At 71.5% G+C, this 115343-nt stretch carries 90 protein-coding genes and 1 pseudogene (1 of these 91 running past the window's edge); 42 read left to right on the top strand and 49 right to left on the bottom strand.

Going from position 1 to position 115343, the window contains the following annotated elements:
- Positions 1–582: the end of a hypothetical protein gene (locus ABD223_RS23790; protein WP_344038639.1), read on the top strand. It extends 663 nt beyond the left edge of the window; 582 of the gene's 1245 nt are visible here — the last part of the coding sequence; its start codon lies off the left edge, out of view; the stop codon is at positions 580–582.
- Positions 583–2361: 1779 nt separating this feature from the next.
- Here the strand turns inward: ABD223_RS23790 and ABD223_RS23785 are convergent.
- Positions 2362–4170: an ATP-dependent nuclease gene (locus ABD223_RS23785; protein WP_344038638.1), complete on the bottom strand. Its 1809-nt coding sequence runs from the start codon at positions 4168–4170 to the stop codon at positions 2362–2364.
- Between the two features lie 392 nt (positions 4171–4562).
- Here ABD223_RS23785 and ABD223_RS23780 point away from each other — a divergent pair, with 392 nt between their 5' ends.
- Together ABD223_RS23780 and ABD223_RS23775 are read left to right on the top strand one after the other, a co-directional pair.
- Positions 4563–6782, top strand: coding sequence for a DEAD/DEAH box helicase family protein (locus tag ABD223_RS23780; RefSeq protein ID WP_344038637.1), 2220 nt, complete (start codon positions 4563–4565; stop codon positions 6780–6782).
- Positions 6783–7020: 238 nt separating this feature from the next.
- A complete protein-coding gene (locus ABD223_RS23775; RefSeq protein ID WP_344038636.1) occupies positions 7021–7335 on the top strand; it encodes a S1 domain-containing protein in 315 nt (104 codons plus the stop codon).
- A 238-nt stretch (positions 7336–7573) separates the two neighbouring features.
- On the opposite strand, the gene ABD223_RS23770 is transcribed toward ABD223_RS23775, so the two are convergent.
- Entirely contained in the window at positions 7574–8671 is a 1098-nt protein-coding gene (locus tag ABD223_RS23770) for an integrase core domain-containing protein (RefSeq protein WP_344038635.1), read from the bottom strand.
- A 258-nt stretch (positions 8672–8929) separates the two neighbouring features.
- Here ABD223_RS23770 and ABD223_RS23765 point away from each other — a divergent pair.
- Positions 8930–9400, top strand: a pseudogene (locus ABD223_RS23765) (transposase family protein); the annotation flags it as partial.
- Here the strand turns inward: ABD223_RS23765 and ABD223_RS23760 are convergent.
- From ABD223_RS23760 to ABD223_RS23750, 3 genes are all read right to left on the bottom strand, one after another.
- On the bottom strand, positions 9283–10476 hold the full coding sequence (locus tag ABD223_RS23760; protein WP_344038634.1) for an integrase core domain-containing protein: 1194 nt from the start codon (positions 10474–10476) through the stop codon (positions 9283–9285). The pseudogene ABD223_RS23765 and the gene ABD223_RS23760 overlap by 118 nt on opposite strands.
- A 137-nt stretch (positions 10477–10613) precedes the next feature.
- Positions 10614–12407: a S8 family serine peptidase gene (locus ABD223_RS23755; protein WP_344038633.1), complete on the bottom strand. Its 1794-nt coding sequence runs from the start codon at positions 12405–12407 to the stop codon at positions 10614–10616.
- A gap of 581 nt (positions 12408–12988) precedes the next feature.
- Positions 12989–13768, bottom strand: coding sequence for a transposase family protein (locus tag ABD223_RS23750; RefSeq protein ID WP_344038631.1), 780 nt, complete (start codon positions 13766–13768; stop codon positions 12989–12991).
- 275 nt (positions 13769–14043) lie between these two features.
- Between ABD223_RS23750 and ABD223_RS23745 the strand changes: the two genes are divergently transcribed.
- Positions 14044–14682, top strand: coding sequence for a hypothetical protein (locus tag ABD223_RS23745; RefSeq protein ID WP_344038630.1), 639 nt, complete (start codon positions 14044–14046; stop codon positions 14680–14682).
- An 884-nt stretch (positions 14683–15566) separates the two neighbouring features.
- Here the strand turns inward: ABD223_RS23745 and ABD223_RS23740 are convergent.
- The 4 genes from ABD223_RS23740 to ABD223_RS23725 form a co-directional block, all read right to left on the bottom strand.
- The gene (locus ABD223_RS23740) at positions 15567–16607 is read right to left on the bottom strand and encodes an IS630 family transposase (RefSeq protein WP_344038629.1); all 1041 of its coding nucleotides are present in this window, start codon (positions 16605–16607) and stop codon (positions 15567–15569) included.
- Positions 16608–16762: 155 nt separating this feature from the next.
- Complete coding sequence (locus ABD223_RS23735; RefSeq protein WP_344038628.1) at positions 16763–17713, bottom strand: DUF5677 domain-containing protein; 951 nt, start codon at positions 17711–17713, stop codon at positions 16763–16765.
- 360 nt (positions 17714–18073) lie between these two features.
- Positions 18074–18418, bottom strand: a complete 345-nt coding sequence (locus tag ABD223_RS23730; protein ID WP_344038627.1) for a hypothetical protein — start codon at positions 18416–18418, stop codon at positions 18074–18076.
- 939 nt (positions 18419–19357) lie between these two features.
- Positions 19358–21418, bottom strand: coding sequence for a hypothetical protein (locus ABD223_RS23725; protein ID WP_344038626.1), 2061 nt, complete (start codon positions 21416–21418; stop codon positions 19358–19360).
- Between the two features lie 860 nt (positions 21419–22278).
- Between ABD223_RS23725 and ABD223_RS23720 the strand changes: the two genes are divergently transcribed.
- The 4 genes from ABD223_RS23720 to ABD223_RS23705 are packed head-to-tail and all read left to right on the top strand — an operon-like array spanning position 22279 to position 24952.
- Entirely contained in the window at positions 22279–22392 is a 114-nt protein-coding gene (locus tag ABD223_RS23720) for a lasso RiPP family leader peptide-containing protein (protein ID WP_344038740.1), read from the top strand.
- Positions 22393–22420: 28 nt separating this feature from the next.
- Positions 22421–24283, top strand: coding sequence for an asparagine synthase-related protein (locus tag ABD223_RS23715; protein ID WP_344038624.1), 1863 nt, complete (start codon positions 22421–22423; stop codon positions 24281–24283).
- A complete protein-coding gene (locus ABD223_RS23710) occupies positions 24261–24521 on the top strand; it encodes a lasso peptide biosynthesis PqqD family chaperone (RefSeq protein ID WP_344038623.1) in 261 nt (86 codons plus the stop codon). The genes ABD223_RS23715 and ABD223_RS23710 overlap by 23 nt, the downstream gene beginning before the upstream one ends.
- A complete protein-coding gene (locus ABD223_RS23705) occupies positions 24518–24952 on the top strand; it encodes a lasso peptide biosynthesis B2 protein (RefSeq protein WP_344038622.1) in 435 nt (144 codons plus the stop codon). Before ABD223_RS23710 ends, ABD223_RS23705 begins: the two co-directional genes overlap by 4 nt.
- Before the next feature lie 351 nt (positions 24953–25303).
- Here the strand turns inward: ABD223_RS23705 and ABD223_RS23700 are convergent, their stop codons facing one another.
- Positions 25304–26752 (bottom strand): aminotransferase class I/II-fold pyridoxal phosphate-dependent enzyme, encoded by a 1449-nt coding sequence (locus ABD223_RS23700; RefSeq protein ID WP_344038620.1) that lies wholly within the window; start codon positions 26750–26752, stop codon positions 25304–25306.
- A 284-nt stretch (positions 26753–27036) separates the two neighbouring features.
- The gene (locus ABD223_RS23695; protein WP_344038619.1) at positions 27037–27804 is read right to left on the bottom strand and encodes an HAD family acid phosphatase; all 768 of its coding nucleotides are present in this window, start codon (positions 27802–27804) and stop codon (positions 27037–27039) included.
- A 440-nt stretch (positions 27805–28244) separates the two neighbouring features.
- Here ABD223_RS23695 and ABD223_RS23690 point away from each other — a divergent pair, with 440 nt between their 5' ends.
- Positions 28245–28730 (top strand): hypothetical protein, encoded by a 486-nt coding sequence (locus tag ABD223_RS23690; RefSeq protein WP_344038618.1) that lies wholly within the window; start codon positions 28245–28247, stop codon positions 28728–28730.
- Between the two features lie 426 nt (positions 28731–29156).
- On the opposite strand, the gene ABD223_RS43620 is transcribed toward ABD223_RS23690, so the two are convergent.
- Complete coding sequence (locus tag ABD223_RS43620) at positions 29157–29240, bottom strand: SapB/AmfS family lanthipeptide (protein WP_380646153.1); 84 nt, start codon at positions 29238–29240, stop codon at positions 29157–29159.
- 210 nt (positions 29241–29450) lie between these two features.
- On the opposite strand from ABD223_RS43620, the gene ABD223_RS23685 reads away from it, so the two are divergent.
- Both ABD223_RS23685 and ABD223_RS23680 read left to right on the top strand, forming a co-directional pair.
- Positions 29451–30722: a class III lanthionine synthetase LanKC N-terminal domain-containing protein gene (locus ABD223_RS23685; protein WP_344038617.1), complete on the top strand. Its 1272-nt coding sequence runs from the start codon at positions 29451–29453 to the stop codon at positions 30720–30722.
- 232 nt (positions 30723–30954) lie between these two features.
- Positions 30955–32202 (top strand): helix-turn-helix domain-containing protein, encoded by a 1248-nt coding sequence (locus tag ABD223_RS23680; RefSeq protein WP_344038616.1) that lies wholly within the window; start codon positions 30955–30957, stop codon positions 32200–32202.
- A gap of 347 nt (positions 32203–32549) precedes the next feature.
- Here ABD223_RS23680 and ABD223_RS23675 read toward each other — a convergent pair whose 3' ends face one another.
- Positions 32550–33890 (bottom strand): phosphatidylserine decarboxylase family protein, encoded by a 1341-nt coding sequence (locus tag ABD223_RS23675; protein ID WP_344038615.1) that lies wholly within the window; start codon positions 33888–33890, stop codon positions 32550–32552.
- 65 nt (positions 33891–33955) lie between these two features.
- Complete coding sequence (locus ABD223_RS23670) at positions 33956–35308, bottom strand: C45 family autoproteolytic acyltransferase/hydrolase (RefSeq protein ID WP_344038614.1); 1353 nt, start codon at positions 35306–35308, stop codon at positions 33956–33958.
- Positions 35309–35728: 420 nt separating this feature from the next.
- Between ABD223_RS23670 and ABD223_RS23665 the strand changes: the two genes are divergently transcribed.
- From ABD223_RS23665 to ABD223_RS23655, 3 genes are all read left to right on the top strand, one after another.
- On the top strand, positions 35729–36940 hold the full coding sequence (locus tag ABD223_RS23665) for a phosphatidylserine decarboxylase (RefSeq protein ID WP_344038613.1): 1212 nt from the start codon (positions 35729–35731) through the stop codon (positions 36938–36940).
- 312 nt (positions 36941–37252) lie between these two features.
- On the top strand, positions 37253–38077 hold the full coding sequence (locus ABD223_RS23660; RefSeq protein WP_344038612.1) for a pyridoxamine 5'-phosphate oxidase family protein: 825 nt from the start codon (positions 37253–37255) through the stop codon (positions 38075–38077).
- A 233-nt stretch (positions 38078–38310) separates the two neighbouring features.
- Positions 38311–38499 (top strand): hypothetical protein, encoded by a 189-nt coding sequence (locus ABD223_RS23655; RefSeq protein WP_344038611.1) that lies wholly within the window; start codon positions 38311–38313, stop codon positions 38497–38499.
- Between the two features lie 198 nt (positions 38500–38697).
- On the opposite strand, the gene ABD223_RS23650 is transcribed toward ABD223_RS23655, so the two are convergent.
- From ABD223_RS23650 to ABD223_RS23640, 3 genes are all read right to left on the bottom strand, one after another.
- Entirely contained in the window at positions 38698–39669 is a 972-nt protein-coding gene (locus ABD223_RS23650; RefSeq protein ID WP_344038610.1) for a D-alanine--D-alanine ligase family protein, read from the bottom strand.
- A 40-nt stretch (positions 39670–39709) separates the two neighbouring features.
- On the bottom strand, positions 39710–40162 hold the full coding sequence (locus ABD223_RS23645) for a GNAT family N-acetyltransferase (RefSeq protein ID WP_344038608.1): 453 nt from the start codon (positions 40160–40162) through the stop codon (positions 39710–39712).
- Between the two features lie 152 nt (positions 40163–40314).
- Positions 40315–41244 carry an AAA family ATPase gene (locus tag ABD223_RS23640; protein ID WP_344038607.1) on the bottom strand — a complete coding sequence of 310 codons (930 nt, stop codon included), beginning with the start codon at positions 41242–41244 and terminating at the stop codon, positions 40315–40317.
- 494 nt (positions 41245–41738) lie between these two features.
- On the opposite strand from ABD223_RS23640, the gene ABD223_RS43615 reads away from it, so the two are divergent.
- Positions 41739–42308, top strand: coding sequence for a hypothetical protein (locus ABD223_RS43615; protein ID WP_380646135.1), 570 nt, complete (start codon positions 41739–41741; stop codon positions 42306–42308).
- 129 nt (positions 42309–42437) lie between these two features.
- Positions 42438–46373, top strand: coding sequence for an nSTAND1 domain-containing NTPase (locus ABD223_RS23630; protein WP_344038606.1), 3936 nt, complete (start codon positions 42438–42440; stop codon positions 46371–46373).
- A gap of 102 nt (positions 46374–46475) precedes the next feature.
- On the opposite strand, the gene ABD223_RS23625 is transcribed toward ABD223_RS23630, so the two are convergent.
- Positions 46476–47705 (bottom strand): hypothetical protein, encoded by a 1230-nt coding sequence (locus tag ABD223_RS23625; RefSeq protein ID WP_344038605.1) that lies wholly within the window; start codon positions 47703–47705, stop codon positions 46476–46478.
- A gap of 336 nt (positions 47706–48041) precedes the next feature.
- Entirely contained in the window at positions 48042–48446 is a 405-nt protein-coding gene (locus ABD223_RS43610) for a transposase (RefSeq protein WP_380646132.1), read from the bottom strand.
- Positions 48447–48756: 310 nt separating this feature from the next.
- On the opposite strand from ABD223_RS43610, the gene ABD223_RS23620 reads away from it, so the two are divergent.
- Both ABD223_RS23620 and ABD223_RS23615 read left to right on the top strand, forming a co-directional pair.
- The gene (locus ABD223_RS23620; RefSeq protein WP_344038604.1) at positions 48757–49236 is read left to right on the top strand and encodes a hypothetical protein; all 480 of its coding nucleotides are present in this window, start codon (positions 48757–48759) and stop codon (positions 49234–49236) included.
- Between the two features lie 169 nt (positions 49237–49405).
- On the top strand, positions 49406–49561 hold the full coding sequence (locus ABD223_RS23615) for a hypothetical protein (protein ID WP_344038602.1): 156 nt from the start codon (positions 49406–49408) through the stop codon (positions 49559–49561).
- Positions 49562–50384: 823 nt separating this feature from the next.
- Here ABD223_RS23615 and ABD223_RS23610 read toward each other — a convergent pair.
- Together ABD223_RS23610 and ABD223_RS23605 are read right to left on the bottom strand one after the other, a co-directional pair.
- Positions 50385–50969, bottom strand: a complete 585-nt coding sequence (locus ABD223_RS23610) for a TetR/AcrR family transcriptional regulator (RefSeq protein ID WP_344038601.1) — start codon at positions 50967–50969, stop codon at positions 50385–50387.
- Between the two features lie 62 nt (positions 50970–51031).
- Entirely contained in the window at positions 51032–51922 is an 891-nt protein-coding gene (locus ABD223_RS23605) for an SDR family NAD(P)-dependent oxidoreductase (RefSeq protein WP_344038600.1), read from the bottom strand.
- A gap of 316 nt (positions 51923–52238) precedes the next feature.
- Here ABD223_RS23605 and ABD223_RS23600 point away from each other — a divergent pair, with 316 nt between their 5' ends.
- Positions 52239–52568: a hypothetical protein gene (locus tag ABD223_RS23600; RefSeq protein WP_344038599.1), complete on the top strand. Its 330-nt coding sequence runs from the start codon at positions 52239–52241 to the stop codon at positions 52566–52568.
- A gap of 287 nt (positions 52569–52855) precedes the next feature.
- Here ABD223_RS23600 and ABD223_RS23595 read toward each other — a convergent pair whose 3' ends face one another.
- The gene (locus ABD223_RS23595) at positions 52856–53704 is read right to left on the bottom strand and encodes an AAC(3) family N-acetyltransferase (protein ID WP_344038598.1); all 849 of its coding nucleotides are present in this window, start codon (positions 53702–53704) and stop codon (positions 52856–52858) included.
- 113 nt (positions 53705–53817) lie between these two features.
- Positions 53818–54390, bottom strand: a complete 573-nt coding sequence (locus tag ABD223_RS23590; protein ID WP_344038597.1) for a GNAT family N-acetyltransferase — start codon at positions 54388–54390, stop codon at positions 53818–53820.
- Positions 54391–54469: 79 nt separating this feature from the next.
- Between ABD223_RS23590 and ABD223_RS23585 the strand changes: the two genes are divergently transcribed.
- Positions 54470–55330: a TetR/AcrR family transcriptional regulator gene (locus ABD223_RS23585; RefSeq protein ID WP_344038596.1), complete on the top strand. Its 861-nt coding sequence runs from the start codon at positions 54470–54472 to the stop codon at positions 55328–55330.
- A gap of 168 nt (positions 55331–55498) precedes the next feature.
- Here ABD223_RS23585 and cutA read toward each other — a convergent pair whose 3' ends face one another.
- Genes cutA through ABD223_RS23570 form a run of 3 tightly spaced genes read right to left on the bottom strand, consistent with a single transcriptional unit; the run spans position 55499 to position 59219 of the window.
- Positions 55499–57859: an aerobic carbon-monoxide dehydrogenase large subunit gene (gene cutA, locus ABD223_RS23580; RefSeq protein WP_344038595.1), complete on the bottom strand. Its 2361-nt coding sequence runs from the start codon at positions 57857–57859 to the stop codon at positions 55499–55501.
- Positions 57856–58341: a (2Fe-2S)-binding protein gene (locus tag ABD223_RS23575; RefSeq protein ID WP_344038594.1), complete on the bottom strand. Its 486-nt coding sequence runs from the start codon at positions 58339–58341 to the stop codon at positions 57856–57858. Before ABD223_RS23575 ends, cutA begins: the two co-directional genes overlap by 4 nt.
- Positions 58342–58346: 5 nt before the next feature.
- A complete protein-coding gene (locus ABD223_RS23570; RefSeq protein WP_344038593.1) occupies positions 58347–59219 on the bottom strand; it encodes an FAD binding domain-containing protein in 873 nt (290 codons plus the stop codon).
- A 306-nt stretch (positions 59220–59525) separates the two neighbouring features.
- Here ABD223_RS23570 and ABD223_RS23565 point away from each other — a divergent pair, with 306 nt between their 5' ends.
- The 4 genes from ABD223_RS23565 to ABD223_RS23550 all read left to right on the top strand — a co-directional run bounded on the left by ABD223_RS23565 (position 59526) and on the right by ABD223_RS23550 (position 67506).
- Positions 59526–60455 carry a MerR family transcriptional regulator gene (locus ABD223_RS23565; RefSeq protein WP_344038592.1) on the top strand — a complete coding sequence of 310 codons (930 nt, stop codon included), beginning with the start codon at positions 59526–59528 and terminating at the stop codon, positions 60453–60455.
- Between the two features lie 7 nt (positions 60456–60462).
- Positions 60463–60591: a hypothetical protein gene (locus ABD223_RS23560; RefSeq protein ID WP_344038591.1), complete on the top strand. Its 129-nt coding sequence runs from the start codon at positions 60463–60465 to the stop codon at positions 60589–60591.
- Positions 60592–60729: 138 nt separating this feature from the next.
- Positions 60730–61245, top strand: coding sequence for a VanZ family protein (locus ABD223_RS23555; protein ID WP_344038590.1), 516 nt, complete (start codon positions 60730–60732; stop codon positions 61243–61245).
- A 384-nt stretch (positions 61246–61629) separates the two neighbouring features.
- Positions 61630–67506, top strand: coding sequence for a type I polyketide synthase (locus tag ABD223_RS23550; RefSeq protein WP_344038589.1), 5877 nt, complete (start codon positions 61630–61632; stop codon positions 67504–67506).
- Between the two features lie 79 nt (positions 67507–67585).
- On the opposite strand, the gene ABD223_RS23545 is transcribed toward ABD223_RS23550, so the two are convergent.
- From ABD223_RS23545 to ABD223_RS23535, 3 genes are all read right to left on the bottom strand, one after another.
- Complete coding sequence (locus tag ABD223_RS23545; protein WP_344038587.1) at positions 67586–68329, bottom strand: SDR family NAD(P)-dependent oxidoreductase; 744 nt, start codon at positions 68327–68329, stop codon at positions 67586–67588.
- 111 nt (positions 68330–68440) lie between these two features.
- Entirely contained in the window at positions 68441–68872 is a 432-nt protein-coding gene (locus tag ABD223_RS23540) for an Rrf2 family transcriptional regulator (protein WP_344038586.1), read from the bottom strand.
- Between the two features lie 751 nt (positions 68873–69623).
- Entirely contained in the window at positions 69624–69863 is a 240-nt protein-coding gene (locus tag ABD223_RS23535; RefSeq protein WP_344038584.1) for a hypothetical protein, read from the bottom strand.
- A gap of 342 nt (positions 69864–70205) precedes the next feature.
- Between ABD223_RS23535 and ABD223_RS23530 the strand changes: the two genes are divergently transcribed.
- Positions 70206–73325 carry an AfsR/SARP family transcriptional regulator gene (locus ABD223_RS23530; RefSeq protein WP_344038583.1) on the top strand — a complete coding sequence of 1040 codons (3120 nt, stop codon included), beginning with the start codon at positions 70206–70208 and terminating at the stop codon, positions 73323–73325.
- Positions 73326–73427: 102 nt separating this feature from the next.
- Positions 73428–74576 (top strand): serine hydrolase domain-containing protein, encoded by a 1149-nt coding sequence (locus ABD223_RS23525; protein ID WP_344038582.1) that lies wholly within the window; start codon positions 73428–73430, stop codon positions 74574–74576.
- Positions 74577–74661: 85 nt separating this feature from the next.
- On the opposite strand, the gene ABD223_RS23520 is transcribed toward ABD223_RS23525, so the two are convergent.
- Positions 74662–77553, bottom strand: coding sequence for an AfsR/SARP family transcriptional regulator (locus ABD223_RS23520; protein WP_344038738.1), 2892 nt, complete (start codon positions 77551–77553; stop codon positions 74662–74664).
- Between the two features lie 884 nt (positions 77554–78437).
- Here ABD223_RS23520 and ABD223_RS23515 point away from each other — a divergent pair.
- Both ABD223_RS23515 and ABD223_RS23510 read left to right on the top strand, forming a co-directional pair.
- Positions 78438–78575, top strand: a complete 138-nt coding sequence (locus tag ABD223_RS23515; protein WP_344038581.1) for a hypothetical protein — start codon at positions 78438–78440, stop codon at positions 78573–78575.
- Positions 78576–78802: 227 nt separating this feature from the next.
- Positions 78803–79087 (top strand): hypothetical protein, encoded by a 285-nt coding sequence (locus ABD223_RS23510; protein ID WP_344038580.1) that lies wholly within the window; start codon positions 78803–78805, stop codon positions 79085–79087.
- Positions 79088–79103: 16 nt separating this feature from the next.
- On the opposite strand, the gene ABD223_RS23505 is transcribed toward ABD223_RS23510, so the two are convergent.
- A complete protein-coding gene (locus ABD223_RS23505; protein WP_344038579.1) occupies positions 79104–80042 on the bottom strand; it encodes an ATP-binding cassette domain-containing protein in 939 nt (312 codons plus the stop codon).
- 54 nt (positions 80043–80096) lie between these two features.
- Positions 80097–80915 carry an ABC transporter permease gene (locus tag ABD223_RS23500; RefSeq protein ID WP_344038578.1) on the bottom strand — a complete coding sequence of 273 codons (819 nt, stop codon included), beginning with the start codon at positions 80913–80915 and terminating at the stop codon, positions 80097–80099.
- Between the two features lie 189 nt (positions 80916–81104).
- Between ABD223_RS23500 and ABD223_RS23495 the strand changes: the two genes are divergently transcribed.
- Both ABD223_RS23495 and ABD223_RS23490 read left to right on the top strand, forming a co-directional pair.
- Entirely contained in the window at positions 81105–82403 is a 1299-nt protein-coding gene (locus ABD223_RS23495; protein ID WP_344038576.1) for a nucleotide disphospho-sugar-binding domain-containing protein, read from the top strand.
- A 482-nt stretch (positions 82404–82885) separates the two neighbouring features.
- The gene (locus tag ABD223_RS23490; RefSeq protein ID WP_344038575.1) at positions 82886–83671 is read left to right on the top strand and encodes a helix-turn-helix transcriptional regulator; all 786 of its coding nucleotides are present in this window, start codon (positions 82886–82888) and stop codon (positions 83669–83671) included.
- Here ABD223_RS23490 and pdxR read toward each other — a convergent pair.
- On the bottom strand, positions 83629–85017 hold the full coding sequence (gene pdxR, locus ABD223_RS23485; protein WP_380646119.1) for a MocR-like pyridoxine biosynthesis transcription factor PdxR: 1389 nt from the start codon (positions 85015–85017) through the stop codon (positions 83629–83631). The two genes, ABD223_RS23490 and pdxR, sit on opposite strands and share 43 nt — an antisense overlap.
- Positions 85018–85049: 32 nt before the next feature.
- Between pdxR and ABD223_RS23480 the strand changes: the two genes are divergently transcribed.
- Positions 85050–86270 carry an MFS transporter gene (locus ABD223_RS23480; protein ID WP_344038573.1) on the top strand — a complete coding sequence of 407 codons (1221 nt, stop codon included), beginning with the start codon at positions 85050–85052 and terminating at the stop codon, positions 86268–86270.
- Between the two features lie 102 nt (positions 86271–86372).
- Positions 86373–87221, top strand: coding sequence for an NAD-dependent epimerase/dehydratase family protein (locus tag ABD223_RS23475; RefSeq protein ID WP_344038572.1), 849 nt, complete (start codon positions 86373–86375; stop codon positions 87219–87221).
- 138 nt (positions 87222–87359) lie between these two features.
- Here ABD223_RS23475 and ABD223_RS23470 read toward each other — a convergent pair whose 3' ends face one another.
- Complete coding sequence (locus ABD223_RS23470; RefSeq protein WP_344038570.1) at positions 87360–87563, bottom strand: hypothetical protein; 204 nt, start codon at positions 87561–87563, stop codon at positions 87360–87362.
- 98 nt (positions 87564–87661) lie between these two features.
- Between ABD223_RS23470 and ABD223_RS23465 the strand changes: the two genes are divergently transcribed.
- Positions 87662–87919, top strand: a complete 258-nt coding sequence (locus ABD223_RS23465; protein WP_344038568.1) for a helix-turn-helix domain-containing protein — start codon at positions 87662–87664, stop codon at positions 87917–87919.
- Positions 87920–87959: 40 nt separating this feature from the next.
- On the opposite strand, the gene ABD223_RS23460 is transcribed toward ABD223_RS23465, so the two are convergent.
- The 5 genes from ABD223_RS23460 to paaA are packed head-to-tail and all read right to left on the bottom strand — an operon-like array spanning position 87960 to position 91519.
- Positions 87960–89057 carry a 2Fe-2S iron-sulfur cluster-binding protein gene (locus ABD223_RS23460; protein ID WP_344038567.1) on the bottom strand — a complete coding sequence of 366 codons (1098 nt, stop codon included), beginning with the start codon at positions 89055–89057 and terminating at the stop codon, positions 87960–87962.
- Positions 89057–89563, bottom strand: coding sequence for a 1,2-phenylacetyl-CoA epoxidase subunit PaaD (paaD, locus tag ABD223_RS23455; protein WP_380646116.1), 507 nt, complete (start codon positions 89561–89563; stop codon positions 89057–89059). The genes ABD223_RS23460 and paaD overlap by 1 nt, the downstream gene beginning before the upstream one ends.
- On the bottom strand, positions 89560–90300 hold the full coding sequence (gene paaC / locus ABD223_RS23450) for a 1,2-phenylacetyl-CoA epoxidase subunit PaaC (protein ID WP_344038566.1): 741 nt from the start codon (positions 90298–90300) through the stop codon (positions 89560–89562). Before paaC ends, paaD begins: the two co-directional genes overlap by 4 nt.
- Positions 90297–90599 carry a 1,2-phenylacetyl-CoA epoxidase subunit PaaB gene (gene paaB / locus ABD223_RS23445; protein WP_344038563.1) on the bottom strand — a complete coding sequence of 101 codons (303 nt, stop codon included), beginning with the start codon at positions 90597–90599 and terminating at the stop codon, positions 90297–90299. Before paaB ends, paaC begins: the two co-directional genes overlap by 4 nt.
- Positions 90596–91519, bottom strand: a complete 924-nt coding sequence (gene paaA / locus ABD223_RS23440; RefSeq protein ID WP_344038736.1) for a 1,2-phenylacetyl-CoA epoxidase subunit PaaA — start codon at positions 91517–91519, stop codon at positions 90596–90598. The genes paaB and paaA overlap by 4 nt, the downstream gene beginning before the upstream one ends.
- Before the next feature lie 324 nt (positions 91520–91843).
- Between paaA and ABD223_RS23435 the strand changes: the two genes are divergently transcribed.
- The 5 genes from ABD223_RS23435 to ABD223_RS23415 all read left to right on the top strand — a co-directional run bounded on the left by ABD223_RS23435 (position 91844) and on the right by ABD223_RS23415 (position 98951).
- On the top strand, positions 91844–93391 hold the full coding sequence (locus ABD223_RS23435) for a class I adenylate-forming enzyme family protein (RefSeq protein WP_344038561.1): 1548 nt from the start codon (positions 91844–91846) through the stop codon (positions 93389–93391).
- Positions 93384–93770 carry a hotdog fold thioesterase gene (locus tag ABD223_RS23430; protein WP_344038560.1) on the top strand — a complete coding sequence of 129 codons (387 nt, stop codon included), beginning with the start codon at positions 93384–93386 and terminating at the stop codon, positions 93768–93770. The genes ABD223_RS23435 and ABD223_RS23430 overlap by 8 nt, the downstream gene beginning before the upstream one ends.
- A gap of 16 nt (positions 93771–93786) precedes the next feature.
- Positions 93787–95448 carry an AMP-binding protein gene (locus ABD223_RS23425; RefSeq protein WP_344038559.1) on the top strand — a complete coding sequence of 554 codons (1662 nt, stop codon included), beginning with the start codon at positions 93787–93789 and terminating at the stop codon, positions 95446–95448.
- A 159-nt stretch (positions 95449–95607) separates the two neighbouring features.
- Positions 95608–97773 (top strand): anthranilate synthase component I, encoded by a 2166-nt coding sequence (locus ABD223_RS23420; RefSeq protein ID WP_344038558.1) that lies wholly within the window; start codon positions 95608–95610, stop codon positions 97771–97773.
- Entirely contained in the window at positions 97770–98951 is a 1182-nt protein-coding gene (locus ABD223_RS23415; RefSeq protein WP_344038557.1) for a 3-deoxy-7-phosphoheptulonate synthase, read from the top strand. The genes ABD223_RS23420 and ABD223_RS23415 overlap by 4 nt, the downstream gene beginning before the upstream one ends.
- Here ABD223_RS23415 and ABD223_RS23410 read toward each other — a convergent pair.
- Entirely contained in the window at positions 98852–99715 is an 864-nt protein-coding gene (locus ABD223_RS23410; protein WP_344038556.1) for an AfsR/SARP family transcriptional regulator, read from the bottom strand. The two genes, ABD223_RS23415 and ABD223_RS23410, sit on opposite strands and share 100 nt — an antisense overlap.
- Before the next feature lie 447 nt (positions 99716–100162).
- Here ABD223_RS23410 and ABD223_RS23405 point away from each other — a divergent pair, with 447 nt between their 5' ends.
- Positions 100163–102079 (top strand): P-loop NTPase family protein, encoded by a 1917-nt coding sequence (locus tag ABD223_RS23405; protein ID WP_344038555.1) that lies wholly within the window; start codon positions 100163–100165, stop codon positions 102077–102079.
- Positions 102070–103548 carry a type 1 periplasmic-binding domain-containing protein gene (locus tag ABD223_RS23400; RefSeq protein ID WP_344038554.1) on the top strand — a complete coding sequence of 493 codons (1479 nt, stop codon included), beginning with the start codon at positions 102070–102072 and terminating at the stop codon, positions 103546–103548. Before ABD223_RS23405 ends, ABD223_RS23400 begins: the two co-directional genes overlap by 10 nt.
- A gap of 67 nt (positions 103549–103615) precedes the next feature.
- On the opposite strand, the gene ABD223_RS23395 is transcribed toward ABD223_RS23400, so the two are convergent.
- The 9 genes from ABD223_RS23395 to ABD223_RS23355 all read right to left on the bottom strand — a co-directional run bounded on the left by ABD223_RS23395 (position 103616) and on the right by ABD223_RS23355 (position 114168).
- Positions 103616–104443, bottom strand: a complete 828-nt coding sequence (locus tag ABD223_RS23395; RefSeq protein ID WP_344038552.1) for a hypothetical protein — start codon at positions 104441–104443, stop codon at positions 103616–103618.
- 17 nt (positions 104444–104460) lie between these two features.
- Positions 104461–105264: a hypothetical protein gene (locus ABD223_RS23390; protein ID WP_344038551.1), complete on the bottom strand. Its 804-nt coding sequence runs from the start codon at positions 105262–105264 to the stop codon at positions 104461–104463.
- 390 nt (positions 105265–105654) lie between these two features.
- On the bottom strand, positions 105655–107007 hold the full coding sequence (locus ABD223_RS23385) for a BNR repeat-containing protein (RefSeq protein WP_344038550.1): 1353 nt from the start codon (positions 107005–107007) through the stop codon (positions 105655–105657).
- Complete coding sequence (locus ABD223_RS23380; RefSeq protein WP_344038549.1) at positions 107004–108191, bottom strand: glycoside hydrolase family 88 protein; 1188 nt, start codon at positions 108189–108191, stop codon at positions 107004–107006. Before ABD223_RS23380 ends, ABD223_RS23385 begins: the two co-directional genes overlap by 4 nt.
- A gap of 76 nt (positions 108192–108267) precedes the next feature.
- On the bottom strand, positions 108268–108918 hold the full coding sequence (locus ABD223_RS23375; RefSeq protein WP_344038548.1) for a DUF624 domain-containing protein: 651 nt from the start codon (positions 108916–108918) through the stop codon (positions 108268–108270).
- A gap of 5 nt (positions 108919–108923) precedes the next feature.
- Complete coding sequence (locus ABD223_RS23370; protein ID WP_344038547.1) at positions 108924–109841, bottom strand: carbohydrate ABC transporter permease; 918 nt, start codon at positions 109839–109841, stop codon at positions 108924–108926.
- A complete protein-coding gene (locus ABD223_RS23365) occupies positions 109841–110764 on the bottom strand; it encodes a carbohydrate ABC transporter permease (protein WP_344038546.1) in 924 nt (307 codons plus the stop codon). Before ABD223_RS23365 ends, ABD223_RS23370 begins: the two co-directional genes overlap by 1 nt.
- 79 nt (positions 110765–110843) lie before the next feature.
- Positions 110844–112148, bottom strand: coding sequence for an ABC transporter substrate-binding protein (locus tag ABD223_RS23360; protein WP_344038545.1), 1305 nt, complete (start codon positions 112146–112148; stop codon positions 110844–110846).
- A gap of 55 nt (positions 112149–112203) precedes the next feature.
- Positions 112204–114168, bottom strand: coding sequence for a DUF2264 domain-containing protein (locus ABD223_RS23355; RefSeq protein ID WP_344038544.1), 1965 nt, complete (start codon positions 114166–114168; stop codon positions 112204–112206).
- Between the two features lie 391 nt (positions 114169–114559).
- Between ABD223_RS23355 and ABD223_RS23350 the strand changes: the two genes are divergently transcribed.
- On the top strand, positions 114560–115343 hold a 784-nt coding region (locus ABD223_RS23350), incomplete at its 3' end, for a DeoR family transcriptional regulator (protein WP_344038543.1).

The raw sequence follows: 115343 nt of genomic DNA, 5'->3' as shown, positions 1-115343 counted from the left end.
CCCGACCCCGTCGCTCCCGAACTTGCCGGGTTCGGCACCGCGGTGTCCACCGCACGGGCACCCCTGAACCCGGCGGGACGCGAGGACATGGCGGCCCACCTGCTGTTGCGGGTCGTCATGGAGGACATCGCCCGCACGTCCCTGGACGAGGACCGCGAAGCCCTTCGCATCAAAGTGCTCGCCGACCTCGACGGGTTCCCGATCGAGGCGCGCACCGAACTCGGGCGGACGCTGCTGGGGTTCATGTCCGCCATCGGCTCGTGGACCGGTGAGGGGGTTCGCACCGAAACCCGGCTCGTCGCGCCCGACCCCGACGAGTTCACGCCGATGGTGTTCATGGTCGCCTCGCGGTTCGACGAGGACGTGCGCGGCCTGTTCCACGGGCGGGTGCACCTGTTCCACTACGACCTGCACGGTGCGGAAGCCGCGGACCACCAAGGCGTGGTCGGCGTGCTGCTCACGCCCAGCCGTCACCCGGAGCGGTTGTGGGACACCACGATGTTCGCAGTGGATGGTTCGCGCGGCTACGTGCCGGCGGGCATGGAAGAGGTTCGCGCAATGTTCACGCAGGCCGCGTCGTGAACGGTCAGACGGCGCTGAGCACCTCGGTGTCGATCACACCGCACAGCCGCTGAAGGACCTCGCGAACCATGTCTGGGAAGACTCCGAGTTGTCGGGAGAAGCTCATCGACCAGGGTGAGTATGGAGCTGGTGAGGCTGTCCGACCTCTACGTCATTCAGGTGAACGCTCGTGGTCGACCGGGTCTGGAGCGGTTCGAGGTGTAGGTAGGCTGGCGTCGTCGCATGATGGGAATCTTGGTGTGGTTCGGAACCCCAAGCGTGTTGTGACATGCCGGAGGGTTCCTCGCCGGGCGATGGCGTGTCGTCCCAAATGTTGAGAGTTCAGAGGTTCGGTAGCCGTCTTTGTTGGGGTTTACGCTGATGGCGCAGGGCAGCGCTGGCCCTCCAGGGCCAGCGAGGATCGCAACGTGCCGAGGATCCAGCGGCGGCGGTAGTGGCGGAGGCAGCGCTGGCCCCCAGGGCCAGCGAGGATCGCAACCGGCCAGCGGCGGGCGACCCCGGAAAGGTGACCGGCAGCGCTGGCCCTCCAGGGCCAGCGAGGATCGCAACGACATCGTGTACGCCCGCTACCAGGAGTTGCGCGAGGCAGCGCTGGCCTGCCAGGGCCAGCGAGGATCGCAACGCGGCCTCGGTGCAGGGAGCCCGGTACGTCAACGGCAGCGCTGGCCCGCCAGGGCGAGCGAGGATCGCAACTGCCACAGGAACGCCAGTGGCATCGCGCGGGGCAGCGCAGCGCTGACCCTCAGGGGCCGGCGAGGATCGCAATCAGCATTTGCGCAACGGGTGTCGCTCGAAGCCATTGGCTGCACCGGTCCTCTGAGGCCGGTGGGGATCGGAAGGTGGGAGGCGGTGTGGTGTTCGTCGAGCTTCTTGAGGAGGGCTTGTCTGTTGGTTGCTTCGTGGTGCGGCATCGGCATCGGGGCCGGTGCTGTTCGTAGTGGTTGGGTTGTCGGCGGGGTGCTGGGTGTCGGGTGTGGTGTGCGTCGTGGGAGCACTGCTGTGGGAGCGGATTGGGAGCCGCTGGTCGCGTCCAATGGCGCTGGACTGCTCCAGGCTGCGTTCAACTGCACCCATGGGATGTGGTGGAGTCTTGTTTCTGCAGGTCAGAGTATTTGTTGATCTACGTTGATACAGTAGGAGTCCTTGGTAACGTCTCCAACTGCGCTCAACGGCACAAAACCGCAGGTAACAGCACTCAACCGCACCTGCGACAAACCTCGGACACAAGCGACCACATACGGAACCAGCGACATCAAGTGTGGTCACCTCACCGACGAACAGCCGACGAGCCGATCCGACTGCGGTCGTCGCCAGCAGCAAGATCCTGATCGCACCCGAGCCCCGCTTGGCCACGTGACCGGCCGAGGCGGACCACGGCTGGCCCACCGCAGCACCCTCTACTTCTGTAACGATTACGAGACGAGCGCCGTCTCGACCGCATCGATCGACTCACGAGGGTGCAGCGCACTCCGCATGTCGTACCCGCCGCTTCGGGGCTCCGCAGATCAGCCCATCCGTCTCATGGGCACGGAGCCCGTAAATGTCAGACCTCCGGGGTACAACTACCTGTACGGAAGGGGTGACGTGATGCACGAGGACAACGACGAACCGGTACCCAACCCCAACGGTTGCCGCTGGTGTGGTGTGGACCGGGAGGAGCACCTCCAGCGCTGGGCGGCGACGGTGAGGTGGCACGTGTGGGTCGAGCCCACCGCTGCGCAGCGCAAGGAACGGATGCTGGCACGGAGGGCTCGACGGGATCGATCGGTGGAGGACTTGTTAGCCGGCTAGAGACCGCAGGTCGGCGAAGATGTCACGGAGTTCGGCAGGCACGTCCGTGGGGCGCTCGAGCCGGACCGCGATCTCCCACAGCATCTCCGGCTTGCCCGGGCGCTGTTCGCTGTGTTCCTGCAGCATGCGCTCAACCCCGCCGCTGAACTTCCGTCCGCGGTGGGCGGCGAAGTCCTGGGGTGTCCAGCCGCTGTCTCGTGGCCAAGCCTCGTTCGCCGTTCGTGCCCAGGTCTCGTCGTCGAACAGTTCCTCCAACTCGCGGACGTTCGACATCTTGCCCACCATCCTGGTCACCCGATCCTTGTCCTGACCGAAGTGGCGGGTGAGGTTGGGCTGCCTGAAGATCCTGCTGTTCGCCTCGCTGTCGGCGTCGATCATCAGCATGACACTGCGTCCGTGCTTGTGTAGGTAGCAGGCCAGCTTCAGCGCGCCGTCGTTGCCACCGCAGGCCCACAACGCGACGCCGGCCGCTTGCAACGACATGCCTTCGGACAAGTTGAACAAGACCGGGATCACCAGTTGCTCCGTGTCGCCCTCAACGGCCAGAAAGCACCGCTCGTGCAGCAGAACGGAGTTACGCAAGCCGACTGCGGCGGCGATCGTCCCGAGGTGACGGTCGAACTCGGCGTGTTCAGCACTGCCGAGGCGTTGCACGACCGTTCGGCGGGCGGCATCGAGTCGGAGCAAGACGACGTCCCGGATGTCGACACCGTCGATGAGGTTCATGGAGTGGGTGGCGACGACGACGCTGACGTGTTCCGCCGCACCCTGCCGCCGGATTATCCCCATGACCTCACGCTGGAAGTGGTAGTCGAGGTGCGTGTCGGGTTCGTCGTAGGCCACGATGACCTGGACCGGAGGCCCGACCTCCGGGTCGACCTCGCTGCCGGCGTGTTCGACCAGCAACTCGCTGGTCCCCTCCCACACCGCCATGGAGACCCGGCGGGCACTGCCGCGCCCGGAGCGGTCGAGACGCACCTGCTCACCGGACGCCCGCTCCAGCCGCAGCGAGGTCGAACGCAACAACGGCGAGAAGCTCACCTCCGCCTCGACGGTCACCGAGGCGATGTCCCCGAAACGCTCCACGATGTGGTCTGCCAACGGCTTCGCCTGCATGCCCAGCCAGTCCCGCGCGTCGGTCTCCAACTCTCGAACACGGCCCTGGACGTTCTCCTCGGCCATGTAGCTCTTGAACTGGACCGCCAACACCGACCGGATCGCGGCCTCGGGGTCCAGGGAGTGCCCCTCGAACTCCGTCAGACGCGGGAGCCGGTCCGCCAACGCCGGAGGCATCCCACTCCAACCCTGACCGCTGGAGTGCTCCCGCCCGTACTCGACCAACGCGGCCAGCAGCACCGGCTTCGTCGGCTTCGGCAACCGGATCCCGAACCGAGTGGCCAGTTCCTTGAGCTCGGGTACCAACTTGCCGCTGAGGTCTCGCAACTCCTCGTCGTCGGGCACCGACCCCCAGATCTCGAAACGGGGCACGAGATCACCGTCGGTCCACCGCCGGATCCGCAGTTCTGTGGGCAGTCCGAACTTCTCCTGTTCCCAAGCGTCCAAGCGGAAGTCGCCGACGACCTCGGTATCCGTGCAGCGTCCGCCCGCCTCACCGGCGAGGTAGGACCTGTCGTCCTCGGTCACGGTATGCGCGCCGAGGAGGAACCCCAGCGCACCGAGCGCCGCGGTCTTACCGCCGTCGTTGGGACCGGCGAGGATCGTCGGACTGCTGATCGGGATGTCCGCGACGTCGGCGAGCGAACGAAACCCGCGCACGGAGTACTTCTCAAGATGCACTAGCCAACCATCCAGGGCAGATCGTCGTGCAGGTCATTCCCCGACCCATCGCCAGACCCCGTGAACTTGGGGCGGTGGCGCCAACACCTTACGAGTCGGGACGCAGAGCGGAGATCCGACACGCCGGATCGCGTTTCGCCGTGCGGTTGCGCGGTAGATCACGCCACGGATCGGACATCTGCCTACGGAAGTTTCCAGGTACGAGCCATGCAGCCGCCGTACGCACCAAACGGGAAGGTCGATAGTTTGTGAATGAAAATGCCGCACACAGGGATGCCCGCTGGCCACATGCTTCACGCCGAGACTCGTTGTCGCTTTCCACGCATAGCGAGGCGGGCTCGCGATTGGTGGGGCCTGCATACCTTGTCGCTGTTTGTCGATAGCGTGACGAGGTGACTGCTGAGAGTCGGAGTGAGGGCGCCGGGCCCGCGCCGCGCCGCGCGGGCGCGGCCTGGTCGGCCGAGGACACCGCGATGCTGCTGGACGGCCTCCGGCGCGGTGTGGCGCTGGAGGCGCTGGCGGGAACGTTGCAACGCACGCCCCTTGCGCTGCAGGCACGGTGTCAGGTGCTGCTGCCGCCTCACCTGCAGCCGGCGTTGCGGGCTGATGGCGAGGCTGTGCTGCGAAGACAACTGGCGGCCGACCCGGACTTCGCTGTGGTCACCGGCCCGAGCCGGACATCGCGCCGGAGGGGGAATCCTGGTCGCGGCGCCGCGGCGCCGTTGAGTGGCGAACAGCGGCGGATGATCGACGCGGTGCAGGCGGGGCGGGATGTGATTGTCGATGCGACGGTGGGATCGGGCAAGACCACAGCGATTCAGGCGTTGTGCACCGAAGTGGGCCGGGACCGGCGGGTGCTGTACCTGACCTACAGCAAGCTGTTGAAAGCCGACGCGCAACGCCGAGTAAAACACGCGAAAGTGCAGAACTACCACGGCATCGTTTACCCCCCGCTGCTCCGGGCGGGCATCAAATGTGGTCTTGATGAATCGATCCGACGGTTCAATGCGGCGTTCACCAGCCTCTCGGCGTGGGTACCCAGATTTGACCTGTTAGTGGTTGACGAGTACCAGGACATCAACGAGGAGTACGCGCAACTGCTGCGCAACATCAAGTCGCTGAACCCGTCGATGCAGACCGTGCTGGTCGGTGACCTGGCTCAGAAAGTGCACTCGAACACGACCTTGGATGTGCAGCGCTTCACCAGGGAGATCACCCGGCAGGCCGAACTGATGCCGTTCACGCAGTCCTTCCGGGTCGGCCCGGAACTCGGCGAGCAGCTCAGCGAGGCATGGAACAAGCCGGTGGTGGGCGTCAACCCCGACCAGACGATCCGGTATGTCTCCTACCACGAAGCACTCGACTTCATGAAGGCGAAGAAGCCCGGCGACCTGCTGTGCCTGGGCAGGCGCAACGGCCAAATGGCCGAGGCACTGAACCACCTGGAACGCGATCACGGCGAGATCTTCAACAAGGAAACCGTCTACGCCTCCATCCGCGACAGCGACACCTCGGTAACCTACAGCGACGACACCGCGGTGTTCACGACCTTCGACTCCAGCAAAGGCCTGGAACGGCCGGCAAGCGTGGTGTTCGACTACGACGAGGCCATGTGGAACATGCGCTCCGGGTTCCCGAACGTCGACACGACCGTCCTGCGCAACGTGTTCCTGGTCGCGGCGTCCCGGGGAAAGCGCGACGTCCTCTTCGTGCGGTCACAACATGCTCAGCGGCAACCCAAGAGCATCGGCTTCATCCCCATACAGCGATTCACGCAGCTCCTGAGCGAGGACCTGCCGACGTACGACAAGCCGTTGCTGGCGTCGGACTGCTTCGACTTCACCTACGCGGAGAACCTGCAGGCCTGTGTCGATCTGCTCGACAGGCGGCGCCTCGACGACGGCACGGGTGAGGAGATCACCATCGACCGCGTCGACGGGCTGATCGACCTCTCCCCCGTGGTGGGGCACTATCAGGAGGCGGTGTTCTTCGACGGGTACAACCCCGCCCTCGAAGTGCTGCTCAACCCCAAATCGATCGCGAAGCAGCTGAGGGGCAAGCTGAGCCAGGACCCCTGGGACAACTCGCTGCTGCTGACCGCCGTCGACACGGACCAGATGCGCTACGCAGAACAGGTCACCCGAAAAGTCAGCGGCGAGGTGCGCGACGCACTGACTAGACGACTGGCGACACAACTCCCCCGCGATTGCGCGGCGCAGGTACAGATGAACCTGTCCGGCACAGCTGTCGCGGCACCGGCGACGACACCGATCACGTTCGTAGGTGTCGCCGACGCCGTGCACAACGGCCAGGTCTACGAGCTCAAGTTCGTTTCCGAACTCGACCGCGCCATGTTCCTGCAGCTGGCGCTCTACCTCGTGATGAGCGGCCATCCGAGCGGTGTGCTGTGGAACACGCGCACTGACGAACGCTGGGAAGTGCAAGTGCCCGACCGCGAGAAGTTCATGCACGCCGTCATCGTGTGCGTCACCAAACAGCGGTACCGAGCCTTCGAACCGACACCGCTGCAACCGGAACCGGGCGGCCGGCTCCGCAGGACTGCGGGCGGCTCGCTCGGCCGCTCGCGGCAGGACGGCCAGCCCTTCAGCTGAAGCCCGGCGGCCGGCGGGTCAGAGCCTCGATCGACTTGATCCGCACCGCTCACTCGGACACCTGACCGGTACCACCTGCTCACGCGACCGGACACCCGGCGAGCCGTCGCCGGGTGTCAGCTCGATCAGGGTCCCGCAGTGCCGGCACGCCACCAGATCGTCGTGTCGGGTGGCACGCTCGTGCGGTGGCCGTCGTGGTGCACCGGGCCGCTGGCCAGGAGACGTGTCGACTCCGTCGGTGTCGATGGTGCAGGGCAGGTCGCCCAGGTCGACCGCGCAGCGCGCGGTGCCGCGTTCGAACGCGAGCATGTGCGACGCGGAGGCCGAGCCAGCTCTCCCCGTCGGCGCCCCGATCGACGGCGAGGTGATCGGGCGTCAACCCTTCGGGGTCGTCATCCGCATCGATGGCGCGCCTGATGCCGTGGGCTTGGCCGAGGTCACCTCGATGCCCTGCGACAGGGAACTCCCGCCGATGGGGGCGCGTATCGCCGGCAGGGTCGTCTCGCACGCCGAGCACAACCACCAGGTGATAGTGCGCCTCGCCAACTGGTGATCCTGATCTATGCGCGCGTCGCCATGAGGAGCAAACCGAAGCACCCGTCGGCGGCAGAACGGGTTTTTACCTCGTCTCGGATTCGCGCGACCATCGGCAGAAGCGGGCGGTCCAACGTGGCGCTCGGCATAGGCGAGCGCCGACCCTCGACATTCGACCAGCCGCCTGGGAGCAGCGTCGTGGGAGCAGATTGGGAGCCGCAGGACGCTGTACTTGCCGAAAATGTCGTCCGTGCAGGTCAGGCGGCGTGGTGGTACTCGTTGAGGATGCCGCCCAGTCGTTGCCGACGGCGGATGTCGAGGCGGGTGAGGGTCGCCTGATCGGAGGCTGGCTGTGGCAGTGGTTGTAGTGGTCGGGCGTTGTCGATGCCCTGGTGGGGCCGGTGGGTGTTGTAGAAGTGCTCGTACTCGTGCAGCGCGTGGAGCAGGTGCTGCTGATTCCAGATCAGCGTTCGGTCGAGCAGTTCCCGTCGGCAGCTGCGGATCCAGCGCTCCATGATCGCGTTCATGCGCGGGATCCGGACTCCGCTGAGGACGACCTGGATGCCGGCGTCGGCGAGGACGGCGTCGAATAGTGCCGGGTACTTCCCGTCGCGGTCGCGGATCAGGAATCGCGCGTGTCGGCCCGCGTCGTCGAGGTCCATGGCGAGGTTTCTGGCGGCTTGGGTGACCCCGGATGTGGTCGGGTGCGCTGTGGCGCCGAGGACGCGGATCCGGCGGCTGGCGTGCTCGATCACCGCGAGCACGTAGAGGCGGGTGCCGTTCAGGGTGGTGGTCTCGAAGAAGTCGCAGGCCAGAAGTGCGTCGGCTTGGGAGCGGAGGAATGCCGACCAGGTCGTCGTGGTGCGTTCGGGTGCCGGTTCGATCCCGGCGTCCTTAAGGATCTGCCACACCGTGGACGCGGCGACCTTGATACCGAGGACGAGGAGTTCGCCGTGGATGCGGCGGTAGCCCCAGGCGGGATTCTCGCGTGCCAGGCGCAGTACCAGGAGGCGGATCGAGTGGATGGTCCGTGGTCGGCCGCGTCGCTTGGGGTGGGACCTGGCAGCGTGGCGGCGTGCGATGAGGTCGCGGTGCCATCGCAGCACCGTTTCCGGGCGGACCAGCAGTCGAAGCTGATGAAGCGTGGTGGTCGGGAGTCGGTGCAGCAGTGCCGCGAGGAACGCCCGGTCGGCGGGGGAGAACCGTGGGCGGGCGTCTCCGAGTTGGCGTTGCAGGATGGTGATCTGGTGGCGCAGCGCCAGGATCTCCGTGTCTTTGTCCCGGTCGCTCATGGGCAGCAGGCGCAGCAGCGCGAACGTGTTGGTCACGCCGAGGTAGGCCAGTCGGAGCAGCACAGCCGGTCATCGTGCCGTGCTGGTCGACGTCACAGCGGATGGCAGCCGTGCCCGCGAACGCTCAACTCCCCTTGGGCTTCACACGTCCTCTACCTGCGTGGATGAGGTTATCGGCAGGCACAGCGTCGGTTCGGACAGGTGGGGTTCAATCAGCCCTTTCCAACCTGGCGGCGTAGGTGGTGACCGTGGTGGAGACATGGCGAAGCTCCTGGTAGATGACTTCTCGACCAAGAGCAAGGCCATCGCCAGGAGCTTCGTGTGCTTGTCTACCCATCCACGATCGACCTGTCCAGTTCGCATCCGCAGTTCCTCGCCCGGGAGTTGACCGCGCACCGGCGCCGGATCGGCAGCAGGTGGCGCAGGCTCGATCCCGGACGCCAAGCCCTGCTGGTCCTGGCCCATCTGCGCTGTGGCGACACCTACACCCGCCTGGCCACCGGATTCGGTATCGGCCTGGCCACCGTCTGCCGCTACATCCACGAAGCGGTCCAACTCCTGGCCGACCTCGCCCCGAAGCTGACCGACGCGGTGCACATCGCCTCGCGCAAGGCCTACGTCATCCTCGACGGCACCCTGCTCCCGATCGACCGCGTCGCAGCCGACCGCCCGTACTACTCGGGAAAACACAAGCGCCACGGCATGAACGTCCAAGTCCTCGCCGACCCCGCCGGACGCCTGCTCTGGATCTCACCGGCACTGCCCGGCTCGATCCACGACCTGACCGCGGCCCTGAGGATGCCGCCCAGTCGTTGCCGTTGGCGGATGTCGAGTCGGGTGAGGGTCGCTTGGTCGGTGACGGCTGGTGGCAGTGTGCGCAGTGGGCGGGCGTTGGCGATGCCTTGGTGGGGCCGGTGGGTGTTGTAGTACTTCTCGTACTCGCGCAGGGCGTGGAGTAGTTGCGGTCGGTTCCAGATGAGGGTGCGGTCGAGCAGTTCGCGTCGGCAGCTGCGGATCCAACGCTCCATAATCGCGTTCATGCGCGGTATCTGGACGCCGCTGAGAACGACCTCGATGCCTGAATCGGCGAGGACGGCGTCGAACAGGGCGGGAAACTTCCCGTCACGGTCTCGGATCAGGAATCGTGCGGTGCTGCCTGTGTCTTCGAGGTCCATGACGAGGTTCCTGGCGGTTTGAGTGACCCAGGACGCGGTCGGGTGTGCGGTGGCGCCCAGGACTCTGATTCGGCGGCTGGTGTGCTCGATGACCGCGAGTATGTACAGGCGGGTGCCGGTCAACGTATGGGTCTCGAAGAAGTCGCAGGCCAGTAGAGCGTCGGCCTGTGAGCGAAGGAAGGTCGACCAGGTCGTCGTGGTGCGCTGGGGCACCGGGTCGATTCCGGCGTCCTGGAGGATCTGCCAGACGGTGGAGGCTGCGACCTTGATGCCGAGCACGAGGAGTTCTCCGTGGATGCGGCGGTGGCCCCAGGAGGGGTTCTCCCGTGCCAGGCGCAGCACCAGGAGGCGGATCGAGCGGATGGTCCGTGGTCGGCCGGGCCGCTTGGGACGGGAGCTGGCTGCGTGGCGGTGGGCGAGAAGGTCGCGGTGCCACCGCAGCACCGTCTCCGGGCGCACCGGCAGCCGGAGTCGACGGAGTGCTTGCATCGGGAGTCGGTGCAGCAGTGCCGCGAGGAAGGCCCGGTCGGCGGGGGAGAACCGTGGGCGGGCGTCTCCGAGTTGGCGTTCCAGGACCGTGATCTGGTGGCGCAGCACCAGGATCTCCACGTCCTTGTCCCCGTCGCTCAGGGGCAGCAGACGCAGCAACATGAACGCGTTGGACATACCGAGGTAGGCCAGTCGGAGCAGCACAGTCGGTCATCATGCCGCGTCAGCCGAGGACGCTGCGGACCTGCAGTCGCACTCACGGGCACCTCCGCCCCTCACGCTACGCACGGCTTCAACCTGCATGGATGGAGTTATCGGCAGGCACAGGGTCGGGACTCCCGCTACAGACCCGAAAGGTCAATCAGGCCTCGCCCCCAGCGGTTGACAGCCTCCTGTGCCTTTTCTGTCTTTGTGTAGCCGAAAACATCCAATATGTCCTGTGCAGCGAGTTCCGGATGCTGGGAAAGTACCAGTGCCACAATTCCTGCCACAAACGGAGAGGCCATGCTGGTCCCCTCGCCAATTACGTGCTTGTCGTCGATTACGATCTTGTCGTCGGGGTGGGATTGTCTCGACCTGCTCATGATGAGCCAAGCGCCCGGGGCGAGGAGATCGGGTTTGTGCAAGCCGTCCCTTCGAGGACCTTGGCTGCTAAAGGGAGTGATGTCGTCGAGCGTGATCCCTGTGTTGTCTTTGTATTGATTCCAGTGTGTTCTGGTGGTATAGGACCCAACAGTGATGGCTTCGGTTGCGCAGCCAGGGGAGCCAATGGTCATGGAGCGAGAAGATTGAGGGCCACAAAAATGACCGTTCTCGTTGCTGGTGACCCAAGCGTCGACACGGGTAGACGTGCCGACCATCGTGCCGCCACGCAGCAACAACAGCCATTCGACTCTATCTTTGGAGCCATTCGGAAGCTTGATGTACACGGTGAACTGATGAAGTTTGCCGGCACTGGAGCGATCCGGGGTACTTACCTTCACCACTTTTCCGCCGACTTCCCGGGTTCGAACCGTGGTCTTTTCGGGAGGAGTGCGCAGGATTGGCTGAAAAGCAGGTTTTTTATTACCCTTTTCTTCTTGGGGCAACTGGACGGCTACTTCCAGCGCATCATCGCCAGAGTACCAGCCCGATATCTTGAAAACTTCTGCGCCTGGGCTGGCGACATGCACAAAAGGAATTGACGTAACTTTCCCTTTATAAATCCGCGCTTGGGCGTGGATGGCACTGTCTCCTTGATTTCCGGCAGCGCAGCAGATAACACGGCCTGGCCCAGAGGCTTCGTCAATCATCTGAGACAGCGGATCGGATCCATCATGAGGGTTGTCGTGCCCCCCAAGGCTGAGATTTATCACCGCTGGCATTTTCAAATCGGTCGCTATTTTGAAGATGTAGCGAATGGCGTCGATGACTGAAGCATTGAGGAACTTGGCCTTCACGACGACGATGGAGGCTTGTGGCGCGGCTCCACGATACTGCTGTTCGTTCCCCGCGGCGATGCCCGCGACCGCAGTGCCGTGTCCATGCTCATCAGTCGAGTTGCTGACTTCCTTGCCGGTGTACTCCATACCATAGAGAACATTGGTGTTTTTCTGGTTAGTTGATTTTTCCGAGTTCTGGTCCCATATCTTGAGCACGCGTCCCGCGAAGGCGGGATGTGCGGCGTCCAACCCGCTGTCAATGACGCCTATGATTACCCCCTTGCCCTCGATGCCGTATGCGGACCAGAAGTCGGTCAAATGAACCGCTTTTGCGGCGAGGTCGAGGTAGGGGTGAAGTTCGGAGGCCGCCGCCACGTGGATGACGGCAGGATGCCGAGCGAGTCGGGGCAAATCGCCCAAGTGGACGATACCGGTCCTGATTCGGTGCTCACTCGGATTGATTGTTATGTCGGTATCGACAAGGTCACTGAAGTCAGCATCGGGCGAGCACTCTAGTGTGACGATGACACGAGCGACTGGTGCTGGGCCAGGCAGCGCCTCAGCGGTATCGGTGTGTTCGTCCTCGAAAACGATGGCAGGGTGGTTAGCAATTGTCGACGCGGCATCCGCACGATCGTGTGTGTACTGGTCGTAGATCAGTGTCAGTGCAGGGTCAACCTTACTGTGGTCGAAGTCGGGTTCGTCTGAAAACATGCGTCTCCCATCCGAGTGCGGCCAGTCACGTAACGTCCATGACGATGCAGAAACATTGCTGACCGCTGAGCTTCCGGGGGTCGATAGGTGTGCACCCATGGTCCTCGTATCCGGCAAGGAAACGGAGATCGACAAGGAGATTCCCCCCAGCGGCAACCCGTTCGTGTCTCAACCTCGACCTCATGGATACGAAGAGCCACCAGCGCTGGGCCACGCAACGTTGGCTGGGTAATCGATCCAGGTGCGGAGGCACATCACGCACATAGTCCACGCTGACCTGCATCAACGACGTGATGTCCGTGACCGGCCTGCCCTTGGGCGGACAGCAGGGCCATGACCGCCCGACGCAACCTCGCGGATCCTTGGCAAGCTGGCCCATCCGAGTGAGCTCGCGGCTCTCCTCCATGGACAACGCCGGACGAACACCTCCGGGCGACGACCCGCAACTACCTCCCGCCCGATATGGGAGGACCAGCCTGCAACTCAGCCCTTCGGGCTGCTTCCGGGACGACGTTCCGCGATGCAGCACTAAGGGCTGTCACGTAACTGATCTTGCAGTTGGCGGCTCGGGCGCTTGTTGGTCAGCCGGTGAGGGCGAGGTTGTGGAGGTGGGCGATGCCGGAGGCGGTGTCGCGCAGGGTGTGGGCGGCGCGGCGGTAGTCGCGCAGGATGGTCCAGTTCTTCATGCGGGCCGGTGCGTGTTCGGCTCGGGCACGGACGCTGCGGTGGACGGTGTTGAGGTCTTCCTGCCAGTCGGTGAGTTCGCTGCCGTCGCGGGGTTTGCGGTAGGGCATGATCACTTCGGGGTTGCCCTGGTAGCCGCCGTCGGCCATGACGGGTCGGCCGTCGAGCACGTCAGCGATGCCGGAGTCGCGGTAGACGGTGCAGTCGTTGCGGTTGCCGGGTTGCGGGTCGCCGGTGGCGATCACGAGGCGGGTGTCGGCGTCGATGGCGACCTGCAGGTTGGTCGAGTACCGGTAGTTCTTCGACCGTGCGGCAAGGCGGTGGTCGCGGGTGGGCACCAGGGTGCCGTCCACGATCGCGACCTGGTCGATCCGGCGGCGCCTCACCGGCGCCAGGGCAAGCAGCGGGCCCACGGTGTCGATGACCCGATGCGCCGCGGCGTGCGACACCCCGAACAACGGACCGAGCTGCCGCATCGTGAGGTTGGTACGCCAGTAGGTGGCCACCAACAGCACCCGGTCGGCCAGGTCCAGGCGCCACTGCCTGCCGGGACGCCCGTCCGCGATCGCGTCCCCGCCTCGCTCCGCCACCACCCGCACCAGCTTGCGGAACTGCCCAGGCTGCAGACCGGTGAAGGGTGCGATCCACTCCGACCGGGACGCCGAGATCACCTGCACCCGATCATGATCCCCGATCCGTCCAGACGACCCATCACCGAGTTACGTGACAGCCCTTAGCTACACCATCTGGTGACTCCGAGTGTGATCACCGCTTTCGCGTGCAAACCTTGATCTGAGCCAACGGGCGAGCGGACCGGATCGGAACCGTCAGAAAGGACTGTCTGTGCCGTTTTGCTCAGCATCGACTATTGCCGCTCGGTTCGATGGCGAACGCGCCACCTGTGCGTTAACTCGACTGTAATCCAAACCTGAGAATTGCGAGAGAAAAAATCATGACCCAAACAACAAGGGACATTTCCTACGAGGAGTTCGAAAAAATTGTCACGACCGTCAATAACTACAACGTCGCGCTGCTGAAAGTGGCCCTGACCGGCGACGTCAACCCTTCCGCACCCGATCTTCCGGACTGGGTGACCGGAAATGTCACCTACTCCGCCGATGTGTCAGGCGGCACTGAATCAGAGGACTACTCTGATCTGCCCCAGTCCATTCTGAACGTATTCGCACAGGATAGGGATACTACGAAAGTTCGCCTGAATGAACACAAATCAGCCCTTCAAGAGATCGCTGGAAAAGTCAATGATATTTCGGAGGATGAGCTAAGGAGCGAGCTCGGTGAACAGAACAAGAAAATAATCGACAAAATTTCACATGATCTGACCGAAAATACGAATAGGCTTGTTGAAACTGCAAAGGAGGAAAAGCGCAAAAATCCGAACGTAACTTTCAAAAAAGTAGGGGCGGCGCACGCTAAGGAGGAAGGCTTCCTGCAGTTTGTGTGGAAAGGGGTGGTGGCCATTGTCGATCAATTGATAGACGAGATCAAGAATTTTTTCAAGAAGATCGGGCAGTGGTTCGAGGATCGCTGGAACGACGTCAAGGACTGGTTCCACAAGACGTTCGGACTCTGAGTCGCGTAGATCTTCATCGCTCATCGAGGGTTGAAATATTCTCGGGATCGAATGCAAACTGTCGGTACCGCAAATTACTCTCGTTGTAAATCGCGATAAGGTATATCCGTCATCTTGGATCCGTTCAAGTCCTCGGTGTGAAGCCTCGTGGCGCATCAATCACGGCGGCATCTGTGGCGGATCGCAGATTCGGTCGCTATAGGCTGTTTCGGAGTAATTATCTAGGTTTAGTCGAGCCGTTCAGTCGGTCGTGCAGGGTCGTATTGTCCAGCCAATATATCTGGCTGTTAAGGGAGACAGATTCGTGGACGGCAGTTCTGAATTTCGACCTGCCGTCCACGGTTTGGCTGTGTATTCTGTCGGGCCCTAACCTGTGGGAGGATGTACGCCCTTGATAGAAATAAAAGCTGCTGAGATCATGTTCCGCCAATCAGGGGATTGCGATGATTGCCTATTCTGTCAAGCTTCGCGTCCCCGCCATCTGATGGGATCCCTGGCTGCTTATTGGCCGCTCACCGCCGGGCGATCGGCACGCTCGGTTTGCTGGCGGGCGCAAGCAGCGTCGCCAGGACACCGCCCGCAAGCCAACTTCCGGCGGCCGGTAGACCAACCAGGTGATCCGTAAGTGGGTGTGGAACTCTGTTGCCCAATTGAGTATGCGCTGGTCACGGGCGGTTCATATGGCGTGATCGCCTCGGTGGATGATGATCCGCTGCGGCTGGCGCCGGTTCCGGTCGTGGGAGGGATCAGGTGATGTCGGTCCAGCCTCGCCCGTGGCCGGAGGTGTCCGAGCAGACCGCGGTGGTGGCCGGGGCGGCGTTCCCGAAGGGGACGCTGGCGATGCGGGTCCGGGACGAGTTATTGAGCCGAAAGTGTTCGGTTGCCTACATGATGGCGTAGCGGACGTGCGGGGCGTGGAAGTAGCCGCGGACGATGTGCGGCTGGCGTTGGCGGCGGCGCAGGAACCGTCGGGTTTCGTGGGCGAGGCGGTCGACGTTGCGGGCGCGTGAGGCGTTGACGTTGCGTTTGAGGTCGGCGTTGAGCAACTCGTCCGGGTTGAGTTCGGGGCTGTAGCCGGGCATCAGGTGTAGTTCGATCCGGTCGGCGTTGGCCTGCAGCCAGGCCCGGCCGGCCTTGCTTCGATGGACCGGGTGCCGGTCGGCGACGACGTGGACCTTCCGGCCCGCCTGGCGGGCGACGCGGTCGAGAAACGCGGTGAACACCGGTGCGGTGAACCGCTCGGTAAACACGGTGAACCACAACGCACCCCGTGAGGCGACCGCGGACATCACGTTGGCCCGCAGCCGTTTCCCGGTCACCCGCACGATCGGCGTGCGGCCCTTCGGCGCCCAGGACCGGCCTGGCGGCGCGGCATCCGAGCGCAGCCCGCACTGGTCGACCCACGCGATCGCCGCACCCTCGGCCTTCGCCCTGGTCTCGATCGCCGGATACTGCTCGTCGAGCCACGCGCGCACCGCGGCGGGCTGTTGTTCGTAGGCGCGTCGGGCCGGGCGTTGCGGCGTGAACCCGTGGCGGCGCAGCCACAACCCCACGCCCTGCTCGGTCATGTCGACCCCGACGACCAACCGGATCAGCTCGACCACCGCCTGACGGGTCCACAACAGGCCGCCGATCAACAACTCCTCCGGGGTGTAGTCGGCCATCGCCGCGAACAGCGTGCCCCGGTCCTCCGCGCCGATCAGCTCGGCAGAGCCGGGACGCCCCTTGCGGGTCGCCAGGCCCCCGCGACCGTCCCGCCGGTAGGCACGCAACCAGGTGCCCACCGACCGTTCAGAGACCCCGAACACCTCCGCCGCCTGCCGATAACCCTCGACCCTCCCTGACTCCAACGCCGCCACCACCCGCAACCGCAGCACCTCACGCTCGGCAGGCGATAGCCGGTGCGCACCCTCGACCTCGATCACGAGCGATCAACTTACCGGAAGACGATCACTTTCGACTCAATATACGCCGATTAACATGTTCGGCTTCATGCTGGTTCGGCGTCACTCGAACCTGTCGCCTCGGGCGCGTTCAGGTTTCGAAGGGCCGCGTTGACGAGTTCGCCGAGTTTAGCCACCTAATAGGCGCCGAGCTGTGGCTCGCTCGCGAAGGCCGGTCGCGGCGACGGTACGAGGTGCCAACGGTGCGTCGGGTTCATGCAGCGCTGCATGACGTACTCCTCGATCGGCGACCATTCTCCGTGGGTCACTGCGCTCGATGTCTGATACACGTGGTCGTATAGGTCCTTAAGTCCGGTGTCGATCGCCATCTGCCTGATTGTGGTGCCGGAGAAGGTGGCGCTCAGGTCGACCTCGGTGAACTCCTGGCCCCACTCCCCATCGAGCTTGCGCGCCTGCTGCTCCACTGCTTTTACGAGGTACTCGGGTGGATCAGCTGGGAAGCCGTCCAGCAGCTCCTTCATGCGGATGTGCATCAGCTTGGCTTTGCCGCGTCCGTAGGATTGGTACTTCTCGTATGCGTCGGAGCCGGTGATCTCCAGCCAGGCCAGGAGGATCTCTGTCTCGGCGAGCAGACGTGTGATCCCTGACCCGTGCTCGCCCGACCACAGGTGCGGCGCGAGCAACGCTGCCACCACCGAGCGGGCAGCACGAGCGATCAGTCCGCTGACGACCTCATGCTTGGCCGGGGCATAGAGGTCCAAGGGAAGATCACGGTCCAGGGCCGCGTCCATGAACCTGTTGAACTCCGCCGTCGCAGGGGCGACGAGAGCGTCGGTTTCTCCGGGTTGCGTGTCGTCGCCAGCCGACGCCGTCTCGGCTCCCCCAGGAACAGCAGGCGTCGGCTGTTCGTCGGCCTCCTCTTCCTCTGCGGCGTCCGGAAGGACGCAGGCCGACATCCGCCAGTTCTGCCGCCAGAACGCTGCGGCCCAGTCCTGGTGCCGTCGCTCCAGGGTCGGGTCGAGTGCGTACGAAGCGCCCTTCTCAGCTCCGAACGAGCTGCGGATTATGGATTCGGCCAGTGGTCGTTTAGCGGGGTCTGCGGGGTAGTCCTTGAGTACCTCCACCATGTCGGCCGACAAGCTGAGTGTCCGGCTGGCGACGCGCCTGTGGGGTGCCAGAAGTCGGCCGTATGGTCTGAGCTGCGGTTAGGCGGCTGTGGGTTCGTACTCGTTGATCAGGCCGTCGAGGACTGATCGGCGACGTGTCGACGTGCAGCTCGGCTCTACTGCTGGCCTGTCCGATCGTGGTGGTGCGAGCTGGCGTGCTCTGTGGCCAGCGGTGATTGTAGTGGTTCGCGTAGCGCTGCAGCATTGCCCGTAGGTGGTGTTCGTCGAGGATGAGCAGTCGGTCGCTGGCTTCGCGTCGGACTGTGTCGACGAACTGTTCGTAGTGGGTGCTTATCTGGGGCGCCTGCGGCGCGCTTGTAATCACGCGAAGATCGTCGGCCTGGAAGACGCTGTCGAACGCCTGGCCTTACTTGCCGTCGCGGTCGCGTGGCAGGAATCGGAACAACTCGTCCGGTGTCCGAGGTCGACGGCGAGGTTCCTGGCCTGTTGCGTGGTCCATGCCTGGGTTGGGTGGGTGGTGACGCCGGTGATGTGCAGGCGCCGGGTGCCGTGTTCGAGGAACGCGAGCGCGTACAGACGTGTGTCGAGCACGGTGTCGAGGTGGAGGAAGTTCGCTGCGATGATGGCTTGGTCCTGGGCGGTGAGGAACTCCAGCCAAGTCGGGCCACTGCGGCGGGGCGCCGGGTCGATACCCGCCTTGTACATGAGCTGGTAGCGCTCGCGTAGCGCCGGTCCTCCGGGGCCAGCGAGGATCGCAACATCGCCGAGACCGAGGGCAACAAGGGCGACGGCATGCAGTAACGACCCTCCGGAGCCGGTGAGGATCGCAACAGCAGCTCGTCACGCGCCGCGAACACGGCCGCCTTGAAGCAGCACCGGCCCTCCGGGATCGGTGGGGATCGCAAGACGAGTCGAACCCGCAGCAACACGGGCTCGCGTAGGCAGCACCGACCCTTCTGGACCGGTGGGGATCGGAAGGTCAGGGGCGGTGTGGTGATCGTCGAACTTTTTGAGGAGGGCCTGTCTGTTGGTCGCTTCGTGGTCCGGCACCGGCACCGGCATCGGGGCCAGTGCTGCTCGTAGTGGTCGGGTTGTCGGCGAGGTGCTGCGTACCGGGTTGGTGTACGTCGTGGGAGCACTGTTGTGGGAGCGGATTGGGAGCCGCTGGTCGCGTTCAACGGCGCTGGACTGCTCCAGGCTGCGTTCAACTGCACCCATGGCATGTAGCGAGTCTTGGTTTCGCAGGTCAGAGTAGTTGTTGATCTACGTTGACACAGTAGGGCTCTTCCGAACGTTCTCCAACTGCGCTCAACGGCGTGAAACCGCAGGTAACGGCGATCAACGGTGCTGCTGGCTGTCGGTGTGCGGTGGTGACCACGTACGTGGCTTGGGTGTGGGCGAGGTGGTCACCGCGGGCAGTGCTTGATAGTCGAGGTCTCGCTGGCTGCGGAATCATTGGGGAGAATGTCGTCGATCGTTTCTTTCCCCTGTGGGCACGCTGTTCAATTATTCCGCGTTGCAGTGCAGTGTCCAGTACGCCTTCTGCTCGTGGAAATGAAATTGTTGGCGGGCATAGGGGCGATCGCCGGGCGGGAAATCAGGTTCGTGTCCCCGGAGACCTCCTGGACGTGTGGCGTTCGCGTCCTACCGGGTGGCCTGGCGGATCTGTTCCACCAGCCGGTGGGCTCGCAGCAGCGGTTCGCTGAACAGTCCGGGGTCGTGCTCGGCGAGTTTCCGGTAGGTGGCGTGTGCGGCGATCGCGGTGTCCAACGCCTCCGGGAGGTGGGACGACGGTTCACCGGGAGCCACCTGCCCCGCGGCCAGTAGGAGCCGCGCGTCGGCCAGGTCGGTCAGGTGCCTCGACGGGTCCTCGTTCGCGAGCGCCTCCCACAAGGCGATCGCCTCTCGGCCGATGGCGGCCCCCTCGTCCTTGCGGCCGGACCGCGCCAGGTACAGGCCGAGGTTGTGCAGCGCGTGTGGCAGGTTCACCCGGTCGTCTGGCAGGTCTCGGAGAAGGGTGACGGATTCGCGGCAGAGGGATACGGTGCCGGCGAGGTCGTCCGCCATGGCATGGATCCGGGCGGCATTCATCAGCACGACGGCCAATTCCATCCTCAGCTGCGGCGCGACCGCGGTGAACTGCCTGGTGATCGCCACCCCTTCGCGCACGACGCCCAGCGCTCGCGCGGTCTCGCCTGCCTCGGCGAGTCTGCTTCCCCAGGTGTTGAGCGCCTGGGCGAACGTGAACAGCAGTTCCGGCCGCTTCTCGCTGAGCTGCCGGAACAACGCCACCGCGGTGCGGATCGCGTTCAACGCGCCGATCTGGTCGTGGACCTGCCAGAGCCGCAACGAGAGGTCCTGGTACAGCAGCGCCTGTTCGAGCGACCCGGTAGGCGCCCCCGCGGTGACGTGCCGGACGAGGTCGGCGGTGGGGTGCAGCAGGTCCACGTCGTACACCGGCAGCCGCTGCACGATTGCCCAGGCGACGTCGTGCGGTGCGTGGCGGATGACGGTCGCGATGACCGGTGCGCTCAGGCGTGCCCGGTCTTGCCCGAGCAGCCGCCACAGGACCGGGCGGACGTGGGGGTGCCGGTCCGCCGCCGCGGCCAGCACGATGAGGGCTCGTCTGGTCGGGAGGTCGTCAGGGAGACCGGTGAGCAGGTCGGCTGCACGCGGCTCGTCGGCGAGGTACTGGGCCACGTAGTCCTCGCCCAGCCGGTCGGGGCGCAGGGGGCCGAGGACATGTGGGGGTTCGGGGTAGAGGCGGTCGTGCCACCGCAGCACGTCCTGGTCGACCAGGTGTCGGGCGGTGCCCGCGTCGGTGGGGCCGAAGAGGGTGGCGAGGAAGACCGCCTCGGCGATCCGGTCGAAGGTCTCGGGCGGCCAGAAGCGGCGTTCGTGGTGCAGCAGGTAGGCCGACAGCTCGTCCGGTTCGGGGCGCGGGTCGTCGTCGCGGTCGGCGCACACGGCGGCGAGGGCGGCCATGTGGATCAGGAGCATGGAGCCGTAGTCGGTGAGGTCCGGTGGGGCAATCTCACGGGTCGGCAGGTCAAGGGCCCTGGTGAACGCGGACGCGGCGTCGGTGAACAGTTCGGCCCGGTCGGTCGGTGGTGCCAGCTCGACCGGTTCACGCAGGTCGGCGATCCGGTCCAGGTGCGCGGCGAGCAGGCGCCAGGACGCCGGTGAACGGGTGAGGAGCAGGACGCGGACGGTGCTGTCCGGGAAGTCCAAGGGCAGGTTCGACACCATCGTGACCAGCGTGTCCGGCGACCAGCGCTCGGCGTAGTCGACCACGACGAGCAGCCGGTCCGGCCGTTCGTGCGCCACGGTGGCCGGTCGGGTGGTGCGCAGGTCGTCCGCCTGCGCGACGGACCAGCCCGCGGCGTGCGCCGAGGTCGCGAAGTGGTTAGCGAGCCTCGTCTTGCCCCGGCCGGCCGGCCCGTGCAGAAGCTGGACGGACAGCGGGACCGGGTCGTCGAGCCAAGCCGTGAGGCCGCGTTCCTCGGCGCGCGGCCGGAACGGGACGACCTCCCGCCGCGCATCGAGGAGGTAGCCGGGTGAACGCCGCGGCACGTGGGTCGGCGGGGCCGGTGCAAGCCAGTGCAGCCGGTACTCGTGATGGGCCAGCGCCAGCGTGACCGCGCCCGAGCCCACCTGGATCACCGGTCCGGTGACCCAGTTCGCTGTGTTCGTGACCCGCGTCACCTGACCATGTTAGCGGTGGGGTTGACCCGTTTTGATCCTCACCCTGAACGCTCATCTGGCGTCCTGGAGTAGGTGTCAGACGATGGAGGCGGCGACCGTGGTGCAGAGTCCGTGGAGCGGCGGTGGCCCCAGGGGGGTCTGCCGTGCCAGTCGCAGCAACAGAAGCCGGATCGAGCGGACGGTCCGCGGTCGGCAGGGTCGCCTGGAGTGGGATCCGGCAGCGTGGCGGCGGGCGAGGAGGTCCTGGTGCCGCCGCAGCACCGTGTCCGGGCGGACCAGCAGCCGGAGTCGATGAAGCGTGGCGGCTGGGAGGCGGTGCAGTAGTGCCGCGAGGAACGCCCGGTCGGCTGGGGAGAACTGCGGACGGGCGTCACCGGGTTGGCGTTGCAGGACGGTGATCTGTTGTTATAGCACCAAGATCTCCACGTCCTTGTCCCGGTCGCTCATGGGCGGCAGGCGCAGCAGCGCGAACTCATCGGTCACGCTCAGGTAAGCCGGTCAAAGCGACACGGCAGGTCATCACGCCGCGCCGGTCGCCGAGCCAGTGGAACACGGCCGCCCTCATGGACGATCTCGAGCCCTTGTCTTAGCCGTGCTTACCGGCATGGACGGGCTTATCGGCAAGCACCGCGTCCAGATCGACGTTGCCGGCGGCCCCTGAACCCGCCCGCTGTAAGCCTTGGCGTGTCGAGTGTTCGATGGTCCGGTCACTGAACGTGGTGCTGCCGGAGTGTCCTGCTCGTCCGGGTGATCCGTCGACATCGGAGTTTTCCCCCACCGTGTCCAGGTGATCCTCCCAGTGCAGCGTTCCTGCTGTGAAACCACCTCAGGACAAGGAGATCATCGTGGAAGAGGAAGTGATGGTGGCACCGTACGAGACGCCGGCGTTGGTGGAGCTGGGCGAGTTCAGCGAGGACACGCTCGGGTTCGGCAGCAGCTTGTGGGACAGTTTCGGCCAGTACCCCACTAGCTGAGTCCCATCGGGCTGAGACACGGTGAGTGATGAGTGAGGGTTGGCTGGCGTTGCCGGATGTGGCGGCGGCCGGATCGTGGGGTGTGGCGGCTCGGGCGGTGTTGGCCGGCGCCGAGGTGGTGCCCCACGCGTCAGGGCGGCCGTGGCTGGTGGGTCGGTGGGCGCCGGACGAGTTCACCGTGGTCGAGGCCGGGCCCGTGCGGGTGGCGGTGATCGGGTGCTGCCCGGTCGCCGCCACCCGGCTGGGCGGCGTGGTCGCCGGGGTGCGCCACGTGCGGGAGTTGGACGCGGTGGTGCGGAGGCTGCCCGGCAGCGTTCACGTGGTGGCGTCGGTGGAGGGCGTGTTGCGGGTGCAGGGCGCCCTGTCCGGGGTTCGCGGGGTCTTCCACGCCCGCCGCGACGGGGTCGTGCTCGCCGGAGACCGGGCCGATGTGCTGGCCGCGCTGGTGGGGGCGGAGGTCGACGAGAGGGTGCTGGCCACCCGGGTCGTGTGCAGCGGGCCGTTGCCCCCTCCCCTGGGTGAGGCGTCGATGTGGCGGGGAGTGCTGGCGGTGGAACCGGACCACTACCTGCGCGTCGACCGGTCCGGCCAGGCGCGGGAGGTGCGGTGGTGGCGGCCACCGGTCCCGGACGCGCCGCTGGCGGCGGGAGCGGGTGCGGTGGGGGAAGCGCTGCGCGACGCGGTGGCCGCCCGAGCCGGTGGTGCCGGGCTGCTGAGCGCGGACCTGTCCGGCGGGATGGACTCGACCTCGCTGTGCTTCCTGGCCGCCCAAGGCGCGCCGGGGTTGCTGACGTTGCGGTGGGGTGAGGCCGAGGCGGGCAACGACGACGCGGTCTTCGCCGCCCAGGCGGCCCGGACCCTGCCCGGGCGCGGGCACCTGGTCCTGCCGCAGACCGGCATCCCCTCGATCTTCGCGGATCCGGGGCAGGCCTGCGACGCGGAGGCGCCCTACCCGTTCACCCGCACCCACGCCCGCACCCGGCACACCGCCGAGGTGCTGGCCGGGCACGGATCGCGCAGGCACCTGGCCGGGCACGGCGGGGACGAGCTGTTCCACGAGACCCACGCCTACCTGCGCGACACGGTGCGGCGCCACCCGCTGATCGCGCTGACCCACGTGCGCGGCTACCGCGCACTGCACCGCTGGCCACTGGCGGCGACCCTGACGGCGCTGGCCGACGACCGGGACCCGGCCGGCTGGTGGCGTGAGCAGGCCCGGCGCCTCACCGACCCCCCACCGGCCCGCTACACGCCCGATCTGGGCTGCGGTGTGAGGTTGCGCGCCGCGGCCTGGGCGACGCCGGGGGCGGTCGAGGCCGCGCGAGGACTGCTGCTGGACACCGCCGGGCGGGCGCGGCCGTTGGCCGGCCGGCGCGGGCAGCACGCCACCCTGGCGGTGCTGCGGACGACGGGACCGGCCTACCGCCAACTCGCCCGCCTGTTCGCCGCGGCCGGGACCCGGCTGGAGGCGCCCTACCTCGACGACCGGGTGATCGAGGCCGCCCTGTCGGTGCGGCCGCACGAGCGTCGCACCCCCGAGCGCTACAAGCCCCTGCTGGCCGAGGCGATGCGGGGCGTCCTGCCCCCGGCGATCGCCGGGCGGTCCACCAAGGGCGAGTTCGGCGAGGACGTCCGGGTCGGGTTGCGCCGCAACCTGCCCGCCGTGCTGGAGGTGTTCGCCGACTCCGCGCTGGCCGCTCGCGGCCTGATCGACGTCGACGTGCTGCGCGCCCGGCTGTTGGCGCCCCAGGTCGACAACGCCGCCGTCATCGCCCTGGAGTACCTGCTGGGGTGCGAGACCTGGCTGCGCACCACCACCGAGACCAGTTCCACCGCCCGGACATCGTCGCACGAACAGGGGAGGACCGATGAGCCCGCGACTGCGTCCTGACGTCGCCACCACCGACACCGAGCACGGCACCGTCCTGCTCGACGAACGCACCGGCCGCTACTACCAGCTCAACCCCACCGGCGCCCGCGTGCTGCGCGGGCTGCTCGACGGGCACAGCCCCGACCGGATCGCCGACGGCCTGGCCAACGACCACCACCTCGACCACGGGCGGGCGCGGCACGACGTCACCGCCCTGCTCGACCGGCTGCGCACCGCGAACCTGGTGGTCGAGCCGTGAGCGCCCCCGTCGCCCTGGAACACCGGACCCGCCTGCCCCCGCACCGACGCATCCTGCCGCTGCTGGCGGTCGCCGCCGCCCGGCTGCTGACCCGCCTGCCCCCGGTCCGGCTGCGCCGGGTGCTGGAGTTCGCCCGCCGCGGCGCCCGCCCCGCCACCGCCGAGCAGGCGCTGGCCGCCCGCACGGCGGTCGTCGCGGTCAGCCTGCGCTGCGCCGGGAAGGGCTGCCTGCAACGCTCCATCGCCGCGGCCCTGCACTGCCGCGCCCACGGCACCTGGCCCACCTGGTGCACCGGGGTGCGCACCCACCCCTTCACCGCCCACGCCTGGATCCAGGTCCAGGACCGCCCCGTCGGCGAACCGGAGCACACCTCCAGCTACCGCGTCCTGGTCAGCGTGCCTCCGCTGTCGGGATCGACGGTGGCCGGGTGAGCAGCGCGGCGACTTCTGCGCCGGCCTCCGAGGCAAGTCCTCGGCGGGCATCCCGGAAAGGGCACACCGTGACGTTCAACCACACCCGCGCCGCCGCACTGACCGCGGCGCTCACCCTCGCCGGCGGTTCCCGGTCGCCGCGATGCCGGCTTGTCGGAGCGAGGATGGATGATCGTTGAGGGCTTCCGCAGGCGTCATCCGGCCTGAGGTCTTTCGGGGTCCTCTGTCAGCGTCGGGGCGGGATTCGAAAGCCGTCGCTGTCAGTCAAGCGGCGTACCGCTGACCACGGGGTATCGGCGGCCATGACCACGGGTGGGTGGTTCGACGCGAAGCCGTCTGTTCGACAGTTCGTCAGGCACGGTCCGGTGCGAGCTTGTGCAGGGCGGTGCAGAGGTTCTCCACCGCTTCGAGGACCTTGGCGGGCGGTGCGGCGGTGAAGCAGAGGCGGTAGAAGCCCGACGGGTCGAGTTGGTACATCGTGGCGCCGGTGAGCAGTTTGACCTTGGCTTCGGCCAGGAGGTAGGCGGCGAGGTCCTGCTCGGGGGTGGTGTCGGCGGAGCCGCCGAACAGCACGGACTCGGGGCCGCTGGCCCGGGGGACGTGGGGCAGGTAGTCGCGCAGGTCGAGCCAGAAGAACTGGGCGCTGTTGGTGCCTTGGGGGCGGTGGTACTTGATGCCGTGCTGGTTGAAAGTTTCGCAGACCGCGCGGAAGGCGACCTGGAGGTTGGCGGAGTACTCCGCCATGAGGTCGTGCCACGCCGAGGTGTCCAGTGCGGCGATGGGGTCGACGTAGAAGTGCTTGAGCGAGTCGAACTGGCTGAACCACGACAGCGCCCGCCGGCGCTCCAGCGGGTCCTGGGCGTCGGACATGGCCCGCCGCACGTGGGGTGAGGGGGAGATGATGAAGCCCGCGCGGAAGCCGGAGAGCCCGAAGTCCTTGGCGAAGCCCCAGACGACGTGGACGCGGTCGCGGGCCCAGTGCTGCCAGGTCAGTTCCAGCGCGCTGACGAAGCGGTCGGAGGTGTGGGGCAGTTGGGAGTGGCGGTAGATCTCGTCGGAGATGATGTGCATCTCCGGTGTCTTGGCCAGCGCCCAGTCGTAGATCGCGTTGAGCAGGTCGGGGTCGTAGTTGCCGCCCAGGGGGTTGTGGGGGTTGGTGAGCGCCAGCAGCCGCGGCGGGTGCTCGCCGCAGGCCTGGTAGGCCCTCTCCAGGTCGTCCACGGTCAGCTCGAAGGTGTCCTGGCCCGGTTTGTAGGTGGGCACCCGGACGCAGTGCAGGCCGGGCACCTCCTCGAAGGACCAGTTGAAGCCCTGCCAGTACGGTGCGGGGATGAGCACGTTGCTGCCCCGGGGCACCGGGCTGGTGTCCGCGCCGCGCGGTGGGGGCACCGCGCTGTCCCGCTCCGGGGTTTGCAGGGCCAGGGCGATGATCTCCAGGGCGGAGGCCACCCCGGCGGTGGGGTAGACGTCCCCGGGGTCGACGGGCGCGCCGAAGGACGCGGAGAGCTGGACGGCCATCGCGGCGGTCAGCTGCTGCGTGTCGTGGGGTGAGACGTAGCGGGTCGACCGCTGCGGCAGCGGGTTCGGCAGGGTGCTGAACACGCGCTCCTGGAGCAGCGGGTAGAGCAGGGCGTTCTCCGCGATGGACAGGTCGGTGATCTCGTCGGACCTGCCGTGGCGCCGCAGCAGTTCGCGGAACGCGATCCCGCGCTGCTCCTCGTCGGGGATGCGCGCGAGGCGGGCCAGGTCGTCGGGGGCCAGCGCCTCCAACGGTGACGTGGAGTCGAGTTGGCGCGTCATGACCGTCCTCCGCTTCGTGGGCGTGGCTGCACTGGAAGCCAAATGCGAACCGGCCCCCGGGGCAACCGCATTCACCCGCCCCGGTGGTGGACGTCCACCACCGGGGTGAGGCGAAGGTGGGCAGGTCGGAGAACGGCGTCCCCGTCCCCGGGCGCCGCGGCCGGATCGATGCGCGGCACAGGTCCACCTCCCCCCGCTTCCACCCGACCCGATCGCCTGCTTCGACGGTGTTCTCGTCGGTCGCTTCGGCTTCGGCTTCGTCGTCGGTGGAGGTGACGTCGGGGTCAGGGGAGGTGGTACATCGGGTTGGGGAGCTTGACGTGCTTGTCGGCGTGGCCGCCGCGCAGGTCGCTGAACTGGTCGCCGATGTTGACCACGATGGTGTCGCCCAGGGTGTTCTGCACGTGCGCCCGGACGAGGGCCTTGAACTCGCCCACCGGGCAGGTGAACCCGCACGGGCCCAGGTGCTCCGGCACGGTGGTGGTGGGCCGCAGCAGCACCCGGTCGGCTCGCGCCGGGTAGCCGTGCTTGAGCAGGTTGCGCACGGACTTCTCGGTGTCGGTGTCGAGGCGGCCGCTGATGAAGTAGACCTTCACACCGCGCTCGTCGGCCCACTTCGCCAGCTCCAGGACAGGTTCGATGACCTCGAAGGTCCCGTTGTCGACCGCGGCCTGCTGCTTGACCGGGTCGTAGCCGAAGTCGTTGTCCGCCTTCACCCCGTAGGTGCTCTCCGCGGTGTCGTCGAGGTCCAGCGCGATGGCCGGGTTGCGCACACCGACCCGCAACCCCGCCTCCAGGTGGGTACGCGCCTCGTCCACCTTGCGCTCGGTGTCGCGGCCCCACTGGCTGTCGGGGGAGTGGTGGTTGTGGCCCGCCGCGTCGACGTAGCCGTTGTAGTACGCCTGCACATCGCGCTTGGCCTGCCCCAGGTTGGCCGGTTCCCCCACCGGGGACGCCGCCGGCGGGTCCTGCCGGGCGACGCCGCCGATCCCGCCGACGAGCACGCTCCCCACCGCCGCGGCCACCACGATCACCTGTCCGACACGGACCATCAGAACCCTCCTCACCGGGAACAGCCCACCCACGCTACGAACACCCGACTCCGACTGGGTGCCGAGACCCCGCAGTCGACCGGATCGAGTTCCGTGTTCAGCCGTCCGGGACTACCGGCCGCTCCGCGTGACGGGAGCACCACCGGTACCCACCGGGACGGTGAGCGCCGTGGTGATGCGTCGCGACGCCCCGGCCGGCACCCGCTCGGTGAGGTCCGGCGCGCGTTACCGGTGTCCCAGGCGGTTCAGGACGTGGGCCACTCCGGACGGGCCGCCCGGGGAAGCCATCTGTGCGCCCGGCGGCGGTGGTTCGGAGTGCGCGACCAACGCCATACCACTCCAACGTGTGAGGCCGTACCCCTGTGGGCTTCGTGGCGCCGGGTACCCCGGACGAGGTGCGTGTGCCTCGAGGTCCGCCTCGACGTGATGAAGGGAACGAGATGAGCGCGACACGGAAGCCGGTCGGCGGGACCGTCGCGTGGCGGGCACTGGCCGCCGCGGGGGTGGTGGGCGCGGTGTCGGTGCTGTCGGGTGCGGAGCAGGCCGTCGCGGACGCTCCGAAGTGCGGTTCGACGCTGGAGAGCTGGACCGGAGCCGACGACGTCGCCGTCTACAACGGCAGGTTGCGCACGGGAGAGGACGATCACGTCTTCCACACCGTCGCCCTGGTCGGCGGCAAGGCCACCGACCGCGAGACCGTCGACGACGGGACGCTGGCCTCGATCTACAAGGGCGACTACTCCGCGGACGACGTCGCGGCGACGGGGAAGCTGTACTTCGAGGTCGAGGACGTCGACGCCCCTGAGGATCCCGTGTTCGAGCTGGAGTTCCTCCGCCCCGACTGCGGCGGCACCGATCAGGTCGTCAGCGCCAGGCTGTCCGTGGAAGGGGGGAAACAACTCGGCACCGTCTACCGCGTCCACTGACCGGCACCGCAGAGCGGGAACCTCGGCGGACCAGGTCGGTGCGAGGCCGCAAAGGGCTTGACGCGGCACGGAAGGTGTCACCAGCCGCATGAGGCGCCTTCGACGCACCTGCCCCGGATTCGTGAGGCCCGCCGCCGGCGCGGGTCGAGGAAGGAAGCCCGTCACACGGGCACGGCATGGAGGAACGGCGATGCTGTCGCCGTGGCACGTGCCGGCGGTCGACACCTCCGAGTCGGCCGAACTCGCCGCACCACCGCGGCGGTCCCGGACGACCGTGCCGAACCGGCCAGGGCAATGCTCGACTCGAGTTCGTGCGCACCTTCGAGCGCCGCACCAGCCGTGAGCCCTTCCGGCTCCTCACCGCCACCCAGCCACGGCCGAGCATCGCCCGACAGCCAGAGAGGCACCTGAGAGCTTGCGCGCTTCTCAGTCGTCGCAGAGGAGCGCGCTGAGACCGCTGTGGTCGCCGCAGATCGTGACGCTGAGGTCGCTGCCGCCGATAACCCGCATCGCAACGGGTCTTGTCAGTCGGATCTTGCCGAGGGTGAGCGCTCCGCCGGGTCACGACCATCGAGCACCCGGGGGTCGGATATCCCCCTACAGGGCGAATTCGGGTCGGGTGGGGCACGAGGTGTCCCACCCTGGTGTCCCGGTGGCCGGCGTGCACGGGGCGCGGGCGGTCCGCCGACCCCGGAGGCCGGCGGTCCTGCCTTCGTCCGCGTGGTCCGATGGGGAGCGACGAGCAAGCGATACGAGATCTTCTGCCTGGCCGACCGCTGGTTCTACGACGCCCCCGACCGGTCGTCACAGGACCGGCAGGCGGAGTTCGGCCCGGTCTCGCGGCCGGTCCCGCCGGGTTGGCGCAGCGTCCGCTCGGAGGAGTGGCTCGACCTGCTCCCGCCGGACCACCGGTTGCCCGCGCAGGGGTGGAAGATCCACGTCTCGGCCTGCCTGGACAACGCCGAGGAGGTCCTGGACGTCGTCTGGGACTACTGCGTCTCGCACGGGTTGGCCTTCAAGTACCTGCCCAACCGGGTGCTGCTGTTCGTGCGCAACGCCAAGTACGCGCCGCGCGGGTGGAGCGGGAAGTTCATCACCGTCCACCCGGAGGACGAGGACCGGCTGCGCACGTGCCTCGACGACCTGGGCGCCGCCCTGGCAGGCCACCCCGGCCCGTACGTCCTCAGCGACCTGCGGATGGGGGACGGCCCCCTGCACGTGCGCTACGGGGGGTTCGCCAAGCGCCACTGCGTCGACGACGACGGGGAGGTGGTCCCGGCCATCAAGGACGACCGGGGCCACCTGGTCCCCGACCGCCGCAGGCCGGTGTTCTCCCCACCCGAGTGGGTCGCACTGCCCGACTTCCTGGCACCCCACCTCGAAGCGCGCAACGCCGTCACCACCGCCGACCTGCCCTACCGCATCGAACAGGCCCTGCACCACTCCAACGGCGGCGGTGCCTACGCGGGCCACGACACCCGCACCGGCGAGCGCGTGGTGCTGAAGGAGGCCCGGCCCGCACGCCGGGCCGGCCGCAGGCGGTGTCGACGCCCTCACCCGGCTTCGGGCGGAAGCCGACATGCTGCGCCTGGCGCGGGGACTGCCGTTCGTGCCCCGCGTGCGCGACTGGTCCGTCCTGGGCGAGCACGCGTTCCTGGTGCAGGAGTTCATCGAGGGGATCCCGCTCAACCAGCTGCTCGTGCAGCGCCACCCCTGGTCATCCCCGACCCCGACCCCGATCGCGTAGCCGACTACACGGCGTGGGCACTGGTGTCCTCCACGCCGTGGAGGACGCCGTGGGGGCACTGCACGAACGCGGGGTGCTGTTCAACGACCTGCACATGGCCAACATCATCGTGCGACCCGACGACACCACCATCGCCCAGTTCTCACCCGGCGGCGGACTCGGCATGGCCTACGGCGCCGCCGGCGTGCTCTACGCCTTCCTCGAAGCCGACGCCCCGCGCTGCGAACCGGCCGAGCAGTGGCTGATCCGACACACCACCACCGCGCCGCCGGACACCCCGCTGGGCTCCTACGACGGCCTGGCCGGCGTGGCCTACGCCCTCGACCTGTTGGGCCACCGCCAACACGCGCTCGACGTGGTCGACCGGGTGCTGGGCGACGCCTGGGAACAACTCGGACCGGACCTGCCGACGACCAGCGGGAAGCCGACCCGGTCCGTCGCAGGGCGGGACTGCTGTACGGGGCCGCCGGCGCGGCGTTGCTGTTCCTGCGCCTCCACGACCGCCGCGGCCAGACCGGACTGCTCGACCTGGCCGCCCGCGCCCTGCGCCAGGACCTCGCCCAGTGCGTCCGCGGAGACAACGGCGCCCTGGCCGTCAACGAAGGCCGACGCACCACGCCCTACCTGGGAGCCGGCAGCGCCGGCATCGGTGCGGTCGTCGACGAGTACCTCACCCGCGGCCACGACGACGAACTCGCCGCGGCACGACCCGGGATCCTGCGCGCGGCCTCGGCGACCTGGCCTTCCCCGACGACCAGCTCATGCGCCTGTCCATGGACCTGGCCACCGGAACAGCGGGCTGCCTGCTCGGACTCGGCGCCGCACTGCGCCCCGACCACCCCGCCGCCCTGCCCTTCTTCACCCACCACCACACCGGAACACCTGTCAGGCGCCGCGACCCACGAGGTTCAGGTCGAACGCCGGCCGGACGCCCTGCGACTGGTGGACCCGGGGCAGCCGTCGTCACCGGGCCACGCCTGGGACAAGATGGTGATCGGCCTGCACTCGGCCGCGGTCACCAGCGAGGTCGCCGGCGATTTCCGGGCGGTGCAGGTCGAGTTCACCCCCCTGGGCGCGTACGCCTGCCTGAGGCTGCCGCTGCACCACCTCGCCGACACCCTCGTCGCGCCGGACGAGGTCCTGGGACGGTCCACGACGTCCCGGCTCACCGGGATGCTGGCGGACGCGGCAGACTGGGAACACCGGTGGACGATCCTCGACGAGGCGATCACGGCCCTGCTGCGCGACGCTCCCGCGCCGTCCCCCGTCGTGGCGCAGGCGTGGGCGCACCTCGACAAGTCGCACGCCACCACGGTCGACGAGCTGGCCGGGATCACCGGTCGCAGCCGCCGTCGCCTCGAAATGCTGTTCCGCGAACAGGTCGGCCTGCCGCCCGGCACCCTGCGCAGGGTGCTGCGCCTCCAATCGGCGATCACCGCGCTGAAGAGGACGGACCTGACGTTCACCGAGATCGCCACCAGGTGCGGGTACTACGACCAGTCGCACCTCAACCGCGATTTCCGCTCGATCACCGGCCTGACGCCGGGCGAGTTCGACGCGCTGGCCAAGAGCTCGTCGAGGGCGAACAGGCTGTCCGTGGGCGATCGCCTGCACAGGATCAGGATCGGATCGGTCCAGGCTCCGCACCTTCCCGCGGAACCGTCGGAACCCCGGTCCAGCCGCCCCGCGCGCGGACCACGGCCCAGTGGTCGCGACCGTCAGTGAGCGGACGTCCTGGTCCGGGGTGTTCAGGACTCGTTCGGTCGACTCGTCGCGGACTGCGTCGGTGACGTGGACGAGCCTGCCCGCGTCTTCGCCGGTGTCGGTGAGCCGCAGGTCGCTGCCGTGCTCGGCGAGCAACCGGTTGACCAGGGCACGGCGGACCCGGCGTCCGATTCCGTCTTCCCCGCGCGGCGCGCCGTCCAGGGCGGACGGGGTGGCGTGAACGGGCGGAGTCGGCCGATGTCGGCCAGGTGGACAGGCGCACGAAGCTCCTGGCGACGGCCTTGCTCCTGGTGGAGAAGTCGTCCACCAGGAGCTTCACCGTGCCCCCACCACGGCCGCAGCCCGCGTCACCGAGTCGGACGGGGCTCGTTCGCCACCCGTTGCTCGACCGTCGCCAACTCGGCGCGGACCCGGATGGTGGCGGGGTGGTCGCGGTCGATCTCCTCGACCTCGGGCACGAAGGTGAGGTCGACGTCAGGGTTGAAGACGAGGCAGTGCGACGAGCCGCCGTACTGGAACTCGCCGAGCTTCTGCCCCTTGGTCACGGAGTCGCCGGGCTTGACCGCGAGGTTGCAGGAGGAGACCTCGGCCATGCCGATGGCGACGAAGCACAGGGTGCCGATCTTCTCGTTGGCGGCCTCGATGAAGATCAGGGCCCGAGTGGCGACGTGGGCGATGTACCCCTGCGAGATGTCCGGTGCGGCCGGGTCGCACAGCGTCGCGGGCGTCTCCGAGTAATAAGAGCCGGGGATCTTGCGGCATGCGACGACCTTCCCGTTTACCGGGCTGTGCCACTGGTGGTAGTTGAGCGCCTTGAGGAAACCCTGGTACACCGTTCCGTGCTTGAAGTACTCGTCGTCGGGCTCGTCCTGCGACTTGTGGGCGGTGTCGAGCAGGTGCGCGAGCGAGTACGGCTGGCCCTTGACGGAGAAGTGGTCGTAGAGCTCGACGCACCTGCTGAGGCGATAAGGGGACACTTCGCACGCGCTCACGATGACGTCGTCATCGTCTTCCTCGGCGATCGGTCGGTGCCGGTCCGGGTCCTTGAGCGATCGCGTGAAGAAGCTGTTCCACGAGTCGAACCCGTAGTAGGGGTCGTGCTGGTCGCAGTCGAAGAGGTCGACGAACGGTGTTTCCACCTCGCCCTCGCTGTTGTGGTCGGACATGGCGTTGAGGGCCTCGTCCGACAGCCACCCGCCGGCCTTCATCGACTCCTGGGAGTCCTTCGACCTCAGGTACTCCGCCCAGTGGTCCAGGACGGGCTTCAACTGCTGGTTGACGTCTTTGTTCAAGAAAGCCGCGAATCCCGCGCGGGTGCCCATGGCCCAGTTCAGGATCACGTTGATCGGGAACCCCACGAGTCCTGACGTGTCGTACTCGGGGACCGTGGTCAGCACCTTGTCGAGAAGTTGCAACATGTGTTCGAACGACTTGACCTGGGGGTACCCGGTCGGCGTCACTTTTTGGGACAGCTGCTCGAACATGTCCGTGAACAGCACGTAGACTTCCGGGTTGGCGTAGACGAACTCGCGGAACACCGTGAGCGGGTCCGCCAGTTCGCGGGTCTGGAGCCCCGGTGCGGCGCTCTTCTCGCCGACCTCCCCGATCAGGTCGTCGAGCCACCGGGCCAGGTACACCTGGTCCGTCGGGAGCCAGTCACCGACCTGGGTCGCAATGTCAGCCGACATCCTTTGTTCCCGTCTGCGGGTGTGCGGTCTTCCGGAAGGGGTTTCTCGCCGGCCGTGGTGACGGCCTACCGGGGTGGCATCGCCGTCCAGGGGTACCCGGTGCGGTGGTCCATGTGGCCGGCGAACTCGGCGTACTGGGGGTGGTCGCGGACGAAGGCGGCGGGGTCGAACTCCTGACCGCACGAGTTGCCCCACCGGGCTCGGAAGCCGAGCGGGTCCTCGGGGTCGGAACCCGCGTGGTAGGCCTTGCCGTCGTTGGCGCCCCACGGGAAGTACGGCGGTTGGCCGTGGTTGCCGTACTCGCCCTTGTCCAGGTCGAGGTGGCCGCAGATGCTGCGGGACCCGGCCGATTCCTCGCCGCGGTAGACGTCGAAGTGGTCGCCGATGATCTCCTGCGCCCTGGTCGCGTCCACCTTGCCCTCGGACTCGGTCAGCAACTGCTCCAGCCTGACTCGGCGGGCGGCGTTGCCGCGGATGTCGAAGCGCTGCATCGGGTCGGTGCACTGCTGCAACCGGATCTCGGGGCTGTTGGCCACGTTGTAGCCGGTGTAGAAGCCGTTGGTGGTGTGGGTGAACCACGCGTCCCCGGGTCCGCCCTTGCCCAGTTCGTACAGGGCGATCGTGTTCTCGACCCCCCGGTGGGTGCCACCGAGCATCCAGGTGTTCACGTAGCCGACGTTGTTGTTCTCGGAGAACAACGCCGTCCAGCCCTCGATGTCGGCGGCGTGCTGGGTGGCCCGGCGCGACCGGTAGAACTCCGGGTCGCCGTCGGGTGCGAACGCGCCGTCGAAGGACCCGATGGTCGTCTCCAGGACCACCAGGCCCGCGCCGGTGACCATCCAGTCGGTGTTGCTGGTCACCCACCCCGGCGCGGCCTGCATGAGCACCCGGTGCCCCTCGCCGGCGGGAGGGCGGATGTCCAGGACCACGCTGAGCGCGTCGCCCGAGCTGAACCTGTCCCAGCTGTTGTGGGCCGCGACGATCCGCCCGTCCGCGGTGTGCGAACCGGTGGCGATGAAGGCCGAGCACCGCGGTCGGGCGCCGCGCAGACGTCGGGTCGCGCCGTGCGCCTGCGACGTCGGCCACCAGCTGTCCACCAGCTCCTCGTAGGCGTTGAGGGCGATGATCTGCTGGAGCGTGATCGTGGAGCCCGTCGCCCTCGACGCGCCCTCGGCGATGCCCCGCAGCTCCTCCCGGATCTCGTCGCTGATGCCGGGGAAGTCGTCGAAGGTCTCCGACACGGCGCGGGTGAAGAAGTCGAACGGCTCGCCGGTGTCCAGCTTGGACATGAAGTCGGCTCGACGCAGGGACTTGGCGATCGCGTCGCCCAGTTCGCGGCCGTGGGTGTCACCCCGCTTGCCCGGCTCGCCGTCCAGTCGCAGGTAGGTCCAACCGTCCTTGCCGACACTTCCCGTCATCGCGCCGCCTCCCGTGATCGCGCGTCGGGAAGGACGGTGGCAGAGGCGGTGCGGGCAGCACGAGGGCTCCCACCCGTCGGTGGTGGGCGTTCCCCCGGAAGCCGAGTGCCCGGCCTCAACGCCACCCCGGGGATCGCTACACAACGTGGTTCCATTTCCCACCACGGCACGGCAAGGTCACCCTCGGGAAGCGGTCGCACCCTGTATGGGTGGTTCCCGACCGGCACGGGTTCCCTCGTCCCCGACAGGACCGGGGCCCCGGTTCGGACGCCGCGCGCCGGCACGCCCGGAGAGGGCACATCCCTTCGGGCGTGATCCCTTACCCATCGGGTGAGGAGCCTTCTCGGCGGCTCGGGCCTGCTGCGATGGTCGGGTGGGACGCGAGCCGCGACCACACGTTCCCTACGGCAGGAGCCCTCGGTGACGACATCACTGGAACTCTCGACCTCGACGATCGACGACCTCAGGAAACTGGTGAGGGAGCACCCCGATTTCCCCCCTCTGTTGGAACAATCCCTGGTGGCGGCCAAGGAGGAAGCGAGCGCGAAGCTCAAACCCGCCTTGTTCGAGGCGCTGACGTGGCCGACGACCTACGACTCCTACCTCGGCTTCCTGGAGGAGTTCGCCCGGTGGATCCCGCGCCAGAGCGAAGGCCCGGCCTGGACCGGCGACCCCACGGGGCAGCAGGAACCCCTCGACCGCCTGTGCCACTTCTACTGGTTGATCAACCAGAAGCAGGGCGGGGGGGACACGGCGGTCGTGCAGGACATCCCCTGGTTCAAGTCGTGGCTCGTCGGGTTCGCCGGCGATTGGGGCAGCTACCTCGACACGCCGGCGTCGTTCAGCGACGAGACCCTCAAGACGTTCCTCGACCGCTCGCCGAAGTACTGCGTCCAGGACTCCCTGCTGCCCGACAGGCGACCCAACGAGCCCAGCGGCTGGTTCACCTTCAACCAGTTCTTCGCCCGCGAGCTCAACCCCGGACTGCGGCCGATCGCGAACCCCCGTGACAACAAGACCATCACGGTCCCGGCCGACTGCACCTACAAGGCCACCTACCCGATCAACGAAGACCTGAGCGTCGGTCCCGTCACCATCAAGCGGACCCACACGTTCGGCAACATCGCGGACCTCCTCGACGGCAGCCCTTACGCGACGAGGTTCGCCGGCGGCACGTTCGTCCACTACTTCCTCAGCCCGTTCTCCTACCACCGCTTCCACACGCCCGTCGCCGGGACCGTGAAGGAGGCCCGCACGATCCAGGGCAGCGTGTACCTCGACGTCACCATCAACGAGGAGGACGGGCTGTTCGACGCTCCCGACGGCGCCGAGGGCGGCTACGAGTTCACCCAGGCGCGCGGCGCCATCGTGATCGACACCGAAGGTTCGCCGGAGGGTGACATCGGACTGGTCGCGGCGATCCCCGTGGGCATGGCCCAGGTCTCCTCCGTCGTCATGACCATGACCGAAGGCGCGACAGTGCCGAAGGGGGAGGAGTTCGGCTACTTCCAGTTCGGCGGTTCCGACATCGTCGTCCTGATCGAGAAGCCCCGGGCGGGCGAGCAGTTGACGATCAACGAGGACGAAGAGTACCGCCACTACGGCACTCCGATGGCCACCTTCAGCCCTTGATGGCGGCGGCGGAGCCCGGGACGCCCCGCGGCGGCCCGGGTTCCCGCGTGTCGCCACCCGTCCGCCCTGCCCGGGGCTGCCGCCGAACAGCAGCGGTTGCGCGTCGAGCCGCACGCCTCGTGCGTCGCGGACCGCCTGCCGGTGGCGTCGGCGCACCTGCGGCCCGGCGACCGGAGCGGGGGCGTTCACCTGCGGGGATGAAGATCGGGTCGCCCGCTGTCGGCCCGGAAGCGGGTGCGCCACGGTGGTCAGGCCGACCACCGCGTCCACCCGCTGCTCTGCGCAGCACAGACCCCTGGGAACGGAGCAACGATGTCATTGAGGGAACCCGGCGAGGAGAACGACCCCTACCGGCCGCACAGGTTGACGAAGCCGAGCGTCAACTACTCCTCCGGCCAGGTCTCCTACGACAAGCAGGTGGCCGAGTCGATCCTCGACGACACCTTCCACTGCCAGATCGCGTACTTCGACCCGGAGGAGGAAGTGGTCCGGATCGTGCCCCGGCAGTACGGCCGCTCGCGCGACGGCGACTTCCTCTACGTGCACGGGCCAGGCGACTACCCGGACCAGCACGCCGAGCCGCCGGTGGAGCACAGTTCCAGGCTCTACCGGCTCGTCCGATCCGGCAAGGTGCGGAAGGTGACCGTGAGCGTGGCCATCGTGGACGCCCTGGTGCCCGCCCAGGCCGCGCCCGAGGCCGTCCTCTCCTACCGGTCGGTGGTGATCTTCGGCCGGGCCTGCGCGGTGCTGGAAGGCGGCGCGGGCGGGGAGAAGTGCAGTGCGCTGCACACGATCACGAACCACATCATGCCCGGGTACGCGGACCACTCGCGCAAGGCAGACAAGGAGGAACTCGGCCACGTCGGCGTCATCAGGATCGACTTCGAGCACGTGTCCTCCAAGGTGCGCAACGGCGGACCACCCGCCTCCGACGACTCGTCGACCCACTGGGCGGGTGTCGTGCCGGTGCGGCAGGTCTACGGACCGCCGATCACCGCACCCGACCTGCGGGGCAGGGTGCCCGTTCCGGAGTACGTGAAGAACCTGACCGGATCGAGGGGCGCGCACGAACTCGTGGTGGACCCCCGGAAGCACTCGGACGAGCCCCGGCGCCTCCCGGGGGCGCCCAGGATCTGAGCGCTCGACGGAGGATCACCCGAACACCGCCGGCACGGCCGGTTCAGCCCGCACGTGCTCACGAACACCGAAGTGGTCACGGGCGTGCGGCTCGTGTCCGCACAGGACGTGGATCCGGCGATGCCACGCCGTTGCCGTCCACACCGCGAACCAAAGCCTCGATCGAGTGGTCCGTGCTGCCTGCGGTGTCGCCACCGGAGCACCGGACATACCGTGTACGAGGAGCCATCGATATGGAAAGGATCACCATGCGTTCGCTGATTCGGGTCGTCGTCGCGGCTGCGGCAGTCGCCGTGCCGCTGTTCGGTCTCGCCGCCACCGCCACGGCAGCTCCGACCAACACCGCCAAGATCATGCCCTGTCAGGAAATCCCGGGGCATGGAACGGTTTGCTGGCCTGATGACTGGGACCCTTCCCGGTAGCGCCCGCGCGACAGCGAGTTCGTTGCGGGACGAACGACGAGGGGCCCGGACCACCCACGGTCCGGGCCCCTCGTCCGTACCCGGTCGCAGACCTCGCGAGCCCGGACCGCCAACAGGGTGCGGCGAGCGGCAGGACGACCCGGTACGAGCCTGCGCACCTGGACCCGACCAGCGGCTCGCCCTTCCGACGCCTCCATCTCAGCCGCGCGGGGTGGAAGCTCCGCGGAGGACCCGTTCGATGAGTTCTTCGTAGCCGACGTCCGCGGCTGCGGCCATCAGGGGCAGGGTGGCGGTGCGGCGCAGTGCGGGCAGGGTGTTGAGTTCGAGCCAGTGGATGCGGCCGTCCGGGGCGATGATGAAGTCGCTTCGTGAGTGGGATGAGCAGCCGAGGGCGGTGTGCGCGCTTCGGGCGGCTTCTGCGAGGTCGAACGCCGTCTGGTCCGGCAGGTCGGCGGGGCACCGGAAGGAGTGGAGGCCCGGGTGGTTCTTCGCGGTTTGGTCGTAGAACTCGCCGATGGCGAGGATCTCCGCGGCGGGGAGCGGCACCGGGGCGTTGTTGTCCTCCAGGACGCCGACCGTCACCGTTCTGCCCTCGACGAACGGTTCGACGAACAGGCTGTGCCCGGCGGCGTGAAGGCCTTCCAGAGCCCGCGTGAGTTCGGCTTCGTCGCGGGCCACGGCCAGGCCGATCGAGCTGCCCTCGTCGCGTGCTTTGACGATGACGGGGGCGTCCAGCAGCGCGAGGACGTCCTCGGCTGCCGCGTGGGCGGGTTCCGCGTCGGTCACGAGGACGTCGGTCAGGACGGGCACGCCCGCCGCGCGGACCACGGTCTTGGCGGTCGGTTTGTGCATGGCGAGGGCGCTGGCCCGGACGCCGGAGCCGGTGTAGGGGATGCCGCTGGTCTCCAGGAAGCCCTGTAGCGTGCCGTCTTCCGCGTGTCGGCCCGCGAGCGCGAGGAAGGCCACGTCGACCGCGCGCACCTGGTCCGGGAATCCGGGGTCGGCGGTGTCGATCACGTGGATCCGGTGTCCGAGGGTGGTCAGTGCCTGCGCGACGTCGGCGCCGGTCGCCAGGGAGCGGTGGCGTTCACCGCTCGCTCCTCCGGTGAGGACGCCGACGACGACGTCGTCGGGTGGGACCAGGGCCGTGGTGCCTGTGTTGCGGGGCATGGCCTTCCTGGGTCTGTTGGGCCCGGCGGGGTGGGGGACGTCAGCGCAACGTCATGTAGTTGTCGACGGGGCTGAACCCCAGGGTGCGGTAGAGCGGGGCGCCGGCCTTGGTGGCGCGCAGTTCGATCGGGTCGCAGCCGCGTTCCCGGAGTGCGCGGACCAGGGTGGTGGTGACGGCGCGGGCGTGGCCGAGCCGCCGGTGGGCCGGGTGGGTGGCCACGGTGTGGATGCGCGCCCACCGGCCGGTGGGGTGGGTGGGGCCCCGGTAGCCGCGGTAGACGATGCCGATGGCGCAGGACGCCAGGGCGCCGTCGGTGGAGGGGACGACGAAGGCGAGCAGGTCCGGGTCGGTGCCGAGCCGGTCACGCATGTCGTCGCGGAACGCTTCCCGCCAGTCCTCGGTGGGCCGGGTGCCGTCGAGTGCCGCGACGCGCAGGCGGAGCAGCGCTTCGGCGTCCTCCGGGTGGGCGGGGCGTACGGGGGATCCGGTCATGCGGGCTGCCTCCGGGGCCGGCGGGATCACCGGGGTGGTCGTCGGGGGAGGCCGAGACGTACGAAGTGACGATCGCCGCCGAGGCTCCGCCTCACCGTCCACCGGCCCGGAGCGGGGTTCGCGGTGGCCCGGAACGTCGCGCGGGCCTGGTGTCAGCCCTGGTCGACGAGGGTGGCGGGGATGGTGGTGGCGTCGTAGAGGTACCAGCGGTCGAAGCGTGCTTTGCGGTCCTCGAAGACGCGGCGGTTGACGCTGGTGTGGTCCGGGTCCGCGGAACCCCGGATGTAGGCGGCCATGACGTGGCGGCCCTCGCACCGGTCACCGTTGCGGTACTTCTCGTAGCCCTCGCGGTGGCGCTGGTCGACGCGTCGGAGGCTGACGTCGATCGGCACGTCGAGGAACAGCGCGGTGAACCGGTCGTAGCCCTTGTCGCGCAACCGGTCCAGCCGCCGGTCCACCCCGCTGTGGGAGCTCATGGTGGTGTCCCAGATGACGTTCTTGCGGTTGCGGGCGGCCAGTTCGGCGACCAGCCCGGCGATCACCGACGCCTCCTCCTGGACCAGTTCCGAGCCCTCCAGCGGCGCGATCCCGTCGACCCGGGGGACCAGGCCGTGCTCGCACAGCTTCTCCTTGGCGTCGTCGGCGTTGAGCACCAGGTACCGGGAGGGGTCCACGTCGGGGTTCTGGTTCAACGCCGTCGTCTTGCCCGCACCCGGCAGACCACCGGTGAACAGCGCCTCGCCCTCGTCGGGGACCCACGAGCCTCGCGTGTACAACTCCGCGGCGATCAAGCGCTGCTTCGCCGCGCGTTCGGGCAGCCAGTGCACGCCGTCGCCGCCGACGGTGTGCGTGACGGAGGTGGCCCGGCCCTGCGCGAGCGCCTCGGCGACCTTGTCCTCGACCTCCCGGACGTGGGCGACCCACTGCTCGTCGGTCAACGGCTCCAGCGTGCCCGGCCCCTCGGCCGCCGCGGTGATCGGCGCGGCGACCAACGAGGCCGCCACCAGCACCGCGAGCACGAGCCGCGACCACCACGGCCGCCCGGGCTCCTCCGACGTCGCGGCCATCCCCGCTGGGCGCATCCTGTTCCCTCCAGACGTCACGGGACACCACCACCGGCGTCCTGTGAAAGCAGGGTCGTCCCGCGGCGGGGATCCGGCCAGCCGGCAGGCCCGGCACCACCTGGACAGGTGGCGCCGGGCAGCGGTGTCGGGTGAACGCCGGCACGCGCGGTCGACCACCGCGCCCTGATCAACGTGACCCCGCTGTCGACGCCGACCGGGTCTCGCGAACGACGTGGCGACCTGGTCGGTGGTCACGAGCTGCCGAGGCCTGCCCGGTGTGGTGGAGGTGTCGACCGGGGCGGTCCGTCACTGCCGGGGTGTCGCGAGGGTCCTGTTCGGCGGCCGGCACCTTCACGTGGACCCCCGACGGCGGGCCCACCACGAGGCTGGTCGACCCCGAGAAGGGCAGGTGCTACCCGATGAAGGAGGGGCCCGACGGGGGCGACTCGTACGTCGACGTCGACAACGACACCAACAGCACCGCGACGATGTGGGTGGGGAGCACGGACTGCGTGGGCGACCGGATCCGCGTCGGACCGGGCATGCGGGAGGCGTTCGGCCTGCGTGACAGTCGGGGGTCGGTGTCGTTCTGGGACCAATCGCGCGGCCAGGTCGATCAGGGCGGTGTCGCGGCCGGCGCCGATGAACGGCCACGGGTTGTCGGCGGTGTGGGTTCGGCGTCGGCCCGATCGCTGCGGCGCGTGGTGGCGCTGGAGCGGCGACGACAGGTGGTCGAGCACCGGTGGGGCGGTGGCGGGCGGCGACCGGAGCGGGGTGACGTCGTTGCGGTTGGCGCCGGTCGGCGTCACGGTCGGGGGCGTGCCGCCACCGCCGGTGATCAGGTGGTGCTCGGGGCCCGTCCGGGCGCGGGCGCCCGACCGGTCGCGACCCGGGTCCCGGAAGTGTCGCTCGACCTCGGGCAACAGCGGCTCGATCAACTCCCGCAGCGCGTCCTCGACCTCTCACGGCCGCCGCCGGACGACAACGCCGCCCGCCACCACGTAGCCGATGAGCGCCGGCGGTCAGGAGGCCGCCGGCGGTCGGCGATGCCCGCGCCACTCGTCGGAACCACTCGTTCGTGATCTGGCGCTCGATCGTTCTCCTTCGGAACAATTAGCGAAGGGGTTGATCGGTCGTGGGGGATTCGAGTGGTGCTCGCGCGTGCGTTGCCGGCCGCTGTGGTGCGGGTGCGGGACGGTCAAGGTCTTGTCGTGGGGGCCGGTTTCCTGGTGGCTCCGGACCTGGTGTGCTCGTGCGCCCACGTGCTGGGTGACGGTGTCGAGCCGCCGTTTGGTCCGGTGCGGGTGGACTTCCCGATGCTGCCCGGCGTCCCGGCGCGCACGGCGCACGTCGAGCTGTGGGAGCCCGTGCGGGACGACGGGCGCGGCGACGTCGTCCTGCTCCGGCTCACCGAACGCGCGCCGGAGGGCTCCGCGGCACTGGTGCTCGGGTCGACCGAAGACCCCTGGGGCCAACGGTTCCGCGTGCCGGGGTTCCCGGCGGACCGCGAGGACGGGGTGTGGGTCGGCGGCGGGCTGCGTGAGCGGCAGGGCACCGGGTGGGTGCAGATGCAGGCCGACGACGGGCCGCGCATCGCGCGGGGCTTCAGCGGGTCGCCGGTGTGGAGCGAGGACCTGGAGGCGGTGGTCGGCATGACCGTGGCCGCCGAGAGCGGCTCGGGCACCGCCTACCTGATTCCCTCGGAGACCTTGGTCGCGGTGTCGAGCGAACTGGCCCCTCCGTGCCCGTTCCGCGGGCTGCACGCCTTCCGCGCGGAGGACGCGCGGTACTTCTTCGGCCGCGACGACGAAGTCGACGAGCTCGTCGCGAGGATCGGCGCGCAGCGCGTCACGGTGGTGGCCGGACCGTCCGGGTGCGGCAAGTCCTCGTTGGTGGACGCAGGGCTGCGGCCCCGACTGGAAGCGGCCGGCACACCGGTGTCGGTCGTGCGGCCGGTGCCGGGCCGCTCGGCGTCCGAACTGCCGGCCGGCCTGCGCCCGTCCGCGGCCTCCGGATCGGTGCTCGTGGTCGACCAGTTCGAGGAAGTCGTCGCCGCGGACCCGGCCACCGCGCGCGAGGCGTTGCGCCTGCTGGACGAGCTGACCGAGGCCCCGGACGGTCCGCGCGTCGTGCTGACCCTGCGCGCCGGTTCCCTGGACGACCTGCTCGCCGGCGGTGACGCGCCGGCGCTCGGAGAACCGCTGTTCCTCACCCCCCTGCGGGGCGACCGCCTGCGGGCGGCGGTGGAGCGGCCGGTGGCGATCACTCCCGGCCTCGCCCACCAGGACGGGCTGGTCGACCGGATCGTCTCCGACGCCTCGGCCGAACCGGGCCTGCTGCCCCTGGTCGAGTTCACCCTCACCGAGCTGTGGAAGAACGCGGAGGCGGGCGTGCTCACCCTCCGCGCGTACGACGCGATGGGTGGCGTCGCCGGCGCGCTTGCCGGCCACGCCGAGAGGTTCTACGCCGGTCTCGGCCAGGACGACCGGGATCCGGTGCGCCGGCTGCTGGTCCGCTTGACCCGGCACACCGCGGACGGGTTCGCCGTGCGCCCCACCACGGTCGAGGAGGTGTTCGAGGAGCTGCGTCGGGCGATCGACGTCCTGCTGGGGGCGCGGCTCGTCGTGCTGCGCGGCGACGAGGGCCAACCCCCGGTGCTCGCCCCCGCCCACGAGGCGCTGCTCCGCACGTGGCCGCGTCTGCGCGGGTGGCTGGAGGCCGACCGGGAATTCCTCTCCTGGCAGGCGGGGGTGCGGGAGCGCGCCGATCAGTGGCAGCGGGCGGGCCGCGACCGGGGCCTGGTGCTGCGCGGCGGCCCGCTCGCCACCGCGCGGCAGTGGCTCGACCGGCGTCCTGATGACGTGGACCGCCTGGAGCGCGACTTCGTCGCCGCCGGTCACGCGGTCCAGCGCCGCGCCGCCCTGACGCGACGCGCCGCCGTGGCGGTCCTGGTCGTGCTGCTGCTGACGTCCGGGTTGCTCACCGCGCGCACGGTCGCGGCCAACCAGGAGTTGGACACCACCGTGCGCCACCAGGCCGCGCGGCTGCTCGCCGACCTGTCCGAACGGGAGTCCCGGGTGTCCGCCACCTCGGCGCTGCAATTCGGGCTCGCGGCCTGGCGGCACGACCCGGCGCTCGGCTACGGCGCGCTGCTGCGGCAGCAGGCGATGTTCCACGACGTGGCCGAGGTCGACCTCGACCGGTACGCGGTGGCGATGGCCGACGTGGCCACCGACCCGACCGGCCACGTCGCGGTGACCGCCTCCGCGACCGGGGCGCTCGCCGCGTGGCGCGACCCGTGGGGCGCCACCCCCGAGACGTGGCCGCTGGGCACGGTCGAACACCTGGAAGGCATCCGGGTGAGCGACAACGGCAGGCGGGCCGCCGTGATCGACTCGTCGGGCGCCGTCCGGGTGTGGGACCTGGACGAGCGCGGAGCGCCCGTCGTGGTGCGCCCGTCGTCACCCGGGACGGACGCGAGGCCGCTGCGCGACTTCAGCATGGAGATCTCCCCCTCGGGCGATCGCGTGGTCCTGGTCAACGACGCCGGTGCCGGGCCGCGGGTCGAGGTCTGGGACGTGGCACGGCCATCCCGCCCGACGGGGTTCACGCCGGCCACGCCGCTCGTGATCGCCTCGATCGGCGACGACAGCGGCACGGCGGCGTTCCTCGAGGAAGAAGGCGAGGACGACGCCCTGGTCGTGCGCTCGCTCGACACCGGCGCGGAGGTGCGGTCCACGCCGGGGGCGGGCACCACCGCTCGGCAGGGGCGCATGGCCTTGACCTGCCGCGACAACGTGCTCGCCGGGTGGGACGCGTTCAGCGGCGCCGAGGTGTTCCGCCGTCCCCTGCCGAGGTGCCACCGGATCGCCACCGACCTCACCGGCGAGTTCCTGCTGATCGAGTCGTCGCGCGAATCCGGCAGCTTCACCGCGGTGACCTACCTCGACCCGCGCGACGGCAGGGCCTACCAGTCCTCGTCGCCCGGTTCCGACGTCGCCCTCGGCCACGAGGTCGGCGGCGGCACGGTCGTGCAGCGCTCAGCCGACGGCGTGCCCGTCGTCCAGCACGTGCTCGGCACCGGTGTGGTGCGGATGCGCCCGCCGCGCCCGGTCGAAGACGTGGGCACGCAGTTGGAGTACGTGGAGGTCGAGGCAGACCTGGCCAACCCGGCGTACAGCGGCGACGGCTCGCTGATGGCCGTCGTGGGCGGCGAGTTCGACGGCGAGCAGGGCTTGACGCTGATCGACCCCCGGACCCGCCGCCGACTGGCCCGTGCGCCGGACCTGCGGTGGCCGGGACGGCAGTTCCTGCACTTCACCCCGGACAACACGCGTCTGCTCCTGTTCGACGGCCCCGACCTGCTGGTGCTGGACACCCGTGACCTGACCGAACTGCGCCGCTTGCGCCTGCCCCACCCCGACGAACTCGCCGATCGAGACGGCACGCATTGGCCGCACTCGGTCACCACCCCGGACGACCGCACCGCCGTCGTCCTGTACGCGGGGCTGCTCACCCGGTGGAACCTCGACAGCGGAGCACCGGTCGACGAGCCTCTCCGCCTGGGCGATAGCGCCAGGGACCTGCGGCAGGCGGCGGAAGAGGGCGTGGTGCTGGGCACGCCCGATCGTGACAGGGTGCTCGTCAGCACCGCGCGGGGCCAGCAGTGGTGGGACCTGCGCGGCCGCGCCGCAGGCGACCTCATCGCCCCCGAACCGGAATCGCAGCTGCGCGCCGCGGCCCTGGACGGCTCCCGCCTGACGATCCAGTACAGCTCCGGTCGCGCCTACCTCCACGACCTCGGCTCCGGCACCACCTCACCCGCGATCCCGCTCACCGCGCACACGAAACCCATCGGGTTCACCCCGGACGGAAAGCTGGTCGTCAAGGACGACGAGCAACTCGTGCAGGTGTGGGACCCGGCGACCGCCCAGCTACTCGGCGCGTTCCACCTGCCCCAGGACACCGTCTCGGCGACGACGATCGGCTCCAGCCTGATCGGCATGACCGAGTTCGGCTTCGTGTCGGTCGACCTCGACCCGTCCCACTGGTTCCAGTCCTTGTGCGCCGGCGCGAGCCGCGGCTACTCGCAGTCCGAACTGGACCGACTGCCGGATGGCGCGGACCGCGGCAATCCCTGCTCCTGAAGCAGTTCCCCATGTCCACCGGTAACGAGGGTGATCCACGACAGGTCGTCGGGCGGGCTCGCCTCCCGGAACGGACCGTCGACGTCAACGGACACGGCGCGCCTACCTGGTCCGCGGCGCTTCGGCGGTTCCCGCAGCGGGGTCGTGCGAGCCGAACACGGCGGAGATGGCGTTGCCGCGGGCCACGTTGAGCAGCGCTCCCCGGCCGATCCGACTGCCGAAACCGAGGACCCGTCCGTTGAGGACCGGCACGACGAGATCCCGGACGTGCTGCCCGGTCCAGCCCTCGACCTCGGCGGCCTCCACCACCTCCTGGACCAGCCATCCCCGGCGTTCGTCGTCCCGCACCAGGCGCGCCCACTCGTCCCGGGGCGTTCGCCGGCCGATGACCACGGACTCGCCGCACCGCCCGTACGGCGCTTTCAGGACGAGCCGCTGCTGGTCGGCGACGGCCTCGGCAGGGCTGACACCGTCGCCCAGCTTGCGGCTGAAGGGCACGATCGCGTCGAGCACCTCCTGCTGCCGCGCGGTGAACAGGTGCCGGAAGCGGGGATCGGACAGCACCGCCAGGCACAGCTTGTTCTCCGCGACCCAACGCGCCGCGAGGGCGTTGGGCACCACGAGGCTCTTGTCGGTCAGCGCCGCGCAGAACCGCTGCCAGCCCTCGACAGCGCGAGGGGCGACCGGGATGTGCTTCAGGTAGCCCAGTCGCAGTCCGCTGCCCGGGACGAACTCGGCGGGATCCAACGCCACCGCGGAGCACCCCCGCCGGCGCAACTGCACGTGCGCCTGGGGATCGATCTCGGCACAGGCGGGGTCGTGGAACAGGCCGACCCTGCGGCAGTCCCCCTCGGGCACCGCGTGGTCCCGACCGTGGTCGAGCAACCAGTCCGCGAACCAGTTCGGCTCCTCGAACCGCGCTTCGACGGCGCCCCAGTCGGCCAGCAGAGCACCCAGCGACGACTCCCGCCAGCGCCGACTGATCACTCCCAGCGGGATCACACCGCCGGGACTGCTCGCGTTGAACTCCAGGACCCGCACCGTGCCCAGGGTGCCGCCGAGCAGGTCCAGGCGGCACAGGTCCACCCGCAGCCCTTCGGGCTCCGGCTCCGCCAGGACCCACCGCCGCATCACCGGCGGCACGTCCAGGAACTCCTGCAACTCCCGGTCACGGGGGTAGCCGCGAACCACCTGTTCCAGGCACCGCACGGCGTTGTGCACCCGCTGTCGGAGCACGGGCTCGGCCAGCGGGTGCAGGACCGCGACCACCGGCGCGGTGGGGAACAGTTCGCCGCCGCGCCTGACCTCGTCCCTGTGGAGCAGGGCTCGCACCTCCCCGTGCGCGACCTGCACTCGCTCCCGCAGAACGCGCGAGCGAACCCCCGCGGACGACGTATCCCGCTCCGGGTCCAGCAGCGGGATCCCCTCGTCGCTCCGGAGGTCGCCTTCGGCCGGTGGCGAGGCGGCGTGGGACTCGACGGTCGGACCCCGGTCGTGCCGCGCAAGCCCGCGGCCCGCTCGAACGGGTCCGTCCTCTCCAGTGGTCTTCGACGGGTTGGTTCGCATGGACTGGTACTCCCCGTCGGTGGCAGACCGAACCGGTCGCGCGTCCTGGTGTTCCTCGCCGGGGTACATCCTCGGTGACCGACACGCCGTCCGCAGAACCGGTCACCAGGACGTGTGACCGACGAGCACAGCCGTGGTCGAGTCTGCGAGACCACCTGGCCGCCCCCGACCACCGCCGCCGCAGCCCTCCCGCCAAGTGATCAGTCCGGAATGAGGTTTCGCAGGCAGGTGGTCGAGCAGGCCAGAGCGAGCATTGCCTGGTGGGTGTCGGCTCGTCGTTGTCGCGCCCGAGGCGCCGAACAGGGCCGTGGGCAACCGGTTCCACCCGATGCCGGTGCGCACCACGCACAGGGTGCCCTCCAACGCCGCCCGATCGTCGGCACGCCTGCGATCCGAGTGCCGGAAGCGCCTGGGACGCACCGGGACCAACGGCTCAAGCCGTGCCCACGACTCGTCGGTCAGGACCTCCTCACGCGCACGGTGATCTTGGAACGTCCCACACCACAAGCAAAGCCGACACGCCAGCTCATCCTGAACCGATCACCGAACCCGGACGGTGCCACTTCGCGACCCTGGAAGATCTCAAGCACGCTCTGAATGCGGTTCGGTGGTCAACCCGGAGTCGGGCTTCTCTGCAAAACCTGCTACCTGTCACACGAACGTGGCCGCGCGTTGGGGAAGGCGTGCCTGGGCGGGGCGATGGCTGGGCGGAATTCGTTCACCCGGTCTCCCGCGCCATCACCTCCTTGGATTGCATCGCATGCCGACGGATGACGTCGCTGGCGTGGCGAAGGGGACGAGGTGATAGTTGAGTGCCATGAAGAGGAAACTCGTTGCACTGGTCGCAACTGTGGTGAGCTGCGTGCTGGCATCAGGACTGGTGGTTCCCGCATCCGCCGGTGCTTCAGGGAGATCGGGGGAAAACGTCTCATCGCCTTGTGAAGGGAAGTGGATCATCACAACGGGTACGAGCTCGGGGGCGGGAGGTGGCACGGTCAATTGGGTTGGTCTCTCGAACGGTGATGAGGTCGTATTCCAGACTGGGGAATGGTCGGGGGACGAGATTCAGAACGGGAACGAAGGTGAAAGCTCCTGGCACGAAGGGCCGTGCGATGCGCTCGCCGACCCGGCGTACAACCGGTTCAGGATCTCGTACTACAACAGCGTGGACAAGTGGCAACCATATCGAATCATCTTCCGCGCCAACGACCATACCCAGTTCGGTGCGTGTCGCGAGTGGACTGGATCCACGTGGATCTCGGAGGGGATCACGGATCTCTACTCGCGCCGTTGTTGAGGTAGGCGCTGGTGATGCACCTTTGATCGGGTGGCCCAGGGATCCCGTCCCCGGGCCCTCGAACCTGCGGGCGTGAGCCGCCGCGCACGGTCAGGGTGTGCGCCATCTCGACCGCAGGCGGTCGCTCGGGGCGGGGTTCGGGGTTCGGGGCTCGGCGGGAGTTCCATGGGTGTTCGACCCGTTGGGCGGACGGGTTGTTCGAACTGGCGACGCCGTGCTGCGCGCCGACGGGCTGGTGCTGACCCTGGTCGGCCTGTCACCGACGCCCGAGCAGCGGCGCGGGCACGAGGCGGTGAACAACGGCCGTGTCGACCCGGCTCGATGACGCGACGCGCCGGCTGGGCTTCCGTTGCCCCGCGCGATAGGCGGTCGCCCGGTGCTCGCGGTGGATGTCTCACCGTCGCTGCGCCCGGACGGATGCGGTTCGCCCGGGGCGAGAAGCCGCCGGTGGGCGCCGCGAAGCTGCGGGTGGGGGTGAGGCAGGTGGGTGAACGGCGCCACAGCCGGCGCCACGGTCTCCGGGCCGGTCGGCAGGGGAACGTTGCCCTCTCCGCCCATGGTGAGCAGGTGCATGGCGGTGACGCCGTCCAGTGCGGGCACTTCGGCGCGCGACCCGCCCGCCCGTCCGGCCTGCCGCAGCAGCCGGGCGACGCGCTTGCGCGAATGCCGGTGCCCCCCCGGGCCCGCAGCTCGGCGTGCACCCTGGGTGCGCCGTAGGTGCCCCCCACTCGTCGTAGATCGTGACGACCCCGCGCGGTCAGGTCCGCGTCCTGTCGTGCGTGGGTGCGGCGGTGCGGCGGGCGTAGTAGGCGGACCGGGAGACCTGAAGCAGCGCGCACGCCCGGTGGACGTTGCAGCCGCTGACCGGACCGCCGCCTGCGCCCTGGTGGACGCCTCCGGCACGCGGGCCTGAGCTGAAGAGGGCACCTGCCTGCCGGTCCTCGTTCAGCCTTGTGCAGCCGATCTCACGTGGTGGTTCGGTGAGTCGGTTGAAGCACGTCAGAGCTGCCGCGAGGGTGAGCAGACCACTGAAGTGGGCGGCGTGACGTTCACAGCGGGCAACGATGCCGCGGTCGCGCGACCAGGTGGTGGAGGTGCGCTGGGGTGACCAGGCGAACGTCTCCTGGTGGTCGTCGGGGTAGCGGTTCTCAGTTCTCCGGTGCGGTGGTGCGCACGCCTCCGAGGAGGGCGGCCAGGTAGCGGTGGGCGGTGGCGACCCGGTCGGCGGCGGTGCCGCTGTGCACCTGCGCGGCGTAGGCGATGCCGCACATCAGGGGGACCACGTCGGCGGCTGCCAGGTCCGGGCGGACCTTCCCGGCTTCGCGGGCCCGGTCCAGCAGGGTGGCGCCGATCGACCAGAGCGACCGCTTGAGCTCCGTGGTGCGCGGCAGGGCGTCGGCGGGCGCGGCGGCGACCGGGGGCAGGGACGCGTCGGTGACCTGTGCTTCAACGGTGCGGAACAGGAAGTCCTCCAGCGCGCGTCGGGGGTCGGGGTCGGCCAAGGCCTGCTCGCCGTGCGCGACGAGGGTTTCCAGGCAGGTGGCGGCAATGGTCTCCAGCAGCGCCTCGGCGGTCGGGAAGTGCCGGTAGACGGTGCCGACACCGAGGCCGGCACGGCGGGCGACGTCGTTGAGTTGCAGCGGCGTGCCCTCGTCCACCAGCCTTCTGGACACCGAGACGATCCGGTCCCAGTTGCGGGCGGCGTCCTTGCGCAGCGGCGGCGTGGTCGTCATGGGGACAGCCTAATCGGATAGCAGATCCGGATCTTCCCGTGACGGGGAGGTCGCCGGTCGCGTCATGCGGTGGTGAGGGGCGCATGCCGTTCGCTGAGCCGGCGCACCGCCTCCGCGACGCGGTGGTCGGTCGCCCAGCGGAACGGCGTCACCGGACGCGCCCCGGCGCCGATGACCACGCCGGTCCGACCTGCCAGTCCTTCGTCGGTGGCGGCGACGATCGAAGGTCTGGCCGCCACGGACGCCGGACCCGAGGTCGAGCGCTCGAACTTGCGGCGCACCAGTGGCCACAGCAACCGCAGGCCGGGTGAGACGATCTTCGGGTCCGCCATGGTGCCGGCCGTCATGTCCGTGGCGGCGCCCCCGGGGTCCGCGGCGAACACCGTGACACCCGTGCCGTCCAACCGCGCGGCCAGGTCGAGCGTGTAAGCGAGGTTCGCGAGCTTGGCGCGTCCGTACCAGTGGAAGCCGTAGTAGCCACCGGGCGGCTCGACGGCGTCGAACGCCCGCTTCGCGAGGGCGACCGCCCCCGAGGTCACGTTCACGATCCGGCTCGGCGCACTCGCGACCAGTGTGGGGCGCAGCAGTTCGGTGAGCAGGTACGGCGAGAGGTGGTTGACCACGAACGAGGCCTCGATGCCATCGTGCTCGTGCGGGTCGGCGAACATCGCCCCGACGTTGTTGACCAGCACCGCCAGCGGCTCGCCCGAGGCGGCGTGGTCGGTGGCGATCCGGTCGGCGAGCGACCGGACTTCGTCGAGCGACGCGAGGTCCGCGCGCAGGAACCGGGCGGGGTGCGCCGGTCCTGTCGCGCCGATCCGGGCGACCGCGCGTGCGCCGCGATCGGCGTTGCGCCCGACCACCGTGACCGCGAACCCGGCGGCCGCGAGGCCCAGCGCCGTCTCCAGGCCGATACCCGCCGTACCGGCCGTCACCACGGCTGATCGTTTCATGATCCGTCCAATCCGACTCAGATATGGATAGTTAATCCACTTGGCGCTACCGTAGCACGGTATCGGATTGACTATCCACTTAGTGGGTCTGACCGAAACGACCTGGACGACACCCTTGGCGCACCAGGTGGGAGACGATCAACCGCGAGGCGGAACCGAGACCACGGGCGCCTACCGCGTCTTGGCACCGCGGCGCACGGCTGGGACGAGGAGAGGCCCGGGCCCTGGGCCAGGCCTGGCGCATCGCACGAACCGGACTCATCACCACGCCACCACGACGTCACCCCGAACCTAAGAGGTCAGTAGCGTGGGCGGCATGGCGAGCCACCACCGCGATGAGCGCGCGGCGCGCACGTCGCCCGTCCTGGTCCCCACGCTCTCCCAGCACGTCGACGAGGGGCACCGGATCGTCAAGCCCGACGCGACGCTGACACCGGTCGTGGTGCACGTGCAGTGGCTGGACAACCACCCCGACGGTCCCGGCACCCACGCGGTGATCTCGTTCGAGGACGGCACCAACGTCGAATTCCCCTTCGGCACACCCCTCACCGCGATCTGGCACGCCGAGCAGCGGCCCGTCCCCCGGGCGGACCTGGTCGCGGCCGCACCGCTCACGTGGGGGACACCGGCCGAACCCTGGCGCTGAGCGGCGAGGGGTGTCGGCTGCGGGTGCGCACCGCCGGAGGCGGGCGGGGTGTCCCCGGCCGGCTTGGTCTGCCGCAAACCCGGCCACCGCACCCGGCTTCGGCGACGTCGAAGTGCGGTCGGCCTCGGCACGACCGGGCGCCAACGCCAAGTGCCCGTTCCCGGGCTGTTGGCGCCGGGTGAGTCGGTGGCCGGTGATGTGGATCGTGAATCAGCGGGCCACGGCCTCGTGGTGGTCGCGTAGGCGTTCGCAGTCCGGGAAGACCTCGCGCCGTCGACATGAGGTGCTCAGCGGGTTCGGTGTGCGCTGAACCACGGTGCGGCGAAGTCGACGAGGGCGCGCACTGGGAGGAGTTGGGCCGGTGCGTCCCCGACGGGGGCGGTGTGGCGACGTCCGCCGCCGGCGGTGAAGGCGTCGACGGCCTCGATGAAGTCGTCGTCTTCGACGTGCAGTTCCTCCCAGGTCACCCAGGTCCGGTGGCCGTCCCTGATGAGGGCGGCGCCGTTGCTCACGAGGTGCTTGCCGGGCCATCGCGCGCGGTGCTCCGCGAGGTGCAGCGCGGTGATCTTCGCCGGTGTCGTGCCGAGGAGCAGCACGGACGCGTCCAGGTCGTAGAGGGCTTTGAGGGGTGAGCGTTCACCGACAGGGCTGTCGAGGTCGTGCGTGGCCGTGATGGCGACCGCGTGCGGTCCGTTGGCGGAGATCGAGCGGTGCGGGTGCCCGGACCTGAGCGTGCCCGGCACGGTCCGGAACAGCTCGGCGACCACGCCCATGGTCCGGGTGGGGGTGACCTGCGGCGCGTAGACGGGCAGGTGGTCGCGGATGGTCGGCCACCACGCGGCCGGCGCCTGGCCGAGGAAGGCCGGGTCGCACAACTGCCACGACTGCGCGGGCATCACCAGCGTCCCGGACGGCCCCACGGCGTCCCGGAGGGCGTCGAGGACGGTCTGCTCACCGCCGACGACCCAGCCGAGGGACTTCAGCGAGGTGTGCACCATCACGGTCGTCCCCGTGCTCAAGCCGAGTTCTCCGAGATCGGAGGCGAGCCGGCTCCGGGTCACGGGGTGCTGCGGCAGCATCGAAGTCTCCTCCTCCATGGCCGGGTCCACCGGCTTCTCCGGCCGTGTCGCCGCCACCCGCACTTCACGCCGACGGGCTCGTCCTGGCTCAGCCTGGTGGAACGCTGGTTCGCCGAGCTGACCAACCGCAAACTCCGCCGCTCCGCGACTCGGAACACTGGGCACTCGGGTCAGCGCGGAGGGCGCCAGAGCGGGCGGAGGACGGGGCCATCGCAAGGGAGGGCGTAGGGGGTCCCCACGGGGGTGAAGCCGTGCCGGGTGTAGAGCACGGCGCTGCGCGGGGTGCTCGCCTCCAGGTACACCGGTTGCCGTTCGACGTCGGCGCGGGCGAGGCGGTGGTGCAGGATGGCGGTGCCGACGCCTCGCCCCCGGCTCTCCGGGACCACCGCCATCGAGGCCAGGTACAGGTGCGGCACATCGGGGTGGGGGAGCGCGACCGCCGCCGCCATCCGCCGCAACGCCGGGTTCGCCCTGGCCTGCTCCGCCAACGCCTCCGCCTGCCGCCGCAACGGCTCTGCGGACACCAACGCCATCCACGTGGACACGCCGACGACCACCCCGTCACGGTCGGCGATCACCACCTCGTGCTCCGCCAACGCACTTGCCAGCCACTCGCGGAACAGGTCGGAGAAGTCCTGCCCGGCCAACGCCCACGCGGTCACCGCCTCGTCCGCGCACGCCGCCGCGTAGGCCGGGGCGATCCGGTCCAGCTCATCGACACCAGCACCTCGTACGCTGTACACGACCACAGCATCGCCCGCCATCAACGCCCGTTCAACTGCATACGTCACACGACGCGAGTGTGACGAAAGGAGGTCGATCGTGCGTTGCGCGCAGTGCGGCGCCGAGATCACGCACCCCGCCCGGGGCCGGCCCCGGCGGTACTGCGGCCGGGCCTGCCAGGCACGGGCCTACCGCGCGCGCAAGGACGGCGCGGCCACTGAACGGTCCTTCGTGGACAAGGCTGTTCCGGTTCCGGTCGACCGCGACCTGGTGGTCCGCACCGCCATCCGCCTCGCCGACGACGAAGGGCTCGCCACCGTCTCGATGCGACTCGTCGCCGCACGGCTCGGCACCTCCACGATGTCCCTGTACCGACACGTGTCCGGCAAGGACGACCTCGTCACCGCCATGGTCGACACCGTCCTCGCCGAACACCGCCCGCCCCAGCCCCGCGCGACCGGCTGGCGCGCACTGCTCGAACACGAAGCTCGCGAGGAATGGTCGCTCTACCGACGGCACCCGTGGTCGCTGACCGCCCTCGCCACCACCCGGCCGCCACTGGGCCGCTCCGTTCTGGAGACCGTGGACCGGTTCCTGTCCGCACTGCCCCTCGACCACCGCACCGCGCTCTCGGTCTACCTGTTGGTGAGCGGCTACGTGCAGGGCACGGCGATGATGGCGGTGGCCGAGTTCGAAGCGGTCCGCGACACCGGCGTCAGCGCTCGCGGTTGGTGGCACGACCGACTCGGCCGCCTCGCGGGTGCGGTCGGCTCGAACCGCTACCCCTGGCTCACCGAACTGGCCACCGATCCGCCGACCCCCGCCGACCTGGAGGGCTGGTTCGACTTCGGCCTGCGCCGAGTGCTGGACGGCATCGCCGCATTCCTCGACCCCGACGACCCCCGTGAAGCCCACGAACCCGACGGAGCAGGCTCAGGCGCGCCCGAACGCCGACGTTGACTCCCCGCACGACCAGCCGGTACGGCTGCCTGTGAGGTGTCAGAAGTCGGCCGCAGGCCTGGCCTGTGGTCAGGCGACCGGCAGTCGGAGCCGGCGGAGCGTGTCGCCGGGAAGCCGGTGCGGCAGTGCCGGCCGGCTGCGTCCTGGGCTGCCTCGCGGCCGCCCCCGTCAGCCGCCGTGCTTCTGCCGGAGTTCCCACAGTTCGGCCGGGGTGATCGGCATCCGGTCGAGGACGATGCCCTCGGCGTCCTCGATCGCCGACGCGATGGCGGCCATCACGGGGACGACTCCCCCTTCTCCCACGCCCTTGACCCCGAGGGGGTTGAGCGGCGAGGGGGTGACCAGGTGGTCGATCGTGATCTCGGGGACGTCGTGCGCCGTGGGCAGCAGGAGGTCGGCCAGCGAACCCGTCCTCAGCCGGCCGTCGTCCCCGTAGACGATGCGCTCGTGGAGCGCGCCGCCGATGCCCTGCGCGACCCCACCGCGGATCTGGCCTTCCACGACGGCCGGGTTGATCGGCCTGCCGCAGTCGTGCACCACGACGTAGTCCCGCAGCGCGATCTCCGCGGTGTCGGGATCGATCTCCACCACCGCGACGTGCACCCCGGCGGAGAAGGTGGAGCGGATCGGTGAGAAGAACGCCGTCGCGTCCAGGCCCGGTGCGTCGTCGGCGTCGAGCGGCGGCCGGTCGGGGTCCGCGTCCAGGGCGAACTGGGTCGCTTGCCGGGTGCGGTGGTCGAACGCGTAGCGCAGCGGGTTGGCCAGGACGGCGACCGTCGCCAGCGGGATCGCCCGAGCGTTCGCCACGACCGCGCCGTCGGCCAGGCGGAGTTCGTCCGGCGGTGCGCCCAGCGCCCTCGCCGCGACGCGCAACGCCTTGGCCCGCACCTCGCGCGCGGCGAGCGCGACGGCGTTGCCGCCCACCACCGCCGAGCGGGACGCGAACGTGCCCGCGGCGTAGGGGAACCGCCGGGTGTCCCCGCTGACCACCGTGACGTCCCGCGGCTCGACCCCGAGTTCGTCGGCCGCGATCTGGGCGAACACGGTTCCGTGCCCCTGCCCCTGGGTCGTCAGGCCGACGGTCACCGTCACGTGGCCGCTGGTGTCGACCTGCACGCGAGCGCCCTCGTAGGGGCCCATGCCGGTGCCTTCGACGTAGCAGGCGATGCCGATGCCCAGGCGCTTGCCGGGCTCCCGTTCGCGCCGGGTGGCGAAATCGCGCCACCCCGATCTCGTCAGCGCGGTGTCGAGCAGGGCGGGGTAGTCACCGGAGTCGTAGACGAGCGGACGGCCGTCCTGGAACGTCAGCCCCTGGTCGTAAGGCATTTCCGAGGGCCGGATCAGGTTCCGGCGGCGGACCTCGGCGCGGTCCGCGCCGAGGAACCGGGCGATCGCGTCGAGGGTGCGCTCCATCACGAACGCGCCTTGCGGCCGTCCCGCACCGCGGTAGGGCGTGACCACCGCGGTGTTGGTGTAGAGCGAGCGGAACTCGACCCGGTACGCGCCGAGGCGGTAGGGGCCGGGCAACTGGGTGCTGGTGACGATCGGGACGATGATGCCGTAAGGGGTGTAGGCGCCGGTGTCGTGCCAGAAGGACACGGCCAGGCCCTGGACGTGGCCGTCGCCGTCGAACCCCACCTCGACCTCGTGCTGCTGCCCGCGTTCGTGCGAGGCGGCGGCGATGTGCTCGGCGCGGTCCTCCACCCACTTGACCTCGCGGCCCAGGCGCAGCGCCGCCCAGGGGACCAGGACCTCTTCGGGCCAGGGGTGCACCAGCTTCACGCCGAAACCGCCGCCGACGTCGGGCGCCACCACCTCCACCCGGTCCGCGGGCAGGTCGAGGACGGCCGCCAGCGCGAACCTGAGCGACGCCGCCGCCTGCGTGGCGGAGTAGACCCGCAGCGACCGGTCGTCCCGGTCGGGTCGGGCGTACACGCCGCGGCACTCCATCGGCATCGCGGCGGACCGCTCCACGCCGAGCCGCAGGGTCAGGCGGTGCGGCGCGGCGGAGACCGCGGCCCGCGCGTCGCCGTTCTCCTGCACCATGCACGCGGCCACGTTCCCGACGACCCCGGGGTGCACGAGGTGGTCCGCGCGCCGCGCGGCGGGGATCCCGATCACCGCCGGCAGCGGTTCGTAGTCCACCCCGACCAGCCGGCAGGCGTCCTCGGCGACGTACCTGTCCACCGCCACGACCATGACGACGGGCTCCCCGACGTGCCGGACCACGTCGTCGGCCAGCGGGAGGCCGGTGCGCGGCGAGTGCAGCGCGGCGTGGGGGATCAGCACCGGCAGCGGTTCACGCGCCCCACCGGTGAGGTCCCGGTAGGTGAACACCGCGATCAGACCGGGGACCCGTTCGGCGTCCGCCAGGTCGATCCGCAGCACCCTGGCGTGGCCGTGGGGGCTGCGCACGAAGGCCGCCGCCGCCGCGCCCGAACCCAGGTCGTCCAGGAACCGCCCGGTTCCGGCGGCGAAGCGCTCGGCCGCCGCGCCGGTGACCGGCCGGCCGACGTGCGGTGCGGTCATCCGCCCTCCCCTCCGTCCGGTCGTGCCGCGTGGAGAACCGCCGCGACCAGGTCCTGGTACCCGGTGCACCGGCACAGCACCCCGGCGACGGCGTCACGCGCCTGCTCGGGTGAGGGCCGGGGGCACTCGCGGAGGAACGCGACGATGCTGACGACCATGCCGGGGGTGCAGAACCCGCACTGGACGCCGTGACACCGCACCAGCGCCCGCTGCACGCGGCCCAGACCGCCGTCGGGCGCCCGGCAGCCCTCGGCGGTGGTGATCTCGCAGCCGTCGACGGTGACCGCCGGCAACAGGCACGACCGCATCGGCGCGCCGTCGACCAGCACGGTGCAGGCGCCGCACGTGCCCTGTTCACAGCCCACGTGCGTGGAGGTGCACGCCAGGTCGTGGCGCAGGCAGTCCGACAGCAGCCGTCGCGCGGGCACCCGCACCACCTGCCGCCGCCCGTTGACCGACAACTCGATCTCGTGCTCCGACAAGGGTTTCACGCTCCTGTCGCGCGGATCGCGGCCAGTCGCCCGGCGCGTTCCACCAGGACTCGCGCCAGGTGCCGCCGGTATTCCGCGCTCGCGTGGAGGTCGTCCGCGGGCGCCAAGGCGGACCCGCCCTCGTCCGCCGCGACGCGCCACCGCGCGAGGTCGTCGAACCGGGCGCCGGTCATCACCTCGGTCAGGTCCACCGGAACCGGTGTCGCGCCGACACCCGCGCACGTCGCGGTCGCGCGCTCGACGCGCCGGCCGGCGTCCAGGGTCACCACGGCCGCGACGCCGCACACCGCTCGACCGCCGCGCTGCCGGGCCACTTCCAGCCAGGCGGTCCCGGTGCGCGGCGGCGGGACGGGGAAGCTCGCGGCCACCGCCAGTTCGCCCACGGCCACGCAGCACCGGTTGGCGCCCAGGAAGAACTCGGTCGCGGGAACCGTGCGGCCGCCCGCCGCGGACCGCAGTTCCACGGAGCCGCCCAGCGCGACCAGGACCGCGGGCATCTCCGCGGTGGCGTCCGCGTGGACGAGGCTGCCGACGGTCGTGCCGCGACTGCGGATCGCCGCGTGGGCGATGTGCGGCACCGCTTCGGCGAGCAACGGGTTCCGCCGCCGCACGGCCGCGTCGCGCTCCAGCCCCGCGTGGCGGACCAGCGCGCCGACGCGCACCGCGCGGTCCTCGTGGGTGATGCCGGACAGCTCGACCAGGGAGTTGATGTCGACGACGTTCGCGGGCGAGACCTCCCGGCGGTTCATCAGGGGGACCAGGCTCTGCCCGCCCGCCATCACGGTCCCGGCCGTGCCGAGCCGGTCCAGGGTGGCCAGCGCCTCCTCCAGCGAGCGAGGTCGGTGGTAGTCGAACGGCGCGGGTTTCACGGGGCGCCGAGCTGGGCGGACGGGCGGGAGCGGTACCCCTTCGACCTCGCCGGCCGGACCGGCAGCTCCATGGGCCACTCCTCTTCCGGTGCCGTGCGCGAACGACGGGAGGAGCGTTCGTCGCCAGGTCCTGCGCGATGAGGCTGGTCAACCACTGTCGCCACCCGCTCCACCGGTGTCAACGGGTCGCCCCCGCCCGGCCCAACCTCGCCGTCGAACCCACCTGACCGGTCGACGGACCGTTGCACGTGCCGTAGCGGCATGTGGTGTCGTGGAGGTACCACAGCACGAAAGGCCCCCTCCACGATGCACCCCTCCTTCACGCCTCCCCGCCAGGTCAAGATCGGTGATGCGGCCGTGTTCGCCGGGACGACCCCGCGCGCGATTCGCCACTACCACGAGATCGGTCTGCTGCCGGAGCCCGAGCGGGGCGCGGACGGCCGCCGCCGTTACGGCTACGACGACATGATCCGCCTGCTGTGGATCCGCAGGATGGCGGAGGCCGGCATCAGCCTGGACGACGTGCGGGCCGCCTTCGACGAGACCCGGGACATCGAGGAGAGCCTGGGCCGACTGGAGGAAACCCTGGCCGCCAAGGAGGCCGGCATCAAACGCCAGCGCGCCGTCGTCCGGCGCCTGCGGGCCGTGGGCAGCCCGCTCGGGCTGCTCTCCGAACTGGTGGCGGACCGGCTCGGCCACCTGCCCCCGGGCGCGCTGCGCCGCTCCGACCTGGACGCCCTGCTGGTCACGGAACGAGTCTTCGGTCCGCTGGGCGCCGCCGTCCAGGCAAGCGCGTTCATCGTGCTGGCCACCCACCCCGACCTGCGAGCCGAGGACGACCGCCTCGACGCCGCCGAGGCCGCCCTCGACGACGGCGTCGACCCCCACGACCCCCGCGTCGAAGAACTCGCCGCACAGCGATACGCCCATTGCAAAGTCGTGGAGAAGGCCATCGAAGCGGACGGACTGGACATCGACGAGGAAAAGCTCTTCGAGACCTACGACGCCGATCTGATGGGCGAGGAGCCCGCGCGGATGAGCGTCTTCGAAGCGGTCACGAAGATGCCCTACGGCTTCTCCGCCGCCCGGATCCGCTGCGTGGAACTCGCGGGGCAACTCCTCGGCCAGGACCACGCCGCGGACAACCCATCTCCTGCTCCGCGGTCCTCGACCCCGGCTGTCGGGCACCAGGCGCACTCGGATGCCGATGGTCGGGGTGGACAGGAGTCCCGTTGAGGTGGTGATGAAGCACCACCCGCCGGAGTCCCGGCCGAGGCGGTCGTGCTTCACCGGGGTGCGGGGCAAGGTCGGCACGCGCAACCGCGTCGAGGTCGTCACCCGGGCGTTCCGCGCGCACGTGGTGGCCGGCTGACCATGGCCATCCGGCCGGCTCCGCACCTTTCGGGTGGCCGAACGGCCGGGATCTCCCGGTCTGTCGGCCGGTCCGGCGCCACTCCGTCCGGCACTACGTTCGTCCGCGTCGAATCCGGTGGACGGAGGGTTGCGACCTGTGCTGGATCAGGTGTGGTGGGCGTTCGAGGGGGTGTTGCGCGCGCTGTCGAACCCGCTCATCGCGGGTGGTGTGGTGGCGGGCGGTGTGGCGCTGGGCTTCGGCGGGCGGTTGGTGGCGCGGAGGGCGGGGTGGCGGCCGGTTCCCTCGGTGTTGGCGGGGGTCTGGCTCGGTGTGGTGCTGGGCGTGACGTTCTCGCGCACGCTGCCGGACTGGGCGGGCCGGGACCAGTTCTGCCTGCTCAACGGGTTTTCGGTGCACGGTTCGGCGGAGCTGTTGAACGTCCTGCTGTTCGTGCCGTTGGTGTTCTGCGCGGTGTTGGCCACGCGGCGGCCGGTCGCGGTGCTGGGGTCGGCGGTCGCGTTGAGCGCGGCGATCGAGGTCGTGCAGCCGCTCACGCGGCGCGGGGTGTGCGAGACGCAGGACTTCTTCAACAACAGCGCGGGAGCCGTGGCGGCGGCGGTGCTCGCGGCGGGTGTGCTGGCGGTGCACCGGCGTCGGGCGGCGGCGCGATGACCGCTCTGCCTCATCACGTCAACCCGCGGCGCGCCTGAACGGTTCGGAGAACGATCTCCCTTTCCATTCCTGTGCCCATTCGAGGGTCACACGATCGTGCAATTTTTGAATGGGAAATGCCGGGTACGATCACTGTGGGGCGAGGTGAATCCGCACTTCTCGCGGTGGTCGGGGTTATGGCCCGCCGTCCTCCGCCGGGTTCGACCGGACGAGTGGGTTCGCGGCGGAGGCGGGTTCTGCACAGGTGCGGTCCGAGTCGAGACCCGGCGCGAATGCGATTGACGGCGCGGTGGGTGGTCGGGTTTCGCGGGAGCGCGCCGGGTGCGGGGTTCGAGGTCTGCCGCACCGAATCCGGCACCTGGAACACGGTGAGGACGTCGATCCATGCGAGAACCACGCGAGGCCGGGTGGTCGTCGCCTCGACGGACGGGTGGGGCTTACGACACCTGGCGGCGCACACTCGCCGCCGCGCCGGTCCCGGCCCAGCAGGAACTCGTCCTGGAACTGATCGGCGACCACGTCCTGGCGGCCACCGGGGGGCGGGGGGCGCCCCGGGTGGACCGCCAGGCGCCCTGGCGTCGTCTCGGCGTCTACCGGCACATCGCGGACCGCCTGCGGGAGGAGCTGGCCGCGGCCGTGGGGCTCCGCCTGCCGGCCACGCTGTTGTTCGACCGCCCGACTCCGGACGCGCTCGCGGCCTACCTGCGCACGGAGCTGCTGGGGCTCGTCGAGGACGCGGCCGACACCCCGCCGGCCCGCGCCCCCGGCGGGGACGACCCGGTCGCGATCGTCGGCATGGCGTGCCGCCTGGCCGGCGGCGCGGACTGCCCCGAGGCGCTGTGGGAGCTGGTGCGCGAGGGCCGCGACGCGGTGGCGGGCTTCCCGGCGAACCGGGGCTGGGAGCTCGACACGCCCTGCGACCCGGACCCCGAGCGGCCCGGGACCGTCCACACCCGCCGCGGTGGGTTCCTCCCGGACGTCGACCAGTTCGACGCCGCTTTCTTCGGCATCGGCCCCCGGGAGGCCAAGGCCCTCGACCCGCAGCAGCGGCTCATGCTGGAGCTGTCGTGGGAGGTGCTGGAGCACGCGGGCATCGACCCCTCGGCGCTGCGCGGCAGCACGCGGACGGGCGTGTTCTCGGGCGTGTCCCTCCAGGACTACGGACCGCCGTGGCACCAGGCGCCCGCCGAGGCCCAGGGCCACCTGCTGACCGGGAACGCGCTGGGGCTGGTCGCCGGCCGCGTCTCCTACACCTTCGGTCTGGAAGGGCCGGCGCTGAGCGTCGAGACGCAGTGCTCGGCGTCGCTGGTGGCCATCCACCTCGCCGGCCAGGCGGTGCGGTCCGGCGAGTGCGACCTCGCCCTGGCGGGCGGGGTGACGGTCATGTCCACCCCCGGAATGCTGCTGGAGTTCAGCCGCAAGCAGGGGCTCGCACCGGACGGGCGGTGCAAGGCCTTCTCCGCCGACGCGGACGGAACCGGCTGGGCGGACGGCGCGGGCGTGCTGCTGTTGGAGCGGCTGTCGGACGCACGCCGCCACGGTCACCAGGTCCTCGCGCTGGTGCGCGGGAGCGCCGTCAACCAGGACGGCGCCGGCAACGGCCTGACCGCTCCGAACGGCCTGTCCCAGCAACGCCTGATCCGCCAGGCCCTGGCCAACGCCCGGCTGACCGCCGCCGACGTGGACGTGGTGGAGGCGCACGGGACGGGGACGAGGTTGGGCGACCCGGTGGAGGCGGCGGCCGTCATCGCCACCTACGGCCAGGGCCGTCCCGCCGGTCGCCCCGTGTACCTGGGGTCGCTCAAGTCCAACGTCGGCCACGCCCAGGCCGCGGCCGGGGTCGCCGGGGTCGTCAAGATGGTGCAGGCGATGCGGCACGGCGTGCTGCCCCGGACCTTGCACGTGCGCGAACCGTCGCCGCACGTGGACTGGTCGGAGGGAGAGGTCGCGCTGCTGACCGACAACCTGCCGTGGGAGCGGTCGGGCGGTCGTCGGCGGCGCGCGGGTGTCTCGGCGTTCGGCGTCAGCGGTACGAACGCCCACGTGATCCTGGAGGAGGCGCCCGGCGACCCGGCCTTCGCGGACGGCCTCACGCCGGGAGCCGCCGACGTGGCGCCGTCGGCCCCGGTGCCCCTCGTCCTGTCGGGCCGGACGGAGGCGGCGCTGCGAGCGCAGGCGAGGCGTCTGGACGACTACCTGGCACGGCATCCGGCCGCCGATCCGCTGGACGTGGGTTTCACCCTGGCCGGTCGCGCCCGCTTCGAGGACCGCGCGGTGGTCGTGGCGCACCCCGGGCCCGGCGGGCGCGAAGAGTTGACGCGCGCGTTGCGGGCCGTGGCCGGTGGTCGGGCCGCGCGTGGCGTGATCCGCGGCTCCACCCGTTCGGCGGCGGTCGGCACGACGGCGGTGCTGTTCACGGGGCAGGGCAGCCGGCGCCCGGGGACGGGCCGCCGGCTCTACGACGCCTACCCGGTGTTCACCCGGGCGCTGGACGAGGTCTGCCGGGGTCTCGCGCCGCACCTGGACCGTCCGCTGCTGCCGGTCATGTTCGCGCCCGCGGGCTCCCCGGACGCGGCGGTCCTGGACCACACCCGGTACGCCCAATGCGCGTTGTTCGCCTTCGAGACGGCCCTCTTCCGCCTGGTGCGGTCGTGGGGACTCACGCCGGGGGTCGTCATGGGCCACTCCCTCGGCGAACTGACCGCCGCGCACGTCTGCGGCGTGTGGGACCTGGAGGACGCGTGCGCGCTGGTGGCCGCGCGCGGACGGCTCATGGGGGCGTGCCGGCGGGACGGGGCGATGATCTCGCTGTGCGCCGGGGAGGCCGAGGTCCGCGAATCCCTCTCCGGGCTCGACGGCCGGGTCGGGATCGCCGCCGTCAACGGCCCGACGGCGACGGTGATCTCCGGAGACGCGGACGCGGCCGAACGGGTCGCCGCGACGTGGGCGGAGCGGGGGCGCGGCACGAAGCGACTCACGGTCTCCCACGCGTTCCACTCCTCCCACGTGGACGGCATGCTGGAGGAGTTCCGCGCGGTCGTCGGACGGGTCGCGTTCGCCGAGCCGTCGGTCCCGATCGTCTCCAACGTCACCGGCGGCCTCCACACGCCCGAGACGCTCACCTCGCCCGACTACTGGGTGCGGCACGTGCGCGACGCGGTCCGCTTCGCGGACGGTGTGCGCTGCCTGCACGAGCAGGGCGCGACGGCGTTCCTCGAACTCGGGCCCGACGCCACGCTCACCGCGCTCGCGTCGGCCTGCCTGCCCGAGGAGGCGGAGAACGGCGTCGTGCGGGTCGCCGCCTCCCGCCGGGGAAGCCCCGAGCCCGAGACGCTGCTGGGCGCCATGGCCGAACTCGACGTGCGGGGCGTCCGCGTCGACTGGCGGGGCGTCCTCGACGGGCGCGGCGGCCGGCACCTCGACCTGCCCACGTACCCCTTCCAACGCACCCGCTTCTGGCTCAACGGGAACGCGGCCGTCCCCACCTCGCGCCGCTCCGCCGAACCCGGCGCCCCCGAACCCGTTGCCGCCGATCGCGATGACCTGCGTTATCGGGTCGAGTGGGAGCCGGTGGCGAACGACGTCACCGCCTCCTCCCCGGCGGCCCACCGGGCCGGGACACCGCGCCTCCCGGGTGTCTGGCTGCTGCTGACCGCGCCGCACGGGTGCGACGACGTGCTGGTCTCGCGCCTGGCACGGGTCGTGGAACGCCTCGGCGGCAAGGTGGTCCACCTGGCGTTGAGCGGAGCGAACGCGGACCGCGCCGATCTCGCCGTGCTGCTGTCGGCACAGGTGGGCGTCGGTGAGGACGCGGCGGGAGGCGTGGTGTCGCTGCTGGCCCTCGACGGCACGCGGCACCGCGGCCACCCCGTGCTCACCGACGGGCTCGCGCTGACGGTCGCGCTCGCCCAGGCGCTGTGCGACCTCGGGCTGGAGGTGCCGACGTGGTTCCTGACCCGGGGCGCGGTCTCGACCGGCCGGCACGACCCCGTCGCCGTCCCGGACCAGGCGATGGTGTGGGGCCTGGGCCGGGCACTCGCCCTGGAACGCCCACGGGGCCGGGGCGGGCTGGTCGACCTCCCCGCCGACCTCGACGACGTCGCCCCGGGCGGGATCGGCTCCGCGCTGACCGGCCTCGGCGGCGAGGACCAGTTCGCCATCCGCGGCCGCGGTCTGTTCGTCCCGCGCCTGGTCGAGGCCGAACCCGCCGCCCCCGCGCCGCCGTGGCGGCCGAGCGGAACCGTCCTGGTCACCGGCGGCACGGGAGCCCTCGGCGCCCGTACCGCGCGGCGGCTCGCCCGCGACGGGGCGCGCCGCATCGTGCTGGCCGGCCGCCGGGGCCCCGAGGCGCCCGGCGCGGCCGAACTGGTCGCCGAGCTGTCCGACCTCGGCGCCGAGGTGCGACTCGTGGCCTGCGACCTCGGCGACCCGGGACAGGTCGCCGCGCTCGTCGGCGCGCTCGCCGAGACCGGTCAACCGGTCACGGCGGTCGTCCACGCGGCGGGCGTCGCCGGCCGGACCGCTCCTCTGCGCGAGTGGGACCTCGACGAGTTCGCCGAGGTCCTGGGCGGGAAGGTCGCGGGCGCCGCCGAGCTGCACCGCCTGCTCGACGGGCAGGACGAGGCTCGCCGCGCCGACGGTCCGGGCGGGGTCGACGCGGCGCGCGGCCCCCGGTTGGAGAGGTTCGTGGTGTTCTCCTCCGTCGCGGCGACGTGGGGCAGCGGCGGCCAGGCCGCCTACAGCGCGGCCAACGCCTACCTCGACGCGCTCGTTTCCCGCCGCCGCGCCTGCGGCCTGACCGCCACGTCGATCGCGTTCGGGCCGTGGGCCGACGCCGGGATCGGCACTCGGCCCGGCTTCGGCGACCACCTGCGCCGGCATGGCCTCCGGCACCTGGAACCGGAGGTGGCCGTCGCCGCCCTGGCCGACGCGGTCGCGGTGGACGAGGACGCCGTCACCGTCGCCGACGTCGACTGGGACCGCTTCCTCCCCGCCTTCACCGCCGCTCGCCCGACCCACCTGTTCGACCGGCTCCGGATCCGGGTCGCCGGCGCCTCCGCCGACGCGCCGCGCCCACCGGCCGACTTCGCGGCGCTGCCGGAGACCCAACGCGTGCGCGCCCTGGTCGACCTCGTCCGGACCGAGGCGGCGGCGGTCCTCGGGCACGCCTCGCCCGAGGACGTCGACGCCACGCGGCGCTTCCTCGACCAGGGATTCGACTCGCTCGCGTCGGTCCGGATGAGCCGACGGCTCGCCGCCGCGACGGGCCTGCCCCTCGCGACGCAGGTCGTCTTCGAACACCCCACCGCCGCCGAGCTGGCCCACCACCTCGGCACGCTCATCGCCACGACACCGCGACACCGCTCGGCGACGGGCTGCGCCGACAGCAACGCGGTGTCCCCCGGCGACGGCTCGACCGGGGTCCGCGACCTCTACCGGCACGCGTGCGCGATCGGCAAGTTCAGCGAGGGCGTGGGGCTCCTCAGAGCGGCCGCGAAGCTGCGGCCCGCCTTCCGCACGGCCGCCGGGTTCGGCAAGCCGGTCGAGCCGGTGACGCTCGCCTCGGGGCCCGCGCCCACCGCCCTGGTGTGCGTGCCGTCGATGATCGCGCCCTCGGGGCCGCACCACTTCGCGCGCCTGGCGCCGCACCTGCACGGTCTGCGCGACGTCTGCGCGCTGGCGCTGCCCGGTTTCGGCGACGGCGAGCTGCTGCCGGCCGAGTCCGACCTCGTCGTCGACATGCACGCCGACGTGGTCGAGCGGAGGTTCCCCGACCGGCCCGTCGCGCTCGCCGGGTACTCCTCGGGCGGGTGGCTGGCGCTCGCGATCGCCGCGCGCCTGGAGCAGCGCGGCACGCGGCCGGCGGCGGTGGCGCTCCTCGACACGTGGCTCCTGAGGGACCGCGTCCCGGCGGCGGACATCGAGGAGGAACTGCGCGGCATCGCCGTCAACGACCAGGCTTTCGCCCTCATGACCTTCGAACAGGTCACGGCGCAGGGCGCCTACCTGGACCTGTTCGACGGCTGGCGACCGAGCGCCGTCACCGCGCCCGTCGTGCTGTTCCGCGCCCGTGAACGCGTGCCCCAGCAGCCCCGCGACGAGGAGACGACCGAGGCGAGCAGCCGCTGGACGGTGAAGTGGGACCTCGAACACGAGGTGGTGGACGCCCCCGGCAGCCACCAGACGATGATGCACGAGCACGCCGAGTCCACCGCCCAGGTGCTCCACGACTGGCTCCACGAGCAGGAGCAGCACCGCTGATGCGGCGCTGTGCCCGTCGAGGCCGGCCCGACCTGTCAGCCGGTGGCGGCGATCACCGGGTTCCCCTCTGCGCATGTCGCTAGAGCTGTGTGACACCGCCGTCGACGAGCAGTTCCGCGCCGGTGGTGAAGGTGCTCTGGTCGCCGGCCAGGTAGAGGGCGGTGGCGGCGACCTCGTCGGGACGGCCGGCGCGCCCGAGCGGGGAGGGTTCGGTCGCGGTGTGCCCGTCGCCGTGCGGGAAAGCGGCGCGGAGCTCGTCCCCGCCGGGGGTTTCGACGAAGCCGGGGGTGAGGGTGTTGACGCGGATCCCCCGGCCGGCCAGCTCGGCGGCCCAGGTGCGGGCGAGGTTGCGGATCGCGGCCTTGGTGGCGGCGTAGACACCCAGGCCGGGGACGGCCCGCAGGGCCGCGCTGGAGGAGAGCAGCACCACCGAGGCGCCGGCCGTCAGCAGCGGCAGCGCCTTCTGGACGGTGAAGATCGTGCCCTTGAGGTTGATCGAGGTGGTGCGGTCGTACTCCTCCTCGGTGATCGCGCCGAGCGGGCCGTAGTCCCCGACCCCGGCGTTGGCCACCACGACGTCCAGGCGACCGCTGCGGTTCGCGATCTCGGCGAAGAGCCGGTCGAGGTCGCCGAGGTCCGAGACGTCGCCCTGGACGGCGATGCCCCGGGCGCCGACTTGCGCGACGGCGGCGTCCAGCTCGGCCTTGCGGCGGCCGGTGAGGTAGACCGCCGCGCCCTCGGCGGCGAAACGGCGGGCGATCGCCAGGCCGATGCCGCTGGAGCCGCCGGTGACGAGGGTGCTCTTGCCGTCCAGCTGTCCCATGAGATCCTCCGAATTCCTTGACGTAACTATTTTTGTTACGTCGGTGGGCGCAGGGCGCGCTTCTCCGCGACCGGGAGAGGTCGACGGGCCTGGGTCAGGTGATTTTCGAGGTCAGGCGGCTTTCAGGACGTCGCGCAGCACGTCCTCCAACGTGGTCTTGGCCAGCTCCCCGCGCAGGACGGCCTCCGCCCCGTCGTACACGGCGGCCATCACCGGCCCGATGCCGTGGCCCACGACGCACTCGGCGTTCGGTGTCGCGCGGTGCAGGGCGAAGAGCGGTCCCGGCTCGATCGCCTGGTAGACGTCGAGCAGGGTGATGGCCTCCAGGTCCCGCACGAGCGTCCAGCCCGCCCCCGCCCCCCGTTGCGAATCGACCAGGCCGGCCTTGCGCAGCTCGGCCAGCAGGCGGCGGATCACCACCGGGTTGGTGTTGACGCTCGCCGCGATCTGGTCGGAGGTGGCGACCCCGTGGCCGCGTCGCCGGTACAGCCCGATCCACGTCATGGCGTGCGCCGCGATGGTCAGCCGGCTGTTGGCGCTCACGTCGACCTCCTCCGCCTCCTGTTCTGATCGTAACAGTAATAGTTACAACGCCGTGCGGCAAGTCCCGCGGAGCGGCATCGACCGGACCTGTGGGGCGCCTGAAGTCGGCCACGTGGTCCGACCTGTGGTCAGGCTGCTGTGGGTTCGTACTCGTTTGGAAGCCTCGCTGTTGCCCACCGGTCACCCTCCACCACACACCGGCCGTTCCAAGATCACCGACAGGGTCAAGCCGGGGGAGTCGGCGCACCGGTCCGGACGAAGATCAGGTACAGCAGTCGTGGCGCTACGCCTCACGATCATGCTCCTATGGCTGGTGGTGCGTGATCGCCGTAGCTCAGCGTCGCGGTGCAGAGTTCTGGCATCCCACAGGTCGGAGGTCGGCTTCGCGTTCTGCCGGCGCAACCTCTCCCACTCGACCTGCTCAGCCGACTTTCCCGCCGGGGCCGCCGGCTCGGCGACTCCACCGCACCGTCGTCCCGCGTCGCGGGCCCGGGTCCACTCGATGACGTGCGAGGAGTGCAGGCCCTCGCGGCGTAGGGTCGCCCCTTTCTCGCGGTTCGGGGCATTCTCGTGCTCCGCGACCAGGGCGAGCTCGTACTCGGCTGTGAACGTCCGCCGGGACGGACGCGCGGCCGGATCGGCGGACGTCCCACCGGAGGGACGCTGTGGCTGCTCGTCAGGTGGGGTGGACACGAGCACGAGGATTTCCGATCCGGCCCTTGGCCGGGAACGCCCGCTCACACGAGGTGTCTCACGGCTCACCGACGCCGAACCGCAGGTTCTGCATGAAGGCCGCCGGTCGCAGGTGGGTGTGGTCGAGGCCGGAGCGCTCGGTGTGCGCCTCGACGAGCTGGTGCCAGGCGAAGTGCACGACCGTGGTGTTCCCGGCAGCCGACACGCCGAGGTGCACCAGGTGGAGCCGGCTCCGCTCGTGGTCCGGTGCGAGCGCTTCGACGAGCGCGGCGCCGACCGCGCCACCGGTCCCGATCACCAGAACCGTCCTCGGCGACATGTCGTCCTCCAGGCTTTCACCCGGATGTGGTGAGCGCGGCCGACCGTGAAGCCTCACGCCGGCGTGAGGGTCAAGTGCCTACGATCGTGATCATTGGGAGGACGCGTCCTGAGGCGGTCGGGTGCGCGATGGCGCCCAACACCTCGATCCGGTGTCCAGGTGAGCGGGCAGGAGGGAGTGGGTGGGGGAAGTTCGTTGTGCTGCAACGGGCTTGTTGAGTCGAAAGTGTTCGGTGGCTTGGTTTGGCCAGGTCCGCACCGCGGTGAGCCGCTGCTCGTAGGCACGGCGGGCGCGGGCATGGGGTGACGTGAGGGGTTGCTGGTGAGGGTCGTTGTGCTCGGGCCCGTGCGGGCGTTCGGCGAGGACGGGGCGCCGATCGTCGTCGGGGGGATCCGGCTGCGGATGTTGCTCTGCCGCCTCGCCCTGTCCGCGGGGGAAGCGGTGTCCGCCGGTGCCCTGGTCAACGGTCTGTGGGGTGCGGAGGCCCCGGACGGGGCGGCCAACTCGTTGCACGCGCTGGTGTACCGGCTGCGCAAGGCGCTCGGTGGGGCCGGGGCGGTCGAGTTCTCGGGTCGGGGTTATCGGCTCGCGCTGTCCGAGGAGCAGGTGGACGCGCACCGGTTCGAGCGACTGGTCACGCGGGGCAGGCGGGAACTCGCCGCCGATCGGCCGGGTGAGGCGGCGGCGTCGTTCGGCGAAGCACTCGCCCTGTGGCGGGGCGCCGCGCTCGCCGACGTGCTGGGAGCGCCGTTCGCCGGTCCCGCCGCCGCGAGGCTGGAGGAACTGCGGGCCGGGGCCCGGGAGGACCGCTTCGACGCCGAACTGCGGCTCGGTCACCACGCGGACGTCCTGGCCGACCTGGGGGCCGCGGCGACCGAACACCCGCTGCGGGAGCGGCTTGCCGCCCTGCGCATGCGCGCGCTGCACGCGGCGGGACGCCAGGCCGAGGCGTTGGTCGTGTACCGGCAGGTGCGTGACCTGCTGTCCGACCAGCTCGGCGTGGATCCGTCGGCCGAGGTCCAGGACGCCCACCTGGCCGTGTTGCGCGGCGGTCCGACCCGGGCCGAACCGCCGGCCGGGCCCGCTCCCGGCCGCCTTCCGGCACGGCTGACCACCTTCATCGGCCGGGAGCGGGAACTGGCCTTGCTCGCCGAGCTGATGGCCACTTCCCGGCTGGTCACGGTCGTCGGTCCCGGAGGCGTGGGGAAGACCCGGCTGGCGATCGAGGCGGCGGCCGCGCACCGGGCCCACCGGAACGGCCGGTTGTGGCTCGTCCCCCTGGCCGGGGTGCCCGCGGACAGCGAGGACGGCGTCGTCGAGGCGATCCTCGGGGTGCTGGGCGCCGCCAACGGCGGCCGTTCGGCGGAACCGCTCCAGCGGGTGGCCGAAGCACTCGGCAGCGATGAGGCGGTACTGGTGCTGGACAACTGCGAGCACCTCGTCGGCCCGGCCGCGGAGTTCGCCCGTCGGCTGCTGGAGCACCGGCCGCGCCTGACCGTCCTGGCCACCAGCCGGGAATCCCTGGAGGTCGTGGGCGAGGCGCTATGCCGACTGCCCGCGCTCGACCTGCCTCGGCCGGGCGCCGACCTGGCCGAGGCGGCCGGATCGGCCGCGGTGCGGCTGTTCACCGACCGGGCGGCGGCCGTGCGCCCCGGGTTCCGGCTCGACGAGTCCACCGTCGATGATGTGCTGTCGGTGGTTCGCCGGTTGGACGGACTGCCGCTCGCGCTGGAACTGGCGGCGGCCCGGCTGCGGACGCTGAGCACCGGCGAGATCGTCCGCGGGCTCGACGACCGGTTCCGCCTGCTGTCGAGGGGGAATCGGGCGGCCCAACCGCGCCAGCGCACGCTGCGGGCGGTCATCGAGTGGAGCTGGGACCTGCTGACCGACCCGGAGAGGGTGGTGGCGCGGCGGTTCTCGGTGTTCCCCTCGCTGGCGGGTTCCGCCGCGGCCCTGGCGGTCTGCGCCGACGACGCGCTGCCGCCCGGGGAGGTCGGCCACCTGCTCGGTTCGCTGGTGGAGAAGTCCATCGTGGAGCGCTCGGGCGAGGGCTACCGGATGTTGGAGAGCGTCCGTGAGTACGCGGCCGGTGAACTGCGCCGGGCCGGTGCGCCGGAACTGGTTCGCGACCGGTTCGCCCGCCACTTCGCCGGAGTGGCCGCGGAGCACGAGCCGCTGCTGCGGTCCGACCGCCAAGCGGCCTCCCTCGTGCTGTTCGAGGCCGAGTACGACAACCTGGTCTTCGCCCTGCACGTGGCCGTCGACGACGGCCACGTCGAGTCCGCGACCCGTCTGCTCGGGCCGCTCTACTGGTACTGGGGCACGCTGCGGTACGACGCCCGCTCCGACACCCTCGTGTCCCGGGTGCTCGACTTCGGCGACGCGCTGCCGGAGGACGCCAGGGCCGCGTTCACCGCGTTCCGCCTGCCGGCCGGGGGAAGCGCCGAACGCGTACGGGCGGTGATCGAGGACTGCGCGCGCACCGGCGCGCTGGAGCGCTACCCGATCCTGGTGCTGACGACACTGCCGATGGCGCACCAGTTCGGCCTGGAAGACCTGGTCGAGCGCGAGATCCGGGCCGCGCGCGACCGGGCCGACCGATGGGCCCGCGCGGCCACGTTCCTGGTCGACGTGTTCATCGGGTACGAAAGGGGTGACTGGGGGCGGCTGAGGACGGGCTGCGTTTCCGCGCTGCGCGGGTTCGAGGCGGTGGGTGACCGCCTGTGGACCGCGATGGCCCTCGCCGGGGTCGCCCGCATCCACTCGGTCGAGGGAGCGCACGAATCGGCGCTGGCCGCCTACCAGCGCGGAGCGGAGCTCACCGGACCGGACGAGGTCCCGTACCGGCTCGGGCTCGCGGTCGAGCGGGTGCGCGGCGGCGATCCGGCGGGTGCGCGGCGCGATGTCGAAGCGGCCGAGCGGGTGGTGCGGTCGCGCGGGCCTCGGGCGCTGGAAACCGAGGTGCTCATCGCCCGTTCGGAGCTGTGCCGCCGCACCGGGCAGCCGGACCGGGCCGACCGCGAGCTCGACCGGGTGGCCGGGATCGCCGCGGAGGTGGCCATGCCCGCCGAGGTCGTCGAGGACCGGATCGCCCTCGCGAGGGTGGCGAACCGGCTGTCCGCGGGCGACACCGCGCGGGCGCGCGACCTGTTGCCGGGCGCGGTCCGCGCGGCCTTCGCCCACCGGGACGTCGCGCCGGTCGCCGAACAGCTGGCCCGGCTGCTGCACGCGGAAGGCGACGTGGTCGGTGCGGCCACCGCGCTCGGCCTGAGCCAGACCATCCGCGGGGCGTTCGACCGCGGTGAGCCGGAACTCCGGGAGCTGGTCGCCGCGCTCGCGCGGCAGCTGGGGCGAACGGAGTACGACAGGGCGTACCGGCAGGGCTCCGAGACGCCCCGGCAGGACGCGCTCGACCGGCTCAGCGAGCTGATCCCGGTCTGATCGCCGCCGCGGCGGCTCATCAGCGCGCCATCAGCGGGCTGTCATCGCCGGTCGGCATGGTCGTGGACGTACCGAGCAGGTCCGAATCGGAGGAGTCCGCACATGCCCACCACCGACACCGCCCGCGAGCGGGTCCAGCGCGTCCTCGACCGGGTGGTCGCCCAGGAGCGGGTGCCCGGCATCGTCGCCGAGGTCCAGGACGGGGACGGCGCCTGGTTCGGTTCGGCCGGACTGGCCGACCTGAACACCGGCCGCGAGCGAGGGCCGGGGGAGTACCTGCACTTCGGCAGCAACGGCAAGGCCTTCACCGCCGCGACGGTGCTGCGCCTGGTCGCCGAAGGCCGGCTCAGCCTCGACGACACGGTCGAGGAGTGGCTGCCCGGCGTGGCGAACGCCAACGGCAACGACGGCGCCGCACTGGTGATCCGGCAGTTGCTCAACCACACCAGCGGGTTGTTCGCCACCGGCCTGTCGCCGAGGACGGCGTACCGGTACTTCACCCGCTCCGCGGTGGAGGAGCACCGCCACGACGTCCTGACCACCGAGTTCCTGCTGGAGCTCGCGGTTTCGGAGCCGCCGGCCCACGCGCCGGGTGAGCGGTTCCTCTACGCCAACGGCGGCTACTACCTCCTCGGCGCGATCATCGAGCAGGTGACCGGCAACAGCTACGCCGACGAGGTCGGCCGGGCGGTCATCGAACCGCTCGGCCTCACCCGGACCCACGTGCGGTCCGCGGCGGAGGCGACCTACCCGGACCCGCACCCGCGGGCGTACTCCAACAAGTTCCTCCGGGAGGGCGTCCGGCCGGAGGACGTCACCCCGGAGAACTGGCACCTGATGATGGAGGACCCGAGCCTCCCCCCGCTGGACCTGACCGAGATGAACTCGTCACTGGGCTGGAGCGCCGGCAACGTGGTCTCGACCACCAGCGAGATGATCCGCTTCTACCGAGCCATGAGCACCGGGGCCCTGCTGCCGCCCGACCTGCACGAGGAAGCGTGGGCCACGGTCTCCACCGAGGGCGCGAACTGGGTGCCCGGCGTCCGGTACGGCCTCGGGGTGTGGGAGCGGACCCTCGCCAACGGCGTCGTGCTGCGGGGCGGCGGGGGCAGCAACCCGGGTTCGGACAGCATGGTGATGTGCACCCCCGACGGCGGACGGGCGATCGCGATCCAGACCAACAACGACGGCAACGTGCCGATCTTCTTCGAGATCCTCGAAGCGGCGTTCGGCTCACCTGCTTCCGGGTGAATCCGGGCACGACGGGTGTTCGGGTTGGCGTTCGCGTCGTGTCCCACGAGGCGGGCAGGAACAGGGGATCGCCAGGTGGTCGGACCTACTGCGTGGGTTCGGCGCTCTGAGGTGGTGGGCCGCCGTCGGGGGTCTTGAGGTCGTCGAGTCGTTGCCGCACCCGTCGGGCGGCGTCGTGGTCTCCCTGCTGCGTGTAGGACTCCACGGCTTCCAGCCATGTCGTGCGGGCTTGGTCGTGGTGGCCGAGGGCGGCGTGGGAATTGCCCAGGTCGTCGAGTGTGATGGCGGCCGCGTAGGTGTGCCCGAGGGTGTGCATCAGGGCCAGGGCCTCGCGGTAGTGCCGGACGGCCCGGTGGTGGTGGCCGGAGAGGTGGTCGATCCAGCCGAGCAGCCTCAGGCATTCCGCTTCGCCGGCGGAGCAGTGGTGGTGTCGTTGGAGGGCCAGCCCGGCGCGGCAGTGTTCGCGGGCGGTGTCGTGGTCTCCTGTGTGGGCGAGGAACCAGCCGTGCATGGTCAGGGCGTTGGCTTCCCACACCGGCAGGTCCAGGGTGCGGTAGAGGTCCCAGGCGCGGCGGGCGTGGAGGAGGCCGTGTTCCCGGGCTTCCGGCTCGGTCGTCCGGCGGATCGCGGCCCAGGCGAAGGTGTAGTGGATGCAGGCCTGTTCGACGGTGTCGTGGTGGCGTTCGGCCACGGCGAGGGCTTGGTCGAGGTGGTGGCGGGCCTGGTCGTACCGCCGTAGTCGGGCGTGGGTGAGGCCGAGGCGTCGGTGGACCCGGGCCAGGGCCGCGGGGTCGCGCAGGTGTTCGGCGGCGTCGAGGGCGGTGCGCCACATCGACAGTTCGTCGTGGTGGTGGCCTTGGCGGAAGTGGAAGGTGTGCAGGGTCCAGGCCAGCTGCCACACGACCCGGTGCCAACCATGGGCGACGGCGGCCTGTTGGGCGTCCAGCAGGTGGCGGTACTCGGTTTTCAGCCAGGTCAAGGCTTCCTGGTAGTGCCCGAGGGGGTGAGGGCGCACGCCGGGGGCGGCAGGGGCGAGGCGGATCTGGGGGCGGTGCGCGTCCAGGAGGCGGTCGGCGGTGTGGGCGGTGTGCAGGTAGAAGTCGATCACCCGTCGCAGTGCCGGGAGCCGGACCGCGTCGGGCAGGTCGTCGGCGAGGGTGGTGGCGTAGGCGCGGACGAGGTCGTGCATGGTGTGGCGGCCGCCGGGGCGGGGGTCGATCAGGGAGGCGTCGGCCAGGGCGCGCAACGCGGCGTGGGTCCGGTGTGGCGGCAGGCCGGTGAGGTCGGCGGCGGCGGGCAGGCCGATGTCGGGTCCCGGCGCGACTCCCAGCAGCGCGAACACGCGCTGTTGGGAGTCGGTGAGGTGGCGCAGGGACCAGGACAGCACGGTGGGCAGGCTGGCGGCCGGGTGGTCGGCGTCGTCCAGGGCGTGCAGGCGCAGCTCGCGCAGTTCGGCGACGGCGTCGGCCAACGGCAGGCGGAGGTGCAGGCGTGCGGCGACCAAGGCGAGCGCCAGCGGGAACCCGCCGCACAGGGCGATCAGTTCGGCGGTGGCCCGCTCGTCGTCGGCGACGCGGTCCGCGCCCAGGGCGGCGGCCAGCAGGGCACGGGACTCGGCGTCGTCGAGGGTGCCCAGCGGCAGCGGTCGGGCGCCGTGCCGGGCCAGCAGGGCGGGTAGGCGGTGGCGGCTGGTGACCAGCACCGTGCACGAGGCGCTGCCGGGCAGCAACGGCACGACCTGCTCGGCGGTGGCGGCGTTGTCCAGCACGATCAGCATCCGCCTGCCCGCGACCAGACTGCGGTACAGCGCGGCCAGGGCGTCCGGGTCCGGCGGACACCGGGCGGGCTCGACACCGAGGGCGTCGAGGAACCGGCGCAGCGCGACCACGGGGTCCAGGGGCGCCGCGTCGGGGCTGAACCCGCGCAGGTCGACGAACAACTGCCCGTCGGGGAACCGGTCCACGTGCCGGTGTGCCCAGGTCAGCGCCAGCCACGTCTTGCCGATGCCACCGGCGCCACCGATCGCCGAGATCACCACCGTCGTCCCGTCCACCGGCGCCGTCCCGGGCGTTCCGCCCGATGGGCCGCAGGTGTCCGCGGTGATCCCGGTGGCCGGCACGCCGGTGGTCAGCGCCCGGTCCAGCTCGGCCAGTTCGGGGGCCCGGCCGGTGAACGTCCGGGGCGCGGCGGGCAGTTGGCGGACAGCCGCGGGCAACCGGCCGGTAGCCGGCACCGGGGTGGCCAAGGCGGGGTCGGCGGCCAGGATCCGTTGGTGGAGTTGCCGCAAGTCGGGTCCTGGATCGACACCCAACTCCCCGGTCAGCCGGGTGCGCAGCCGCCGGTAGTGCTCCAGGGCGTCGACCTGGCGCCCGCTGCGGTACAGCGCGAGCATGAACTGGCCGCTCACGCGTTCGTCCAGCGGGTGCGCCGCGGCCAGGGAGGTCAGGTCGACGAGCAGATCGGTGTGCCGGCCGGTGCGCAACCGCAGGTCGGCGTGATCCAGTTCGGCGGCCAACCGCTGCCGGTCCAGCTCGGTGCGCACGGCCTGCGCCCACGGCGTGTCCAAACCGGCGCACACCTCACCCCGCCACAGCCCCGTCGCCTCGGCGAACAGCTCCGCCGCACGCTCGTCGTCGGCGGCGCGGGCCTCGACCACCAGCCGTCGGAAACGGTGCAGGTCCACCGCGTCCTCGTCCACGACCAGCTCGTACCCGCCGGACCTGCGCACGATGTCGGCCTCGTCGGTGGCCCGCAACACCCGGCGCAACCGGGACAGGTAGCCGTAGAGCGTGTCCCGACCACTGGCCGGGACGCGGTCGCCCCAGGCGCGGTCGAGCAGTTGATCGGCCGACAGCCACCGGTTGGCCTCGACCAGCAACACCGCCAGCACCCACCGCTGCCGGGCGCGACCCAGGTCCACCGGCCAGCCGGCGATCCTGGCCTCCACCGGCCCCAACACGCAGAATTCCACCGCCATCACCGACATCTCCCCCCACCTGCGATTCCCCGAACGCCGGTCCAGCAGGGACGTTCGCCGTCTTGCAGGTTTGCGCCAGATTTCCGCCGGATCAGCACAGCATCGTGACAGACGCGGCGGGACGGACGCGCTCCAGATGCCCCCGCTTGCACGCCGACATCGAGGGGGGTTGGCGTTCAAGCGACCCCGTCCCCGCCGCGACCTCCTCCATCGAACGGCGTCGACCCGGGCGAGCCGAGGTGCGGGATCGGGTGATCCGGCCGGCCGCGCCGAGGACCGCACGCGCAGGGCCTGGCCGAGAGCAGCCATCCGGCGGCGGCGGGATGGGGGCGCCTGAGCGCTTCGACTGGGTTTTGCGCCGAACGGGTGAACAGTGGTGGTGTCGGCAGGAGTGGGGGGAGTGGCGACACAAGAGAGGGTGATGGACACCGAATCGGCGGCTGTGACCGCGTTCAGCGAGGTGTACCGGCGGACCAGGGATCCGGTGATGCGGTACCTGGCCCGTCGAGGTGGGCGGGAGACGGCGGCGGACCTGGTCGACGAGGTCTTCGCCGTGGCCTGGCGGCGGTGTGGCCAGGAGGATCTTCGTGTTCACCCACGACGACGTCTGGTCGCGGAAGCCGTACGGATCGAAGTCGAACCTCCCGCAGTTGGAGAACTGCCGCCGCCGCCCGCCCCAGGAGCCGTGCTCGTAGATGCAACTCCTGAGCCTGCTGGGCAGGCAGGGCGAACCGCTGGAACACATTCGCGCCGCCGGCATCCGCAGCGGCGCCACCGGCGGTCAGCGAGGCCGCCACCGCCATCGCCATCAGCACGGTCAAGAAACCCGTCAATAAATTTTTGCGCACGCCAAACCTTCCGGCAGAAGACGGCGAGGGGCACGTGTGAACACCGATGAAGAACTCGACATCGTGTCGTTCGGCCATCCCGTCCTGATGTCGAGCGCCCCCCTCTGGGCAATCAACCTGCGGGATGACGACCACGGCGTCACCTACCGGCGCAAGGGGCTCAACGCGCCGTAAGGGTGAACGCGTCCGCAATTCCTTCGGTTCCCGCACATGGGCCACGGATCCAATGGTCCGCTCACTTTTCGTGCCAGATGTGGGGCAGGTGTGCGGCGAACGGGTGCATCGGGTCCGAATCCAGGATCGCGGAGGAGGTCGCCATTGCGCCGCCCGGAGCAACGGCGGGAATCGGCTTGAACGTTTGTTGCCTGAATTGGCTTGAGACCGAGGTCGTCGGCCACGTCGTGGAGGGCGACCACCGGCAGGGGCACCGGGTGCTGTTCCTCGCGCCGACCGGGGTCGCCGTGGACCAGGCGGTCGACCAGGACATCGCCAACCAGGCCGCGCAGCACCGGTTCGCCACTGCCGAACAGCAGCGCTGCACGGCACAGGTGGAGGCCGTCGAGCGCGAGGTGGGCGCGTTCCTGCCCAAGTTCGCCGGCGCCGGACCCGCCGACCTGATGATGCGCATCACCGATCCCGGGTCCTGCGCACGCGTGCGCCGCATTGCCATCACCCCGTCGGGCTGAGCGGCGCGCGCCGGGGTCAGTCGTGGGGTGAGTCCGTGACGGCGAGGTAGACGTCGTCGAGCGTCGGTTCCGCCATGGTGACCTCGGCGATCGCGATCTGCTCGCGCTCCAGTGCGACGATGGCGGTGGCGAGGTCGGACGGCGTGGTGGCGGGCAGGACGACCGACTCGTCGCCGACGCCGGGGAGCGGGGTGAACCCGGCCTCCGCCAGCAGCGCGACGGCGCGGTCGGTGTCGGCCTGCACGGCCAGGCGCAGGTGCGTCGACGCGCCGCCGACCCGCGCCTTGAGCGCCGCGGGCGTGCCGGAGACGGCCACCCGCCCTCGGGACAGCACCGAGATCCGCTGCGCGAGTCGGTCCGCTTCGGTGAGGTACTGCGTGGTCAGCAGGGCGGTCGTGCCGGAGGTGACCAGTTCCTCGATGATCTGCCACAGCCCCAGGCGCCCCGGCGGGTCGAGGCCGGTGGTCGGCTCGTCGAGGAACAGCACCTCCGGTCTGCCGACCAGGCTCGCGGCCAGGTCGATGCGGCGGCGCATACCGCCGGAATAGGTCTTCACCGCCCGCTGGGCGGCGTCGGTGAGCCCGAACACGGCCAACAGGTCGTCGGCGCGGGACCTGGCCTGCCGGGCGCTCGCGCCGAGCAGGCGCGCGACCAGGACGAGGTTGTCCCGGCCGCACAGGTTGTCGTCGACCGAGGCGAACTGCCCGGTCAACCCGATCCTGCCGCGCACCAGGTGCCCCTGGTCGCGCACGTCGAACCCGGCGACCGTCGCCTCCCCGGACGTGGGCAGGACCAGCGTGGACAGCACGTTGACCAGGGTGGTCTTGCCCGCCCCGTTGTGCCCGAGCAGTCCGTGCACGGTGCCGCGCTCGACGCTGATGTCGACCTCGGAGAGCGCGGCGACCGCGCCGAAGGACACGCTGATCTTCCGCGCCTCGATCACGGGCTGGGTCATGGGCGCGGTCCCTTCCGGCCTCGGGGGCCGTCGCTCGGGGGAGCGGTCATCGCGTCACGGGCGCCGGAACGCGCGGGTCGCGACGTGCATGCCGACCACGGCGATCACGAGGCTCGTCACGCAGGCGGCGAGCAACTCCGCGCCGACCGGTGTGCCCATCGTCAGGGCACGCGCGGCGTCCACGGCATAGGTCAGCGGATTCACCACCGCGACCGCGCGCAACCAGTCCGGCAACGCCTCGATCGGCACGTAGGCGCTGGAGGCGAACATCAGCGGGAACATGGCGAGGGAACCGGCCATCTGCATGGCGTCCGGGCTGCGCAACGCCGCGGCGAGGGCCAGGAAGATCCAGGTGAGCGCCCAGTTCACGTAGAGGGTGAGCAGGACCGAGGCCAGGGTGCCCAGCACCCCGCCCACGGGGCGGAAACCGAACAGCAGCGTGGCGGCCACGGTGAGCGTGGCCAACTGCACCGCGGTGCGGATCACGTCGGCCAGGCTGCGCGCCAACAGCACGGCCCGCGGTGCGACCGGCATCGCCCGCAGGCGCTTGAGCAGGCCGTTGTCCATTTCGGACACCAGGCTGACCCCGGACTGCATGGCCGAGCCGATGCCGGTGGTGACGAGGATCGCGGGCATGAGGTAGTCGACGTAGGAGACCCCGGGCGGGAAGCTCGCGGTGTTGGCGATGCTGGCGAACACCTGGCTGAAGAGGGTCAGCATGATCAACGGCTGCGCGAGGCTGAAGAGGACCAGTTGCGGGTCGTTGAGCAGGATCCGGAGCGTCCGGCCACAGAGGACCTTGACCTGGACGTGGACCCGTGCTCCGGTCCAGTGCTCCGGAGACCCGTTCGCGCCGGGGGAGGAGGAAAGCACGGCGGTGCGGTCCGGCCGGGTGACTCCCGGGGGTCTCAGCATTCGTTACGCCCCCGTCCGTGCGAGTGTCCGTCGGCCGCGACAACAGAACGGTAGTGACCACGGGGAAACGGCGTCAACGGTGGGGCTCCGGGGCGCTGGTGTTTAACGCTGGCCTTAATGTGCCGATTGTTTAACGCTGGCCTTAATGTGACGGCCGCACGGTTGTGCTCACGGTCGGCGTGTCATGATCGTGGAACGGGTCATCGTCATGATCGGCCGTTTCGCCCCCACGTGAGGGACATCAGCATGGTGAGGTTCGTTCTCGTGCCCCTGCCCGCTCACGGGCACGCGGCTCCGATGTTGGCCCTGGCGCAGGGACTTCGCGCGGCGGGCGTCGCGACCGCGGTAGCGGTCAACGCGGAGTTCGCGGCGCCGTTCACCGCGGCGGGCATCGACGTGGCCCCCATCGAAGCCACCGTGCGCAGGCACATCCCGGATCGGACGACGGCGCGCCAGGTCACCAGGGAGGTCGGTGAGATCCGCCGACTCCGGCAGAGCATGAAGCGCTCGGTCGACCAGGTGGCCCGCCTGCTGGCGGGTGGGCCCGGCACCATCCTGGTCGCCGACATCGGCGCCCGCTGGGCGATCGAGGCCGCCGACAGGACCGGAACCCCTTTCGCGGTGCTGTTCGCCAGCCACGCGTTCAACGAGGAGCTGTTCGTTTCCGAGGTGGGCAAGCGGATGGGTCGCCGCGCGGCCGGTGTCGCACGCCGACTGCGCCTCGGTCCCCGCCTCATCCCGGCGATCCGATCGACGCCGCCCCGGGCCGAGGTCGGCTTGGTCAACTCCATCGAGGAGCTGCAACCGGAACCGCAGATGTTCCGCGAGGGCTACAGGATGGTCGGCCCGCTCCGCAAGACCGACGACCACCACGAACCCGTGGAGCTGCCCTGGGGGCAAGGAGAACGGCTGCTGTACGTCTCCACGGGAACCTTCTTCACCCGTGGGGAGGAGTTCTTCCGGAAGGTCGTTCACGCCTTCGCCGACTCATCGTGGAACGTCGTCCTGTCCACCGCGCACACCGACCCCGCCGCACTGGGCGCTCTACCGGGCAACGTGGTGGCGCACCGCTACGTCCCCCAGCTGTCGATGCTCGAACGCAGCGCGGTGTTCATCACGCACGGCGGGATCAACTCGGTGTTCGAGTCGATCGCCGCGAGGGTGCCGATGGTCCTGGTGCCTCGAAGCGAGGAGCAGGCCACGAACGCGCGAGGAATCGCCGACGAAGGCGCGGGCGTCGCGATCGACGTCACCGCCGATGCCGAGCAGATTCGCCAGGCGGTGGAACAGGTGCACACCGATCCCGCTGTCGCGGCCAACGTGGCGGCACTCGCCGAGCGGATCGAGCACCGCAAACTGGGGCCCGCGGCGGCTGTGAAGGCCTTGCTCGAAGTCGCCGCCCGGTTGGACTTCATTCCTCGACCTCAGGGCCGGCTCGAGGTGTGACTGGCGGAGGTCGGCCGCCGGGCCTGGTTGATCGTGTGAGCGGCCCTTGGTCGATCTTCCTCCTCACGACAGGAGGAAGATCGACCAAGGGCTGCGGTGGTCGAGCCGGCCGAGGCGGTGCTGTGCGCGGATGGACCGGCGCGCTCGCTCCACGAGGTGCTTGAACGGCACCCCGAGCCCGCCGGATCGGCGTGGAGTTCCGTTCGGCGGGCTTTTCGCGGTCGCTCATCGGCGGGCGAATTCGTGCCCGCGGCGCGCGTTGACGGGGGCCTGCGCGTCGCCTGGCGGTGTCGCCGCCGCTCGACGTGCGGGACGGGGTGGGCTGCGTGGTGCCGTAATCGGTTCGCGACGCCTCGGGGCGCGGTTGAGGTCGGGGGTTTTGCCGGGGGCAAGGGGCGTGCAAGGTGGCGGTGAGCGCGGGTTCAGCGCGGCGTGGTGAGACTCGGCCGCACTCGGCCCGTACTCGACCCCGGAAGCGAGCCATGACCGACCTCGACAGCCCCGTGGCGCCCTTCTCCCGTCGCTCGGAACCCTCCCCGTCGCCGGAGCTGGCGACCATGCGCTTCCACGTCGACCGGCTCGCGGACCTCTTGCACCGGTTCCAGGGCGCCGACGTGGCGGACGACCCGGTGGAGGAGGTGGTCGCCCGGCTGATCCGCCAGGCCGCGCGTCGATCACCCGAGGTGTGGACCAACTACGCCACCTTCCCGCTGCCCGACGGGCTGCGGGAGTTCCAGCGGTTGCAGGTGGCGCTGCTGGAGGGCAACCGGCGGGCCCGCGTGGTGGTCGCGCGGGACCTCGCCGTCGAGGACGTGTTCGGCGGTCGGGCGCTGCCCGACGTGGAGTTCCGGGTGCACGGCTCGGCGCTGCCGACGATGACCCTGGTGGACGACCGGGTCGCGCTCGTGGCGGCCGCCGGCGGACTGGCGGTGGTGCGCGACCGGGCGGTGGTCGGCGTGGTCCGGGCGCTGGCGCGGGCCGTGTGGGAGGACGCGGCCGACCTGCGGGCGGTGCGCCGGGCGGAACTGGCCTGGCCGGAGGACAGCGCGTCGCGGCGGGTGCTGGAGCTGCTGTGCGCCGGGTACACCGACGAGGTGGCCGCGCGGCGGATGGGGATGTCGGTGCGCACCTACCGGCGGCACGTGGCCGACCTGATGACCGGGTTGGCGGCGCGGTCGCGGTTCCACGCCGGGGTGCTGGCCACCCGGCTGGGGTTGGTCCGCGATCACGCCACGGCGGCCAGCAGCGCGTCGATCGCGGCCGAGTAGGCGTGGCCGGGTGGCGTGGCGTACCCGACGACCAGGCTGGGCGGGCGCGGCGCGGCCGTGCGGCTGTAGGCGCTCAACGGCTGCACGCTCACCGACGCCGCGCGCAGGCGGGCGGTCAGCTCCGCCTCGTGCGCGCCGGGCAGCTCCAGGATGGCGTGCAGGCCCGCCGCGATGCCGAGCACCCGCGCGGTCGGGGCGCGTTCGGCGGTCCTGGCCGTGAACAGGTCGCGTCGCCGCCGGTAGGCCAGCCGGGCCGCCCGCAGGTGCCGGTCGTAGCCGCCGGAGGTGATCAGCTCCGCGAGCGCGAGCTGGTCCAGCGGCGAGGTCTGCCGGTCGGCGAGGCGCTTGGCGGACACCACGTCGTCGACCAGCGCGGGTGGGCAGGCGATCCAACCCAGCCGCACGGCCGGGCCCAGGGACTTGCTGGTGGAGCCGACGTAGGCGACCCGGTCCGGGGCGTGCGGCTGCAACGCGCCCACCGGGCGGCGGTCGTAGCGGAACTCGCCGTCGTAATCGTCCTCGACCACCCACGTGCGGCTCGGCGCGAGCAGTTCGGCCCGGCGCTCCGGGGACATGCTCACCCCCAGCGGGAACTGGTGGGCGGGCGTGCACACCACCACGTCCGCGCCGGCCGCGGCGCCCAGGACCATGCCGTCGGCGTCGACGGGCGCGTCGAGCACCCGCACCCGCTCGCCGAGGATCGCCACGTGGTCGGGCATCGCGGGGTCCTCCACCGCCGCGGTGGTGGCGCCGCGCCCGGCCAGGACGCGGGCCAGCAGGTTGAGCGCCTGCGTGTAGCCGGAGCAGACCACCAGGTGGGCGGGGGCGACCCGCACGCCGCGCACCCGGGCCAGGTAGCCGGCCAGGGCGTCGCGCAGCTCCGGGCGGCCGCGCGGGTCGGTGTAGCCGAAGGCCTCGGTGGGCGCCTCGCGCACGACCCGCGCCACCGCCCGCGCCCAGGCTTCGCGGGGGAACGCCGAGACGTCCGGCCGGCCGGGGAGCAGGTCGTGCCGGGGTGCGGCCTCGGGGGTGCGCGGCGCGGTGCGCCCGGGTGCGGGCACCGCGGCGCCGGCCACCCTGGTGCCGGCGCCGGCCGCGGCGGTCAGCCAGCCCTCCGCGACCAGCTGCGAGTAGGCCTGGGTGACGGTGCCCCGGGACAGGCCCAGCTGGTCGGCCAGGTCGCGCGTGGAGGGCAGCCGCGCGCCGGTGGCCAGGCGGCCGGACCTGACCGCCTCGCGCAGCGCGTGCTCGACGGCGTGCCGCAGCCCGCCGACCCGGTCGACGTCGATGAACAGGTCGAGGGCCGGCGGACTTGGTCCATCGCCACGGGTGCTCACTTGGCCCATTGTCGTGTACCAACGGTCGCTAGCGTAAGGGCGTGACCTCGCCGACCCCCGCCGGGACGCGGCGCCCGCAGGCCTTGCCGGGCGCGGGACTGCGTCGTTCGCTGATGCTGCTCATGGCCGTCGCGTGCGGCGTGGTGGTGGCCAACCTCTATTACATCCAGCCGCTGCTGCCCGACCTGGCGCGGGACTTCGGCGTCGCGCCCGGCGCGGTCGGGTCCGGCGTGGTGGTGACGCAGGTCGGCTACGCGGTCGGGTTGGTGCTGCTGGTGCCGTTGGGCGACCTGGTCGCCCAACGGGTGCTCGTGGTCACCATGCTCGCGGTGGGCGCGGTGGCGCTGGCCGCGACCTCGCTGGCCGGCGGGCCCGCCGCGCTGCTGGCGTGCCTGGTGGTGGTCGGCCTGGCCAGCACCGCGATCAACGTGCTGATCCAGCTCGCCGCGTCGCTGGCCCGCCCGCAGGAGCGCGGCAAGGCCGTGGGCACGCTGATGACCGGCCTGCTCCTGGGCGTGCTGCTGGCCCGCACCGTGTCCGGGGCGGTGGGTGACGCGGCCGGGTGGCGGGTGGTCTACGCCGGCGCCGCCGTGCTGCTGGCGCTGCTGGCCGCGGTGATGCGGCTGGCGCTGCCCGACCTGCCGGCGCGGCGCGGCGCGCGCTACCCCGAGCTGCTGCGGTCCGTGGTCGCGCTCGTGCGCTCGGAGCGGTTCCTGCGCCGCCGCATGGCCTTCGGGCTGCTCGGGTTCGCCTCCTTCCAGCTGCTGTGGACGGCGCTGCCGTTCCTGCTCTCGGCGGAGCCCTACGGCTACTCCGCCACCGGCATCGGCATGTTCGGCCTGATCGGCGCGGCGGGCGTGCTGTGCGCGCAGGTGGCGGGCAGGCTGCTGGACCGCGGCCTGGCGCACCCGGTGACCGGGGTGCTCGTGCTGCTCCTGGCGGTGGCCTGGGCGGCCAACGCCGCCGGTGCGACGCTGCTCGTGCCGCTGCTGGTGGGGATCGTGCTGCTCGACGTCGGCGTGCAGGGCGTGCACGTGCTCAACCAGACGCAGATCTACGCCTACCCCGACGCGGTCCGGGCGCGGGTGACCACCGCCTACATGACCTCCTACTTCCTGGGCGGTGCGCTGGGCGGCGGGCTGGCGGTGCTGCTGGTGCAGCACGCGGGCTGGACGGGCGTGTGCGTCGCGGGCGGCGTCCTGGCCCTGCTGGCGGCCGCGCTGTGGGCCACCGACCGCGGGATCGCCCCGGTGCGGACCTGACCGGGGCGCCGGCGCCCGCACCGAACGCCGACACCCGCACCGAACGTCGATACCCATACCGAACGTCGACACCCATACCGAACAAGGAGAGAGCTGCCCACCATGCGGATCTTCGTTGCCGGCGCGACCGGCGCGATCGGCCGACGCCTCGTCCCGCTGCTGCGCGAGGCCGGGCACCAGGTGACCGGCACGACCCGGACCGAGCGGGGCGTGGCGCTGCTGCGCGAGCTGGGCGCCACCGGGGTGCCGGTCGACGTGTTCGACCGCGACGCCCTGGTCACCGCGGTGGCCGTCGCCGAACCCGACGTCGTCGTGCACCAGCTCACCGCGCTGTCCGGGGGCTCGCCGGTGGACAACGCGCTCGTCCGCCGCGAGGGCACCCGCAACCTGGTGGACGCCGCCGGCGCGGCGGGCGTGCGGCGGATCGTGGCGCAGTCCATCTCGTGGGCCTACGAACCCGGCGACGCCCCGGCCGACGAGGGCACGCCGCTGGACCTGTCGGCGGGCGAGCCGCGGTCGGTGTCCGTGGGCGGCGTGCACGCCCTGGAGACCGCGGTCGCGGAGCTGGACGAGCACGTCGTGCTGCGGTTCGGCACGTTCTACGGGCCCGGCACCTGGTACAGCCGCGACGACCTGTTCGGCCGCAAGTTCCGGGCGGGTGAGTTCGCCGCCAACGAGGGCGTCACGTCGTTCGTGCACGTCGACGACGCCGCTGCCGCCACCGTCGCCGCGCTGGGTTGGCCGTCGGGTCCGGTCAACGTCGTGGACGACGAGCCCGCCACCGCCCACGAGTGGGCCCCGGTGTTCGCCGAGGCCGTGGGCGCGCAGGCGCCGTGGCGGACCACCGGTCGGGCGCCGTGGGAGCGCGGTGCGCGCAACGCCCTGGCCCGCGGTCGTGGCTGGGAGCCGCGCTTCCCCTCGTGGCGCAAGGGTTTCACCGAGCTGGGCTGAGCACGCGGCGGGCGCCGTGGCGGAGCAGCCCGGCACGTCGCGTGTGGTCAACCCCTTGGCGCACGCGGTCGACAGCCTGCCGGGTGTCCGCGCCCGTACTGGGATGACACCGCGGACGGGCTGGTGCACCGAGGACGCTCACGCGTCCACCGACCACCCCGCTGTCTCCCGGGAACACGCGATCGTCGAGGAGGAGCACTTGAGAACCAGGTTCGCGTCCGCCGCATCGACCATGATCGCGGCATCGGTGATGTCACTGGTCACGCCGGGCTCCGCTCTCGCGCTCGACCAGAAGTCCTGCACGGTCGCGTGATGGAGTTGTGGGACCGCGTCGATCAACACGGCCGGCACCACGATCTTCCACCTCGCCACGACAGGGGTGTCCGGCCAGTCGTTCGTCGTCCGCGCTCGGCGCGGGGACGGGTCCTTGGGCCGCACCGGTGGGCCGCACCGGTGGGCAGCGGTGCGGGCACGACCGCTTCCGCTCGGCCGTCGGGCACCTCGTGGCGGCGGAGCCCGCAGGATTGCGGGGCCCGGTGCGGGTGATCGCGCTGCGCCGGGGGTTCGCCGACCCGGCGCACTTCACCCGGGCCTTCCGCGCGGCCTACGGGCTGCCACCCGGCGAGTACCGGGCCCGTGCCGCGGCGACGACGAGGAACGCCCCGCGTGCCGGGCCCGCGGGAGATCCCGACCGGTGATCCGGCGGTGGCGCGCCGGCAGGCGCAGGCGCGCTCGGGGTCAGGCGACGTCGAAGTCGACGGTGACGCGCTCGCTCAGCGGCGTGGCCAGGCACGCCAGGGCGTAGCCCGCGGCCCGCTCCCGCTCGTCCAGCGCCAACGACCCGGGCATGTGCACCCGGCCCTCCACCACGCGGACGCGGCAGGTGCCGCAGACACCCGTGCGGCACGAGTAGGGCAGTTCCGGTCGGGCGGTGAGCGCGGCGTCCAGCAGGGAGGTGCCCGCGTCGGTCTCCACCAGGGTGCCGCGACCGTCCAGGTGCACGGTCAGCGCCCGGCCGCCACCGGCGTCGGCGGGCGGGGGAGGGGTGGGCGCCGGGGTGGCGTGGAACAGCTCGGCGTGCACCGCCCCGGCCGGCACGCCGCGCTCGGCGAGCACCCGCCGCACCCGGTCCACGACCCCGGCGGGGCCGCAGGTGAACCACTCGTCGACCTGGTGCGGCGGCAGGAGGGTGGTGAGCAGCTCGTTCAGCGCCGCGTCGTCCAGGTGCGAGGCCGCGAGGCCCACGTCGAGGCGTTCGCGGGAGAACAGCCTGGTCAGCGCGAAGCGGGCGGGGTGGCGGTCCTTGAGGTCGGCCAGCTGTTCGGCGAACATCGTCGAGTCGGCGGTGCGGTTGGCCAGCACCGCGGTGAACGTGCTGGCGGGTTCGGCGGCCAGCACCGCGGTGGCCAGCGAGAGCACGGGGGTGACGCCGGAGCCGGCCACGACGGCGGCGTAGCGCCTGCTGCGCGCCGGGTCCGGCGAGGTGGTGAACGCGCCCAACGGCGGCATGGCCCGCACCGTCGCGCCCGGCACGAGGGCGGCGGCCGCGTGCCGGGAGTAGGCGCCGCCGGGCAGCAGCCGGATGCCGATGCGCAGCGTGCCCCGCTCGGCCAGCTCGTCGGGCGGCGAGCACAGCGAGTAGGAGCGGCGGACCTCCGCGCCGTCGACGGTGGCGCGCACCGCCAGGTGCTGCCCCGGCGTGAAGGCGAACAGGTCCCGCAGCCCTTCCGGCACGCGCAGGGTGATCTCCAGCGAGGCGCCGTCGGCCGAGGCGGTGTCGCGGTCGACCACGGTCAGCGGGTGGAACCGGGTCCGCGCGGCGGTTCCGCGGCGCATCAGAACTCCTTGAAGTGGTCGAAGGTCTCGTGGCAGTCCGCGCAGCGGCGCAGGGACTTGCAGGCGGTGGAACCGAAGCGGGCGATCTCCCGCGTGTCGGCGCCGTCGCAGCGGGGGCAGCGGGTCACGACCCGCAGCAGCGCCAGCGGCAGCGCCGCGCCGGTCGGGTCGGTCCGCCGGGCGGGTGGCGCGATGCCCGCGGCGCGCAGCTTGCGCCGGGCGTCGTCGGTCAGCCAGTCCGTCGTCCACGGCGGCGACCAGGACGTGACGACCTCGACGTCGGCGAACCCGGCGTCGCGCACCGCCGCGACGACACCGGCGCGGATCGCGTCCATCGCCGGGCACCCCAGGTAGGTGGGGGTGAGGGTGACCGTGACGCGGTCGCCGGCGACCTCGACGTCGCGCAGCACGCCCAGTTCCGCGATCGACAGCACGAGCAGCTCCGGGTCGGGCACCGAGCCCGCCGCGGCCCGCGCCAGCGCCACCGCCCGCCCCGGGGCGCTCACCAGCGGACCCCGGGGTGCGCGCGGTGCAGGACCTGCATCTCGCCGACGAGGTAGCCGAACGCCTCGGTGTGCGCGCCCGCGCGCCCGCCCGAGGGCGCCCAGCCGTCCTCGGGCCGGCGCAGGGTCGCCTCGACCAGCACCGCCTCGACCCGCCGCGCCCAGTCGGGGCGCAGGCCGGCCGGGTCGACCGCGAACGCGGCGGCGCGGGTCACCTCGTCGGGGGCGAACAGCTCGTGGGTGTAGGGCCACACCTCGTCCACCGCCGCCTGCATCCGGCGGTGCGACTCGTCGGTGCCGTCGCCCAGGCGCACGGCCCACAGCGCGGCGTGCTCGACGTGGTAGGCGGTCTCCTTGGCCGCCTTGGCGGCGATCCCGGCCAGCACCGGGTGCGCGACCGCCGACAGGGCCCGGTAGAGCAGGTTCTGGTAGACCGAGAAGAACAGCGCCTTGGCCGTGCTGACCGCGAAGTCGCCGTTGTCCAGCTCCACCAGCAGCGCGTTGCCGAACTCCGACTCCTCGCGCAGGTAGGCCAGGTCGTCCTCGTCGCGGCCCGCGCCCTCCTCCTCCCCGGCCAGGGCGAGCAGCGCCCGCGCCTGCCCGAGCAGGTCGGCGGCGATGTTGGCCAGCGCCACGTCCTCCTCCAGCTCGGGCGCCCTGGCGCACCACTGGATGAGCCGCTGGGCGGCGACGAGGGCGTCGTCGCCCAGCCGCAGCGCGTACCGCGCGTCGGCGTTCACAGGTGGCGCACCCCCTCGGGCAGCTCGAAGAAACCGGGGTGGCGGTAGGCCTTGTCCGCCGCCGGGTCGAAGAACGGGTCCCGCTCGTCCGGGCTGGAGGCCACCACCGCCGCCGAGGGCACCACCCAGATCGACACGCCCTCGCCGCGCCGGGTGTAGAGGTCGCGGGCGTGCAGCAACGCCATCCGCGCGTCCGCGGCGTGCAGGCTGCCCGCGTGCAGGTGCCCCAGGCCGCGCTTGGCGCGCACGAACACCTCCCACAGGGGCCACTGCGACCTCTCCTGCGACTCCTCGCTCACCACCGCGCCTCCTCCCGGTGCTTGGCCGCGTACGCGGCGGCGGCTTCGCGCACCCACGCGCCGTCCTCGTGGGCCCGCCTGCGGTGGGCCACCCGCTGCCGGTTGCACGGGCCGTCGCCGGCCACCACGCGCCGCAGCTCCTCGAAGTCGGGCGGGGTGAAGTCGTGGTGGCCGCGCTCGGCGTTCCACCGCAGCGCCGGGTCGGGCAGCGTCACGCCCAGCGCCTCGGCCTGCGGGACGCACACGTCGACGAACCGCTGGCGCAGCTCGTCGTTGGTGTGGCGCTTGATGCGCCAGCGCATCGACCGCTCGGAGTGGGTGGACTGCGCGTGCGGCGGGCCGAACATCGCCAGCGCGGGCCCCCACCAGCGGTCGACCGCCTCCTGCGCCATGCGCCGCTGCGCCGCGGAGCCGCGGGTCAGCGCCCACAGCGCGTCGAAGCCCTGCCGGTGGTGGAAGGACTCCTCCTTGCACACCCGCACCATCGCCCGCGCGTAGGGCCCGTAGGACGACCGGCACAGCGGCACCTGGTTGACGATCGCCGCGCCGTCGGTCAGCCACGCCAGCGCGCCCACGTCCGCCCACGTCGGCGTCGGGTAGTTGATGAACGACAGGTACTTCTGCCTGCCCTCGTGCAGCGCCCGGAACAGCGACTCCCGGTCCACGCCCAGCGTCTCCACCGCCGAGTACAGGTAGAGCCCGTGCCCGGCCTCGTCCTGGACCTTGGCCAGCAGGATCGACTTGCGGGCCAGGCTGGGCGCGCGGGTGAGCCAGTTGCCCTCCGGCTGCATCCCCACGACCTCGGAGTGCGCGTGCTGCGACATCTGCCGCACCAGGGCCCGGCGGTAGTCCGCGGGCATCCAGTCGCGCGGCTCGATCTTCTCGTCGGCGTCGACGACCTCCTCGAAGCGCGCCAGCAGCTCCTCCTCCGAGCGGCCGCGCGGCTCCAGCGGCGCGCGATCGCCGGCGCGGGCGCCGGCCTCGGCGGCGCGCACCTCGTCCAGCAGCTCTGCGGACCCCGGTGGCTCCGGCGCCTCGAAACCTCGGTAGCGCAAGGTCTTCCCCTCACCGCGAAGTGACCGCCCCACCGTAGGGACGCCGCGGCGGCCGGCCCGCCCGGTGTGGCAGCAATCTGCCCGCGGCCGGGCGGCGCTGACAGGAACGTGCCCGCACGGCCCGGAACACCGCGGCCCGGCCGCGATGCTCGGTCGCGCACAGCTCCCGGCACGAGGGAAGCCAAACCCATGAACGAGGTACCGACCTTCTGCATCGGCGAGATGTTCGACCAGGCGGCGGCCGCGCACGGCTCGGCCACGATCGTCCTGGACGAGCCGCTCCAGTTCGCGCCCGAGGACGGCACGACGGTGACCCTGGCGCGGGTCGCCGGGCACGTGCGCACCCTGTCGGCCCGGCTCAAGGCCGCCGGTGTGCGCCGCGGCGACCGCGTGGCGCTGTACAAGACCGACAACTTCGACATCGCCCTGCTGGCCGCCGCGGTGCAACGCCTCGGCGCGGTGCCCGCGCTGCTCTCGCCCGCGCTGGGCGGCGAGGTCGTGGTGGACCTGCTGGAGCGCCTGGAGCGGCCGTGGCTGCTCACCGACCGCGCCAAGCTCGACGCCTCCGGCCTGGACACCTCCGGCGCCCGCGCGGTGCTGCTGTCGGCGGGCGAGGAGACCGGCGACTGGTCGTCGCTGTCGCGGTTCGAGGGCCCGGTCGAGCCCCCGTCGCCGCCCGGCCGGTTCGACCCGGCGCTGATCACCCACACCTCGGGGACCACCGGCCTGCCCAAGCTGGTCGTGCAGACCCCCGACGCGCTGGGCGAGCGCCTGCGCCCGCAGAAGGTCGTCGCCCGCCGCACCTGGCGGCACGAGCGGGTCGCGCTGTGCATGAGCTTCGTGCACGCCCGCTTCTACAGCGCCCTGTACCTGGGCCTGTCCCACGGCAACACCCTGGTCGTCGCGGTCGACCCGGCGCCGGACCGGATCGGGCCGCTGTTCGCCCGCGTCCGCCCCGGCGCGGTGGAGACCCAGCCCAACACGTTCATCGACTGGGAGGTGCTGGCCGACGCGCCGGGCGCGCCGCTGTCGAGCGTGCGCTACTACAGCGCCACCTTCGACGCCATGCACCCGCGCACGATCCGCGTGCTGCTGGGCGCGTCGCGGCGCAAGCGGCCCTACTTCATCCAGCTCTACGGCCAGACCGAGACCGGGCCGGTGACGGCGAACTTCTACAGCGCGCGCGGCGCCCACCGGGCCGACGGGCGGTGCGTGGGCTGGGCGTTCCCCGGCGTGACCAAGCTGCGCGTGGTCGGCGACGACGGCCGCGAGGTGCCCGCGGGCCGCGTCGGGCACATCGAGGTCAGCAGCCGCACCCGGGCCGTCACCTACCTCGGCGAGGACGCCCGGTTCCGCGCGCAGCTCACCGACGGCTGGTGGCGGATGGGCGACCTGGGGGCCAAGGACCGCTGGGGCCGGGTGAAGCTCTACGACCGCGAGGTCGACCGGCTCGACGACGTGGACAGCAACCTCCAGGTGGAGGACGAGCTGATGTCGCGCCTGCCGGAGCTGCGGGAGGTGGTGATCGTGGCGGGCGAGGGCGGCCGGGCGCTGCCGGTCGTGTGCACCCGCGACGACGCCGGGCTCGACCCGGGGCGGTGGTCGCGGGCGACCGCCGACCTGCCGCCCATGGCGCCGCCGCGCCACATCCCGTTCGACCGCGTGCCGCGCACCGCCACCTGGAAGGTCCGCCGCCCGGAGCTGGCGCGCTCGCTGCGGGAGGGCGTCTATGACTAGCACGGTCCCGCGCGGCGACCTGGAGAACCGCCTCGGCCTGACCGTCGCCGAGTCCACCCCGCGGCGGGTGGTCGGGTCGCTGCCGGTGGCGGGCAACACCCAGCCCTTCGGCGTGCTGCACGGCGGCGCGTCCTGCGTGCTGGCCGAAACCCTCGCCTCCGTCGGCGCGTGCCTGCACTTCGCCGCCGACGGCGGCACGGCGGTGGGCACCGAGATCAACGCCACCCACCACCGGCCCGCCGCCGGCGGCCTGGTCCGGGGCGTGGCCACCGCCGTGCACCTCGGGCGCAGCCACGCCACCTACGAGGTCGTCATCACCGACGAGCGCGGCAAACGCGTCTGCACGGCGCGGATGACCTGCGTCCGCGTCCCGGCCTGACACCCCCGGAGCTGCCATGCGACCGCTCACGCCCTCGGCGCACATCGACACCTTCGCCCGCGACCGCCTGCCACCACCCGGGGAGTGGCCGGAGCTGGACCTGGCCGGGCTGGGCTACCCCGACCGGCTCAACGCGGCGGTGGAGCTGCTGGACACCACCATCGCCCACCGGGGCGCGAACCGGCCGTGCCTGCGCGCCGGCGACGGCACGACCCTGACCTACGGGCAGGTGCGCGAGCGGGTCGACCGGATCGCGCACGCCCTGGTGGACGACCTGGGCGTGGTGCCGGGCAACCGGGTGCTGCTGCGGGGGCCCAACAACCCGGCGCTGGTGCTGTGCTGGCTGGCGGCGCTCAAGGCCGGCGCCGTGGTGGTGACCACGATGCCGCTGCTGCGGCGCCACGAGCTGCGCACCGTCGGCCACGACGCGGCGGTGCGCCTGGCGCTGTGCGACACCCGGCACACCGGCGACCTGCTCGCCGCCGGGGTCGAGGGCCTGCGGGTGGTGACCTTCGGCGAGGACTCCGCCGAACTGGAGGAGCTGGCGCGGGACAAGCCGGCGCGGTTCTCCGCGGTGCCCACCGCCGCCGACGACGTGGCGCTGATCGCGTTCACCTCCGGCACCTCGGGGCAGCCCAAGGCCACCGCGCACTTCCACCGCGACGTGCTGGCCATCGCCGACACGTTCTCCGCGCACGTGCTGCGGCCCACGCCCGACGACGTGTTCGCCGGGAGCCCGCCGCTGGCGTTCACCTACGGGCTGGGCGGCATGGTGGTGTTCCCGCTGCGCGCCGGCGCCTGCTCGGTGCTGCTGGAGCGCGCCGGCCCCGAGGAGCTGTTCGGCGCGGTGTCCCGGCTGGGCGTGACGGTGCTGTTCACCGCGCCCACCGCCTACCGCGCGGTGCTGCCCTCCATCGAGGGCCACGACCTGCGCGGGCTGCGGCGGTGCGTGTCGGCGGGGGAGGCGCTGCCCGCCGACACCTGGCACCGCTTCCACGACGCCACCGGGTTGAGGATCGTCGACGGCATCGGCGCGACGGAGATGCTGCACGTGTTCATCTCCGCGGCCGAGGACGACATCCGGCCCGGCGCGACCGGCCGGCCGGTGCCCGGCTACACCGCCGCCGTGGTCGACGACGACGGCCTGCCGGTGCCCGACGGGGTGCCGGGCCGGCTCGCGGTGCGCGGGCCGACGGGCTGCCGCTACCTGTCCGACCCCCGGCAGCGCGAGTACGTGCGCGACGGCTGGAACATCACCGGCGACACCTACGTGCGCGACCCGGACGGGTACTTCTGGTACCAGGCCCGCTCCGACGACATGATCGTCTCCGCCGGCTACAACATCGCCGCGCCGGAGGTGGAGAACGCGCTGCTGCGCCACCCGGCGGTGGCCGAGTGCGCGGTGGTCGGCGCGCCCGACCCGGACCGCGGCCAGGTCGTGAAGGCCTACGTGGTCCTGGCCGCGGGCACGGCGGCCGCACCCGGTCTGGTGACCGAGTTGCAGGACTTCGCCAAGCGGGAGATCGCGCCCTACAAGTACCCGCGGGCGGTGGAGTTCGTGGCGCGGCTGCCGCGCACCGGCACCGGCAAGCTGCAACGCGCGCTCCTCCCCGAACGGCTGACGGACGTCGGTCGCCCGGCCGTGGGCTCGGGCGCCGCGCGGGCCGCCACCACCTGACGACCACGAGGGGGCGGAGCCCTGCCCGACGCCACCCGCCCCCGTGCGCCACGACGCCGCGGCCCGCGCCGCCGGCCCGCCCACGTCGCGGGCGGCGGCCGGGCGGCGGGCCGCCGCCGGGGACCCGCACCACCGACGAACCACCACCGAGGAGCTCGGATGTCCCTGCTCGACCTGGTCCAGTCGCCCGGCTCCGCGCAGCGGTGGCCCACCCGCGCCGGGGTCACCGTCACCCGCACCACCGAGCGGGCCGCCGGCGCGGCGTCGACGCGGACCCGCCTGGAGGACGCGCTCGACCACCGGCGCGGGATGCTGCTGTTCCGGGGCGACGACCGCGCGGTGGGCTACGTGGACCCGCCGGTGGAGGTCGTGGTCCGCTCCGGGTGGGTGGCGGTCACCGCGCTCAACGACCGCGGCCTGGTGCTGCTCGACCCGCTCCGGCGGGTGCTGCGCGAGGTGCTGCGCGACCTGCGGGACGACGAGCGCGGCTTCCACGGCATCGCGCCGCGCCCGGCACCGGGTTTCGCCGAGGAGGACCGCACCCGCCACGCCGGGGTGTTCCGGGCGGTGCGGGCGCTGACCGCGGCGCTGGCCCTGCCGCACGACCCGGTGCTGGGCCTGTACGGCGCGTTCGGCTACGACCTGCTCTTCCAGGTCGAACCGGTGGAGCTGCGGCAGCCGCGCGACCCCATGGACCGCGACCTGGTGCTGCACCTGCCCGACGAGGTGCTCGACTTCGACTTCGAGCGCGACCTCGTGGCGCTGCACCGCTACGAGTTCACCACCGCCGGAGCCTCCACCGAGGGCCTGCCGCGCGGCACGTCCTCGGCGCCGTTCGTGCCCGCCACGCCGGTCGCGCCGCGCGACCACGAACCCGGCGAGTACGCGGCGGTGGTGCGCGAGGCGATGCCCCGGTTCGCCGCGGGCGAGCTGTTCGAGGTGGTGCCCAGCCAGGTGTTCCGGCGGGCCTGCCCGCACCCGCCGGCGGAGCTGTTCCGCGGGCTGCGCGACCGCAACCCCGCACCCCACAGCCTGCTGGCCAACCTGGGCGAGGGCGAGCACCTGGTGGGCGCCTCGCCGGAGATGTTCGTGCGGGTCCGCGCCGGCGAGCGCGGCCTGGTGGTGGAGTCCTCGCCGATCAGCGGCACGATCGCGCGGGGCCGTGACGCCCTGGAGGACGCCGCGCGGGTGCGCGAGCTGCTCGACTCGGCCAAGGACGAGACCGAGCTGACCATGTGCACCGACGTGGACCGCAACGACAAGGCGCGGGTGTGCGTGCCGGGCACGGTCCGGGTGACCGCGCGGCGGCGCATCGAGACCTACTCGACGCTGATCCACACCGTGGACCGGGTCGAGGGCGTGCTGCGGCCCGGGATGGACGCCCTGGACGGGTTCCTGGCGCACCTGTGGGCGGTGACGGTGACCGGGGCGCCCAAGCTGGCCGCGGTGGAGTTCGTGGAGCGCCACGAGCGCTCGCCGCGCCGCTGGTACGGCGGCGCGGTGGGCCGGGTCGGCTTCGACGGCGGCCTGGACACGGTGCTGACGCTGCGCACCATCCAGGTGCGCCACGGCGTGGCCATCGTGCGCGCGGGCGCCACGCTGCTGCACGACTCGGTCCCGGAGGCCGAGGAGGCGGAGACGGAGCTGAAGGCCAAGGCGCTGCTGGACGTGCTCGACGGCCGGCCCCGCCGCCCGGCGACCGCGGCGGCGCCGCGCGGCGGCCGGGACCGGCGGGTGCTGCTGGTCGACCACCGCGACTCCTTCGTGCACAACCTGGCCGACTACCTGCGGCAGACCGGCGCGCAGGTGGTGACCCACCGGGCCGGGACGCACCTGGGCCCGCTGGCCGGGCAGCGGCCCGACCTGGTGGTGCTGTCCCCCGGACCGGGGCGCCCGGACGACTTCGACGTGGCGGGGACCCTGGCGGAGGCCCGGCGGCTGGGCGTGCCGGTGTTCGGGGTGTGCCTGGGGTTGCAGGGCGTCGTGGAGCACCTGGGCGGGTCGCTGGGGGTGCTGGACCGGCCGGTGCACGGCAAGTCCTCGTCGGTGCGGGTGCTGGACGCGGCCAGCCCGCTGTTCCGCGGCGTGCCCGACGGGTTCCGGGTGGGCCGCTACCACTCGCTGCACGCGGTGTCCCTGCCGCCGGAGCTGCGGGTCACCGCGGCCTCCGACGACGGTGTGGTCATGGCCGTCGAGCACCGGGAGCTGCCGTGGGCGGCGGTGCAGTTCCACCCCGAGTCGATCATGACCTGGGACGGCGGGGCCGGGCACGCGGTGATCGCCAACGCGGTGGTGTCGCTGGCCGGGCGCGGGGTGCGGCGGTGATCGCCACCGAGGCCCCGGCCGTCCTGGACTCCTGGCGCGGCCTGCCCGCCGCGCAGCAGCCGGGGTGGCCCGACCCGGGCGCGCTGCGGGAGGCGGTGGCGTGGCTGTCGGTCGCGGCGCCGCTGGTCACCGCGGAGGAGACCGACCGCTTGACGGCGCTGCTGGGCCGCGCGGCGCGCGGCGAGGCGTTCGTCCTCCAAGGCGGCGACTGCGCCGAGCGGTTCGACCACGTCACGCCCGAGCGCGTGGGGGGCAAGCTGGTGACGCTGTCGCGGATGGCGGCGGTGCTGGAGGCGGCGGCGGGCGTGCCGGTGGTGCGGGTGGGCCGCATCGCCGGGCAGTTCGCGAAGCCCCGCTCGGCGCCGGCGGAGACCCGCGACGGGGTGTCGCTGCCCTCCTACCGGGGCGATGTCGTCAACGGGGCGGAGTTCACCGCCGAGGCCCGGACGCCCGACCCGTGGCGGATGGTGCGGGCCCACCGGGCGTCGGCGGCGACGCTGGAGCTGGTGCGCCCCGCGGGCGTGCACACCAGCCACGAGGCGCTGCTGCTGGAGTACGAGAGCGCGTTGACCCGCCGCCGGGCGGGCGGCTGGTACGACACCTCGGCGCACCTGCTGTGGATCGGGGAGCGCACCCGCGACCCGGACGGGGCGCACGTGGAGTTCGCCTCGCGCATCGCCAACCCGGTCGCGGTGAAGCTGGGCCCGACGGCCTCGGTCCGGGAGGTGCTGGAGCTGGCGGAGCGGCTCAACCCGTGGCGGGTGCCCGGCCGGTTGTCGTTCATCGCGCGGATGGGCGCGGACCGGGTGCGCGAGGCGCTGCCGCCGCTGGTGCGGGCGGTGGCGGCCGGCGGCGTGCCGGTGGTGTGGCTGTGCGACCCGATGCACGGCAACACGGTGACCGCGCCGAGCGGTCACAAGACGCGCCTGGTGGCGCGGGTGCTGGAGGAGGTGGCGGGGTTCTTCGAGGTGCACCGGGCGGCCGGCGCCCGGCCCGGTGGCCTGCACCTGGAGCTGACCGGCGACGACGTGACCGAGTGCGTGGGCGGCGCGGTGTCGGCGCGGGACCTGCCGCTGCGCTACGAGTCGGCGTGCGACCCGCGGTTGAACCGGGACCAGTCGCTGGAGGTGGCCGCGTACGGCGCCGGGCTGCTGCGCGACCGACCGACCGGGGCGTGATCCGGGGCGTGATCCGGGTCGAGCCGGGCGTGCTGGATGGCGTCGCGCAGCTCGCGCAGCGACCAGGAGGGCTCCAGCCCCATCTCCGCCCACAGCGCCGCGCGGGTGCGCTCGTAGACCTTCATGGCCTCGGCGCGGCGGTGCGCCCGGTGCAGCGCGCGCATGAGCTGCCCGGCGAACGCCTCGTGCAGGGGGTTCTCCGCCACGACCGGGTACAGGGTGCAGATGACCTCGTCGACGCGGCGCAGCGCGAGGTTGGCGGTGACGGCCAGGCCGACGCACTCCCACCGGAGGGTCTCCGCCCAGTCGGCGAAGCGGGTGACGACCTGGCCGCCGGACACCTCGCCCAGCGGCCGGCCGGGGCACAGCGCCAACGCGCGCCCGACGTGCTCGACGACGGCCTCGTGGGCGTCGGCCCTGGCCAGCGCGCGCGCCCGGTCGAGCAGGTCGAGCAGTTCCAGCACGTCCAGCTCGTCGTCGCCGGTGGCCAGCAGGTACCCGGTGCCGCGGGTGACCACGGCGTGGTCGGCGCCGAGGTGGGCCAGCACCTTGCGCAGCCGGGACACGTGCACGTGCACCGCGGCGGTCACCCGCCGGGGCGGGGAGCCGCCCCAGATCTCGGTGATCAGCTCGTCGGTGCTGACGACCCGGTCGTGCCGGATGAGCAGGGTGGCCAGCAGGACCTGCGCCTTGCGGGTCGGGTCCGCGCCGACCACCCCGTCCGAGCGCACGAGGGGCGACGGTCCGAGGACCTCGTACCTCACGCGCCTCCCGCCGGGGCGATCGCTGGTCATGTCCACCACTTGTACCCGGGACGCGGGGGCGGCGCAGGGAGCGCGCCCACCGGGATCGCTACTCGACGTCCCCGCCTTGCTCCGACGCGGCGGGGCGTTCATCCATCCGGGTTAAGCCGGAGGTGATTTCGACGGGATTCGCTACCTGTTCGTGAGCGTGGTTGCTCCATTGGTCACCTGTTCGAACCCGTATCGGCGTGCGAAACGTCTGCGGACTGGCGAAGCGTGATGGCCGTGGGAGCGGTCGGGTGGAATTCCGCACAATTGCGACGAAAGAGATGGACGGCGCACGCGACGTGACTCCTCGTGCCGCTCTGCCCGGAATTGCTGTCCGCAATTTTCGGAGGAACACACTCACAGCAATGCGCGCCTTGACCCGTTGAGATTTCCTTCGCAATAGTGTTCACCTTCGTTCCGATGCGGGACCACGAGGAGCGCATGTCGGCGGACGGGCCCGACTTGGTCGGGGTGCGGGAGGTCAGGGGGCTCGTCGCGGCGCTGTCGGCCCGTCCCCGGAAACAGGGGCGTCCGCTGCCCGTGGTCGTGCTGGTCGGTCCGCCGGGCGCCGGGAAGACGGCGCTGCTGGAGGAGACCGACGCCAGGTACGCGGGTCGGGTCCCGCGCGTGCTGCTGGACTTCGGCGCGCTGCCGGCCGACGTCACCCCGGCGGAGGTCTTCCGCCGGCTCGCCCTCGGGCTCGGCCGGTACTGCCCCCAGTTCGGCCGGTTGCCCTTCCCGCTGGTCGAGATCTGCCTGGCGGCGAGCGCGCCGGCGGACGGCGCGGGTGGCGAGGCGGAACCCGGGCCGGAACCACCGGTCCTGGGCGAGCTGATCCGCCCGGTCCTGGACCTGGCGCTCGGGTCGAGCGAGTGGTTGTCGGCGGTCGACGCGCTGTTGAAGGTGATCGACGTGGCGAACCGGCGCCGGGTGCTGCGGCGGCTGGGCGCGATGTCCCGCGGCCAGGGGGACGCCCGGGACGTGATGGTGGCGCTGCGGGAGGCGGTCCGGGACGGCGCGGCGGGGCGGGCGGCGGTGGACCGCGTGGTGGGCCGGGCGTTCCGGGCCGACCTGCGGGAGGCGTTCGCCGGGTGGTTCGACCGGAACCGGCGCACGGCGAACTGCCTGGTGCTGCTCGACAACGCCCACCTGCCCGCGGGCCGCCACTTCCTGAGGACGCTGGTCGACGGGGACGAACCGCGACCCGACCCGGTGGTGGTCGTCGCGGCCGCCGCCCGGTGGGACACGGCGTGGGACGGCCGGTGGCAGCGCCCGGGGATACCGGTCACCAGGTCCGCCGACCTGCCGCTCCCGCTCGGGATGGCCGGCGTCGCCCGAGCGGTGGACGGGGACGCGCCCCCCGCGTCGCCGTGGTTGCTGGTGCGCGTGGGCGAGGTGTCGGCGAAGGACGCGCGCAGGGTTCGGCCGGCGGACCAGGCGGACTCGGTGCTGGCCGGGGCGCCGTCCTTCCTGCACCGGGTGACCGGCGGGCTCCCGTGGGCGGTGCACCAGGTGATCGACGTGGCCCGCACGCTGCCCCGGAACGCCCCCGCGGAGGGGCTGCGCACCCTGTTCGCCGTCGCCCTGGAGGACGGCGACCGGGCCGTGACGCTCGTGGACCGCAGTGAGCGGCACCTGCTGGACGGCGGGTTCAGCCTCTCGGAGCTGGAGGACCTGACCGTCGCGAGCGCGACGCGCGACCTCGGCTTCCCGGCCGGCGCCGGCATCCCGGGCGTGGGCCCGTCCCGGTCCGCGGAAGCGCTGCGCGCCAAGCTGGTCAACAACTTCCTGCTGGACCGGCGCGAGGGCGAGCCGGCGCGGCTGGTCCTCCAGCCGTGGCTGCGCCACGTCCTGCTGCACCGGCTCGCCTCCCGGCCGGACGACCACCGCGACAGCTGGGAGAAGGTGCACTCCCGCGGCCGCCGGCACCACCGGGCGCAGGAGAACGCGGTCGACTCCCTCTACCACGGCTTGGCGCTGGGCGACGTCGACGCCGTGGTGGAGCACCTCGCCGGGATGCTGCGCGAACCGCTGGACCGGGCGGCGGGGTGGGCGTGGGTCGACGCCTTCGAGGCGATCACGTCCGCGCCGAACCGCCTGCCGAAGGACCAGGAGCCGCGCCGGCAGGTCGAGCACCTCATCGCCGACCGGGACGCGGAGGACGCGCTGCCCAGGCTGGTCGTGGCGCGCTGGTTGCAGCAGGACCCGACGGGCGACCCGGCGGAGCACCTCAGGCCCACCATCGCCACGAGCGCGGAGCTCGTCGCGGCGCGGGCCCGCGGCGAGGGCGCCATCGTGTTGCAGGACCGCGTGGAGGAGTACGCGCAGTGGAGGTAGAGCGGCAGGCGGACGTCCCCGACATCCCGCGCGCGTTCTGGCGCAGGCCCGGGGTGTGGCTCGCGGTCGGCGTCGTGCTGGTCGTCGTCGCGGCGGCGATCTCGGTCCCGCTGCTGCTGCGGGCGGCCGAGCGGTGCGCGGACGGCGTGACGAGGACGGAGACCGGCGAGTGCGTCGGCGTCACGGACGGCGGCTACGCCTTCGCCCCCGAACTGGCCGGGGTCCAGGGCCTGATCCGCGCCGAGAACGAGTCCGTCCTCGCCACCGGCAAGGAGTTCGTCAGCATCGCGCTGATGGTCCCGATGACGTTGACGGAGCAGGACAGCATCCCCGTCGAGTGGGTCAGGCACCACTTGCAGGGCGCGTACGTGGCGCAGCACCGCGCCAACCACGACGCCGCGACCGGCGACCGACCGCTGGTCCGCCTGCTCCTGGCCAACCCGGGCAGCGCGCTGGCGCGGTGGGAACCGGTCGTCGCCGAGCTGGAGCGCAGGCGCGCCGCCCCGGACCACCTCGTCGCGGTCGCCGGCATCGGCCTGAGCCTGGCCACCTCCCGGGACGCGATGGCGCGGCTGTCCGCGGCCAAGATCCCGATGTTCGGCTCGACGCTCACCGCCGACGACCTCGGCGACATCGACGGCCTGCTGCGCATGGCCCCGACGAACGCCGCCCAGGCGCGGGCCGCCGCGGTCCACGTCAAGGCGGGGGCCCGGACGGCGCTGCTGATCCAGGACGACACGGAGGCCGAGCTCTACCCCAGGACGCTCGCGGAGTCGTTCTCCGCGGCCTTCGCCGACGCCGACCACCGCTTCACGGGGCAGACGGAGTTCTTCGACTCCCGCCTGAGCGGGGTCGGGAACACCTTCCTCCAGATGATCCCGAACATCTGCACCGCCAGGCCGGACGTGGTCTACTTCGCGGGCCGCGGCGAGCAGCTCCTGGTGCTGGTGGCGCAGTTGGTGGAGCGCAACTGCAAGGACCACCGGATCAGGATCATGACCGGCGACGACCTGTCCGCCGTCGCGTTCCCCGGCGACCTGGCGCGGCGGGCGGCGGACGCGGGCGTCGAGGTGCTCTTCACGGCGCTCGCGCACCCCGACGCGTGGCGGGAGGCCGCGGCGGAGTTCGACCCCGCCGCGACGTACTACCTGCGGGACGCGGTGTGCACGGTGTGCTTCCCGGTGCTCTTCCCCGACGACAGCCTCGACGACGCCAGCGCGATCATGGCCTACGACGCCGTGCTGACCGCGGTCCGCACGGCCCGGCTCGCCGGCGTCCCGCCGGACCGCCGGATGTCCACCGAGGACCTGCTCCAGGTGCGGAACCGCCTGCACGGCGAGTACTCGGTGGCCGGCGCGAGCGGTCGGCTCTCCTTCGACGAGCGCGGCTCGCCGACCGCCAAGGTGGTGCCGATCATGCGCGTCCAGCCCGACGGCACGGCCCGGTTCGCCCACCTGGCCAAGTCCTGAAGTCCGGGGACCCGCGGCGCCGCTCCCTCGACCCGGCGCCGGCAGGGGCGGCCGTCCCGCGGGGAGCTCAGTAGATCGGCCCCTCGTACAACCGGGGCACCGGGCAGTCGCGCGCGGCCGGTGTCGTCAGCCGGCCGGCGCCTTCGACGGCGCACCAGATCGAATTCGCGGTGGAGTCGCCGGGCGCCTCGGGCCGGGGGACGGTGCGAAAGGGCTCGCCGAGGCTGTCGCTCCCCAGGGTGACCACCTGCCGCTCGCCCTCGACCCTCAACTCCACCTCGGCGAGCCAGGTGCAGTCGCACGCGAGGGCGAAGGCGCGGAAGCGGAAGTGCTGCAACTCCCCGAAGCCGAGTTGCAGCGGGGTGTCGCTCCCCTGCTCGCCGATCACGTCGTAGACGTCGTAAGGGTTGCCCTGGTCCAGCACGAAGGCGTTCGTCAGGCTGTACTGGAGGTGGTACTCGTCGGTCATGTGCGGCTGCGGGCTGTCCACGCACAGGAGGGTGTGCCCCTCGGCCGGGGGTCGGGTCGACAGGACCTCGGGCCGCACCGCCACGACGGTGAAGGTCACGGTCCGACGGGCGCGGACGGTCAGGGTGACGTCCGACCACCCGCTGTCCACCGCTCCCCGGCTCCGCCCCCGCTCCGCGACCCCGGCGCAGTCCGAGTCGGCGGGGATGTCCGGGAGCCCGTCACGGGAGGGGAAGGCCTGCCACGACGCCTCGCCGTCACCGAGCGGCGGGCCGTAGTCCGCGATGAGTTCCAGCGGACCGCGTTCGTCGCCGGTGTCGATCGCGGCGCCCCTGGTTCCCGGCAGCGGTACCCAGGCGTAGGCCGTGTAAGCCGCGGCGACGCACCCGACCAGGACCAGGGCGAGCCACCGCACGCGGCGGATCACCACGCTCCTCGTGCCGCTCACGGGGCGGGCCAGGCGGTCGGATCGCACAGCTCGCCCAGCCACGAGTCGGGCGCGCAGAACTCCCGCGGGTCGACGCCGACCCAGGGTCCCGCGGTCGCCAGGGGATTCGGCACCGGGGTGTGGGGGATGGTGTACACCTCGGTGGGGTCGGGCACGGCGCCCGTCGATTCGAAATCGCGTCCGTCGGGCTGGCGGGCGGCGACGGACCGGAGTTTGCCGTCGAGCACCACGTCGACCTCCAGGTGCCACCGGCAGTGGCACTCGCGGGTCGTGACGGCGGCTCGGAACTCGACGCTCTGGTTGGCGTCGAGCTCGAAGTTCTCGCCTTTGAAGTAATCGCGCCGTTCGAGGTTGCGCGCGGGCGTGCCCTGCTTCGTGTCGGCCCCCGGCGCGTCGACGTCGAAGAACACCTGGACGGGTTTGCCGGGACCGCCCTGGGTCCCCACGGCGAGCAGCGTGGCCGCCAGTGGCGGGCGGCGCTCGGTCACGACGAGCCTGAGGCCGACCACCAGCAGGCGGCTCTCCTTCGCCTGGACCACGAGCCGCACTTTCGCGATGCCCACCGGCACCCCGATGGTCAGGTCGTTCACCCCGCCGCTCTCGTCGGCGGTCATGACCTGCCTCGCGGTGTCGTCCACCCCGTTCGGCAGCATCCTGGCCACCGCCTCGGCGCCCGCTTCCGCGGGCACCTGCGACGCGAAGACGTGGACGGGATCGCCGATCACCTCACGGGCGATGGGCCCCGCCAGGGTTTCACCGTATTTGACCACGAGGGCGGTGAAGAACGAGACCGTCACCATCCCGACGCCGATCGCGACGCGCCAACCCGCGCGCCGCCAGGCTTTCGGCTTGGGCGCGCTGTCGGCCTCGTCCGGAACAGGGGCGGCCGCAGGTCTCGGCGGACGTCTTGTTCTGCGGCTTCGGCGGGACATCGACACCTCTGGGCAGCAGGTGGACGAGAACGCGGTCAGTATGCCAGGTTTTCCGGCGGTGATTCGGCGCCGCGGAACGTCCAGAGCGTTTCTCACCTTTCTCGGAATGGGAAAAATTCCAAGATCACCCCGACAAGGTCCGCCTGCCGCGCCGGGAGGGGGCAGCGGGGGTCGTCCGGTCGCACCAGGTCGCGCGTCGGTGCGGTCACCCGTGCGGGATGGCCGCACCGTGCCGAGGTGGAGGCGGTGATCGCCGGGTCACCCGAGGCGGAAGTCGGCCACCCGGATCGGTGACGGCGTGGTGCCCGTCGAGGTCTGCTGGTACTGCACGGACAGGACGCCGTCCACGGCGATGCGCGAGGTGTCGACGTTGACCTCGCCGAACGCGCGCAGCGGCCCGGGGTCGAAAGCCGTGGTCCAGTCGGTCCACCCGCGGGCACCGGCGGCCGAGACGATCCTGCCCCGCGGCATCACGAGGTAGGCGTTGTCCGCCCGGTCGAGCACCAGCTTCGTGCGCTGGGTGCTGCCGGGTGGGACGGGCACCTCGCGCTTGGTCCAGCCGTTCGGGCCGCGCCGGAGGTGGAACACCCGACCGTGGCGGGCTCGTTGGCGCGGGTAGTCGGAGACGCGGAGGGCGAACCGCTCGGGCACGTAGCTGATCAGGACGTGGGGCGCGCCGGTGGAGTCGACGGCCAGGCACTCCTGGTTCATCAGCCCCCGGTCCGGTCCCAGCGGGTCGACGACGACCCCGGGCGAGGACACGCCCACGCGTTCGCCCCCGGTGGCGCCCACCACCGAGCCGGCGTCGTTGTGCCAGGTGCGGCCCCGGTCGTCGCTGTAGACGTAGCCGGTGTCGTGGTTGGCCAGGCCGCCGGGGTCGGACATCACCGAGGGGTCGCCCTCGCGCCAGGTGAACGCGGCGTGCAGGCGGCCTCCCCGGTCGTAGGTCAAGCCGTGCAGGTACATGTTGCGGGTGCCGGACACGCCGCCGTTGGGCGCGGTGTAGTCGCCGGTGGCCGACGACCACGCGCCGAGCCCGCGCCACCCGCCGCCGGTGTACTCGGCCAGCTCGTTGACGCCGTTGCCCGAGCAGCCGGTGCGGTAGCTCAGCTGCAACACCCCCTCGGGGGTGACCAGGAACTGCGGGTAGGTGATGTCGCCGAGGCAGAGGCCGCCCAGGGTGCGCTGCACCGCCCCGAAGGACGAGGGCTCCCACGGCCGCGTGGGCGCCCTCGTCACCAGCCCCGGCGCCGACCGGACGTAGAAGATCCGGTTGTCGTGGGTGTCCATCGCGACGTGCAGGGTGCCGTCGACCGGCGAGATGCCCAGCGAGATGACGTTGTGCGAGTCGTCCACCTGTAGTCGGTGGGGCAGCACGACGTGCTCCCACGCCCCGCCGAGCGGCCGGCGCGCCACGACGGCGTGACGGCCGGCGGTGTACCAGGTGGCGTACTGGCGCCCGGCGTGGGTGAGCACCGCGTCCTGCTGGAAGGAGTTGTTGTTCACCACGCCGTCGTAGGACACGAAGAACAACGCCGAGGGGTCCAGCGTCGTGTCCGACAGGAACTCCACCCGCGGCTCGTCGAGGCGCCGGTGTCGGAGGGAGGTCACCAGGGACTCCTCCAGTCGGGTCGCAGGCGGCGGGACAACGCCTCCAGGTAGAAGTAGTCGCCCCAGAGGTTCCCCTCGTCCACGCCGACGTCCTTGGGCTTGTCGTACACGCCGTGCAGCAGCAGGGCGTTGGACGTGCTGTCGTGCGCGGTGGAGTAGCGGGTCGCGAGGGAGGCCAGGATGGCGTCGCCCTCGGCGCGGTAGTGCGAGGCGGCGGGCACGGCGCCGAGCTGGTCCGCCAGCTCGTGCAGACCGCACGCGGCGATGGCGGCGGCCGAGGAGTCGCGCTCCTCGTCACCGCCCTCGGTGAACACCAGGTCCCAGTAGGCGACGCGGTCCTCGGGCAGGCGGGACAGGAAGTGGTCGGCGCAGCGACGGGCGACGTCGAGGAACGAGAGCCCCTGCTCGTAGCGGTGGGCCAGGGCGAACCCGTAGATGCCCCAGGCCTGCCCCCGGGCCCAGCACGAGCCGTCCCGGTGCCCCTGCTCGGTGGCGCCCCTGAGCGGCTCGCCGCTGACGGGGTCCCAGTAGAAGGTGTGGAAGGTGGAGCCGTCGGGGCGGATGACGTGGCGCTTCAGCTGCTCGGTGTGGCGGATGGCGGCCTCGGCGAAGTGCCGGGAGCCGGTGTCCTCGGCGGCCCAGTGCAGCAGGGGCATGTTCATCAGGCTGTCGATGATCGTGCGGCCGCGTTGCAGCGGGTCGGTGAGGTCGCCCCACGCCTGCACGATGCCCGCCGGCTCCAGGAACCGGGTCATCAGGTGGTCGGCGGCCTCCAGGGCCGCGCGGCGGGCCCGCTGGTCGCCGAACAACCGCGCCGGGGTCACGCAGGACAGGGTGTACAGGAAACCCAGGTCGTGGGTGTCGAGGTCGACGCCGTCGGCGACGCGGTCGGCGAAGGAGCCGACCTGGTCCTGGGCGGCTCGCAGCACGCGGTCGTCCCGGGTCGCCTCCCAGGTCAGCCAGAGCATCCCCGGCCAGAAGCCGGTGGTCCACCCGACGTTGGACCCCTCCGGCAGGCCGTCGCGGGCGGTGCGCGGCCGGTAGACGCCCGCGGTGGTGGTGTCGTCGGGGTACCAGGCGGTGAAGTCGGCCAGGTTGCCGCGCACCGTCGCCACGGCGGCGGTCCAGGCCGCTTCGAGGACTTCGGTGGCGATGGGCACGGCGCGTTCGGCTTCCGCGGACAAGGAACTCTCCCTCAGGACGGGTGACGGGGTGTCGTGGGACGAAGTCGGCCGGACGCGCGCCGGCGGGCCAGGCGGGCTAGGCGGCGGCGCGGACCGGGCGCAGGGTCGCCCGGCTGCCCACCCAGACGACGTAGAGCGCCGGGCCGGTGAGCAGGGCGATGGCGAGGACGGGTGCGGCGCTCACCGCGGACGCCAGCACCCACAGCGCCGCCAGGGACGTCAGGGTGAAGTGCGGCGCGCGGACGGCCAGGGCGAGGCAGGCCGGCACGAGTCGCCGGACGGGCAGGTCGGGGCGTTCCACCACGGCGGTGAGCGCGACCAGCGCGGTCACCGCCGTGAGCACGGCGAGGACCGCGAGGACGGGGATGGCGACGGCGCCGGCGGAGGTGCCCCAGGCGGCGCGGATGTCGACCGCCACGACGAGCAGGACGGCGGTCGCCGTGCCGGACACCGCCAGCGCCCGGCGGGCGTGCCGCCGCCACGCGCGCAGGTACCCGCGCACGACGGGTGCGCCCTCGTCCTGCGCGGCGGCGGTGAACACCGCGTGGGCGGCGGCGACGGCCGGGCCGAGCAGCGGAACGGTCGGCAGCAGCAGCGGCCAGCTCGTCACGACCGGCGTGAGGAGCAGGACGGCCAGGAACGGCGCGCTCGCGACCACGACGAGCGCGCTGGTGGCCAGCAGGGTGTAGGCGGTGCCGAACACCCGGTCGTAGGTCTCGTGCCTCACGTGGCTCAGCCCTTCATGCCGCTGGTGGCGACGCCCTGCACGAAGTACTTCTGGCCGAGCAGGAACACGACCGCGACCGGCAGCACCGACAGCACCGAGCCGGTCATGATCAACGCGTGCTCGGCGCTGTACTCGCTGACGAACGACTTCAGCCCCAGCTGGATCGTCCACAGATCGGGGTCGCGCAGGTAGATGAGCGGCCCGAGGTAGTCGTTCCAGGTCGTGACGAGGGTGAGCAGGGCGAGACTGGCCAGCGCCGGCACGGACAGCGGCAGCATGATCCGGAAGTAGATGCCGTACTCGCTCAGGCCGTCCACGCGGGCGGCTTCGCACAGCTCGTCGGGGATCGTCGCGTAGTACTGGCGCATCAGGAACACGCCGAAGGCGCCGAACGCCTGGAGCGCGACGATCGACCACAGGGTGTCGGTGAGGCCGATCTCGGACATGAAGATGAACTGCGGGATCATGTACGCCTGCCACGGCACCGCGATCGTGCCGACGTAGAGCACGAACAGCAGGTTGCGCCCCGGGAAGCGGGCCTTGGCGAACCCGTAGGCGGCGAAGCTGCCGGTGAACAGCTGGAGGAACGTCACCACGAGGGAGAGGAAGACGGTGTTCTTCAACCACACCAGCATGTCCGAGACGCGCCAGATCTCCAGGTAGTTGCGCCACCGCGGCACGTCCGGCAGCCAGGTGACCGGGGTGGAGAAGACGGTGTTGGAGGTCTTCAACGAGGAGGAGACCATCCAGAAGAACGGCAGCAGCAACGCGGCCGCCGCCAGGACGAGCACGGCGTAGCCCGCCACCCTCCCCGGCGTGGGGAACCGCTCGCCGGATGGGCGCCGAGCCGCGGTGGGCGGTTCCGCGCCGTGGTCGAGCGCCCCGGGCGCGACGGGGTCCGGCGCGGTGCGCGGTGCGGCCATCAGGCGTCCCTCCTGCGGTTGATGGCGAACTGCACGACCGTGACCAACATGCAGAGCGCGAACAGCACGACGGAGATGGCGGAGGCGTAGCCGAACCGGTTCTCCACCAGGCCCTTCTGGTAGATGTACTGGGACAGCACCAGCGTGGACTGCCCCGGGCCGCCGTTGGTCATCACCAGGATCAGGTCGAAGACCTTGAAGCTGCCGATGGTGAGCATGACCGTGACGAAGAACGTGGTGGGGCGCAGGCACGGCAGGGTCACGTTGCGGAACCGCTGCCAGGCGGTCGCCCCGTCGATCCGGGCGGCCTCGTGCAGCTCGGGCGGCACGGTCTGCAACCCGGCGAGGAAGAGCAGCATGTAGTAGCCCATCTCGCGCCAGACGCCGACGATGATCACCGCGGGCATGGCCCAGGTCGACGACGCGGTCCAGCCGGGCGGGTCGTCGACCCCGAGCAGGCCGAGGACCTGGTTCAACGGACCCGCGTCCTTGCTGAACAGCAGGTTCCAGGCGATGGCGATGGCGACGATCGAGGTGATGTAGGGGAAGAACGCCGCGGTGCGGAAGAACGCCACGCCGCGCAGCTTGCGGTTGAGCAGCAGGGCCAGGCCCAGCGACAGCGCGAGGGTGAGCGGGATGTGCAGCGCCGAGTAGTACAGGGTGTTGAGCAGCGCCCGGTGGAAGCTCCTGTCGCCGACCAGCCGGGTGAAGTTGTCCAGGCCGATCCACCTGGCGGTGCCGAACACGTTCCAGTTGGTGAACGAGACGTAGAACAGCGCGACGACGGGACCCAGGGTCAGCAGGCCGAACCCGAGGAAGTTCGGCAGGATGAAGGACACGCCCTGCAACGACCGGCGTGCTTTGTGCCACCGCTTCGTGCGGCCCGCCGTGCCGGGCGGACCACCGACCGTCGTAGTGCTCATCGGTGTTGTGCTCCTGCGTAGGGGGTGTGCGGGGACGGTCGCGGGTCCGGGTGGGCGACACCGGACCCGCGACCGGTGATCACTTCGATTCGAGGACCTCGTCGCGCACGCGACGCCCGGCCTCGTCGAGCGCGTCGTCGACCGGCGTGCTGCCCGACATGATCGCCGAGTGCGTCTCCAGCAGGGCGTTCTGCACGGCGGCGGTCACCGGGGACGCGGGGTTCTCGGCCTTGGTGTCGCGGTTCTCGAACGCGAAGCGGGACAGCTCGTCGGCCGGCACGCCCTCGACCTCGAAGTAGGCCTCGACCACCGGCTCGGTCAGCGTCGCGGGGGTGATGCCGATGGACGCCAGCGCGGCGGCGGCGCCCTCACCCGCGGCGAAGGACAGGAACTCCTTGGCCGCGGCGGCCTCGGCCTCGTCGACGGCGGCGTTGATGCCGAGGCCGGTGGGGTCGCCGAAGGTGACCGGCTTGTCCCTGGTGCTCTCGTCGAGCTGCGGCGCCGGTGCGAAACCCCACTCGAACGCCTGGGCGGCGCCGGACTCCTGCTGGGACAACAGGGTCGCCACGTACCAGCTGCCCATCAGCATCGTCGCGGCTTGCTGCGTGCCGAACTGCGCCTGGTACTGGAGGCTGTTCGTGGTGGCGGCGCCGTAGTCGACCTGCGCGCCGGTCTCCTGCTGCGCCAAGGCGCGCTCGTAGTAGGGCTTGAGGTAGCCGTAGTCGCCGCTGGTGAGCTCGGCCCCCCGGGTCTGCGCCAGCGCCAGGCCCTGCACCGTGGACTGCCACACGTGCTGGTACGCGGCCTTGGCCGGGGAGCCGGCCGCCTTCAACCCCGCGTTCAGGTCGGCGATCGCCTTCTCGTACTCCGCCCACGTCCACGTCTCGTCGGGCGGCGTCACGCCGGCCGCGGCGAAGAGGTCCTTGTTGTAGTAGAGGTACCAGGAGTCCTGGCGGTAGGGCACGGCGAACGTGGCGCCGTCCACCTTGTAGTTGCCCAGGCCGCTGACCTCGCTGCCCAGCTGGTCGGCGAGGTCGGACACGTCGAGCAGCTGCTCGCCGCTCTGGTAGGTGATGAAGTTCTTGAGGTTCTTCAGGACGTAGACGTCGGGTCCGCTGCCCGCGGCGAGGTCCGCGGTGAGCTGGGTGTCGTAGTTGGTGGCGTCGTACTCCTTGAACTCCACCGTGATGTCGGGGTTCTGCTCGTGGAAGGCGTCGGCGAGCGCCTTGAACTCCGGGGTGGAGTTGAGGCTCCACGCGCTCATCGTCAGGGTGACCGGGCCACCGCTGTCGGCCGGCTCGTCACCGCCGCACGCCGTGGCGACGAGGGCGGTGGCGGCGACGGCGGCAGCGATGGCGGTCCGTCGCGGGTATCTGCTTCGCATGTTCCTTCACTTCCTGGTAGAGCCGGGGGAGAGCGCAAGGGGTGTGGTGCGGGCGTCAGGGCAACGCGACGCGGGTTCGCACGCCGTCCGGCCACCGGGTGACGCTCCAGGTCGTCGTTCCGCCGTCCTCGAAGCCGATCTCGGGTTCGGCGGACCACGGGGCGGGGTCGCGGGCGAGTTCGACCAGGACCGCGAACCACTCGCCGACGACGACCGGGTGGTCCGTCCAGGGGACCGCGGCGACCGGGCCCAGGGGGCTCGCGTCGCGGTGCACGGCCACCCCTGACGCCGTCACCGGCCCCAGCAGGGCGGTCAGGGTCGATCGGCTCCCGTCGTCGCCGGAGGCGGTCGCGGCGCGCGGTCCGGGGACGTCGGCCCGCGAGCCGACCACGGCCCAGCCGGTCAGCCGCAGGGTCGTGGGAGGGCGGTCCCGGTCGACGTGGTCGACGCGGACCAGGCGCACCTCCCACGAGCCGCGGACGAGCGAGCGCACCGTGAGGGCGCCGGCGTGGTGGTGGCGTCCGGTCCAGCCCGATCCGTGGTGGTGCTGGTCCTCGTCGGGTTCCAGCCGGCGCACGACGCCGGAGGACGAGCCGACGCCGACCGTGACGCCGTCGGTCTCGACGACCCGGACGGGCCCGACGTCCATGCCGGACCGGTGGGACGCCCGGCCCTCGGCGTCGAGCAGCACCACGGCCTGGTCGTGGGGGTCCGCCCAGCTGTCGGGGTCGAGCAGGGGGCTGGTGGCGGTGGAGTAGCCGAGGCGGGCGTAGAGGGGCGAGTCGCCGCGGGTGTCGCCCGGCTCGGCGTGGTCGGTGCCGTGGTTGACCACCCGGACCACGCCGTCGTCGGCCGTGCCGGCGACCAGCCAGCCCGGCGCCCTGATCGCCCGCACGTAGTCGCCGCGCTCCACGGGCAGCGGCAGCTCGTCGGCCGCCCACACCGGGTGGTCGGCGGGCAGCGCCAGCCCGAGCATGCCCTTCACCGCCCAGTACGGCGAACCCGGACCGGAGTAGGCCTGGGCGATGCGCGGCCACGGCCCGTGCCAGCCCAGGGTGAGCAGGCCGCGTTCGTCGGGCGCGCCGCGGTCGGCGAAGTGGCGGACCACGGCGGTCGCGGCGCGGCGCAGGGCGCCGGGCGGGGTGGACGGGACCTCGGCCAGGACGCCCGCCCAGAAGGGCGCGGCGGCGGCGAACCGGTAGGTCAGGCTGCGGCCCTGCACCAGCGGCGAGCCGTCCGCGCCGACCAGGTGGACGGCGTCGAGCAGGAAGCGGTCGAGCAGGTCGGTGTCCTGCGCGCGGCGCTGCTCGGCGAAGCCCTCCGCGCCGGGCATGCGTGCCCACAGTTGCGGGTAGACGTGCAGCGCCCAGCCGGTGTAGTGGTCGAACGCGCGCTCGTGGCCGTCGGCCAGCCACCCGTCCTCGCGGCGGAAGCCGTCGTGGGTGGCGAGGTCCTCGGCCACGTCGGTCGCCGACCAGGGCCCGCCGACCGAGCGCAGGAACGCCTGCACGACCAGCCGGAACCACACCCAGTTGATGCGCGGGTAGGTCGGGTCGCCCACCGCCGGCGAGAGGTAGTCCACGACCTGCTCCCGCACGGCCTGGTCGAGCCGGTCCCACAGCCACGGGCGGGTCAGGTCCAGGGCGAGCGCCAGCGAGGCGGCCTCGACCTTCGCCTGCGGGTGCTCGTCCAGCCGCGGCCACCGCTCCGGCGACCGGGGGTCCGTGCCGGTGGCGATGCCCTCGGCGTAGAACCCGGCCAGGTCGCCCGGGTCCTGCCCGCGTTCGCCGGCGAGCCGGAACCCGGCGAGCAGGAAGGTGCGGGCGAAGCCCTCCAACGCGTCCACGTCGGCGCCGTAGCCCCCGGCGGGACCGGGCAGCGAGATCCGCGCGCGGCCCGGCGAGGCGAAGGGGCGCACGGCGCGCAGCAGGGCGTCGGCTGCCTCGGCCCAGTCGGCGCGGGTCCACGTGCCGGGCCGGGCGGGAGGCTCGTCTGCCCGGTGGAGCGGGTGCGGCGGCATGGGTCCTGTCCTCCAGCAGCGGCTGTCGATCGAGCACAACGAACAGACTTGCTTTCGTTTTTGATCGCTTTGTGTGTAAAGTAGTAAAGACGTGCATGACCGATCGTGTCAAGAGTCACAGGGCAATCAGTCGGCCCGCGGGTCGGCGGGTTGACGCCCGCCGACCCGCCGTGGTCGCTCGGGGCACGGCGTCGTCCTGGCCGGCGACATAATGAACGCGATCAACGACAGGAGGACCAGCGGTGACGAGAGCACGCACGGGGGAGGCACGCACGGGGGAGGGTCGCGTCCGCCCGGACCGGCAACCGGTCGGGCCGATGACGCCGGTCCCGCCCGGGAGCCACGCGTGGTCCGCCGCGCCGCGCCCGCTCGTCGTCGCGGCGGGTGCGCCGTGAACCCCGAGGTGCGAACCCTCGCGGCCGATCGTCGCGCGTCCATCCTGGAGGCCCTGCACCGCGACGGCGCCGTCCGGATCTCCGACCTGAGCGAGAAGTTGCGCGTGACCCCCGTGACGCTGCGCCGCGACATCGCCCACATGGCGGGGGAGGGGTTGCTGCGCCGCGTGCACGGAGGGGCGACGCTCCGGGGCGCCGGCCCCGGCACGGGCGACGGCGCCGCCCCGGCCGGGACGCGGTCGGCCGACGCCCCGGTCGAGCGGGCCGGCCGGAGCGCCGTGGGGATGTTGGTGCCGTCGCTGGACTACTACTGGCCCGAGGTGGTCCGGGGCGCCGAGGAAGAAGCCACGGCGCAGGGCCGGCAGATACTCCTGCGCGGGTCGTCCTACGAGAGCGCCGACGACCGGCCGCAGCTGGAGCGGTTGCTGGACAACGAGGACGTGTGCGGCCTGATCGTCGCGCCGAGCCTGACCGCGCCGAGCGCCGAGGCGATGTCGGAGTGGCTGAGCACGCTGGACGCGCCGGTGGTGCTGGTCGAGCGCGTGGTGACGATGAGCCGGCGGCAGGCGGCCATGGAGTCCGTGGTCACCGACCACGCCCTGGGCGCGGCCATGGCCATGCAGCACCTGGCCGGCCTGGGCCACCGGCGGGTCGGCGTGGTCACGAGCGAGAACAGCCCCACTTCGCCGCACGTGCGCCGGGGGTGGCGGGAGGGGTGCGAGGCGGCGGGCCTGGACCTGGCGTCCGCCGTGGACGTCGCCGTGCCCCGGCCCGCGACGT

This window comes from Saccharothrix xinjiangensis, assembly GCF_039527585.1.
Classification (GTDB): domain Bacteria; phylum Actinomycetota; class Actinomycetes; order Mycobacteriales; family Pseudonocardiaceae; genus Actinosynnema; species Actinosynnema xinjiangensis.
Note: the sequence above shows the minus strand (reverse complement) of the source record. Positions and strands in the feature narration are given on the sequence as shown.

Bases quoted from the DNA above. Each gene is read 5' to 3' on its own strand.
- ABD223_RS23460 (WP_344038567.1), bottom strand. From the start codon at position 89,057: ATGCGCCGCGGAACCGCCGCGCGGACCCGGTTCCACCCGCTGACCGTG.
- ABD223_RS23720 (WP_344038740.1), top strand. From the start codon at position 22,279: ATGGTGGCACCGTACGAGACGCCGGCGTTGGTGGAGCTGGGCGAGTTC.
- ABD223_RS23390 (WP_344038551.1), bottom strand. From the start codon at position 105,264: ATGGTGACGGTCTCGTTCTTCACCGCCCTCGTGGTCAAATACGGTGAA.
- ABD223_RS23600 (WP_344038599.1), top strand. From the start codon at position 52,239: ATGGCGAGCCACCACCGCGATGAGCGCGCGGCGCGCACGTCGCCCGTC.
- ABD223_RS23735 (WP_344038628.1), bottom strand. From the start codon at position 17,713: ATGGTGGAGGTACTCAAGGACTACCCCGCAGACCCCGCTAAACGACCA.
- ABD223_RS23660 (WP_344038612.1), top strand. From the start codon at position 37,253: ATGTCATTGAGGGAACCCGGCGAGGAGAACGACCCCTACCGGCCGCAC.
- ABD223_RS23490 (WP_344038575.1), top strand. From the start codon at position 82,886: ATGACCGACCTCGACAGCCCCGTGGCGCCCTTCTCCCGTCGCTCGGAA.
- ABD223_RS23710 (WP_344038623.1), top strand. From the start codon at position 24,261: ATGAGCCCGCGACTGCGTCCTGACGTCGCCACCACCGACACCGAGCAC.
- ABD223_RS23730 (WP_344038627.1), bottom strand. From the start codon at position 18,418: ATGTACAAGGCGGGTATCGACCCGGCGCCCCGCCGCAGTGGCCCGACT.
- ABD223_RS23700 (WP_344038620.1), bottom strand. From the start codon at position 26,752: ATGACGCGCCAACTCGACTCCACGTCACCGTTGGAGGCGCTGGCCCCC.
- cutA (WP_344038595.1), bottom strand. From the start codon at position 57,859: ATGACCGCACCGCACGTCGGCCGGCCGGTCACCGGCGCGGCGGCCGAG.
- ABD223_RS23355 (WP_344038544.1), bottom strand. From the start codon at position 114,168: ATGCCGCCGCACCCGCTCCACCGGGCAGACGAGCCTCCCGCCCGGCCC.
- ABD223_RS23690 (WP_344038618.1), top strand. From the start codon at position 28,245: ATGAGCGCGACACGGAAGCCGGTCGGCGGGACCGTCGCGTGGCGGGCA.
- ABD223_RS23610 (WP_344038601.1), bottom strand. From the start codon at position 50,969: ATGACGACCACGCCGCCGCTGCGCAAGGACGCCGCCCGCAACTGGGAC.
- ABD223_RS23565 (WP_344038592.1), top strand. From the start codon at position 59,526: ATGCACCCCTCCTTCACGCCTCCCCGCCAGGTCAAGATCGGTGATGCG.
- ABD223_RS23640 (WP_344038607.1), bottom strand. From the start codon at position 41,244: ATGCGCCCAGCGGGGATGGCCGCGACGTCGGAGGAGCCCGGGCGGCCG.
- pdxR (WP_380646119.1), bottom strand. From the start codon at position 85,017: ATGGGCCAAGTGAGCACCCGTGGCGATGGACCAAGTCCGCCGGCCCTC.
- ABD223_RS23675 (WP_344038615.1), bottom strand. From the start codon at position 33,890: ATGTCGGCTGACATTGCGACCCAGGTCGGTGACTGGCTCCCGACGGAC.
- ABD223_RS23545 (WP_344038587.1), bottom strand. From the start codon at position 68,329: ATGGGACAGCTGGACGGCAAGAGCACCCTCGTCACCGGCGGCTCCAGC.
- ABD223_RS43620 (WP_380646153.1), bottom strand. From the start codon at position 29,240: ATGCGGGTTATCGGCGGCAGCGACCTCAGCGTCACGATCTGCGGCGAC.
- ABD223_RS23430 (WP_344038560.1), top strand. From the start codon at position 93,384: ATGACTAGCACGGTCCCGCGCGGCGACCTGGAGAACCGCCTCGGCCTG.
- ABD223_RS23620 (WP_344038604.1), top strand. From the start codon at position 48,757: ATGAAGAGGAAACTCGTTGCACTGGTCGCAACTGTGGTGAGCTGCGTG.
- ABD223_RS23475 (WP_344038572.1), top strand. From the start codon at position 86,373: ATGCGGATCTTCGTTGCCGGCGCGACCGGCGCGATCGGCCGACGCCTC.
- ABD223_RS23370 (WP_344038547.1), bottom strand. From the start codon at position 109,841: ATGGCCGCACCGCGCACCGCGCCGGACCCCGTCGCGCCCGGGGCGCTC.
- ABD223_RS23405 (WP_344038555.1), top strand. From the start codon at position 100,163: ATGCGGGACCACGAGGAGCGCATGTCGGCGGACGGGCCCGACTTGGTC.
- ABD223_RS23420 (WP_344038558.1), top strand. From the start codon at position 95,608: ATGTCCCTGCTCGACCTGGTCCAGTCGCCCGGCTCCGCGCAGCGGTGG.
- ABD223_RS23525 (WP_344038582.1), top strand. From the start codon at position 73,428: ATGCCCACCACCGACACCGCCCGCGAGCGGGTCCAGCGCGTCCTCGAC.
- ABD223_RS23670 (WP_344038614.1), bottom strand. From the start codon at position 35,308: ATGACGGGAAGTGTCGGCAAGGACGGTTGGACCTACCTGCGACTGGAC.
- ABD223_RS23505 (WP_344038579.1), bottom strand. From the start codon at position 80,042: ATGACCCAGCCCGTGATCGAGGCGCGGAAGATCAGCGTGTCCTTCGGC.
- ABD223_RS23650 (WP_344038610.1), bottom strand. From the start codon at position 39,669: ATGCCCCGCAACACAGGCACCACGGCCCTGGTCCCACCCGACGACGTC.
- ABD223_RS23605 (WP_344038600.1), bottom strand. From the start codon at position 51,922: ATGAAACGATCAGCCGTGGTGACGGCCGGTACGGCGGGTATCGGCCTG.
- ABD223_RS23655 (WP_344038611.1), top strand. From the start codon at position 38,311: ATGGAAAGGATCACCATGCGTTCGCTGATTCGGGTCGTCGTCGCGGCT.
- ABD223_RS23520 (WP_344038738.1), bottom strand. From the start codon at position 77,553: ATGGCGGTGGAATTCTGCGTGTTGGGGCCGGTGGAGGCCAGGATCGCC.
- ABD223_RS23695 (WP_344038619.1), bottom strand. From the start codon at position 27,804: ATGGTCCGTGTCGGACAGGTGATCGTGGTGGCCGCGGCGGTGGGGAGC.
- ABD223_RS23425 (WP_344038559.1), top strand. From the start codon at position 93,787: ATGCGACCGCTCACGCCCTCGGCGCACATCGACACCTTCGCCCGCGAC.
- ABD223_RS23745 (WP_344038630.1), top strand. From the start codon at position 14,044: ATGACCCAAACAACAAGGGACATTTCCTACGAGGAGTTCGAAAAAATT.
- ABD223_RS23360 (WP_344038545.1), bottom strand. From the start codon at position 112,148: ATGCGAAGCAGATACCCGCGACGGACCGCCATCGCTGCCGCCGTCGCC.
- ABD223_RS23365 (WP_344038546.1), bottom strand. From the start codon at position 110,764: ATGAGCACTACGACGGTCGGTGGTCCGCCCGGCACGGCGGGCCGCACG.
- ABD223_RS23755 (WP_344038633.1), bottom strand. From the start codon at position 12,407: ATGTTTTCAGACGAACCCGACTTCGACCACAGTAAGGTTGACCCTGCA.
- ABD223_RS23435 (WP_344038561.1), top strand. From the start codon at position 91,844: ATGAACGAGGTACCGACCTTCTGCATCGGCGAGATGTTCGACCAGGCG.
- ABD223_RS23560 (WP_344038591.1), top strand. From the start codon at position 60,463: ATGAAGCACCACCCGCCGGAGTCCCGGCCGAGGCGGTCGTGCTTCACC.
- ABD223_RS23550 (WP_344038589.1), top strand. From the start codon at position 61,630: ATGCGAGAACCACGCGAGGCCGGGTGGTCGTCGCCTCGACGGACGGGT.
- ABD223_RS23715 (WP_344038624.1), top strand. From the start codon at position 22,421: ATGAGTGAGGGTTGGCTGGCGTTGCCGGATGTGGCGGCGGCCGGATCG.
- ABD223_RS23645 (WP_344038608.1), bottom strand. From the start codon at position 40,162: ATGACCGGATCCCCCGTACGCCCCGCCCACCCGGAGGACGCCGAAGCG.